We start from the raw sequence: 115343 nt of genomic DNA, 5'->3' as shown, positions 1-115343 counted from the left end.
TTGGTCTAAAGTTAAGAATTTCCATTTATATATAATTAAAGGACTCTAAACAAAAGTTACGGGGTGATATATTTGTCCCTAAAAAGACGTTGGTATACCTTGTTAAATAAACAAGAATACAAATCCCTGGTCTGGGTAGGGCTGGCTGTATGCTTTGTGTTGGGAATGATTATCCAACCAAAAATCGTCTATGAGGGTTCAGTGAATGGTCTAAAAGCATGGTGGAATATAGTTTTCCCCTCCCTACTTCCTTTTTTTATTGCTTCTGAGATACTAATGAAGCTAGGTCTTGTTCGTTTCATGGGGGTACTCCTGGAACCCATTATGCGACCTCTTTTCAACGTGCCAGGTACTGGTGCCTTTGTCATGGTTATTGGTTTTACTAGCGGTTATCCTATAGGTAGTATGGTCACTGCCAAATTACGTCAGCAGGGACTCTGCACTAGAATAGAAGCAGAACGATTAATGAGCTTTACAAACAACTCCAGTCCTCTTTTTATGCTTACTGCCGTGTCAGTTGGTATGTTTGGGCGCCCTGAATTAGGTATGGTAATTGCCGGATCACATTATCTAGCAAACTTAATTTTAGGGCTATTTCTTCGCTTTTATGGCCCCAATGAGAGTAGATTGAATCAAAACTATCTTTCACATTGGAACATTAAACATGCCATTAAAGCTTTCCTTCATGAGGCATCTGAAGGGCGTCCACCTCTAGGTCAACTTCTAGGAGAAGCAGTTAGTTCCTCTGTCCATAAATTGTTAAACATTGGCGGGTTTATTATATTATTCGCTGTTATTATTAGGTTATTGGATTATGTGGGAGTTATTAGACTTCTAGCATCTGCTTTGGGGTTAATATTAGTCCCACTGGGCATGTCTCCTGAAATATTACAGTCTCTGGCCAGCGGCCTATTTGAAATGACTATTGGTACAAAACTAGCATCAGAAGCCAATGCCACTGAAATACAAAGGCTTATGGCCGTAGCAATGATTTTGGGCTGGAGCGGACTTTCCATTCACGCCCAAGTGGCATCTATGATTGCCAAGACTGATATTAGAATGGGAATTTTTATACTCACAAGGGTAGCCCATGCTTCTCTGGCAACCTTTTTCACTTGGTTACTTTATCAACCTCCTGGAGTATCTAGTTCCTTTGCTATACCAGTACTGCAGCCAATTTATCAACACCTCTCCTACTCTCCTTTTTTTATTGTGACCAGCTTACTTTTAATCATGCTTTCTTCCATTGTTTTTTTAATCATAGCCGGCATATTCTTGAATATAATGTTAGTCCTATTTAAAAAATTATTCCGTTAGTTACCAAAATAGAGGTTTTATGGACTACTTTGTGGAAAAACTAAAAATAACCTTTAGCTGTTAGCCATTAGCCTTTAGCTTTTTATACCCTAAGAGCTAATGGCTAATAGCTAATAATACTGTCAATTCACATGCAAGGGTGGTGAAGTAAATGGCAGAATTAACCCCATTATTGGCAGTCAATTCTGTGGCCATAATAGGGGCTTCTAAAATGGCCGGCAAAGTCGGCAACGTTTTGGTTAAAAATGTTATTAATAGTGGTTTTACTGGGGAAATATTTCCGATTAACCCTGTTGAACATGAAATTGAAGGTCTGACATGTTATCAAAGGGTTAGTGATGTTCCCAAGCCCATTGACCTAGCCGTTGTTTGTGTTCCGGCATCCAGTTGTCCAGATGTTCTTGAGGAATGTGGAAAAATAGGCATAAAAATTGCTGTAGTAATTTCTTCTTATTTTAGTGAAATAGGACCCGAAGGGCTTAAACTAGAAAAAAGACTTACCTCTATATGTAATAGATACGGTATCCGCATGTTTGGGCCAAACTGCGAAGGGATACTGGACACCCTAATCCCTATCAATGCATCTATTTCACCATCATTTCCTAAACAAGGTGACATTGGTTTCATATCCCAGAGCGGTGCAATCTTACTTTCTATTATGGACTGGTCTAAAACAGTAGGGTTAGGATTTAGTCGTGTTTTTAGTCTCGGTAATAAGGCCGATTTATGTGAAACTGGTTTAATTCATTACTTGGCCGATGATCCGGCAACTAAAGTAATTCTTTGTTATCTTGAAGATGTCCGAAAGGGTGAGGAATTTTTAGAGGCAGCCAGTAAAGCCTCCCAAAAAAAGCCCGTTGTTGTACTAAAGTTTGGAGCCAGCCAGGCAGGATCCCTGGCAGCTTCTTCTCATACAGGAGCTTTGGTGGGTAGTGACTTGGCCTATGAGACAGCCTTTACCCAGGCTGGTATTTTAAGGGCACGTACAATGACAGAATTATTCGATCTTGCAAAGTGTTTTTCCTATCAGCCACTGCCAGGAGGCGATCGGGTAGCCATCATTACTAATGCCGGTGGTCCAGGTATTGTTGCCTCAGATACTGTAGAAAACTCCGGCTTATCTATGGCACGCTTTGAAAAAGAAACCTTAGACGCCCTCAGAGAAAATCTCCCTCTGGAAGCAAATATCTATAACCCCGTTGATATTGTCTTTGATGCTAAGGCAGATCGCTATGGCTTTACCATTGAAACAGTATTAAAGGACCCCAATGTTGACAGTGTATTAATTTTGGTCTGTCCAACTGCGGCAGCAGATCCAGAAAATATAGCCAAAAAAATTATAGACCTACATGATAAATATCCAGATAAACCTATTTTTACTGCCTATATGGGAGGTTTAGCTTTGGCTGAAGGGGTAAAAATGCTATCCCGTGCCAAAATCCCTAATTTTACCTTTCCTGAACCCGCTATTCACAGTATAGCAGGCATGGTTAATTATACATTTCGAGCGGATAAACAAACTGACGGAGAAGAAATAACCTATAGTGATATTGACTCTAACCAAGTAAAGGCTATTTTTTATGATGTAATTAGAGATCGGAGAAGTGTGCTCCTTGGCAGTGAGGCTGCAGCTGTGGCAATGGCCTATGGCATCTCTGCAGTACCTGTTAAATTAGCAACCACACCGGAGGAGGCTGTAGCAGTAGCTGAAGCAATGGGTTATCCGGTGGTACTAAAGGTGGCTTCACCAAAGATTTTACACAAATCCGATGTCGGAGGCGTAAGAGCAAGTTTAAATAATGCCACAGAAGTTCGCAATGCTTATATTGATATTATCGAAAATGTACAGCGTTATTTACCAAGTGTTATTCCCTACGGCATCGAGGTTAGTAAAATGATGCCAAAGGGGACAGAACTTATCGTTGGCATGACACGAGATGTACAGTTTGGTCCATTAATTGCCTTTGGACTTGGAGGAATTTACGTAAATCTCTTAAAGGATGTCTCCTTTAGGTTAGCAAAGGGAATAACCTTTGCTGAAATAACTGCTATGATCGCTGAAACAAAAGCTTCCACCTTATTGAGAGGATTTCGGGGTGACAAACCAGCAGATATGATGAGTCTCATCGATATGGTGGCTAGGGCAGCGAAATTAATTTTAGATTTCGAGGAAATCAGCGAATTGGAAATAAACCCACTTTTTTCTTACACTGACGGATATGCGGCATTAGATATTAAAATCACCATTGAGTTGTAACTTTATTTATTAATCACCAGGAGGTGTTACCTGTGAAAAGCCTCTATATTATGGGTTCTGCAGGCAGTGGTAAGACTGCTTTGGCAGTGGGACTAGCATTAAAATTTAAACAAGAAGGTTTGAATGTAGCCTATTTTAAACCGGTAGGATGTTCTACTTCAACCGCTAAAGTAGATCAAGACGCCGTCTTGATGAAAGAATTATTAAACATGTCTGCACCCCTTGAGGTTATCTCACCAACAATAGCCAGCCCACTTTATCTCTCCCGGGGTAATCGGTCCGCAGAAATGTTACCCCTAATAAAGGAAGCCTTTGTTAAGGTATCTGAGAACGCAGACATGGTTATCATTGATAGTGCTATTTTCCCCTTCGTTCTAGGTAGCATTGGTCTAGACTCACCCTCCTTGGCAGTTGAATTGAATGCATCAGTGTTGTACTTAACCAACGCCAAGAATGATTACAGTCTGGATGAATCTGTATTCTATAATAAATATATTAAAGATAGGGGAGTCAATTTTTTAGGGAATATATTTACCCATGTCCCAAGACCCATATATGCTAAGATTGAAGGTGTTTATAAACCTTTACTAGCTGAATCGGGCCTCCCTACCCTAGGTATTATTCCAAAACAAAGGGAACTATCTTCTCCCTCAGTGGCACAGGTACATGAATTATTAGGTGGGGAGTTGTTAACAGGGGAAGATAATCTTGATCTCTTAACTGAGGATATTATAGTTGGGGCTATGACTATTGAAAGTGCCCTAGGCCACTTGCGTAGAGGAAACAATAAGATCTTCCTTATAGGTGGTGATCGGGCGGATATGGCATTGGCAGCTTTGGAAACAAGTACTTCAGTCATCATTCTAACTGGAGGTCTCTATCCAGACGTGAAGGTGATTAACCGTGCAATGGAAAAAGGTGTGCCTGTATTGTTGGTCCACTACGATACCTATAGTGCCATTGAACGCTTAAGTGAATTGGCTGGCCGAATTACTCCAAATAATCAAAACTGCATTCGTAAGGCCATTGAAAATGTAGAACGATACTGCGATTGGCAAAGAATCTTACAAGAGTGCAAATAAAAAGGATGGCCATTGCCATCCTTTTTTAACCATCAACCATCAGCCTTCAGCTTGGGTAGTGATTTGATTATTTTGCCCCTGGGTCATGGCCTTGGTTTTGAGCCGTGGGACTTTGTTGGGTTGTGCTTTACCAAAAGCAACTAAGTGTAGATCGAGATAGCCCTATAGGGTACAAACCAATTGCTGACTAAGTCAACAGCTAAAGAGCTGACGGCTATAATTACTTCCTCAGCTCTTCTCTCCCCTGCTGAATCTCTTCAATCATCTTACTGAGCTTACTCTCTAAAGATTCAAGAATTTCATCTGCATATCCTCTGGCACCATGACGAATTTGGGCCGCTACTTCTTCAGCTTTTTTGATTGTTTCTTCACCTAATAATTCCGCTTTTTTTACAATTTCATGGTCTTCTGCCTTTTGTTCAATTTCCCTAGAAACATCTTCCAGCATCCGCTGGGCTTCTTTTTTAGACTCAGACAGCACCTTGTCCCTTTCCTTTACAAGCCATTTTGCCTGGCGAACTTCTTCAGGAAGCGAGGTGCGGATTCGATCAAGGTAGTCTAAAACTTTATTTTCATCTACCATGACACGTCTAGTCATCGGCACCTTGGGGCTCTCCTCAATGAGTTCCTCCAGCTCATTCAGGATATTAAAGAGCTCCACAGTTATCCCTCCTCGGTTAATTACCATAGCCATACTTTTCTTTAATTTTTTGAGCAACTAGCTCCGGAACCATACCATCTAAGCAACCTCTAAAAGAAGCAACTTCCTTTACAGTTGTAGAACTAACGAAAGAGTATTCGGCCTTGGTCATAAGATAAATTGTTTCTATATTTGGTTCCAATTTTTTATTGGTTAAAGCAAAAACAAATTCATTCTCAAAATCAGTTATGGCCCTTAGCCCTCGTACAATAGCAACAGCATTTTGATTGAGAGCATATTGTACAGTAAGCCCATCAAAGGTATCGACCGTAACATTAGGACATTTCTCTAATAAAGTTTTCAATATCTCTACCCGCTCTTCTACCGAAAAAAGCGTTCTTGATTTTTGATTGTTTTTGGCCACTGCAACAATAAGGTGATCAAAAAGCCCTCTGGATCGCTCAACAATATCAAGATGACCATTAGTAACAGGATCAAAGCTGCCGGGGTAAATCCCTATACGCATTGATTTTCCTCCTCAAAGCCTATAGAATGACAAGGTTGTGTCTCCATACCTCTCCCGCCTAAATACCTTTAAACCCCCTACCAATTCCGGCGGCAGGTCTGTCCTATTACTCTCCACTATTAATATACCATCATGTGTTAGTAGATTATATTCTAGAACTTTTTGCATAGTAGGTATTTCAAAGCCTTTTTTATAGGGAGGGTCAATAAAAATCAAATTAAAGGTCTCTTTTTTTCTACCAAGCACTTGGATAGCCTGATTTACATCAGTTGCCATTACCTCTGCTTTTTCAAATACATTACACAATCTCAGATTTTCCAGAATAATTTTGGCCGTATTTCGGTCCCTTTCTACCAAAGTAACCTTTTCCGCACCCCGGCTCAATGCTTCAATACCAATTGCCCCTGTACCACTAAACAAATCTAATAAACGACTGCCCGGCACTTGATACGATAGTATATTAAAGAGAGCCTCCCTTACTCTGTCAGATGTAGGCCGTGTAGACATTCCCTTTGGACTTTTAAGATTACGTCCTCTGGCCGTTCCAGCTATAATGCGCAATACTGAGATTTCCTCCTAAGTTGATCTATGCTACATCTTAACTTTCCCTATTATAACACACCATATAAAAAAAATCGATTTTTTTACATTTGAGACAAGTTTTGCATAAATTTGACCTAGGGAGAACAGGATATGATTTAGTCGTTAGCCATTAGCTCTTAGCCTTTAACCCTTAGGAACATTTGGTTTATTACCCTTCGGGGAGATAATTGTTCAAAACCTTCTTCAAAGGCTATCCTAAAAGCTAATGGCTAATAACTATAAAGGAGGTTGTTATGGATACTCATTTTATTAAAAACAACAATATTAGTCTAGACCTGGCGGTGGAAGCTCGGGAAATAGTCCGAGGTCAGACGGGGCAGGAAATTCCTGGTTGTATTATGGAGAAAGAGACTTATAACAATGCTACGGTAACAATTGTTCGTGTGGTAGAAAAATATGCAGAGGAAATTATGGGAAAACCCCAGGGAAACTACATTACCATTGATGCTCCCTCAATTCGTGATAACAGTAAACAAGCCCATCAAGATATTGCAGAAATCTTGGCTAAGCAGTTATCAGCATTGTTTAACTTGCCGGAACATGCCAATGTATTAGTTGTGGGTCTTGGTAATTGGAACGCCACTCCTGATGCCCTTGGCCCAAAGGTAGTGGGTATGACTCTTGTAACCAGACATATGTATAACTATGCTCCGGAAGAAATCCGAGGTGGCATGCGTTCTGTCAGTGCCCTTTCTCCCGGGGTATTAGGACTTACAGGCATAGAAACTGCTGAAATCATCAAGGGTGTTGTGGAACGGGTCAAACCAGAACTGGTTATCGCTGTGGATGCCTTGGCTTCTCGATCCGTGGAGAGGATAGGAACCACCATTCAATTAGCCGATACCGGTATCGCACCGGGTTCCGGTGTAGGGAACAAACGTACCGGTTTAAACAAAGAAACCCTGGGTGTCCCAGTTATTGCCATTGGCGTACCCACAGTGGTTCCAGCTGCCATTATCGCTGGAGAAACACTGGATCGCTTAGTGGAACAAGTCAAAGATAAGCCAGAGTTACAGGGAATTTACCAAAATATGAATTCCGAAACCTTTCAACCAATTGTCAATGCTATTTTACAGCCCTATACATCAGGTCAGTTAATGGTAACTCCCAAAGAAATTGACTCCCTTATAGAAACCACTGCCAGAGTTATTGCCGGTGGTATTTCCCTTGCTCTCCACCCAGCCATCAGTGTGGAAGAGTATAGCCAGTATTTGCATTAAAATGGCTAATAGCTATTCCCCTGGATTAAACTCAGCATAATTACCATGATCGGTTTTAGTTAAATCATCCGCTCCAGTGGTTGGTTGAGTTAAACCAATCTTATTGCTTTCATCAATATGACCAATTTCTTGCCCTACTTCGAATCGGGTTGAATCATTGGCCCTTTGCTTTAGCAGAGAATCCTTGTCATTTTTATTTACTAACATGATCATCACCTCTGCTATTATTATTTGGCCAAGCTCCTGCATCATACTTAGAAAAACCTAATAAAGGCGTGGTAACATTAACCACGCCTAACTTACATCACCGTATTTTACAAAACCAGGAAATCGCCTGGCAAATTGTTTGAAAAGCTGTTTATAAATAGGGGACTTCAAATCTGAATTAATCTTCAATAATGCTTCCGCTTCCTTTTTCGCCTGCTCAATTTCTTGTCCATCCCTAATTAAGTTAGCAATTTTAAATTCGGGCAAACCGGATTGCCGGGTGCCAAAAAATTCACCGGGGCCCCGGAGTTTTAAATCCTCTTCTGCCAAATCAAAACCATCCTGTGTACGACACATAGCAGCTATTCTTTCCCTTGCTTCAGGGGTAGATGGATTTCCCACCAAAAGGCAGTAGGATTGATAACTACCCCGTCCAACCCTGCCCCTCAGTTGATGAAGCTGGGCCAATCCAAAACGTTGGGCATCCCAAATAACCATCACTGTGGCATTTGGTACATCTACCCCTACCTCGATGACAGTGGTGGAAACCAACAGTTCAAGTGTACCCTGACGAAAGTCATTCATAATAGATTCTTTTTCCAGGGCTTTCATTCTACCGTGGAGTAAACCTACAGTAAAGCCTGTAAGGGCTTTCTTTAGCCTTTCATACAGATCAACTGCAGCCTGTGTATCTATTTTTTCCGATTCTTCTACTAAAGGACAAACAACATAGGCCTGCCTACCCTCTAGGATCTGTTGTTTAATAAATCCAACAGCTTTGCCGGCCCGTTCTAAACTAAGGTGGTAGGTTTTTATCCTTTGTCTGCCCGGAGGTAATTCGTCAATAACTGAGACATCAAGATCTCCATATAAGGTTAGGGCCAGTGTACGGGGAATAGGGGTTGCAGTCATAACCAACACGTCAGGTACTACCCCTTTATCCTGTAAGGCAGCACGTTGGCGTACTCCAAATCTATGCTGCTCATCCACTACAATCAGACCTAAATTTTGATAGCTGACACCCTCTGAGATTAGTGCATGGGTACCGATAATCACTTGTATCTTGCCATCAGCCACTGACTGTAAAATTTCTTTTCTACCCCTACGGGTACTTCCAGTAAGTAAGGCTACCTTTAGCCCTAAAGGTTCAAGTAATTTTTGTATGCCTTTAGCATGTTGTTCTGCCAATAGCTCTGTAGGCGCCATTAAGGCACCCTGTAGTCCAGCACCAGCAGCCTTACATAAGGCTAAGGCTGCTATTATTGTTTTTCCTGATCCAACATCCCCTTGCAACAAACGGTTCATGGGGAAAGGACTTGTTAAATCCTCTTGTATCTCCTGCCATACTCGTTTTTGTGCCTCAGTTAATTCAAAGGGTAAACTTTGGGTAAGACGATCAGTTAGTATTTCTTTAGTATACTGGTGATCTTTGGTTTTTTTATGAATACGACCTTTTTGAAGAGACAGTCCTAACTGGAACAGAAAAAGTTCTTCTAAGACAAAGCGACGTCGAGCCCTCTGGCAAGACTCCTGACGTTCTGGAAAATGTATTTCTCTTAGGGCCTCTGGTAGGCAGGGTAAATTATACTTGTCCAGTATAGCATCAGGTAAAAATTCCTCTGCTAATGACCCTACCTGTTCTAGGGTTGTTTTTAGTAGTGAGCGCATAAAGCGCTGATTAAGTTTTTCTGTTAATGGATAAATAGGCACAATCCTACCGCTGTGTAAACCCTCATCTTCACCTACAACTTCATGATCAGTAACCTGAATTTGAGGAATGCTGTATCTTCGTTCAACCTTACCGGTTATGAGAAGCTTCTTACCAGGCGGATATTGTTTTTTGATGTAGGGCTGATTAAACCATACAGCATAAAAGGTTCCAGCCCCCTCCTGTAAAGCTAATTTTGTTATTGTCAGACCCCTTCTAGGCTTGCTTTCTTGGGCCGATATGACCGTACCCCTTACAGTGGCAATATCTCCCTGGGCAAAGGAATGGGCTGGCCTTATAATGCTCCTGTCCTGATATTCCCTGGGAAAATGGTATAGTAAATCCCATATTGTATAAATACCCAACCGTTCCAATTGTATGGCTCTTTGGGGACCGACTCCTTTGGCATACTGTATTGATTGGTATAGATCCAACATAATATCACCATTCCAAAACATATGTTCCATTATAGCATGGGAGCAAATTCCATGGTAGTAAGATTTATTAATTTTCATTTGATTTTAGCTTTATTTATGGTATACTATTTTAGTGAACTATGGCAAGTTATTTTATGTCCTATGGTTATTGTGTCATTAAAGGAGGTGTAACAATGGCCAAGTGCGCAATTTGTGACAAAGGTGTTACCGTTGGCATTAAAGTAAGTCACTCTCATATTCGTACCAAACGGACCTGGAACCCAAACCTGCAACGGGTTAAAGCTATCGTTGATGGTTCCCCTAAGCGTATCATGGTATGCACCCGTTGTCTACGGAGTGGAAAAGTGCAGCGCGCTATCTAGTTGCACCTAATCATACAGATAATTCGAAACGGCCCACACGGCCGTTTTTTATTTTCTAAAAAATTGCGACATAGGGGACGGTTCTCGCTGTCGCATTTTTTGCTGTCGCGCTTGGTATAATTTTAAAAGTTAAAAAGTATCTCCTTTCTTTGTGCATAAAAATAATGCGACAGCGAGAACCGTCCCCGCTGTCGCATTTTGTGTTAGATGGTTTTTAATAAATTTGCCATTTCAATGGCTGTGTTGGCAGCTTCCCAACCTTTGTTGCCAGCCTTGCTGCCAGCTCGTTCAATGGCTTGTTCGATAGTATCTACGGTCAGCACACCAAAGATTATAGGTAAGTTGCTATCGAGGCTAACCTTGGCTATTCCTTTGGACACTTCGGCAGATACATAGTCAAAGTGAGGGGTTGCTCCCCTAATAACAGCACCTAGACAAATAACGCCGTCGTAACGTTTGGCATCAGCCATTTTCTTAGCCACCAAAGGAATTTCGAAGGCACCGGGAACATAGGCAATTTCAACATTTTCATCTTCTACGCCATGACGTTTTAAAGCATCCAGTGCTCCTGTTAGCAACTTATTGGTGATAAAGTCATTGAAACGTCCTACTACTATGCCAAATTTTAAACCTTGTCCTAGCAAATGTCCTTCAAATATTTTCTGCATTGTTTCTCCTCCTGTTACTTTGATTAAATATTTATTATTCATTCACCGTTTTCTTATTATTATCTAGATTTAAAAGATGTCCCAATTTGCACTTCTTAGTACTGAGGTATTTTTCATTGGCTTTTCCTGCAGTAACTTCAATTGGTACACGGTCAACAACCTCTAAACCATAACCTTCTAAGCCTGCAATTTTACGCGGGTTATTGGTTAGGAGTCTTATTTTAGTCAGTCCTAGATCAGCTAATATTTGTGCCCCAATACCATAGTCCCGCAGGTCAGCCGGGAAGCCTAAAGCCAAATTGGCCTCAACTGTATCTGCCCCCATATCCTGTAGCTTGTATGCTCTAATTTTATTCATTAGGCCGATACCCCGACCTTCTTGTCGCATATAAAGGAGCACGCCTACCCCTTCTTGCGCAATGGTCTGCATAGCTTTAGCCAGTTGATCCCCGCAGTCACAACGCACGGAGCCAAAAACATCCCCTGTTAAACACTCCGAGTGAACCCGTACCAGGGGTGCTTCAACGCTGGATAAATCTCCTTTGACCAGAGCAATATGACCCTTACCATCAATCAAACTCTCATAGCCAACTGCCACAAAATCACCATATTTGGTAGGCATTTTAGCAGAATCAACTTTCTGAACAAACTTTTCGTGATGTCTGCGGTATTTGATTAAGTCCGCAATTGTTATTAGTTTTAGGTTATGAGTTTTACAAAACTCGATTAATTCCGGAACCCTGGCCATGGTCCCATCATCTTTCATAATTTCACAAATAACACCTGCTGATTTTAAGCCTGCCAATCTGGCCATATCTACTGCGGCTTCAGTGTGACCAGTCCTTACTAAAACGCCACCTTCCTGAGCCCGCAGTGGAAATATATGCCCTGGCCGACGTAAATCTTCTGGTTTTGTAGTAGGATCTAATACCTTTTTAATGGTTAAGGCACGCTCAACAGCGGAAATACCTGTTGTACATTCCTTTGCATCAACTGATACGGTAAAAGCAGTACCATTAGGATCAGTGTTATTGGATACCATTGCTGGCAGATCCAGTTCATCAAGACGCTGACCATATATGGGCATGCAGATCAAACCACGTCCGTAGGTGGCCATAAAGTTCACGGCCTCTGTTGTGGCTAATTCAGCAGCCATAACCAGGTCACCTTCATTTTCACGATCTTCATCATCAACAACTACAATTATTTTTCCTGCACGAATATCTTCAATAGCCTCTTCAATTGTATTAAATTTGTGTGTCATGACTTCTCCCCCTTATAAAAATCCGTTAGCTGTTAAAAACTCCAAACTGATTTTACTATTTTCAGTTTTATCTTCCTGTGGTCCCTGTAACAAACGTTCAATATATTTACCAATTATATCTGATTCTAAATTTACAGAATTACCGACCTTCTTGCTTCCTAGAACAGTGGCCTGGGCTGTATGGGGTATTAATGATACCTGAAATTTATCCCCCTCAAAATCAACCACTGTAAGACTTGTTCCATCAATGGCCACAGAACCTTTTTTGATGATATACTTCATCACTTGAGGTGGGGCCTGAATGGTAACAATGGTGGCAATGTCGAATTTTTCCTTGCCAACGATGATTCCTACTCCATCCACGTGTCCTGAGACCATATGTCCCCCCAGTCGATCACCAAGCCTTAAAGCCCTTTCCAGATTAACCGGGCTACCAGACCTAAGATCTCTTAGGTTTGTTTTAGACAGTGTCTCCGCCATTACATCAGCGGTAAAGGTACCTTCGCCCATAGTTGTAACGGTCAAACAAACACCATTAACAGCAATGCTGTCCCCAATTCTTGTGTTCTCCAGGACTTTGGAGCCTAAAATATGCAGTCCCGCTGAATTAGGCCCCTTGGAAATGCCTCTAATAGTGCCGATCTCTTCTACAATTCCGGTAAAGATATTTTGTCCCCCCCTTTCGAGGTATAACCCATAATGCAAAAGTCTGTTCCCAATTGTTGAATTGATATATCATGAATTTGAGTGGCATCCTTAAGATTTTTTATTCCCTCGCCCCGCACAGGACCTGGTGCAAGATCACCACCGATAATTTTGGGTGCTATAAACCAAGCAACTTTATCAACAATACCAGCCGCAAAGGCAGAACCACATATTTTTCCTCCACCCTCAATTAACACACTGGATATTTGTTTTTCCCCAAGTATTTCCATTAGTTTGGTCAAATTTACCCCAGGTCCTTCGCCAGGAACCACAATGACCTCAGCTCCAGCAGCCATTAGGCTTGCTCTACGCTCCACCGGGGCCCTCTCACTGGTGGCAATAATGGTGTGGGCCGCAGAATCCTGAGTAAGTACTTGGCTCCCTGTGGGGGTTCGAGCCATGCTATCCACTATAATGCGTATGGGATCTTTACCTCTGCCCTCCGGTAATCTTGCTGTAAGTGATGGGTTATCGGTCAAAACTGTATTAACTCCCACCAGTATGGCATCGTACTGATCCCTTAACCTGTGGCCATATTCTCTGGCTTCATTACTGGTAATCCACTTTGATTCACCATTGGCAGTTGCTATTTTACCATCTAGACTGGTGGCAGCCTTTAACACCACAAAGGGTTTTTTGGTGGTAATATATTTTATAAAAACCTCATTTAATTCCCTTGCTTCTTTTTCCAACACGCCGGCTTTCACTTCTATACCAGCATCTTTCAGTATATTTAGCCCTTGACCTGCTACCAAAGGATTAGGATCCATCATGGCGGCCACTACTCTTTTAACACCTGCTTTTTTTAATGCCTCTGTACAGGGTCCGGTTCTGCCATAATGACAACAAGGTTCCAGAGTAACATATACAGTGGCATCCTTGGCTCTATCCCCGGCATCAACCAACGCAACCACTTCTGCATGAGCCCCACCTGCCTTGGCATGAAAGCCCTTGCCGACCACTTCTCCATCCTTTACCAAAACAGCTCCCACCATAGGGTTAGGACTAGTGCGACCCCTAGCTTTGGCTGCCAGTTCAAGAGCCATCTGCATGTAGAACCTGTCCTGATCCATTTTTTCATCTCCTTAGAAAATCCATTGCATAATGAACATAAATAAAACCCTAGCATTAGCAGGGTTTTTATGGCAAAGGCAAGTAGACCTTACAAAGGTTTTTCTTTGCAGGTTCTAACTATAACCTTCTTCCATCCAGACTATAACTGTCGGCTCTGGCATCTCACCAGATCTGCCCCTGGGGGCTCGCGGGCTTGGCCTTGGCCATACCGCCGGTAAGGAATTACACCTAACCCTGAAGGTTTAGTTTATTAAGTTAACTCCATTATATTCCTGTGTTTGTTCGTGTGTCAATCTTTAATTATTTCACTTTCTATTTTGCAATATTTTGACCATTATTGCAGGATATCATGTTAAGAAAACAAAAAAAGCAGGGACCCAAGAGGGACCCTGCAAAGTTATATATTTTTAAAATTTTTTATTGAACCAATTCTTTTGTTTCCCGGGCAATCATTAACTCTTCATTGGTGGGAACAACCATAGCTACAAAGGGTGCACCAGGTTTACTGATAATAACTTCCTTACCTCGAGAGTTGTTTTTCTCTTCATCAATTTGCAAACCAGTGTAGGCCAATCCCTTTAATATTTTAGCCCTCATAGTCATGGAGTTTTCACCAATACCGCCAGTAAATACAACTGCATCCAGACCACCTAAAGCAGCAGTATAGGCTCCAATGTATTTAATAATGCCATAGGCAAACATATCCAAAGCTAGTTCAGCTCTTTCATTGCCTTTGTTGGCAGCATCTTCCAGGTCACGGAAATCACTGCTGATACCAGAAACACCAAGTACGCCGCTCTTCTTATTCATGACATTACCAATTTCTTCTATACTAAGTTTTTCCTTTTCCATTAGGAAAGGAACGATAGCGGGATCCATATCGCCAGTTCTAGTACCCATAGGCAGACCTGGCAGTGGGGTAAAGCCCATGGAGGTATCCTGTGATACTCCATTGCCTACTGCAGATATACTAGATCCATTTCCTAAATGGCAAACTACGATCTTTAATTCTTTGACGGGTTTACCTAAAATTTCGGCTGCCCGATGAGAAACAAATTTGTGAGAAGTGCCGTGGAAACCATAACGACGGATTTTATACTTCTCATAATATTCGTAAGGAATAGCATAGGTGTACGCTTGTTTACTCATGGCTGAATGGAAGGCTGTATCAAACACTGCCACATGTGCTACATTAGGCATAAGCTCTTGACAGGTTTTGATACCAACAATATTAGGCGGATTGTGCAGAGGTGCCAATTCAGACATTTCTTCCAACACTTTCATAAGTTCAGCATCAATTACCACAGACTTATTAAATTTTTCACCACCGTGAACTACACGGTGACCTACGGCTTTAATTTCTGCTGTGTCCTTAATTGCACCATATTTTGGATCAGTAATGCAGTTTAGTATTGTCTCAAGGGCAACCTTGTGATTGGGCAGGTCTTGCTCCAGTACCAATTCTTCACCTTTGTTATTTTCTTGTTTAATGCGAGAACCAGCGATGCCAATTCTTTCAGACAACCCGGAAAGTAATACAGATTCTTGCACCATATCCATTAATTTATATTTAATCGACGAACTACCACAGTTAACAACTAAGACTAACAAGTGGTTCCCTCCTCTAGCACTAATAATTTTTATTTTACAAGCTCAGAAATATGCCCACGAATCTTATATGCGTATACAACATCACCATTTCTCAGACCCACAGCATTTCCTTCGTCTGTATCTATGTGCATTTCTAATTTGTGCTTCTCACCAGCACGAACCAATACATCACCAAAGATAATACCTCTTGGTCCCTTGGCTCTAACATAAAGTCTGTCGCCATCTTCTAAGCCAAATTTCTCAGCATCGGTACTATGCATATGAATATGCCGGGCAGCAATGATAGCACCCTCATCAATTGTTACTGAACCAGCAGGTCCAACTATGGTTACAGAAGCAGATCCTTTTATATCCCCAGAGTCTCTAAGGGGAGCCTTAATACCAATCTTAAAGCAATCAGAAATAGACAGTTCTACTTGAGTATTTTTACGTTCAGGTCCAAGTACGCGTACTTTTTCAATTACACCCTTTGGACCAACAACAGTCACCATTTCTTCACAGGCAAATTGATCAGGCTGAGACAGATCTCTGAATCTTGTTAATACATGACCAGTTCCAAATAAGATTCCCACATGTTCTGTAGTCAAGTGCACGTGGCGGGCTGAAATCCCCACAGTAATTGGAATTGGGGTGATTTCATCAGGATTTACACGGGTTGGTAATTCATTAGTTGCCATTGTACAACACTTCCTTTTGAATTTTTATTAGTTTTAACCTTGATGATATATAATTATGGCCAAAAATTATTCCACAATAATTAATATAGGTTTTGTAATTTTGGATAAATAAAACATAAGTTGTTTATTAAGACTGATGTAACTTTTACCATTATAACAAGAATGTAATGAAAATGTAATTTTTTCTCCACATCTTCGTAAGGTTTTATAACATTTCGTTTACTAATCTTATTTTTAAGTTTGTGTATATTTTCTCAATTCTGATTGTAACCAGTTTTTTACGCGTTTTCAAGTCTCTTTCTGAAGTTGGTTTTCAGAATTTTTCCAATAACGAATTAAATTACTTTAAAAGATTAAGACTCTCTAATATTTTAGGAATAACTTGTTTCTTTCTAGAAACTAAGCCCGGAACAAACACACCTTGTTCCAAGTTTACCTGAAAAGCAGTTGAAACAAGGGAATTATGCCTCGCTTTATAAAGTAGATAGGAACCCTCGTTGATAATATCTGTGACGACAAGCATGGTAAGAAAATAGCCCTTATACTCATGAGTTTGCTCTACAAACTCGATAAACTGCTGTTTCCGATTAAATACATCTTCAATGTCCAGTGTAAAAACTTGACCCACTCCGACGGTACTACCCTCTAATTCGAATTCCTTAAAGTCTCTATAAAAGATCTCTTCAATGCTATGCCCTTCTAGAGAACTTCCCATCTTAAACATATCCATGGCAAAGTTTTCAATATCCAGTTTGACTATGCTATTTAGCTGTATAGCTGAGTCTTTATCCATATTCGTCGTAGTGGGTGATTTGAAGAGTAAGGTATCAGATAAAATACCAGCTAATAAAACACCTGCAATTTGTGGAGTTATTTGAATATTAAATTCCATAAACATTGTATGTACAATGGTACAAGTACTTCCTACGGGCATATTCCGAAAGGCAATGGGCTTTGTGGTGCAGATATCACCTATTTTATGATGGTCTACAATCTCAAGAATATCAGCTTCGTTTAACCCCTCGGCACTCTGAGAATATTCATTATGATCAACCAAAAACACTTTTTTCTTACCTGGGCTGATAATATGCTTTTTATTGATGAAACCTAGAAAAATATTATCATTGTTTACCACTGGATAATTTCTATAATTGTTATGCAAAACTTCTTCTTTTACTTCATCAAGGTAATCATTTTCTTTAAACTTTACAATCCCACTACTTTTCATAATAGAGGATACATAATTACATTGGTTGATCAATTTTGACGTGGTATAGGTATCTAATGGAACAGAAATTATGGCCACATTATTCAATTGAGCCATTTCTAAATAGACATCAGGTATTACTCCAGAACCAGTAATAATAATCAGCTTTACTTTAGACCGAATGACACACTCAAGAATATCATATCTATCTCCAACAATGATAATATCATCTGGCCCCAAAGTGCCTTGAATATTCTTGTAGTAATAAGCAATAACTGATATTTTGCCCTTTACGTTAAAATCTTTACCTGTCAGGATCTGGCCCTTAAAACCTTTGACAATATTACTCAAAGAAGTATCCAGTTTATAAAAATCTCCTTTTATTAACTCCATAGCAATATCTTTAATGGTCAGGATACCCTGTAATTGTTTTTTATCATTGACAACAGGCAAGGTTCTAATATTATTTTGTTCCATTAATTTATAGGCAGACAGAATTGAAGTATTTAAAGTTATACCGTCTACCTTATCATACTCCATATCTTTAACCTGTGTTTTAACATTTTCCAAGACAGCGGGAGCAGTAAGACCAAAGTAATCTAAAACAAACTCAGTTTCCTTGTTAATTTTTCCTAAGGAACAGGGTACTGTGTTTAAGCCTAAACGATTCTTTAGGTAAGAAAATCCAATGGCTGAGGCCACAGAATCAGTATCAGGATTCTTGTGTCCAAAAACAAACGATGTCATTATTCCCCCCCTAATATAGTTAAATAGCATGTCCATATCAAGCCTATTCTAGTTGATAAAAGACAAAAGCCCGTAAATCCAATAAACTGGATTTACGGACAGATTAGTGGTCGGGATGACAGGACTTGAACCTGCGGCCTCACGGTCCCGAACCGTGCGCTCTACCAAACTGAGCTACATCCCGATAGCCTTTGATATAACAGAAATTATTATGACCTATAGTTTTCTATTTGTCAAGGTAATCTTGCCTGAGAAACCTTTCTTCGTATAAGTAACTATTTTCTGTAAATAATAAGCTAAGTCTTTACTCTTAATAATACATTATTATCTCTGACTAATAAGGACCTAAGGAGGTATACTAATGTCCAATTGCTGTGTATGTGGTAAGGAAATGCATGAATCAAAAATGGTTTATGACGAAGAAATGGATAATATTTATTGTGAGAACTGTTACCTGGCGCAAAGGGCAGAGGACTACTAACAAATTAGGTGGGTTTCTTTTTATAGGCGGTCAACCATCAACTGCGGTGTACTAGCACCAAAGGTCCATAAATGTACAAAAAGTCCATAGCTATCTTAGGGCTGACAGCTATTATACTATTATTATAAAAACAACAGACCTCGGGCCTGTTGTTTTTAATATGCTTGTATTTGATTTTCTTCAAGATCACTTGGTGATTGTTCTGGTATCTGAATGCTATCATCGGGTACTGTTACATTTTCTTCAGTAGGATACCCAGTCCCTTCACTATTTCCATTACGAAACCAAAAATCACCAAAACACGGAATTTTAGGTTCAGTTCCTTCAATAAACCAGGCCGATATTTTACTACTGGTTAACGCTGATGCCTTTAACCCATCGTAGGTACAAACATAGGATTCAACTACTCCTGCAGGTTTATTAAAATCCCTTACTTCATGACCCTGTAATGCTTTTTCTATAAAATTACCCCAAATTGGAGCAGCAATGGCACTACCTGTTAAACCAACCTTTCTAGACTTATCATCATATCCCACATATACCGATGCCACAAGCTCCGGAGAATAGCCCACAAACCAGGCATTTGTGGTATCATCAGTAGTCCCTGTCTTACCTGCAACAGGCCGTGATACTATTCCAGATAATTGGGCTGCTGTTCCGCCAGGTTGAACAGCAGCCTTCAACATATCCGTTACAATGTAAGCTATTTTCTCATCAATCACCTTAGAAAGCTGTGGTTTATATTCTTCAAGAACATTACCTGAATGATCTGTAACCTTTAAAATATACAATGGTTTTGTACGAATGCCAGCATTGGCAAGGGGTCCAAAGGCAACGGCCATTTCCAACGGTGTTACCTCTGAAGCCCCTAGGGCCAAGGATAAGTAAGGATCCAAATTACTTTCAATACCCATCGCCTTGGCATATCGTATTAATGTCTCGGGGCCTAGACTATTTGCCAATTGGACAGATATGGAATTGTCCGAAATTGCCAATGCCTGTTTTAAGACAAAGGGCCGATAATGGAACCCCTGATAATCCTTAGGTGTATACCCTCCAGGATAGGTTATGGGCTTACAAAAAAAAGTTGATGCAGCAGTGTATCCTGAATCAATTGCTGCGGTATATAAAAAAGGTTTAAAGGCTGAACCCGGCTGTGATTTGGCTAAAGCACGGTTATACTGAGATTTTTGCCAATTTGTTCCTCCAACCATTGCTTTTATATAACCATTTTGGGGATCAACTGCAACTAATGCACCCTCAAGGTCAGCATTGATCTGCTCCAAACCTTGAACAACAGCTCCTTCAGCTGCCTTCTGCATATCCAGATCCAGTGAAGTTTGAATTGTTAAACCACTGGAATACAGCATTTCCATACCGTTTGGATATTTATTTTTAAAATGCTTGATAATCTCAGCCACAAAATAGGGTGCCTGCCGAAAATATTCTGTTTTAGCCTCAGGCTCAATTGTCTGTGAAAGTGCTTGCTCCCTTTGAGCTTGGGTAATCATATTCAGTTCCAACATTCTATTTAACACTACCCGTTGTCTTTGCTTTGCTCCCTTTAAATTAGTTGTAGGGGCATAATAACTAGGTGCCTTCGGTAGGCCTGCCAATAATGCACTTTCCCCAAGGGTTAAATCCTTAGCATGTTTATTAAAATATGTTTGAGCTGCAGCTTCAATACCGTAGGCACCTTGACCAAAGTATACATGGTTTAAATATAAGTTTAGTATTTCATCCTTTGTGTATGTCCGCTCTAATTGCACTGTATAATATAACTCTTTAACTTTTCTGCCAATGGTACGTTCGGGACCTAAATATAAATTCTTGGCCAGTTGCTGGGTGATGGTACTACCACCTTCCACAATACTTAAATTGCGCAAATTAATTAAAGCTGCCCTGGCCAGTCCTCTAATATCTATGCCAACATGCTCATAAAAGCGGTAGTCTTCAATGGCAACTATAGCCTGCCTCATTTCTGGCGCAATCTGATCTAACTCTACCGGAATTTGGTTGGTTTGGGAAACTGTGGTAATTAATTTGTTATTTGCATCAACAATTTTGGATGGTGTAGGAACATCCGGGGGTGTTGTTTGTCCAATGGCAGCACACCCTGCAGTGGTACTGAATATAATAACTAAACTAAGCATTAGGAGTAGAAGCCTTTTACTTCGCATTTTTTTCCTCCTAAATTTTACTTTGAATCTTTGTTATTGTTTCCTTTGAACAAAAATGATATGTAATTCTAATCACGCATAAATTAACCCAATTTTTTTCTTTGACCACTTAACTAGTAAGGTTGGTGATAATATGCCTAGGCACGTGGTTCGCTCAGGAGATACCATAAAAAATATTGCTAAAAAATATAATATAAATCCGGTTAACATTGCCATTACTAATGCCCACTTAGAAAATTTGGAGCACTTAAAGATTGGCGATATATTGTATATTCCCGATTGTGTTGATGGTGCTTTTTGTCAATTAGAAGCTCGTTCTCTTAAGCAACAACTATTAAGCATGATGGGTTTTTCACCCAGGCAAATACAGGAACACTATAAACTTTATCAGGGTTACATTAGTAAAACCAACGAAATACGAACAAAACTTCGTTCAGGGGATACTAAGGACGTTAATTCTATTCATAGTAAATACCGTTCTTTAAAAATAGACGAAGTTAACGCAGTGGCTAATAATAAATTACACGAAATGTACTTTGATAACCTAGGAGGACATGGAGGGATAGCAACAGGGGCAGTTTTAGAAACCATAGTAAAAGATTTTGGTTCATATGAATTCTGGGAAAGAGATTTTCGAGCTACTGGTCTAGCCAGCCGGGGTTGGGTCATACTTGGTTATGATTTAGACGATGGCCATCTTCATAATTACATTCAGGAAGATTCATGTTTTATGCCCATTGTTCGTTTTGAGCCTCTATTGGTTTTAGATATGTATGAGCACGCCTATTTTCTTGACTACGGGTCCAATAGCAGGAGTTATATTGATGCTTTTTTTAGAAACATTGATTGGTTCACAGTAAATAGCCGTTTGCAAAATCTAAAGCTAGTTTTTAATATAGTTTAGCCATAGGTTTTGTGAAAATTTAAAGGGCTGTCTGCACTAGAACTACAGGTTCATAGTACACAGCCCTTTATGTGTTTATACTTTGGTAGCTTTTGTGGCAAATACGTGATTACCAATTTGGGTAATTACAGGTAGTGTTTTTATCCATTTATCTTTGGCAACAACTGGATTATAAAAGAATAGAGCACCACCAGTAGGATCCCGTCCCATTAATGCCTCAATTGCTGCTTTCACGGATTCCTCATCAGGCTCAAGATTAATTGATCCATCCTGAACCGGTGAAAACTGGTATACATAGTTGTTTTTCTCTAAGATAATTTCCCGAATACTTTTAGGAAAACCAGGACTTGCCATACGATTCAATATAACTGCCCCAACAGCTACTTTTCCCTCAAAGGATTCTCCCCTGGCTTCTGCATAAATAAGCTTAGCCAATAGTTTAATATCTTCTCTGGATACATCTCCCCGGGATAGAACCATTCCATATGGAGAAATACTAACTGCCGGAATAATTAGACTTTGATCGGGAAAAATTGTATTATCCTTTAAGTTATTTGCACGCATGATTTGACCGAGTGATACTTGATAATCTTTACATATCTGATATAGAGTATCTCCCGATTTTACTGTATAACGAATTTCGGAACGAGATCGATCAGGCTCGGAGCCCTCACTTTCTAAACCGCCTGCACCGTCGCCAGTCCCCCCCGCAGCTACTGTAGCCCCCATAAGCCCCGAAGTGACTGCTACCAAAACCGCCAATATTGTGGCGATCCTACGGTACTTCTTGTTCATAATTCCTCCTTTCTTACCCATCAGATAGTTTGTACAATTATGTCAAGAATATACATTGAGGGGGAGAGAATCGCTAGAATGATTGGAAAATAAAAAAACGCCCTATAGGCGTTTTTTAACTATACATCGATCTCATTAAAGCTTTTTTCTTTGCGTCTGCTCTACTGTTGACCTCCGAACCTACCCCTGTTTTCCTGGGTAGTTGCTGTTTTTGTCTATTTTGTTCAAACTGACGTTGAGAGTTTTCAACTTCATTAATTGTCCTAATATTATTTTTATGCCACTCTCTTAGTATACTACCAATGTATTTAAAATTATGTTTTCCTCTTATAACTGCTTGCCTCAATGCTTCTAATATTAACTCCACTTCGTGATCTTCCAACCAAGAGATAATTTGCTCAATCTCCATTGGCGAAAGAAGTCTGCCAAATTCATTTTCAAAGGCATGACATAGGTCTTGCTCCCGAGAAGATAATACAAAACCCGGATCCTGATTACTTTGGTCCTTAATGACTGGGCTATGTATCTTTTCGCTGATCTTATCCAACTCTTTCTTTTGATTAAGGGCCCATACTTCGGATAGTTCAAATACAAGGGGTTCAAAATCATACCCTTGTTTAACTACTCCTTCTTCCCCAATATAGTAGTTTGTTATACCGATTACCCGTTTTTCTAGCAGATCCTTGATTTGTTTTTCAACCTGTACTGGTTCAGCCGAAAGACAACTGGCCAATTTCTCTAGGCTAGGCATTAAAAGGTTTTCTTCATTACGAAGCCTTAACAATTGAACTACTAACATCATTTCTGAATCTGTAATGCCAACATCTCGATAATACTTAAGGAACAAATTTGGTATTCCCGTTATTCCTCCTGAAAAAATAGCTGAACCAAAATAAACGGTCATGTTGGTAGCATCAAATTCTTTTTTCAGAGCTCGTCTATTATTTTGTGACATGCCCCCAACCCCCTCATACTCCCTTACAATATTTTATGGTAAGATTGATAATCTTGTCCACATTTGTTTCTCGACAAAGTCAATTAAAAACTTAGCTTATCCGTTTGGATTAGCGTTAAGCTTCCATACTAAGCTAATAGGCAAGATTTTCTTCAAACTGCAGATTCCCCCCCAAAATAAAAAGCCTAACAAAAGGATATTATATACTAAAAACAGGGGTGCAGACTATGTCCACGGATTATTTATTTGAGCATTTTCGATCATTGCCTCAGGATGAACAAAGGCAATTAATCAACCACCTCCTAGATCATTTGTATCAAGAAAATGAAGATCACGATATTGGCCTTTATATAGATATTTTTTAATAAAAACTTGGCTTACGCCATACCCCAAAGGGTAGAAGAGTCTCCAGTGCCCTTTAGGTATGGCGTAAGCCTTTGCTTTTTTATGGTTCCATTAGCAGAATTTATTAACCTTCTCCACTGGAAGTATTAAGCTAAATTTGTGAATAATCGGCAGGATAATCAGTTTTATTCCACGAATATTTTATTATTTTAACTCACAAAAGAAAGTGCAGGACTCATTATGGTTGCTGACATTAAGGCATTAGATAAAATCATAAAAGAAACTATTTCAACTATACAACATAGCAAAGAACAGATCTACTGCATTGCAGAAACTGCTCGTATGGAATGTCAAAGGGTAGAAGAAGAAATAAAAGAAGTAAAAGGTCAATTAATCAAAATAATTAACGAAGTTAATAAGCTTGAACTAGATGAACGAACAGCAAGGATCCGACTTATGGATGTCAGTAAAGATTTTCGCAGTTACAATGAAGAAGATATAAAAAATGCTTATGAAAGGGCTCAATTAACCCAGTTGAAGTTAGTTATGCTTCGCGAAGAAGAAAAAACTCTGCGTTTTAAACGAGATCATCTTGAAATATCTCTAAAACGCATGAAAGATACTGCAAAACGTGCAGAAACATTAGTATCTCAGGTGGGTGTGGCACTGCAATTTTTGAGCAATGATTTATCTGGAGTAAGCGAAAAATTGACGGATATATACGATATACAACAGTTAGGTATTTCCATTATCCGAGCCCAGGAAGAAGAGAGAAAAAGAGTAGCCCGGGAAATCCATGACGGGCCAGCACAATCCATGGCAAATATTGTTATGAGGGCTGAATATTGTTCAAAGTTATTGGAGGTAAACCCCAGCATGGTTGGCAATGAGTTGGGTTCATTGCAACAACTTGTTCGCCAAAGTCTCCAAGAAACTCGTAAAATTATTTTTGATCTCCGCCCAATGGTACTAGATGATCTCGGCCTGATTCCCGCTTTGAAAAGATATCTAGAGGACTATAAAATTCAAAACAAATTGATTGTAGACTTTACCTTAATAGGTAGTGAAAAACGTTTTGATTCTTCTTTGGAAGTGGCTGTCTTTAGAATTATTCAAGAAGCCTTAACAAACATTAAGAAACATGCAAAGGCTAAACATGTTTTTATAAAAATGGAGCTTATTTCCAATAGAATAAACGTATCTATTAAAGACGATGGTTACGGTTTTAATACGGCCAATACAAAACCTCAGGAAAATGGAAGTGGCTATGGACTACTGGGAATGAAGGAACGGATACAATTATTGAAAGGTGGACTATTTCTAAACTCGACTCCTGGTAAAGGAACAGAGATTAGTTTCTATCTACCTTTTGAAAACTAAAAAACTTGGCCTATTAGAAGTATATTAAGCCCATGGCCCATTGTATTTTCATTGCTGGTTTGTGACTTAGGGTAATGGGCGGTTGATACGACAGGGATTGCCTAGGGAGGGAAATTTTACCATGAATTCACCTATTCAAATACTTATTGCAGATGACCATGTCTTAATCAGAGAGGGTTTAAGGAAAATTTTATCCATTGAACCTAGTATAATAGTTGTCGGTGAAGTAGCTAACGGTCAACAAGCTGTGGAATTCTGTGCTAAAAATCCAGTTGATATCGTTTTAATGGATATAAATATGCCTATTATGAATGGTATAGAAGCATGTCGTCTGATAAAGGAAAATAAATCCCATATAAATATCATTGCTCTAACCATCCACGATCAAGATGATTATTTCTTTGAACTTATCAAATTCGGCATTTCAGGTTTTCTTTTAAAGGACGTGAACCCAGACCAACTAATTAAAACGATTTTAGGAGTTGCCCGAGGTGAATCCTTTATCCCTCCATCCCTTACAGCCCGTGTATTGGCTGAGTTAACTAGACTTACCTCGGTGGGTAACCTTGAAAAAAAACACCAAAGCCTAACAGAAAGGGAAATTGAGGTTCTTAAGCAAGTTGCCAAAGGCCAAAGCAATAAAGCCATTGCTAATACTCTATATATTAGTGAAAAAACTGTCAAAAACCACCTTACCAATATCTTTCAAAAAATTGGTGTAGTTGATCGGACCCAGGCTGCCCTTTATGCCATTAAGGAAAAACTAGTTAACTTATAAATGTAAAAGATACCTAATTACCTAAATACAAAAATTGGTTAAAAATAGCCCGGAATTTTCCGGGCCTTTTAGTATTAAAACATCAAAAACCTTTTTTTTAGGAATTTATACAACACTAAATAGCCTACTCCAACCACTCCTATAATGACCAGTGATATGATGTGGTATAGGTTGATCCGATTTTTAAGAGATTCTATCTTCTGATCTCTTTCGTCAATCTGCCTTTGAATATCTTCCTTTTCCTTAGCAATGATCTCCTGCTCAGATTTTACAAGGAGTTTTTCCTCCTGTAGTCGAATCATTTCTTCCTGCAAATGGGTATTGGCAGAACTGAGATCCTTAATTCTTTCGTTTTGTAAGTATTCACTGGACTGTCCCACATCTTTATTAAAGGCATTCCACAACACTAGCCCATCATTTTTTTCTAATTTTACTCCGTTTAAATAACCGATGGTGGGAGTAATATCACAGATACTTACCGGTGGTATCGTTTCTCCACTTTTAAAGGGTAAACCTTTCATAATAAGGGGTGGCGCACCCAGGGTCCCTGTTAGAACAATCATGGAACTGTCGTAAAGTTCTTCATCATGCAGTTTCTTTAAGAGTCGTCCAACCTGGGCATCGGTCTTGGTAACTGCCATTCTATATTCATTACTGTTAACCCCGAATTTGTCGAAGGCAGCTCGAAGCTCCGGCAATAAAATTATATTCATATAGGATTGTTCCTCGGTCCACTCACTTAATAAATTGTTGATTACCAGCTCATCCTTGTTATTAAAGGGACCTTTACAATTATGCCCTCCATCTGCTAACAAATGTTTTAACTCTCCCTCAGCACCATAAAAACAGGTATTAATTTTCTTTTGTTCCATAAAGCTTTGAATGGACTTGCCATCCAATACGTCTCCTACCTGCATAAACTTGTGATTATCTGGCAGCATACCAGTTAATATAGAAGCCACTGTAGCTTGCCTTGATTCAGGAAATACGGATATTACCTTAGAAGCTCTAACCCCAGTTGTTGCTAAACCGTTAATATTTGGGGCAGATGTCTTTTGCAATGTTTCATCTTGTAGACCATCTACAATAACCATAAATATTTTACTGGTTACCTTAGGTTCATTTTCAGCCTTTTGTTCAGTTGCTTTTTCCTCAGCCATAGTGTTGGTTGAAAAAATAAAACAAGCCAGCATAGCCATAGCTATTATACAGATTTTTTTTATATACACCGGCCAAACCCCCTCTGGGCGACATTTTATATAAAATATATAGAGGCTTTGTCCAAGTTATGACCATTATTTTCCTAAGTTTATTGACAAGTTTATCTGTTTTTCCATATTTTAGTGTATAATTTATTTTAAATTGTTTATACTACTAATACTCTGCTTTGGTGAGTTCTATCTCTCCCCGTCCAGCAATAGCTGGACTTTTTCTTTATTAGCATTAATAACATAATTTTATTAAAAAACTCTTGCCAGGGATGATTTTTTTTGCTAAAATAGCTTTTGTCAGTCGGAACTTATCGGGATGTAGCGCAGCTTGGTAGCGCACCTGCCTTGGGAGCAGGGGGTCGCACGTTCGAATCGTGTCATCCCGACCATTAAGAAACTCTGAAGTCTTTAGTTAGAGACTTCAGAGTTTTTTCTATATTCCTAGAGTCTGTATCACCTTAGTAATTCTACTAGCCCTATTATTTGCTGAAATAAATCATTGCAATAAGTTGTCATCTGTTCTCCAAGGCAATTTTTTAAAAGAATTATGTGTAAACCATATATAAGTAAATTTAAGCTGACGTCAGGTTTGACGTCAGCTTAGCTTCACTATATTTAACCTACTACGTCGTATCCAGCCTCCTCAATGGCTTTAGACAGTTCTTCCTTTGGTGCAGACCCAGTTACTGTAACCTCTTTTTGTTCTAAATCCACCTTTACATCTTCCACTCCCGAAAGGGCCCTAAGAGCCTTTTCCACAGCAGCCTTACAATGACCACAACTCATTCCTTCCACCTTAAGCAAAACCTGACTCATTTGTTCACCCCCCTTCAAACTGATGGATTATATCTCTTTAATAACAAAGAATTTGTTACAACAGATACAGAACTAAATGCCATCGCCGCCCCAGCCATTACTGGAGTAAACAAACCTAATATAGCGAGAGGTATGCCAATGAGATTATAGAAGAAAGCCCAGAAAAGATTTTGCCTAATTTTTCGTAAGGTCTGCCTCGATAATCTTATAGCGGATGAAATTGTGCGTAAATCACCACGCATGAGAGTAATGGCTGCACTCTCAATGGCCACATCAGTGCCAGTACCGATGGCCATACCCACATCTGCAGTGGCCAGTGCCGGTGCATCATTAATTCCATCTCCCACCATAGCTACAACCTTCCCCTTATCCTTTAGGTTTTCAACCTCCTTGGCTTTATGCTCGGGTAATACCTCTGCAATTACATGTTCAATGCCAACTTGTCTAGCAATAGCCTCGGCTGTACGTCTTTGGTCTCCTGTAAGCATATAAACTTCCAGCCCCATTTCTTTTAATTCAACAATGGCCTCTTTGGCATTGTCCTTAATAGTATCCGCTACAGCTATTAATCCTGCTAGGGTATCACCCACCATAGCAAGCATGACGGTCTTCCCCTCTTCTTCCCATCGGCTTTTTTCTGTTTTAATAGGCAATAAATCTATGTTTAATGACTTGGCCAAATTTTCGTTTCCGATATACCAGCTCTCTTGTCCCAACTTAAAACGGATTCCCTTACCCGGAATAGCTGCAAATTCACTTGTTTCTATTAACAAAAGTTCTCGTTCTACCGCTTCCTTAATAATGGCTTGTCCCAAGGGGTGCTCAGATTTTTTCTCTCCCGAGGCAATTGCCTGTAAAACCTTATTCTCTGAAAAGGATGGTAACACAAACAAATTTGTTACAGAGGGCTCACCTTTGGTAATGGTACCGGTTTTATCCAGTACAATAGTATCCAATCGACCAGCCCTTTCTAGGTGCTCCCCACCCTTAATTAATATTCCTTTTTCCGCACCAACCCCAGTACCCACCATGATGGCGGTAGGAGTCGCCAGACCCAAGGCACAAGGACAGGCTATTACTAACACCGTAGTCATGTGGATAAGTGCCTCAGTAACACTGGCCCCGGTAAAATACCAACCCAAAAAAGTTAATACTGCAATGATAACCACCACTGGTACAAATATACCAGAAACCCTATCAGCCAATCTTTGAATGGGTGCCTTTGAGCCCTGGGCTGCTTCTACCATACGAATAATCTGTGCTAGGGTAGTATCTTTACCAACCTTAGTGGCACGGAAGGTAAAACTACCTTGTTTATTTACCGATGCACCCACAACATCGTCGTTAGGTCCCTTTTCCACAGGTATACTTTCACCGGTTAACATGGATTCATCAACACTGGATAACCCCTGGATCACCACACCATCCACTGGAATTCTTTCACCGGGTCGAACTAAGATTATATCCCCTACCTCGACTTCATCAATGGGTGTATCTATTTCCACCCCTTCCCGTACTACCCGGGCAGTCTTAGGTTGCAAACCCATTAATTTTTTAATAGCTTCTGAAGTTTTTCCTTTGGCCACAGCCTCTAGTAACTTTCCTAATAATATAAGAGTAATGACAATGGCAGCAGATTCAAAATACAGGGGATACCAGTCCATCAATATAGCGACTAGGCTATAAATATAGGCTACCGATGTACCCAATGCAACCAATACATCCATATTGGCACCACCAGTTTTCAAAGCGTGATAAGCACCTCGATAAAATTGCCAACCGGCATAAAACTGTACAGGTGTTGCTAAAGCCAGTTGAATCCAAGGATTAATCATATACTGATGCCAGCCTAGCACCTCGGCTACCATCATCCAAGCCAATGGCAGGGATAAAATCGTAGCCAAAGCAAATTTAAAGATTTGTTTACGAATTTCCCTTTGGCGTTCTGTTCCCTCCATATCTTGAGAAGCCTCACTGATCTTTTGTGCTCCATAACCAAGATTTTCTATTGTTTTGCGTATATCATTTACCTGAGTTAAACCTAAAATATATTTGACTCTTGCCTTACCAGTGGCAAGATTGACTGTTGCCTCTTGGACACCTGGTAAAGAATTTAGTTTTTTCTCTACTCTGGCAGAACAAGCAGCACAGGTCATGCCAGATATAGCCAAATCAACTGTCTCAACCGGCACATCGTAACCAAGATCCCGTACCTTTTGGATAATATCTGCAACTTTGGAATTGTTAGCATCGTAGGAAACTGTAGCCTTCTCTAAGGCCAGATTAACATTGGCGTCTAAGATACCGGGTACTTTTTTCAACCCTCGCTCTACCCGGGCAGAACAAGCGGCACAAGTCATACCGGACACTGGAAAATTACAATTACTTAATTTGGGTTCCATTTCTATCTCACCACCTAACTATCTCATCATCTTAAAGATTGTTTTTAGTACTTCATCGACTACTTTTTCATCACCCGCCTGAAGCTGCTCCTTGATGCAGGATTTCATATGCTTCTCCAATAACAATTTTGCTACTCCGTGCAAAGCTGAGTTGGCCGAAGATATCTGATTTAATATTTCATCACAATAAGCATGTCTTTCTATCATCCCTTTAATACCGCGTAATTGGCCCTCTATACGATTAATTCTATTTACAAGTTCTTTGATTGTTTTTTCATCATGATGACTAAGCTTACTATTATTTAGTTTTTCCTGACAATTTGAACATTTTACTTGTTCCTCGGTATCCATTTGTATCACCACCCTTTCTATTATAGTATACCCCCCTACCCTATTCGTCAATGTATGATAATAAAAAAAATAACACCGGATTATCCGGTGCAGTGCTTACTTAATATATTGTAATTCTTTAAGGCTTTTATATTTTCTTTTGTCCGTTTTAACTTCTTTCTTTTGTTCCTCATAGAGGAATAGGAAGGCATTTACTTCATCTTCAGACATTTTTTTATTTAATTGAAGATAATTCAAAAAACACATGAGCATGTCCTCGTTTTCACATAGTAATTCATGCAGTTTGTGCATACAAATGACCTCCATTTCTGTCAAAAAATTATCAACGTCATTTTATTACACAAATTCTACATTTCACAAGCATAATCCTTTTTTATTGATTAAATTTATATAATTCTTTAAAAATTTTTTGTTATATAAAAAAGAAGGCCGAAGCCTTCTTTTTTAAGTATTTTTAATTTATACTTTTTAGCTTGTATTTTAATATCTGCCAATTTCCCTAACCCAACCAAAGGGATCTTTCTCTCTACCATATTGAATATTCACCAGTTTATCATAAAGCCTTTGAGTGACAGGCCCAACTTGCTCATTGTTGATGAAATAGTCCTTTTCTTTATAATATAGAGAACCTACTGGAGAAATTACAGCAGCTGTACCAGAACCAAAGGCTTCAGTAATAGTACCTGAGTTAATACCCTCGATCACTTCGTCAATGCTTATTAATCTTTCTTCAGTTTCTAAACCTAAGTATTTAGCAAGCTCTAGTACAGAAGCGCGGGTAATTCCAGGTAAAATAGAACCAGTTAACATAGGGGTTACCAACTTATTGCCATAAACAAAAAACATATTCATGGCCCCGACTTCCTCTACATATTTCCGCTCACGGCCGTCCAACCATAACACCTGAGAGAATCCCTTTTGTTGAGCTTTGTGGCCCGCCATTAAACTGGCAGCATAATTACCACCGGTTTTAACGTCACCAACACCACCAATATTGGATCTTACAAATATGTCTTCAACATAAAGTTTAATTGGTTTAAACCCACCCTTATAATAGGCCCCAACGGGACTTATGATAATATAAAAAATATACTCTGAGGATGGATGAACTCCTAGAAATGCTTCCGTTGCAATCATAGTGGGTCGGATATACAGAGACGTCCCCGGTTGCTTGGGAAGCCACCTTTTTTCTGCCAATACCAGTTCAGTAATAGCCTGAATGATATCCTCTTCTGGTATGGTGGGCATAACTAAACGCTCCGCAGAACGATTCATCCTTTTAGCGTTTTGATCGGGCCTAAATAGAAGGATTCTACCATCCTCGGCAGCATATGCTTTCAAACCCTCAAAAATTTCTTGGGAATAGTGGAAAACGCAAGAAGATGGGTCAAGATTAAATGACCTATATCTTTCAATACGGGATTCATTCCATTCCTTATTTGCATAATGCATGGTAAACATACGATCAGTAAATATGCTACCAAATACCAGTTTAGATTCGTCTTCATAAAGAGGTTTTAATTCCTTTTCCCCTAGTTCCTCTAAGGCAATTTTCATCTTGTTCACTCTCCCGTTTTAACCAACCAATATATTAATTATATTAAACCATTCTTCCTGTGGGGGCAACTATCCTTTAAACATGGACTAATTAAATTTTTCACAAAGCAAGAAAGTGTCGCAAAACTACTTTTTTAAGTAGCTAGCGACACTTCTTCATTATATACATTTTCAGATATAACGCAAGTATACCCAAGATTGCCTTATAGCTCCTCTTCCAGTATCCTTTTATAAACTTCTCGCAGTTGATCAACCAGTTCTTTTAACAAAACCCCATCTTCATTTATGGCAGCCTTCTCAATAGCTGCCCCACTGATTGAGAATTCTGGAAAACCATAGGCCCCCCCTGAGCCCTTTAGGCCGTGCCCTATATAGCGAAGGGTAGGAAAATCATTGATCTCAGTAGCATTCCTTAGTTTCTCCATTTCCTCTCCCAGGTCTTGTAAATACCAAGGAATTAGAGATTCGATTCCTTTATCACATATTCTAGCCTTTTTTCCTGCATCTTCAGGTAAAAAAAGATGTTGTTTTATCGTATTAATAAGTTCATCTCGTTTTACTGGTTTTGCCAAATAACCGTTACACCCCGCAGAAATGCATTTTTCATAATCTCCTTTCATCGCATGGGCGGTAAGGGCAATAATTGGTAAATCTTTATATTTATCCTGTTTTCGAATAAGACAGGTCGCTTCATAGCCATCCATAATCGGCATTTGCATATCCATCAATATCAAATCAAACTCTTGCTGTTCTAACATTTTTAGGGCCAAAAGCCCATTCTCAACCACCGTTAACTTATAGTTATCTGCCAATATATGACCCACTAAATATTGATTAAAGGGATTGTCTTCCACTAATAATATGCTAATGTTTTCTACAATATGAATATCCTCATTTCTCTGTCTCGAGATAACCTTTTCTAAACGGGAGATTAAATTTTTATCTGAGATAGGTTTTTCGATAAATTCATCAGCCCCTAAGGAAAATGCTCTTTCCTTTTCTGGCATGACAGAACATATAACTATGGGAATTTGTCTCGTATCTTCAAAGGTTTGAATTCTTTGCAAAACTTCCCATCCTGTTAGATCTGGTAACAGGATATCAAGAATAATAACACAAGGCCGATATATTTTGGCCAATGTTATTGCCTCTTTACCTTGTTCTGTGCCAATAACAACATAACCCGCCTTTTCTAAATAATCATTGATCAATTGCCTGGTGTTACTATCATCTTCAACTACTAGCACCGTTCCCTTTTTCTTTTGAGTTCTTTTTTGTTTCAGCGGACTCTCCTTTTCTGTTATTTCAATCCTTTGCACCGGAATATAGAAGGAAAAAACTGATCCAGTATTTACTTCACTTTTCACACTAAGTTCTCCGCCCATTAGTTTGGTCAGACTCTTACAAATTGTTAATCCAAGACCAGTCCCACCATATTTTCGAGTAGTGGACCCATCTGCCTGGGTGAATGCCTCGAATATTAAGTCCAGCTTTTCCTGTGGTACTCCAATACCAGTATCCTCAACACTAAAATTTAATTTAATTCGGTTTTCAAAACCCATTAGCATTTCTGCGTCTACGGAAATCTTCACATAACCCTGGTGAGTAAATTTTGCAGCGTTGGATATAAGGTTATATAAAACTTGCCTTATTCTGGTGGCATCCCCCTTATAATGATCATGGAGATTTGGTGCAATATTTATTTTTATTTCTATATCTCTAGCCTGTAATCTAGATTCAATCACATTAACAGCCTCGTAAATTAGTTTACGCAAACTAAAATTTGTTTCTTCAATAACTAACTTACCTGATTCAATTTTTGAAAGATCTAAAATGTCATTAATAAGCTCCATTAACTGCTCCCCACACTGCTGAATAATCTTAATACTTTCATGTTGCTGAGGACTAAGGTTATGCTGAAGTAATACCTCTGCAAAACCAAGGATGCCATTCATAGGAGTTCTGATCTCATGACTCATATTTGCTAAAAATTGAGATTTCGCTTCGTTAGCCTTTTCCGCCTCCCGTAAGGCCAGTTCAGCTTGTCTCTTGGCTTTGACCACTTCGGTTACATCCACCACCATCAATAACACACCGTCGTAATTTTTATCACGATATACAGGCTGAATATTCATAATAACATCCTTTTCACCTAACCTTCTGGTTATGGAAATGGGAGTGTGGTATTGGTAGCGACTATACTGTGCTATAATATGCTGAACCTTTTCTTGTATTTCTCCATTATGCAGTTCTTCTAATTTCCTGCCAATAATATCTTCCCGGGTCAGCCCAGACATTAATAGGCATTGTTCATTTACCTCTGTAATGACCCCTTTAGCATCAGCCAAGACAATAGAAGCATTCATTATAGAAATAATTGCCCTCAGTTTGGCAGCTTCTCTTTCAGTTTCTTCCTTAGCTTGCTGAAGTTTTAATTGAGTAGCTTTATCAAAAGTAATATCATTAGCAGCCACATAAAAACCTATTATATTTCCTTTGGGTAACCGAATCGGATTGGCATGAACACTTAGGATCTTACCCCCTTGATATATTTCTCCTTTCCAGGAATCACCCCGGACTAAAGATAATAGTACTTTTTCACCACCGTTGTAAACTTCCTCAATGCCCAATCCTAATAATTGATCATGTTTATTAGTTAACAAGTTTACAGCGGCAGGGTTGGCATATATTAAATTCCCGGCCACATCAAAAATACTTACCGATTCTATGGAACTATTATTAGCATGCATGTGAAGTCTTAGATTCTGTTCCATTAAACTACGTTCTGTAATATCTACAAAAACCTGCACTCCACCTGCATATTTACCACTGATATCATGCAGAAAAGAACCACTGGTAAGAATTCGTCTGAGTCCATTGTTTGTCCTAATCTCCATTTTGACATCTTTATATGAAGCGCCACTTTTCATGGCTTGATATAAATGACACTTTTTAAAATCACAGTTGCAGCCCATTATTTGAGAACACATCTTACCCATGATATCCTCGGGATGCACATCAAAATACTTTGCAGCAGCTGTATTTATTTCGATAATTTTCATATCATAATCTACTACGAAAACACACTCTGTCATGCTTTCGAAAATAGTTCTTAATTTATTTTTCTCATTGGTTAACTTTCGATTAATTGTCTGTAACTCTATTAATCGAGACTCTGGTCCTTCACCAACCCACTCACTGCAAAAACCAATTTCAAAACGGTCGAAGAAGGTATTCAACATCTCTGAGGCTTTAAACTTTTCCGCTGTTGTCAGTTTACTTTCCCAAATCACATCCATGTAGGCCCGACGATAATATTTAAATAGCCCTAAAAACATTTTTAGTGTAATACCCCTGGCTCGGTGCAGTTTAGCACTTTCTATGCCAAAACTAGTCACTGGGTCCTCAGCAAATAGTTCTTCTGCATGGATCTGTTTAACATCGTAATTCTTCAAGTAATAAGACAATGCATCAATTATTTCATGTACCGAAAGCCGCCAGTCTCCTAGGCGTGTTGAACTATATCTGGTAAACCCGCTTAATTTTGCGTAATTTATTAAGTGTTGAATAATTTGGTCTTCTTTGTGGGCGAGTAATTCAACCAGTTTTTCTCTCACGCCACTACCTCCTACCGACTTTTAGATCAATGGTTTCATCAAGGATCATATCAAATTTATCTTGTTTTTACTTAACTTAAATCTTACAAAATCATTAAATTTTCGTATTACTTTTTGTTATATATCTAGGAAAGTGAAGAATGGTTTCCTTTGGTTCCTTTTTGCAAAAATTGTTACAAAAACTGCTTGCCTGCTTCATTATGTTTTGTTATAATAGGTTTCGTTGCTACACAATATTGTATGGCCCCTTGGTCAAGTGGTCTAAGACACCGCCCTTTCACGGCGGTAACACGGGTTCGAATCCCGTAGGGGTCACCATATTATGGAGGGGTTCCCGAGTGGCCAAAGGGAGCAGACTGTAAATCTGCCGGCGATCGCCTTCGAAGGTTCGAATCCTTCTCCCTCCACCATTATTGGGGCGTCGCCAAGCGGTAAGGCACCGGACTTTGACTCCGGCATTCGTTGGTTCGAATCCAGCCGCCCCAGCCATGAAATTAATGAAGATTTGCCGACGTCATAAGCGTCGGCTATTATTATGTCCTTTTATATGGACAATTTTTACTTCACATATAATAAAAAGGTGAGATTAACAACTCACCTTTTTAAAGTGGACCCTATGTCAAGGACAGTTTAAAAAAGAGAATTAGGCTGCTAAAAGCTGGTTCCTGTATTGTACAGGGGCCAGCTTTTTTAATCCCCATTGATATCTATGGTTGTTATAGTAATTGATATAGTGGTCAATTAGTTTTTCTACTTCTTGAAACGTATTACAGGTTCGATAATCAATTTCATCCTTCATGTGACCAAAGAAGGATTCTTGTGGAGCGTTGTCCCAACAGTTGCCACGCCTAGACATAGATTGGCCTAAACCATATTTCTTGAGAAGCCTCTGGAACGTTGGACTGGTATAATGGCATCCTTGATCGGAATGAACAAATGCTTCAGAATGCAGTAGTTCACTGTTATGATTTATCAAGTTTTCAATGGTTTTTGTGGCAATATCTAAGGTGATGCGCTCAGATACATGATAAGAAAGAATTTCATTTGTAGAAGCATCTTTAATTGTTGATAAATAGGCCATTTTAGATACACCAAATGGAAGATATGTAATATCAGTTAGAAGTACCTTTCCAGGAATACGCTGTTTGAATTGTCTATTTAAAAGATTGGGAACTACCCTATGTTCTTTTGTGGCTTTTGCCATCCGTCGGTAAGGATTAGCCTTCCTGATTGGACATTTAATATCATATTTACGCATGATTCTTTGTATCCGTTTTCTATTAAACACCAATTCGAATTCCTGTTCTAATACCATTTTTATTGAACGTGAGCCTTTCTTGTATCCATGCTTGTAATAGGCGTTAAGAATCATATCCCTTGCATGGAGGTCTTTTTCTTCCTGTAACTGTCGAGTTTCTTCAGACGACAAGTAATTGTAATACCCAGACCGTGAAACCCCCAACATATCACAGAAATACGATACCATACCCTTCATTTTATATTTTGAAATGGTGTCGTTAATTAACTGAAATATATCACTTGTTGCGAGACTTTTTCCTGTGTTTACCATCCTCCTTTCGATTTTGTCTAACTTTTTTAGCAGTTCTATTTGCTCCTCGAGTAACTTTATCTTTGCCTCCTGGCGGGTAATAATTTCTTCTTGTGAAAGTTCATTAATCCGTGGACGACCGGAATTTTCTGTACGAGTATCTCTTAGTCCTAAGATTCCATCTTCATTATAGGACCTAATCCATCTGTAAGCAGCCTGCTCATATCGTTTTACTCCAATAATATCAATATCGAATCCAGCATCCGTAAATATAGCTCGAGGCAACTTACCCTTCAAGTATTGGTCAATGAACAAACGCTTAAAATCATTGGTGTATGTGATGGAACGTTCAGAAACCTTAGCAACATAGGGGTTTGTCTCCAGTTTTTTGATGTCATCGGATGAAAATATAATTTTGCTCACTTTATCCTTCCTCCTGTTGCTATGATTGTACAAAAAAAGAACCCTATGGGTAAAACACTTTTTTTCAAGTGTTCATTCCATAGGGTCCATTTTATTTCAGCAAGACCCAGCTTTTATGCTTTTATTTTTACGTAGACGGCCTGTTTATCCCTCTAAGTCTTTGACTCTTTTTTATAGAGTTTACCCCGGTGTCCCAGGTATCATGGTAACCACCAGTTTTACTAACTAATGCTGATTCTCCAGTGGTTCCAGGATTTTTTCGAAAACCTTTTATCCTTTTAGACAATATAAACCCCTCCTCTTTGTGTTTTTTTATTTTCTCCTAAAGCACAGTTCTTTACTAATAGAATTAGTTTTATAAGAAAAATAGCAAGGTTTCGAAATTTTTATGCATATATCTAAAATGTCAGCCATATTTCTTTTATTTTCACCAAAATGTGTCATAATATTAATACACTTGAAGTTACTTTCTTATCCCGGTAAAACCGGGTATCTTTTTGTGGAAAAACAATAATTATACTTGAACTAACAACAATTCTCTGTTATAATCACAATTGCGCTGGTGCTACAGTGTTAATTATATGCGGTCGTGGCGGAATTGGCAGACGCGTAAGATTCAGGTTCTTATGCCCGTCAGGGTGTGGAGGTTCAAGTCCTCTCGACCGCACCATTTAAACCAGATAAATTTATCTGGTTTTTTTATTTTGGCTTTAGCTGTTTGTTATGCATGTTCAGCTAGCTGCTAATAGACTCCCCTGCCGTTGACGGCACCATCAAAGAATGAAAATTAAAGAGTTATTTTCAGGTAGTTAAACAACCTAGGTGCCTAGCACCGTCGAATGACTGAGCCATTTTCAGGATAGCTAAATGTAATTATAACAGGTGAATTGAAAATGTTATATATGTCTGTTTTTACTCTTGCATGTCCAATTGAAGTGATGTATAATAATTTTTGTCGATAGGACAATGCCTCAAAAAAATAATATGCGGTCGTGGCGGAATTGGCAGACGCGTAAGATTCAGGTTCTTATGCCCGTCAGGGTGTGGAGGTTCAAGTCCTCTCGACCGCACCATTTAAACCAGATAAATATATCTGGTTTTTTTATTTAAGTATAAGAAAAGCAAGCTATATTTCAGCTTGCTTTTCTCCAGAACGAATTTTAGAGTTTATAGTTTCTATCAAAAACATTGTAGAAAACAAATGATACAGTTCTCCAACAACTCCCTCAAGGGAGCCTTCCCTATTATCCAGTTTCCCCTGCACTACTATCTCAAAACCAAATTGTTGTTCCAGGAGACGAATAAATTCACGAATAATTCTTTCCCTTACTTCACCATTAGCTATATCACCCCAGGAATCATAGGGGTTAGGTTTTATTCCTGACACTTGATGAACCACCTGCAGGAAGTTTACTCGGAATTTTTCAAAGGTCGGTTTTTCATTTTTGCCAATCTTCATCTGTAGCACTCCCTAAAGTTTTTGCTTTTATTATAAGTTTTTACATTACCTTAGATCAATTCTGATATGATAAAAAACCCGGCTTAGCCGGGTGATACTTACCATTTATTAATTTCAGGGCATTTCATTTTTAATAAATTAAATGAAAAGGGACTAAAATATTTTTCTTGATTATTACATTCTGGGTTCTCACATACTAATACAGGAATGCTTTCAGCATAGCATACCTTAACATCTTGTTTTACGTCGACATTTTGTAACTTTTCCACTAGTTTCATACCACAAATCGGACATGTTTTAATAAATTGTGTCATACGGTATCCCTCCTAATTAAATATGTAGGTAACCGATCTTAACTAATTAATTGTCTAATTAGTCCAAGAAGTTTTCTGCTTATTTAATTATACTCCTAGTAAGTTTATTTATCAATAAATATGATAACACATTTGGGTAATGTGATGAACTCTAGTACAAAAATACCATAAGCTATAACTCATAATAACCCCCCTGCCAAAGGGCAGGGGATAAGATGAAAAGGCAACCCCATACCTTTTCTCGGGTGTCGGTTTTTCCAGTGGTTTTGTTGACACCTTTACCCGTTAACCTTTTCGCGCGTCCCACAAGCGACGGGTGGGAATTTTCTTTAGGATTCCCTTTTTACAATATCCCCATGCATGATTACAAAGTCTGAGTAAAGGCAGCAATATCAGGGTAAAAATCAACATCTTGCACTCTAAATATACTTTTATGTTTATTTAACAGAGTTTTTAATTGATACCCTTCAGCCTTGTCCACTATTGTTACCTTTTTTAGTTCTTTGTTATCAACCATGGCCTTACGAAACATCCAATTAGATCGAAAGTCCGTCGTGGGAAAAGAGTAACCGATGACAATTATTTCTGCTGCAAGCTCTAAAGCTTTTCTTGCTTGATGCCATAACTTGGGAATAAAAGGAATTGATTGGTAGTTTTTCATCAAAGTGGGTGGAATAATTACTCTACTCAGTTTGTTGCAGCAGTGTTGTGTGGTGCACTGAATCATATTCGCAATCCCATTAATAATAACACTGTGCCCTCCTCCATCACTATGTTCATAGGCGTAGAGTTGACCACACTGTGGACAATACAACCAATTTAAGGAACCATGCAATTTAAAAAATTTTACCTTGGCATAATCTTCTTTTTCAAAGAGCTTGCTTTGTTGTTTTAAATGAACTGCATCTATTGAACCCCTTAAATAATGACAAGGAATACCATAGCCATCTTGTATGCACCATAGATTCTTCTCTAAGTTTGTCCTTTGTAATGCATAATCCATCAATAACTCATAGTTGAAGGATATTATTGAATCTCCAGGGTTTAAGGATTCCGCTATTTTTCTGTGATAAGGACAGAGATCACCATATAAAATTTTATCGAAGGTCAGTGCCATTAGCAGTAGGTACTCTTCATAAGCAAGCAAAAGTCTTTCCCGCCCTGCTTGATCCTCTTCCATTTCGATATTCAGTAGAGTTAATACTTCTTCCATATCCAAGCTGGAATTACAAACTTCACTTCTAGGAACACCCCATAATCTTTCAATAAACTGAAATATTTGATTAAAACTTAAATTTTCATCTTCATAATACCTATCTCTTATTTGGTGAATATTAATAACCCGCATGGCCTTTTGAAAAAAATTATTGGCCACCGGGCTTGTTTCGCCGAGATATGAACCTTTATAAGCTGCTGCAGCACCGGCCCCCAACACATATACTCTGGTCACCGGATTCCTCCTATCTACTTTACGATAACGTTAGTATGGCGCAATGGTTAAAAAAAATAACCCTGTACAGGGTCTTTAATTAAACAAAAATCTTAATACTTGTCCAGTTAAATATAAGATAGAGATACAAATTAACGTCATGGCAAATTTTCTTGCAACAACAGAATCATCTCGCTCTAACCAGTGACGGGTACCCTCATATAAGTCCATTTCGGTTGTTTCCGATACTAGTTGATGAGTCATCGTATACTCCATTACTATTTCTGCACTTTTAATTTTGGCCACCCCCGAACGTTTGTTTTGGTAGTTTTATTTTATAACCAAACACATGTTCTTGTCAAGTGCAAAAAAACACCTGCCATTGACATGACAGGTTTGAAGCTTAGTGTTTACCTGTTACATTATAGGGAATAACCCTTTTTTCCCAAGTTCTTAGGATTACCTGTTCATCCTTATTTTCAATAATGTATTGGGGTAATATAGGTGTTTTCCCATAACCGTTCGGTGCATTAATAATGTAGGTGGGTACAGCAAGTCCAGACGTATATCCTCTCAGTTGCTCCATAATATTAATTCCATCATTAACACCTGTAATAAAATGTCTCGTTCCCTTTACTGCCTTTGCATGAAAAATATAGTAGGGACGAACTCGAATAGTTAATAGACTCTGGTTTAACCTTTTCATAATATCAGGTTGATTATTAATATTTTTAAGTAGAACAGCTTGGTTGCCTAGGACGACACCAGCTTTTACAAGCATATCACAGGCTTTTTTGGCCTCAGGTGTAATTTCCAACGGATGATTAAACTGTGTGTTAATATAAATAGGTGGATGATTTTCTAATATTGTACATAGTTCTGGGGTAATTCTTTGTGGCATTGTGACAGGGGTTCTCGTTCCGATTCGTTTTATCTCTACATGGGGAATATTATCCAATTCTGTTAGCAGCCAATCTATTTGCTTGTTTGATAATAATAAAGCATCTCCGCCTGTTATTAATACATCCCTTATTTCAGGATTTTCTCTGATGTACTGTAGTGCCCCTTCTAACACTCTGCGTGATTTATGAACATCGATTTCCCCGATATTTCTGCGTCTTTGACAGTGTCTACAGTACATAGCACATTGATTAGTTACATTAATAATCAGGCGATCCGGGTACCGCCTAGTTACCCCTTGGACAGGTGAAGTAAATTCTTCTCCCATAGGGTCTTCAACACCATAGCGATCCTTTATTTCTTCTATACTTGGTATAGCTTGCAACCATACAGGGCCACCGGACCCACTCACCATTGCCAAAGCCATATAATAGGGAGAAACAGCCCAACGGTACTGATGCCCAACTTTTTCAATGGCGTTTTTTTCTTCGGCAGATAGATCAACTAACTGACCTAGCACTTCAACATCTTTAATGCGGTTGGCCATTTGCCAACGCCAGTCCATCCATTGCTGCTCATCTGCTTGAAAAAACCTTAGGAGAACCTCTTTTGCTTGGTTGTACTGATCTTGAATTTCTAAGCCATTAGGGATTTGAGCCATTTTCTTTAGATAACTTGAAATGCTGGATCTTAGCTCCTTTGCTCTTTTAAGTGAAATTTTTCTTTTTTCTTGGTCTGCCTTAAATTCTTTTGCCTTCAAATTAACAGACATGAAAAACCCCCTTTCTTTAGAGCTTACGAAGTTAGCTGAAGGGTTCGGGTCGAAAGGTTAAAACCCTACTGATAGATATCAGATTCACCCCTAAAATCGGTTCCTCCGCTCCTAAATAATATAGGATTAAGCTTGTTTGCAACCTAAATTTTGTAAGTTGTCACAACTTATTTTACCATATAAGTTGCCTCTAAGGCAATAAAAATAAAGGTGCTCCTACTGGATCACCTTTTTAAGAACTGATTATAATCTAATTAAACCTTCACTGGGGGAAGGATCTAAGTGCCCATATACAGTAATAATATCCCCTGCTAAAATCTGACTATCCGAGGCTGGATTAAATATATCCTCCTGTCCCTTCCTTACAATTGCCAATACCTTACTTTCTTTAAGGCTACTTTCAGCCAGTGTTTTACCAACCAAAATAGAATCTGTTGAAACCTTCCAATCTTCTATTTTATTTAACCTACTTTCCAAATGGTAGGTGTGCTGTAACAAATCCTCTAATAGTTTAGAAATCTCATTATTAATTCGATCTCTTTCTTTTATTAACTCATGTAGTTTCTCGTGGATACTATTCAAAACCATGCGCTGATCAAAATTATCTAGGTATTTTTGAGCCTCTGTAGCAGACCTTACCACCACTCCAATACCTGGTGCAACATCAACTATTCCCACTTCTTGCAATAGAGATAGGGCACGTCGAATGGTTTCTGGTGATACACTATATTTTCCTGCTAAGGTAGATCGACCAAATATCTTTTGCCCTTCATGATATTCTCCCCGGACAATTCTTTGGGCTATATCTACAGCAATGGTAAGATACCTTGCTAGGTGTAAGTCCTGATTTGTCACTATCAGTTCCCCCAAATATATATATTATTAGGTACATATTATAACCCCATAGAGAAAAAAGCAAAAGTCTTTTAGGCCTAACTAAATAATAATTCCACAAAAACTGCAAGAATACTGCAATCCTTGTGGAACTAAAATTTACTGTTAACAAGTCTTAAATTTATCCTTCGGGCTATCGCCCCGCCCTGTACTAACACTTCTTCCTACTTCTTTTATTAAAGAAGTAATCTTTGCATGGGACTCAGTGGGTTTTTCTCTACTGCCGGCTTTATCCGGATATATTTGATATTTCTCCCGGTAACTTACCGGGGATAAGTTCGGCATAATAACATTTGCTCCACTGGCAAGGGCCAGTTTGCGTCCCTCAGGGTGTAAGGTTCCCACTGCAGTAGTGGCAGGCAAATGGGTTTGGGGAAGTACCAGTCGAGTCACCGCAAGGGTTTTTAAGGTTAAGCTAAGATCCCCAGGACTGTTGTTCCCAAGGGGTGTTTGATGATGCGGTATGAAGGGTCCAATACCTGCCATTTCTACATCTAAATCCCTTAATAAAAGAATATCCTCTACCAGTGTTTCTATTGTTTGGCCAGGCAATCCCACAATATTACCAGAACCTACTTGATAACCTAATTCCTTTAGCCACTGAATCCCTTTAATTCTTTCCTTTAGGGTAGTTTCAGGACGAAGCTGGGAAAACAAAATTGGATCGGCGGTTTCATGTTTTAGTAAGTAGCGATCCGCACCCGCTTCTTTCATAAGGGTATAATCTTCCCAGGTACGTTCTCCCACACAGGCTGTAATGGCAAAACCACCTACCTTCTTAACCTGTCTGATAATCTCTGCCAGTTCTTGACCACTATAATGAAGATCTTCGCCGGATTGCAAAACAATGGTACCATAGCCCAGTTCCGCAGCATATTTGGCTGTTTCAATAATTTCTTCTATGGGTATGCGATATCTTTGAATTTGCTTATTACTTCTCCTTAGACCACAATAGAAACAATCATTACGACAAAAATTAGAAAATTCTATAATTCCTCTAAGATGCACCTCATTACCTAAATATTTCTGTCTTACTTGATCAGCCAGTTGAAACAGCTTATTTTCCTCTTCTCCTGGCAGTGCACTTAATAGATCAATAATTTGCTGCTTCGTTATTTCATTTCCTGTGGCCGCTCTGGCCAAGGCCGCGGCAAATTTTTCCCCCAAGGCAGGTCCCCCTTCGGTTATGAATTTTGGTTAACTAACATTTCTTGAATACTTGGAAAGGGTGATAAAGTCCGGTTTAAAATTCCCGTTACAAAGGCAATACAAACTCCATAATTGACAATGGGAACACCTGCCTGCTGTACCTGCATTATCCGCGATAACATCTCCCTGCGATTGATCATACAGGCCCCACAGTGAACCACTAATTTATACTCAGTTAAATTCTCTGGAAATCTGTGTCCACTACTCCAGTTAAACTCCAGATCTCCTCCGACGATTTGAGATAGCCAACGAGGTATTTTTACTGTGCCGATATCATCCCCCATACGATGGTGAGTGCACGCTTCGGAAATTAGCACCTTATCACCAGGCTTTAATTTACTGATCGCTTTGGCCCCTGCTACCAGTGTCTCTAAGTCACCTTTGTACCTTGCGAAGAGTATAGAAAAAGACGTTAATAAAATATCCTCCGGGGTATCTTTAGCGACTTCCCTAAAGGCTTGAGAATCAGTAATTACCATTTTGGGTCTTTTGTTTAATGTGGCAATACAGTCCTTTAATTCACTTTCTTTTACTACATAGGCCATTGCATTATGATCTAAAATATCTCTAATGGTTTGCACTTGCGGCAAAATCAATCGGCCTTTTGGTGCTGCAGAATCAATGGGAACCACCAGTACAGCTATGTCGCCGGGGTTTAATAAATCACCCACTATAGCTTGATCATCCCAAGTGGCTGGTGCTGCTTTAACAATAGCCATTTTTAAATCATCAATACCTTGGCCGGTCAGTGCACTAACCACTACCAAGGAGCCTCCCAGTTGTACCTTGGCCTCCTCCACTTCTAGTTCAGTCACTGGGTGGGCATCGATTTTATTTAATACGATAACCACTGGCAACTTTTTTTCCTGACAGCGTTGGGCAATTTTAACTTCATACTGGCTGACACCGCTCATTGCATCAATCACTAACAACACTAAATCTGCTTTGTTAAGCACATCCAGGGACCGTTTTACCCTTAGTTCTCCCAGATCACCACTGTCATCAATACCAGCTGTGTCTATAATCACCACCGGACCCACTGGTAATATCTCCATTGCCTTATAAACAGGGTCTGTCGTGGTCCCTGGGATATTGGAAACAACAGCTATGTCCTGATTGGTTAAGGCATTGATTAGACTGGATTTTCCAGCATTACGCCTACCAAAAATGGCTATATGAAGCCTATTACCCCGAGGTGTATTCTCCATTATTTTTATGCCTCCTTGCAGTTGCCATATAGATTTTTATTAGTATTTAGTGCTGAGGGCTGATTTTACCTGTACTCCTTTAATGTTTCCAAGCTTACCAGTCATGGCACCAATTTCATCATTGGTCCCTTGAACAATAAGGGAAATAACTGAGAGACAAGTCTCCCTATGGGGAATACCCATACGACCAATGATGATCTCAGCATATTGACTCAAAATGTTATTAATCTCCGGAGACTTGGCCCTATCTTCTATAACAATTCCCACAACACCTATACGACGTAACATTTAGATCACTCCTCATGAGAAAATCTTTTCTTACTAGATACAAATAAAAAACCCGTCTAACCAGAGAAAGGCAGACGGGTAGTGTACTCTTAAAATGGCACACCCCTTGGTCCAAGAAACAAAAGTCTCTCTCCTTAGGGAAACTGCGTACGTTTTCGCACCCTCCAAGATAGGTAAGCCCCAACTTGATAGGTTCTATCCTTATTATACCTGTTCTGGTATACCAGTCAATTATTTTGATTTTCCTTTCTAAAAATTTCTATAACAAAGTCAAATTATTAATAACTTCCAGTTATTGCTTTATATATAAAGGAAAATATTTTAACTATGTCGAATACATTCTGACAAATTCTTTTCCTAGTTAGTATTAAGACGAGGGGTGATATTTTATGGCAGTGGGTCAGGAAGATCAATTGGTAGTTTTTCAGTTAAATGACCAACAGTATGCACTACCCATCAATGAAACTCAGGAAATTATCCGCATGGCTGAAGTAACTAGGTTACCAAATACTAGTTATCATGTAGAGGGAATTATTAATTTGCGTGGAACCATTCTCCCTGTTATCAGTCTTAACCGTAGACTGGGACTACCTGAAACGGAACTAAATGAGGATACACGCATTATTGTAGTAGAAAATAAAGGAAACAAGGTGGGTATGATTGTAGACAGTGTTCTGGAAGTAGGACGTTATACAGAGGATGAAGTGGAACCTCCTAATATGATTGGAGAAAATGTAGAGTACTTAAAGGGTGTTGTTAAAAAGGGTGATCAGCTCTGGTTGTTGGTTAATTTGGATACAGTGTTATAAAGATAGCACGGGCTTTGGCCCGTGCTTTAGTATCTGACATAACCGCCCATGACCTCCGGGCCACACTATATCATTACAGCAGTACCACTGGCCGATACCATAAGCATACCTTCTCTGATTACTTCGTAATCCAGATCCACACCTATAACGGCATTGGCACCCAGACGTCGGGCATGTTCTTTCATTTCTTCCATGGCAATTTCACGGGCTTGGGCTAGTTTACTCTCATATGCCCCACTGCGTCCGCCAACAATATCTGTAATGCTGGCGAAAATGTCTCGCACCACGTTGGCACCCATAATAGCCTCTCCATTGACTATACCAAAATATTGACGGATAGTCTTTCCTTCAATGTTTCCCGTCGTTGTAAGAATCATAACAAGCCTCCTGACACAAGGATTTTGGTTATTAGACTAGCCGTGGGCTTTGTATCAGTAAAACCTACAAAGTCCCATGGCTAAATACAAACCAATAATTTGAGCACTGATGGCTAATCAATATGAACTGCAGCCTTAAATGCTTTAAAAGCTGCTTCTACTGTTCTCTCAATATCTCTCTCAGTATGGGCCAAAGAAACAAAGGTAGCTTCAAATTGGGAAGGAGCCAGGTAAATACCCTGTTCCAGCATACTTTTAAAGAAGGCCGCATACCTCTGGGTATCAGAGGAAGATGCAGTGGCAAAATCCTTTACTGGTTCCTTGGTAAAAAAGCAAGTTTGCAAGGACTGTGTCCGGTTAAAGGATACATTTATATCGGCAGCTTGGGCCGCCTGGGCTAAGCCTTGGGCCAGTAGTTTAGCTTTACGATCTAATTCTACATAAACTGTTGGTTGCTGAAGCTGCTCCAGTGTAGCGATACCCGCGGCCATAGCTAGAGGATTACCAGAAAGTGTTCCTGCTTGATAAACTGGCCCGGCCGGAGAAACCATTTGCATTATCTCCTTACGGCCACCATAGGCACCTACAGGTAACCCGCCACCAATAATTTTGCCAAGGCAGGTTAAGTCAGGCATCACATTATAATAAGCTTGGGCACCGCCATAGCTCAAACGGAATCCTGTTATAACTTCATCAAAGATTAACAGCGCACCATATTTATTGCATAGGCTCCTTAATCCTTGCAGGAAGCCCTCTGCCGGGGCCACAACACCCATATTGCCAGCAAGAGGTTCCACAATAATTGCTGCTATATCAGAACCAACTTCCTCGAAGATTTTCTCCAGCAACGCAAGGTCATTGTAACGAGCATTGATGGTATTGCCAGCAATGTCTTCTGGTACCCCTGGGCTAGTAGGAACCCCATGGGTCAAAGCCCCTGAGCCAGCCTTGATTAACAGGGAATCATGATGACCATGATAACAACCCTCGAATTTAACAATCTTATTGCGTTTGGTATAGGCCCGTGCTAAACGCAAGGCACTCATGGTGGCTTCGGTACCAGAGTTCACCATGCGAACCATTTCCACCCCAGGTAATGCTTCTATCACCATCTCGGCTAAGGTTACTTCTAAATCTGTAGGGGCCCCATAGGTGGTACCTCTCTCTAAGCACTGTTGAATAGCTTCAAGCACCGCTGGATGGCGGTGTCCTAAAATCAAGGGTCCCCAGGAACATACATAGTCTATGTATTCGTTGCCATCCATATCCCACATACGGGAACCATTGGCCCGTGCAATAAAGGGTGGATTCATCCCCACAGACTTAAAGGCCCGAACAGGGCTGTTAACACCTCCAGGGATAACCCTTTGGGCCTGTTCAAACATCTCCTGTGATTTCTGGTAACTGGGCATAGGATACCTCCTAATCCATGAAATATTTCATGCTGCTTTTCTTTAGCTCTGCTACACTATAGAGTAGCCGATAGTCTTTAACACCAGCAATTGCAGATAGTTTTTCCGCAATATGCTGGCACTCTTCTTGGCTGTGACCATGTACCATGGTGTAAAAATTGTAGGGCCATTGAGGTAAGGAAACCCTTTGGTAGCAATGGGTAACTTCCGCCAATTTTGCCATTTGCTCTCCCACCTCTATGATCATATCTTCAGGAATTTGCCAAACAATCATGGCATTGGCACTAAAACCAACCCGGTGGTGCCGCAGAGCTGCCCCTATTCTTCTCATGATACCAGCCTGCTGAATAGCATGGACCCTAGTAATAAACTCTTCTTCACTGATACCCAATCTATGAGCCAAAACTTCAAAGGGTCTACTCTCTAAGGGTAACCCAGATTGTAATTCCATAACGATCTTTTTATCTAGATCAGTTAAAGTCATATTCTCCCTCACTAACAATTTATTCCTACCTTTTGCTTACCTTAAAATTCACCAACACTTTAAAAAACCTTTGAGAAGGCAGATTAATAACATCATTAATCCCAGTCTTCTGTTTTATTTCACTGAGAATATGTTCTACCTTTTCCGGTGATTGGGCCAAAATGGTAAACCACATGTTGTATTCATAATCCCGTAAGTAGTTGTGAGTAATACCAATATAACTGTTCACCACTTCAGCAACTTCATCAATACGGTGGGATGGAACTTTGATAGCACAAAGTGTACCTTTATAACCTAGCTTTCTGGAGTCAAAAACACCGCCTAAACGGCGTATGACATCCTGTTGCATAAGTCGTTCTAAACGACTTAATACCTCCTGCTCGGAGATACCAATTCTTTCACCGATCACTTTGTAAGGTTCCGTGCAAATAGGGAAATCTGTTTGTACTACATCAAGCAGATGCCTATCAACATGATCCAGTTGCATCTAATACCCCTTTCGCCCGTGGTATAAACACCAGGGTTCTTCAGCCATGTAGTCTCCGTGATAAAAATATGCCCTAGCTCGACAGCCCCCACATAGCTTCTTAAAGCCACAGGTACCACAACCACCCTTATAGTCCATAGTCCGTAATTCTTTTAATACGGGGTTATCTTTCCAAATGTCCACAAAGGACATTTCCTTTACATTTCCCAGGGGAATGTTTAAGTAAGCACAGGGTTGTACATCACCTTTGGGTCCGATAATACAATAGGCAGTACCGGCAAGGCATCCCCTTTGAAACCGTGTATCAACACCCATCTGCTTGGCAATGCGCATAAATTGAGGCGCACAGGTGGGCTTCAACTCAATGTTCACCTGTTTCTGCTTCTCCATAATACGCCTTAGTAAATCTTCATATTGTTCTGCCCGCAATGATTCCTGTTCAATATTGACAGCTCGGCCAGTGGGTACTAAAAAGAAAACATGGTGAGCCACTGCACCTTCCTTTACGGCAAAATCTGTTAGCTCCTCTACTTCATGATAGTTCCAATCCATGACAGTGGTATGAACTTGAAAAGGCAGCCCAACCTTGCGACAGTTTCTCATGCCTTCTACCGCAGCCTGCCAACAGCCCTGTTGAGCCCTAAATTTATCGTGCTTAGCAGAATCAACACTATCTAGGCTAATACCTATGCCAGCGGCTCCCGAATCCTTTAGACGTTGGGCTACTTCCTGGGTAATCAAGGTACCATTGGTGCCAAAAACCGGCCTTAATCCCTTTGACTTGGCATGGGCCACCAGTTCATAAATATCTGGTCTCATTAAGGGTTCTCCACCACTAAAAATCATTATTTTAAAGCCAGCTTCGGCAATTTGATCCAGTAGTCTTTTGCCTTCTTCGGTATTTAATTCTTCCTCGGCTTTGACGCCGGCATCCCGGTAACAATGTTCACAATACAGGTTGCAAGCGTTTGTTGTATTCCAGGAAATAATCAATAGTTAGTCCTCCTTCAGCCAGTTGGCAACCTCCGGAGCATGGTAGGTAATAATTATATCTGCCCCAGCACGTTTTAAGCCGGTAAGTGTTTCTAGTACGATTTTCTTTTCATCGACCCAACCCAACTGGGCTGCCGCTTTCACCATAGAAAATTCTCCGCTAACATTGTAAGCAGCCACCGGATAGTTAAATTCATCTCGAATCCGGCGAATAATATCCATGTAGGCTAGGGCAGGTTTGACCATCACAATGTCTGCCCCTTCTTCTATATCCTGTAGGGTTTCGCGAATGGCTTCGTCTGCGTTGGCATAATCCATTTGATAAGTTTTACGGTCACCAAATTGGGGAGTAGAGCCAGCTGCCTCCCGGAAGGGCCCATAATAAGCTGAAGCATATTTAGCGGAATAAGCCATAATAGGCACATCGGCATAACCTTCAGCATCCAGTTTGGCCCGGATTGCTGCTACCCTGCCGTCCATCATATCCGAGGGTGCTACCATATCTGCACCGGCCTGAACATGAGATAAGGCCGTTTTAGCCAACAGTTCCAGGGTGGTATCGTTGTCCACAGTATGACCTTTAATTAAACCACAATGTCCGTGATCAGTATATTCGCACAGGCAAACATCTGTAATTACTAACATTTCAGGGTAGGCTTTCTTAATGGCCCGGACGGCCTGCTGGACAATTCCTTCGGGATCGTAGGCACCGGAACCAACTTCATCCTTTTCCTCTGGTACTCCAAAGACAATTACTCCTGGAATACCCAACTCTTCTACTCTCTTGAGGTCCTCTATTAATAGATCAATGGAAAGATTGTAAACCCCCGGCATACTGGTAACTTCCCGGCGTACACCTTGACCATAGGTGGCAAAAACGGGATAAATTAAATCATCCACTGATAGATGATTCTCCCTGACTAAACGCCTTACACGTTCATTAAGTCTTAAGCGACGGTGACGAATCTTCGGAAATTGGGGCATATCTAAAACCTCCACAAAGTAGCATCTTGATACCTAAAATATAGTATAAGCCAACAACCACTGGACAAAGAGCAAGTAGTTGATGGCTAGATATTTAAGCTAAACCTATTTCCTCATCGGTTAAATAGCAGGCGGGATCTTCCATCCAGAAATCACCATGAACAGCTTCCGCCCGGGCTCGGAAGTTACCGTTACAGAGATTTAGCCATTTACATTTGGCACAGCGGCCCTTTAATAGTGCTTTCCGATCCTTTAGGCCGGCTAGGATAGGATGGCTCAGGTCTGTCCAAATATCGCCAAATTTACGTTCCCTTACATTACCGAAACGGTGGTTACGGGTAAACTGATCGGCATGGACATTTCCTTCCCAGTCTACTTCCCCTATGGCAATACCCGTACGGTTACCACCATTGAGAGAAAGTAGTTCCAAAACCTGCTTGGCCCGTTCGGGATTATCCTGCTGGAGCTTTAGATAAAGATATATGGCATCAGCATGGTTATCAACTGTTAATATTTCTTTATCTAGTCCCCGCCGGTGGAAATCCTGAGTACGTTCAATAATTAAATCCAAAGCAGCCCGGCTTTCTTCGGGCGAAATGTCTTCTTTAATCATTTCACTGCCCCGACCGGAGTAAACTAAATGATAAAAACAAACTCGAGGGATATTTTCCCTTTCAATGAGATCAAAGATCTGATTTAATTCTTTATGATTATGACGATTTATGGTAAACCGCAGACCAACTCTCTGACCAACCTCGAGACAGTTCCGAATACCTGACAAAGCTGCGTCATAAGCTCCCTTACGTCCCCTGAAGGTATCATTGACTTCACCAATACCATCTAAACTAATGCCAACGTAACCCACACCTATTTTTTTAAGTCGTGCGGCCACTTCCGGTGTAATAAGAGTTCCATTGGTGGAAATTGTGGTACGTATACCCTTCTTGCTGGCATGCTCAGCCAATTCAAAAAAATCCGGTCGTATCAGCGGCTCACCACCGGAAAATAAAATTACTGGCACCTTGAATTCTGCCAAGTCGTCGATAAACTGTTTGGCTTCCTGGGTGTTCATTTCATTATATTTTTTATTATCGGACTCAGAATAACAGTGTCGGCATTTTAGATTGCAAGTCCTGGTAGTGTTCCAAACCACCACTGGCCCATGACCAGCCACTGCACCATTTACCTGCCCCTTTGAACCATGGGCATAGCGCAAGGAATCACCAAAATTTTCTGTTCCACAGAGTAGCTTGCTAATACCAATCATAGAGCTCCCACTTTTCTATAAATTTTGTCCAGTTCTAGATGCCTTAAGCATCTGCCTGGCCTATATAATAATCGGTAATGGCTTGTACAAGTCCGTCAATTGTATATTCCTTTGCTTCCACATCCACCCGTAGACCTAATTTTCTGGCGGTATTGGATGTAATAGGTCCTATACTGGCCACAACCACTTTATCCATTAACTGTGGCAATCCTTCTTCTCCTATTAGTTTAACAAAATTTTGCACCGTGGATGAACTAGTAAATGTAACCACATTGATATCACCATTAGCCAAACTCTCCCGAATAGCTGCAGCATTACCGTCGCCTAAAACCGTACGGTAGGCAACTACTTCATGCACCTGAGCACCCATTTCTTCCAATGCCTGAGGCAGAAGTTTACGGGCAATATCTGCCCTGGGTAACAAAATCCGATCACCTGGCAGCACTTTCCCCTTAAGACCTTCCACAATTTCCTCGGCACGGTACTCACCAGGTACATAATCCACTGCTAAACCTCGATTTTCCAACTCTTCACGGGTTTTGGGTCCAATGGCACAGAGACGTACATCGCTAAGATCCCTAATGTCCTTTTTGTTTTCACTCATACGCTGGAAGAAATTTTTTACACCATTGACACTGGTAAAGATTACCCAGCGGTAGGACCTTACATCGGCAATGGCATTATCTAGAGGAGTATAGTCCTCGGGATCCGCAATACGAATGGTAGGAAATTCCCAGGGTTCACCACCTAAAGCCTCAATGGCCTCAGCAAGTACACTGGCCTGTTCCCGAGAACGTGTTACGATAACCCTTTTGCCAAACATAGGCCTATTTTCAAACCAGGCTAATTTTTCCCTAAGTTTAACAACCTCACCCACCACAATAACAGCTGGGTTTTTAAAGTTGGCTTCCTTTGCTCTTTGATGGATATTATCTAAGGTACCAACGAGAGTTCTTTGTTCTGGTCTGGTACCCCAACGGATTAGGGCAACAGGGGTTTCTGGGGAGCGCCCATATTCAATTAACCTAGCACAGATTCCAGCTAAATTACCCATTCCCATTAGAAATATTAGGGTACCAGCTCCGGTGGCAATTTTATCCCAGGCAATGCTGGAATCGTCCTTGCCGGGATCTTCGTTCCCTGTGACTATGGCCAAGGTAGAGGTATAACCCCGGTGTGTCACGGGAATACCCGCATAGGCTGGTACGGAGATGGCCGAGGTAATTCCCGGCACCACCTCAAAGGGGAGATTATTTTCCACTAGTAATTCTGCTTCTTCGCCGCCACGGCCAAAAACAAAGGGATCTCCACCCTTCAAACGGGTTACAACCTTCCCTTCCCTGGCCTTATCCACCAACAATTGATTTATATCTTCTTGTACCATAGCATGACGGTCTGGTGATTTTCCCACATAGATCATTTCAGTATCCTGGCGGGCATGCATCAACAGCCTAGGACTGGCCAAACGGTCATAGACTAGGACATCTGCTTTACGAATACATTCTAATCCTTTAACAGTAATTAATCCTGGGTCCCCAGGACCTGCTCCTACTAAATAAACAATACCCTTTGTCATTGTCATCATTCCCCTGCTCTAACTTGTTCCAGTATTTTTTTGCCGCCCATGGCCAAAAGTTTTTCTGCAACTTCTATTCCTAGTTCCTTTGCTCTGCTAACGTCAGCCTCTCCCTGGGCCCGAATAACCTGGGTACCATCCAGGTTGGCCACAACTGCGGTAAGGAAAAGCTTATTATTATTCACTTCACCGTGGGCTCCTATGGGAACTTGGCAACCACCTTCCAAGTAGCGGAGCAGTGACCTCTCTGCATCAGTAGCTACTCGGGTATGATGATGTTCAATACCCTTCAATAATTCTACAATGTCCTGGTCATCTTCCCGGCATTCAACGGTAATGGCACCCTGCCCCACTGCCGGTAAACAAACCTGAAAGGGGATAATCTCAGCAATCATATCTTCCCAGCCCATGCGAGTAATACCGGCTGCTGCCAAGACGACGGCATCTAACCGCTCAGACACCAGCTTTTTCATACGGGTATTTAAATTACCTCTCAGTGCTTCCAGTTTAAAATCTGGGCGGTAGTTTAATAATTGAGCACAACGGCGTAGGGAAGATGTACCAATTCTAGCCCCTTTGGGAAGCTGATCCAACTTCCTCCCGTCTTTAGAAATCAGTGCATCACCTGGATTATCTCTTTTACAAACTGCTCCCAGGGCTAAGCCTTTGGGCAATGCTGTGGGCATATCCTTTAAACTATGTACTGCAAAATCAATTTCCTTTTGCTGCATAGCTACTTCTAATTCCTTGGTAAAAAGACCTTTGTCACCTATTTTAGCCAGGGCCACATCCAACATCTTGTCACCCTTTGTCTTCATGGTGACAATTTCAAAATCAATTTCGGGGTTGAGCCTTTCTAACTGTTCAACCACCCACCGGGTTTGCCACATGGCCAAGGCACTATCTCTGCTGCCTACGGTTATTTTATGTTTCATGGAAGCCTCCCTATTATTCCCTGCATCGACTGTCTGCCACCATGGCAGCTATTCCCTTATCCCAACTACTGTTAAGGTCCAGACCTCCTGCAGCTTTTTTCTTTTCGGGTAAGGATTTAGCCTGAGGCTTTTGACCTTCCACTTCTAGGTTAAAAATGTTCTGAGTTATTTCTGTATATAAATGCCCTTCCGGTGTGAGGGCATACTGTTTAAGTTTTATTACGGGGTTATGCAAAAGTTGATTAACAATGGAGTTAGCCAATGAACCAATAATTTTTTTCTCCCTGTCAGTTAATTCACCCAAACGGTTATAAGCCCGTACCAATTCTCTATTTTTTATCTCTTCACCCATCTTTTTTAGAGCAGTGATGGTTGGAACCACAAACCTTGTGGAAAGCCAGCGCATAAATTCATCTAGTTCCTCTTCGATAATTCCTTCGGCCAATACCGCTGCTTTTCTTCGTACTTCTAGGTTGGCATCTACAACATTTTGTAGATTATCTACATCATAGAGGGTAACATTAGCAATCTTGCGAACCTCTGGATCAATATCCCGTGGCACAGCAATGTCAATCATCATGATTGGTTTGCCCTCTCGTTGCTCCATTACCTTCAGCATGTCCGTGGTTTTAATTACGTAATGCTGGGCAGCTGTACTGGATATAACGATGTCCGCTCGATTCATATATTGAAACAGCTGGTCGAATTTTACAGCTGTACCATTAAATTTTTCCGCCAATTGTACTGCTCTGTCAAAGGAACGATTGGAAACAATAACACTGGATACTCCGTTGGCCACCAGATTTACAGCCGTTAATTCACTCATTTCCCCGGCACCCACCACTAATACTGAGCGGCCATCTAAAGCACCCAAGCCCTGCTTTGCCAGTTCTACAGCAGCGTAAGGAATGGATACTGGGTTTTGGTCAATTCCTGTCTCTGTTCTTACTCTTTTACCAGTGGTGATTGCCTGCTGAAATAGAGTATTCAGTACCACATTGGTTGTTTTAGCTTCCAAAGCCAGTTCGTAAGCTTTTTTTACCTGCCCCAGGATTTGAGTTTCACCTAAAATCATAGAGTCCAGTCCGGACACTACCCGGAACAAGTGTCGTATAGAATCATACAAGGTATGACAAAAGGTAAAGTTTTTTATCTCAGAAATATCCAGGCCAGATTTCTCAGATAAAAAAGACCACACCGAACTCATCCCTGTATCCAATACCATCGGGGCTATATAGATTTCTGTTCTGTTGCAAGTAGAAACAATGGCACAACCATCAATACCTGGAAAAGACATCAGTTTTTTTAATGAGTCTTTCATTCCCCACTCTGTAAAAGCAAGTTTTTCTCTTACCTCAAGGGGGGCGGTGCGGTGGTTAACTCCGATAACCGCAATAAGCATCTTTAATGCGCTCCTTTACCTGGTCGTACTTTTTTTCTCTGAGCAGTTCCAGTATGTCTGATTCAACAACTTCCTTAAATATGTTCTTCCGCAAATCAATATCTTCTATATCATTTAGTACTTGATCACGAAGGTCTAACAGAATATCAACATATTCTTCGTACTCTGGCCCAAAGTTTTGTTCTAATTGCCGTCTGACCTTAGCAGCCAACATAGGACTGGCTCCACTGGTTGAAATAGCTATGGCTAATTTACCCCTTCTAACTACAGAAGGTACAAAAAAATTGCTATTCAGGGGGTTGTCCGCCACATTTACAGCCAGTTGTCGTTTTAGACAATCATTAATCACATTGCAATTTACCACAGAAGAATTGGTGGCAGCAAAGACTAGAAAAACCCCTTCTAAGTCAATGGCTTGATAAACCCTTTCTCTTAGTTCCAATCTGCCTGCAAGATACCATCCCTTTATACTAGATGTTACCTCCGGGCTGACTACTCTGATCCTAGCCCCACAAGCCAATAATGAGGTGACCTTTCGTTCTGCCACTCGTCCGCCCCCCACAACTAAGCAAAGACGGTCTTGTAAATTTAAAAAAACCGGATATAAATCTGTCATTGTTAGCTTTATTTAAAACCTCCGTATACCGATAAAATCAGCAATTTGATAAAAGGTTTGTTTAACAGGTTTATTTGGAAGATGGGTTAAGCTTTTCTTAGCCTTTTGAATATATAGTTTTGTGGCATTAAATGCATAGTCAATACCACCAGCTGCCTTAATAATAGCTATGGCTTCATGAACCTGTTCATTTGTTTTATCTTTTATCTCTATGAGCTGGCGTAGGCGGTCTCGTTGGGGGCTTTTTTCAAGGGAATATATTACTGGCATAGTCAAAATACCTTGTCGTAAGTCACCACCAATAGGTTTCCCAAGAACACTCTGATCTGCCATCATATCTAAAATATCGTCTGTAATTTGAAAAGCCATACCTAGGTGATGTCCATACCTTCGAAGGTTTCTGTGATCTACCTCTGGAGCCCCGGCTGCTACTGCTCCCAGTTGACAGCTGGCTGCAATCAATAGAGCTGTCTTACGTTTTATTCGATAAAAATAATCTCGCCAACTTTGATACACACTATAGGTTGTTGAAATTTGGTGTATCTCACCCTCACACATCATTACACTGGTATCAGCAAGCACCCTTGCAATTAAAGGGTTCTCATACTGAGAAATCAGTACCAAAGACTTAGCAAACAGGTAATCTCCTGTATGCATAGATATACGGTTACCCCAATTGGCCTTTACAGTTGGGTTACCTCGTCTAGTTAGAGAGTCATCTACTACATCGTCGTGAACTAAAGTAGCCATATGAATAAGTTCCAATGCCACTGCCAGTGGAAAAAGATCCTTTAAATTATCACTGTAAAATTTTCCAGCCAAAAGTGCAAAAGCCGGACGTAAGCGTTTTCCTCCGGCATTTAATAAGTGCATGGATGTTTCAGTTAATAGCGGATCATGGGACTTAACGATGGCTTTTATTTCATGCTCAACAATCTGTAGATCTTCCCTAACTTGGCTAAAGAAATCGAGCATATATTATCTGTCACCTACTTGCAAATCTTATCTTACCACCATAACTGGTACTTATTCGCCAATAGTTAAAAAATTCCTCCCTTACAAACAAACCAGTAATGTTTATAAAAAAGGGTTAAGATCATTTTACCATATGTGGTAAGCTATTATCAAAAAACATCCCATTTTTCACTCATAAATAGTCAATATAGTCGCAAATGTTAAATAATTTTTACATTTTATTTCCAATAGTACTTTTTGGTTCTATATACAGAAGTTCAACTAAATATATTTCGCTAAGATGTCCACAATAAGAGTAATGTAAGCCTAATTTAAGCATAATAAATATTTTGCAAAATTGGGTTTATAAATTCTGAAAGGTGGGATTATGTGAGAAAATTACAAGGTATCCAAGGTTTACTTGGTACAATTATCATTGGTGGAACGATTCTATCCTTTGGCACAAGTGCTTTTGCAAATACGGATACCATGGTTATAAATCAACCAAACCAGATCTATTCCCAGGTATGCCATGGCAAACATCATTTCAATGAAATGATGACGGAACTTGTCAATAAAAAAATCATTACCCAAGAGCAAGCAGATAAATGGGCTGAGTTCCGTCAATCCAAAATGGCTGAAAGTAAAGCAGAGAGAGAAAAGATAAAAGATTTACCAAAGGAAGAACGTCGTAACTATTGGCAAAATGCAAATAACAAAAGATTAGAAGAAGTAGTTAAGGCAGGAATTATCACCCAGGAACAAGCAGCCCAAATTAAAGAGTTATGGCAAAATAAACGCAATAATAAACAATAATCTTGGCAAGGTATAAGGAGCTGGAACTGCAGCTCCTTTCTTTATGTTACAATTTACACATGAGAGAGTACCCTAAATGGGCTCTCTCATGCTTTATCAAAAATATATACTTGCTAACTTTCCTGCTGTTCGAGTAGCTAACGCTTCAGTAGTCAGCGTAGGATTGGGTCCTCCAATACCATTAAAGTGCACACTATTATCAGCGATAAAAAGTCGTTTTACTTGGTAGGACTCACAATTATGATCCACTACAAGCTCATCAACTTTCCCATTCCTTTTGCCTTTCAAGATTAAAGAACCAAAGATAAAATCGGCGTGATAAATAGAATGTAATGAAAAGACTAATCCAAGTAGTGTACCAAGCCCAATTTATATATTCAATTAGGTTGGTATATTTTTCGAGAGTTATCTCTATTGCCGTTATACCTGAGCAGAAATAGACATAATGCATGAGCTGTGCTGAGAAATTTTTATTCACTGGGTAATGTAGATTAAATAAGACACAAAGTGCAGGGTATACAAAATATTCAAAATCAAAGCTTGACCGAGTAGCCCGTGGAAATGAACGCACAGGATATTCAATTAAAATGAATTCGGCTACTATTAGGCCTAGTATCCAAGTAATAAATTGTTTAAATAAAAAAATCAAAATTCCGTGGCGAATTTTATTACGTGGTACAAATACCACTAACAAAATTATTGTAATAAGCCATGCAGAAGCAAGTAGTAAAATATCTATGCTCAAATCTATAGCTCCTTACTAACTATTGTTATACTGTAGTATTATTAATCAAACTTGTCGTAACTATCAAATTATGTATATCATTCCCGTTTTTATTTATTGGCATAAAAAATAGTTCATAACCAGTTAAGTTTTTTAAAATGAGCAAAGTTTTTCAATTTACTTATCCCAAAGAAAAACATTTGAACAATTATAAATTTTCCTTATATACTTGAGTTATAGGAGAATCTTTGTTAAAATACGTATGCAACTGGTCTCAGATTCATGGGGCCTGTGATATAGGAAGAAAGTCAATAATTATGGGGGTAGATGGTGCCTGGTGGTGCTCCTGGTCTTCAAAACCAGTCGTTGGGCAGTGTTCCTGTCCATGGTGAGTTCGATTCTCACATACTCCCGCCAGTAAAGGATTAAAGGACTTATCCAATAGGTTAATGGATAAGTCCTTTTTATCTGTAGAATATAAAACCAGTCGCGACAAAACTAATTTACTTTGCAGGGTGCCCCACTCCGCGGGATAAGTGGTAAATGATAAGTTGATTTATGCTAACATTTTCCTCCCTAGCTCTCTCAGATAAGGTTCTATGGAGTGATTTCGGCATGCGAACCCTAATTTGTCCGCAATAATCATCAGAGGCTGGTTCTGGGACTTCCCTGCCAAGTTCTAACACTGTTTCAAGCCAAGCTCTTTTAGCATCATTTAAGTTAGTTATAGCTTCCTCAGGTGTTTCACCATCGGACATACACCCGGGAAGAGAAGGAATTTCTGCAAACCACCCTCCCCCTTCATCATCTGTCAGTCTAATGCCCGCCATTCCCTGACCTAGAACGTTCTCAATTCTACATTTAGAAATTCTAAGGATCTAATGCTTAAACCTGCCATTTGCTCATTATTTTGAAGTAATAAGTTTTATCTAACTGTATAATAGTATAAAACTGTAGCAAATTCGGCTATTTGTCGTTTATTAAAAAGAAAAGTGCTGCTCCTATCTTAGGAGGCAGCACAATCAATTATTATTCTATTGTTTTGAGGTGCAATAAGTATGCAGGCTGTCAGCTTTGCCTTGGCAATGGGAGTTTTAGAGAGGTTGTGCAAATATGAAAAAATTAAGTACTAAATTCAAAAAAGGATTCAAAGATTTTGCTATAACAACAATTGCTTTTTTAATAACATACTTTGTCGTAAATTATGCTATAGATGGCCCTGCCTTTGATATTGATTGGGATATTATAGGTGTTTATGTTTTAGCTACCTTAGTAACGATTGTAATAATAAACGGTTTTAAAGATTGATTATTGGTATGAAATTATTCAAAAACTACTTTTTCTGATACCTTGGATTTATATGTGCTTTTACATTAATGCTTATCCAAAGGTGGTGGATGGTAATCTTGGGCGAAGAACCAGTAATATCAAAATTTCAAAAGACCGGATAGCTTTGGGGAACGTTACAGGTGCTATCTTTTTATGTATAAATCTACTCCTTCATATTATTGCCAGGTCTGCATCGAAAATGCCGCAAGGCATGATTATTAAAACCGTCTTATATTGCGACAATTCTTTCGTTGTTCAGAGAATAATTATATTTCTTGAATACTTATATTTTGACATATTAAAAACCATATTATACCAACAGCAAATGGTTCCCTAACCATTACCATTTGTACTTCCTTGAATAACCCCTAGTGCCACTGACTAGGGGTTATTCCTTCAGTAACTATAAAACTTATTCACTTTGCAGGATGCCCAAGCCCATGTGATAGGTGGTGGCAGCAATTTTTTCTTCACATACATGGCCTTATTTGATCTTGCTTTAGGTATTGAAAGAACCTCAACCAATTTGGGATGGTGGTAATATCCATATTCACCCATTTTACTGTTTTTGCATAATGTGTAGGGACTGGAGGGTTGAATATGGAAAAAAACAGATTGCAAATAGAAAAATTAATAACAGCAGAAACCATGAATAGAGTTAATGAAGTATATGATGCTATTACCAAAAAAGGTGGTTCCCAAGGTGAAGTATCATCGGCCTTCCAGGTACTGATATTAGATCGGATTAATCTGTTAGACAGTAAAATAGATAAGATAAATAACAAACTTAATGATAACTATTTTAAATTAAATAATGAAGTTCATAAAAATGTTTTAGAAATTCATAAGTTAATTGTCCAGGAAGATTTTATGAAACAACGCTTGGACAGTGTGAATAGCGAGCTAGGTAAAAAAATTGACAATATTAGCACTGATATTAAAAACTTAAATTCAGAAATTAGAAATCTAAATTCGGATGTTTATACCATCTCGACAAACTTTTACAAATTAATAGTTAGAATATTATTGGCTTCTGGGTCGTTAGGTGGAATCTACGCTCTATATAAAATTTTTATGGAGCTCTTTTCTTAAATCAGCGTTTAGTCCCAGAGCAAGGTAATATATTTCTATTTCTTTAGAATCAATTTGGCAGGACTTCCAGCCGCTGAATATTCTGGGTCGAAATTAGCCACTTCCAGTAGCATAGAACCACCGTTCCGTTTTGAGAGCCAAGTAGTTAAACGGAACAGTGGCTCTTTTTTTACCGTTTCAAAAGTGAAATGTTCACTTTCTTTAGGAGGAAATATCCAAAACTTGCAGAATATATCTTCAAAATAGTTTATATAAGTTTGGTGATGTATTATGAAATTACCAAAAATAATTATTATGGTAGTTTTATTACTTTTTATAATAGGATGTTCTAACCAGAAGCAATGTGATCTCTCTGTAACCCAACCCCAGCAATTTAAAGATACTACCCAAGAAGTTTCTACAAACCTAATCGACCCTGAAACACTTAACTATCCGTCATATTATCCTAAGCTTATTATTAGTTGTGCATCAATGAATGTACCCTGGATTCGTGGAGATGCAAATTTCACCGGAAAAGTAAATGGCGTTATTGGAAATACAGCATTTGGCTTAGAAGAAAGAAAAACCAAATTAATGGAAACAACAGATTTAAAACCTAATTCGTTAATAGAGTTTAATGCTGAGGAAGTTAAGAACTTAGAAAAGCCAAAATACAAGGCGTTTCTACTAAATAGTGATTACGAGTTAAATGAATTACCCATTAATAAAAATAGTATAGCCATACCTTCTGAAGAAGGTGTATATGTATATAATCTATTAGTTGACTGGGGAAAAGGTGATAACACTATCTCCTACTGGTTTAAAGTAAAGGTAGTCAACATTATTTAGCTACTATATACCATACACTGAACCACTTAAAGCCTTGCAAAAAAGATGTTATAGCTGCCGTAGAAATTAGGGAGATAGTAGATACCGATTAGCGGGTGATTTGATTATGAATTCGTTAGAATTAAAAAAACGAGCTAGAAAGATACTTGGTGTTTCGGAAGAAGCAGATATAGAAGATATACGGTCTGCATATAGACAGTTAGCTAAAAAATACCACCCTGACCTAAACGACAATGATCCAAGCATGTGCGAAAACTTTAAATTTATTTCTGAAGCCTATGAAATACTGACCAAATATAGAAATAGAGACAGGTACACTATAGATAAAAACGGTGCTAGGCCTACAGGCGAGCCACCACTAGATGATAAAGCTTATTTTGAGTGGTGGAAAGAAAGGTTTGGTGACCTTCTTTGATCAAAAAAAGATTCCGGGCCAAGGACCAAATACTCCGTCCAGTTACTTTTGACAATATTGCCGAACATTATGATAGCTGGGAAAGAACGTCATTGGGTAACCTTAGCAGTCGTATAGAACGGGAGATACTTTTATCAACGTTTTACGAAGCCAATTGTATTGAACCAGTTCTTGATGTGGGCTGTGGAACCGGGAACAATTCTCTCCTATTAGCTCGTAAAGGCTTTTCCACTACTGGAGTTGACATGTCAGAAAAAATGCTCCACATTGCACGGTATAAGGCAGCCAAGGAGTCTATTAACGTAAAATTCATGCAAGCAAATGCAAGCCAACTGCCTTTTTCCGATCAAAGCTTTGCCACAGTAATTTGTTTTCTAATGCTTGAATTTAGCGAAGATCCTGAGCTTGTAATAAAAGAAATTTATCGTGTATTACGTCCGCAAGGATATTTAATCTTAGCCTTTCTTAATCGCTACAGTCCCTGGACGATGTTAAGAAAACTAAGGGCTAAGAGAAAGCCATCCGTGTACAGCCAGGCTCGATTCCTCGGTTCAAATGAAGTAGCTTTGCTACTTCGTAATGCCGGGTTTACCGACGAGACCTGGCAGAGGGCCATCTACTTTCCTCCTATTAATTACCCTGTGCTTTTAAAGTTCTATCGGGTCTTTGAATCTCTAGGAAAAGTTGTTATGCCGGAAGCAGCAGCTTTTATAGCAGTAAGAGTTATTAAAAATTAGAAATCCTTATCTGATTATATTTAATTCAATTAATATTTAGCAAACATCTTTTTAAAACCTAAAGCAATAAGAAGAATAGTAGGTATCCCAAACTGAATAGGGAGAGAATAATATTTCCAGTCAAATTCCCTTAAGTTTAAGAAGAAGACCCTATCATAGGCCATATAGTAGGTAAGTACAACGAGAATAATAGCTAAGAAAATAAACAAACTTGGTTTTTTTTCCTTAATGCCTACTGTTTGCATAAAGGCTGCTAAAGCACAGTAGGTTAGAGTACCTGCTTGTACCAATATACTCCAATACCATAGAGCCACCATAAAAGACTCAAACCTGTGCAAGTACTGTGTTATCTGAATGGATCTAACGAAATCCATACTGGCAATACGCATTAAGGCAACCACCTGGGGGCCCATAATCATTATTTCGACAATAAAATAAAAAACAAAGAAAAATCCGCCAATAGCTAAACCAATTACTATTGAACGAAAGGATTTCTCTTGATCACTTATCGATGGAAGAAGCATAGGTATGAACAGCCAAATCATCCCTATAAAGGTATGGACTGTCAAGCTAGCCTTGCTTACCTCAACAAGACCAGAGTCAAAAAAAGGCCTGATTTCACTGTAATCTATCTCTGGTAATGAGGCCAAAAATACTAAAAAATGAAATAATATAGCCATGGTAAAGGCAACAATACCCATTTTGGCAATAACCCCAGGACCGTGCCAAACAAAATATGTTATCACCAATACATGCAATATCGTTACCACTAGAAAGGGTGTTTCTGGTAATAAAAAGTCAGTAAGATGATGAATATACATAGATATGGCACTTACAGCATAAAGCAAAAAATATATCGTAAGTATTAACCCCATAAGCTTGCCTAGTAAAATCCCTAATAAGTCATGGCTGTATTCAACGATAGTTCTTCCCGGGAAGTTACGGCTAATATATAGACTAATATAGATTAAAGGTATAGCAGTTATTACACCGATAGCCCCGCTTAGCCACATGTCTATACCAACCTCTCTAGCTAAAAAACCACTGCCGTAGTTGATTACCGTAGGCCAGGTAGCACAAACCACAATGGCTTTAAGTTGATTAGAGTTAATAATTATCCTATCATCCATCTTATTACTCCCCCATTTCTGGGTTTTTTTCATTAGGAGCTGTTATTGGAGACAATGGCTTACCTAATAGTCCAAGCTGTGGAATATCAGCTTTAACAAATACTACAACTTCTGCATCAGGAAATATTTGAGTCCAATTCTTTTCTAGTTTATGCCATACTTCTTTATGCTGGCGATGCAGTGCAAGCCCCAAACCAGTGTAGTCCACTCCTAGACTCTGTGCATTTTTAATTGTGTTCACTATATCATCATGAATTGCTGTCGCTAAGGCTTCCTCGAGACCTTCTAAGGCCTGGGGATCGGTAAAATCTGTCATGCAAGCTTTTTCGGTGAGATTGCCCCTAGCATCAACTTGGATGACGTAATATGGTTTTCCATTTTTAAAATTACTTTTAATTGATGTAGTGCCTTTTTTAATCTCCAATGTAACAGGCAAGTCATCGTAAGGGCATTGTACAACCATCACTGAATTGTTTATTTCATTGTTAAGCCATAATAGCCCTCGGGTCTCCCTTTCACCCAACCAGCCGGCCAATTTGTTTGGGCCAAAAACAGCTGCCCCACTCAGTCTTAAAGTGCTCCTGTCTTCATTATTTGCCAGAACAATTCTTGAAGCTACCGGAAATATGCCAGGTTCAAGGTAATCTTGCAAAAAATCCTTAAGCATTATGCCATAACCCTTACCAGTCAACCCCCTCCTTTCAACTAATTTCTCCATAAAGGAGGCAGGTTCTCTTTCCATCATCGGGGCAACTTCTAATAACTTTCCAGCTTCACCAGGGGAAACCGCAACCCATGTACGCAAGCGAAGTTCAGGATTGCGGCTAAAAAAATCAAAAATTTCGTATATATTATCCCTTGCCAGATCTTCACCAATAATAATTAGCTTAATATGGGACCAAAAGATACGCCTGGAAGAGATGGAGCTCATGTTGCGGATGGCTTCAAAGATTGTTGAACCGGTACTGGAAACCACCCAAAAGGGTCTTTCCTTTTCAACACCACCTCCACCACCACTTGGCGTCTTACTATGGGTATCTGGTTTGGCCATTTGGGCTGTTATCGTGAATCCACCATTGTCAGCCTTATCCAAAGCCAAGCTGAGGACAAAAGCCAGTTCATTAATTTCCCTGGCATTCCAACAACCAGTTTGGAAAAAAAGTAGGAATAGTACCAATAGCGTCAAGATAATACGCCTCACCAAATCCCCCCTAAGTGCTTCTAAGTATTATTTTCTGCATGATCAGAGCTGCTAGAATCACGACCAGCTGAAGCTGTACCTAAGTTCTGTGTCATCTGAGAATTTCTCCGCGTCTTATTCTTCCCAGCAATATTTGCGGGACGATGCCCCATACCCCACCAAGGTTTTCTATAGATGATATCCTTATACTTATCTTTCTTGCCCGATGTAACTGGGCTCAAGTAGTTAACCCCAAAAGAACTAAGTCCATTTAAATGAATAAGGACTATACTAAGACCAGCTAGAATTCCCGGTAAGCCTAGAATAGAAGCAAGAAACATCAGCGGAAAACGGAGCAAACGTCCGGCAGCAGCTGCATTAAAAGCCGGGATGGCAAAGGAACTAATCCCTGTTAAGGCTACTACTATAACCATAGCCTGGGAAACTATACCAGCCTGAACTGCTGCTTGACCGATAACCAAACCTCCCACAATACTGACTGCTTGGCCAGTCTGCTTTGGCAGGCGGATTCCTGCTTCTCTGAGAATTTCAAAAGTGGCCTCCATTATCACTGCCTCACCAATGCTAGGAAAGGGAACTCCCTCACGGGAGGCAGCAATGGAGAGGGCTAAAGGAGTAGGAATCATTTCTTGGTGGAAGCTGGTCAGAGCAATATAAAGAGCAGGTAGGATAACTGAAATAAAATAAGCACCAACCCTAACAGCCCTCGTTAGAGACCCAATGGGAAAACGTTCATAATAGTCCTCGGCAGACTGAATAAACTGTAAAAATACTGTCGGAACGATCAAAACAAAAGGAGTAGTGTCAACCAGAATGGCGATTCGACCTTCAAGTATGGCTGCAGCTACCTTGTCCGGTCTTTCACTGTGCTCGATTTGAGGAAAGGGGGACATAGGAGTATCCTCAATAAATTCTTCTATATAACCACTTTCCAAGATTCCATCAATTTCAATTTTATTAATCCTGTTTCTCACTTCGTTTATTACTTCTTTCCGAGCTATTCCATCTATATAAACAATACACAATTCAGTCTTTGTTTGTTGGCCAACTGTTAATTTTTCTACCCGTAAATTGGGACTCTTGATACGACGCCTAATCAGTGCAGTATTGTTAGAGATAGTTTCATTGAAACCATCTCTAGGGCCTCTAACCACATTTTCTGTAATGGGCTCAGATATTGACCGATCCTTCCAACCCTAGCTTCCTACTATCAGCGCCTTGTAGATCCCATCGAGAAAAAGGACTGTATTACCTGAAATCAATTCATGGGCAATATTTTTAACGCTAACTTCTTCATGAACCTGAACATTTGATATACCATATTGTTTAATTTTTTCAAAAAAAACCTGACTGCTACTAATATCATTAAACCTAATGTCATGCATCAACGTAGCCAGCAGATGGTCGTTAATTAAATTTCTTGCAGACAACCCACTAATGGTCATAACTGCAGCTTTAATCTCTATTACAGAATCGATTGTAAACTCTCTCACCATCAGGTCACTTGCGTAACCCATCATTTGCTTTAACATTTCAATGTTAGAACTAATGTCCTTGGATAGATCTTCAGATTTATTACCATTGTCGCTGTCAGTGCTATCTTTGGGCTTATTATTCCTACTACTTCTTCTTTTATGAGAATGTCTAACAAATACCACCATTTTTACCTCATTTGGTTAAATATTTATATTAATATAATTCATAGCATTAATTCTTATACAGCCATTTTTACTACAGACCTTGCTTACGTCAATATAGTAGTATCCGAATAAAGAAACTTCTTGAGGACGACAAAAGGCAAGTGCTCACCTGATGTACGAGCTAGACGCCGAGATTATGGCTACGGCTACGCAGCTTGGGTTTGTCCCATGCGGAAAAGGTTATTTGAATAAAAGTTTCTCAAGTAAAAGTTTTGCCCCTTCTGAAACGTTCAGAAGGGGCAGAATTATCTTGGAAGCAAAGCCATGTTTTTAAAAATTATCCTATTAAGACCTTTTCTTCTGCATATCGAATATTAGGTTTAAGGCTTCTTTGAGCCAGTGCATAGGCCATTGTCAGTGGGCCTAAGCGACCAATAAACATAGTCACTATTATTATTAGTTTACCAAGGGGAGAAAGGTCTCCCGTTAATCCCATAGATAATCCAACTGTCCCAAAGGCAGATGTTGCCTCAAATAGTACCTCAAGAAAATCTCTTTGAAGACTATGCTCTGTAATAGTTAATAGCAGAGTTGAGGTCATTACAACTCCCAAAGATATAATGATAACCGCTAGGGCTCTAAGAATCATATCAGTTCCTACGGTTCTCTTTAAAATCGAAACCTCACTTCGGCCTCTAATAATACTGGACAAAGATAAGATTAAGATAGCAAAGGTTGTAGTTTTAATACCGCCTCCAGTTGAGCCAGAGGAAGCTCCAACAAACATAAGGAAGATAATAAATAACTGAGAGGCTGCCATCATCTGGCTAATATCAATGGTATTAAAACCAGCTGTTCTTGGGACTACCCCTTGAAAATAGGCAGCCCATAGTCTTTCACCAAGGCTTAGTTCTCCAAAGGTTTTGGGGTTTATAGATTCCATCATCAGAATAAATATGAACCCAGCCACACAAAGAATAGCTGTAGTAATTAGCGCTACTTTAGAATTTAAGGACAGTCTGTTCCAATTCTTTTTTTGGTATAGATCCATGATGACAATGAAACCTATGCCACCGATTATAAATAGGCTGCTGATAACCAAATTGATAATAGGATCACCAACATATCTAGATAAACTATCAGGCCATAATGCAAAACCAGCGTTGTTAAAGGAAGATACCGAATGGAACAGACCGTAATAAAGTGCCTTTAGTAAACCCATTTCACCATACCAGCGGAATGTGAGTACTAACGTTGCAATTAATTCAAATAGTAGAGTAATTAATAATATATTAAGAGTAAGACGGACAAGACCTGAGCTTGTCATAGAATGAATAGATTCCTGTATTAATAATCGCTCTTTTAAACCAATTTTTTTCCCTAATAATACTGCTGTAGTAACACCAAAGGTCATAAAACCTAGTCCGCCCAGTTGAATAAGAATCATTATAACAACTTGTCCGAATAAGGAGTATACAGTGCCTGTATCAAAGACAACCAGACCTGTTACGCATAAAGCGGAGGTTGCAGTAAATAATGAATTCAGCAGACCTAAGCTTTCTCCAGAGGATGAAGCAATAGGAAGGGCTAATAGTAAGCCGCCAATCAATATAATAATTACAAAACCTAAAATGATGAAAAGAGGCGGGTTAATTTTTTTGGTTAATGCCATAAGTCATGCCTCCAAGTGCTAAAAGTCAAAGGTTTCAAACTTTTGAAGGTTTTTATTCTTGCCTATTACTACCAGAATATCTTTTTCCAGCATAACTTGACCTGGTTCAGGTGAAATAATAATATCTGAACCTCTACGAATAGCTAAAATACTTACTCCAAATTTTTGCCTGGCCTTTGATTTCTCAAGTGACTTATTTATGAAATCAGGAGGTACTGCCATCTCCACCAAACTATGTTCAGGAGAGAGTTTGATCAGATCCATAATGTTATTAGAAACAAGGGCTTGGGCCACCTTAATACCCATATCCCTTTCAGGGTATACCACTTTATCCGCACCAACCCGCTCTAAAACTTTTCCATGTAAATCAGTCTGAGCCTTTGCCACTACTTTTTTAACACCAAACTCCTTTAACATAAGTGTAATAAGAATACTGGATTGAATATCTTTTCCTATAGCAACAACCACTACATCAAAATTTCTAATCCCAAGAGATTTTAAAACATTTTCGTCTATAGAGTCTACCTTCACCGCTTGGGTTAAGACGTCCCCTAAGTCATTAACTCTATCTTCACTTATATCTATACCCAAAACATCATAGCCCATTTTCGTTAAAGTAACAGCAACACTTGTACCAAACCTACCAAGTCCAAAGATTGCAAACTGTTTCATTTGAAACTCCTCCTTATGTAACCCATGAGCTAGTATTAACTACAAAGCTTCCTCTAATAAGTACCTTAACTGGATATTAACTAAGAATAACTAATGCAATTAAACTAAAAAACTAACGACTAAGTGCCGTTAGTTTTTTGCATAACAAATAGCCCCGTAAGTACAATGGGAACAGCACTTCGACGCTTACGAGGTTAGCTGACGGATTCGGGTCGAAGAGTAACCCCTACCACAAAAAGTGGATTAACCCCAGTAAGATTGGTTCCCCCGCTTACAAAGAATTCAGCGTTCTGATATTAGATTTGAATCGATATTACACTCAAAAATTTAAAATGTACAACGCCATTTTGAGCTATGTATAACCATTTCATTAATATTTCCATCTAAAGCTTATTCAATGTATGAGAACTGTATAATTTCTAATTATATTTATAAAACATACCGGTAAAAAAATTAGCCACCCGTTGGTGGCTTAAGTATTTAACCGATATCCGCATTATACCTACTATCCGATGGTCTTGGTGCCATATTAACGTAGAGGGTAAGGTTCTCACTACCAGTATTTTTAACACTTAAAGTTTCATTACCTTTAACAGTCACTATATCCCCGGTAGTAACCGTAACAGTGTTTTCATCAGCTGTTATTTCGCCCTGACCAGCGAATACATGTATAACTACCGTGGACTGGTAATGTGTATGAGGTGGTAACGCCTGCCCTGGTCTAAAGTTGAGCACAAACGTAACAACATTGTCATCCTGATAAATAATCCGTTTGGCAAAAGGTTTGTCCACAGATATAATTTTATCTGTAATTTTCTCTTTATACATCATGTTACCTCCCTTGTAATTTTAAGAAGCTTTATGGTAGCTACAGTACTGAAACCCTCGCTTATGACCTTTTCTTTAATTTCTTCAATTTCCGTAAAGATATTCTTAGGCTTATTTATTTCTTTTTAAAGTAAAAACATGGATAACAATAATGTCCAAATCACCTTGTTTATTAGCTAATTAAATTAAATAGGCGACTACACATTTTGTATTTTGATCCATCTACTGTTATTGGTCATACTTTAATTACAAAAAAACCTGAGTATTTCACTCAGGCATATCTCGCTTTATAAATTTTCCTTCATACTGGTAGAATCTTCTTTTATCTTGATACATTTTTTGATCGGCATAAGTGAAAATTTCTTTTACTTCGTTTACCTCCGATGAAGAACAGAAACCGATGCTTAGATTTACACCTATAGGACTGTTCGGCTTAGGTAGAATATTCTTTTCCTTTATTCTTGAGCAAATGGCTGTAATAGCGTCAGGATTATCTTCACATATCAGCACTACAAATTCATCTCCGCCAAATCTAAAAACATAATCTGCCTTCCTAACACTTTGGGTAAGGTTTTCCGCAGCCTGAATTATTAGTTTATCTCCGGCTTCATGTCCGTAATTGTCATTTGTATATTTAAGACCGTTAATATCGGCCATAATTATTCCAAAGGGTTTCTGATTAGCAATTAGCTCATTGAAGACAGTATCAAAAAACCTTCTATTGTAGAGACCTGTAAGGTTATCAGTAACGGAGGCCTTCTTTATCACTTCGACCATTTTCTCTCTCTCGGTTACATCTTTAGTGATTATCATAACACCTGTAAAACGATCTTTGACCTGAATTGGTGTATATACGTTTTCAATGAATCTTCCATTAAGCTTAATAACGCTATGCCATTCTCTGGTATTTACATGGTTTATTTTATCTATAACCTTGTTATTAAGCTCTTGAGAATGACATTTGAGCACAGTATTTAACGATTCTTCTTCATTACTCCAACCTAGTAAAAGACAAGCCTGATTGTTAAACCATGTTACGTTTCCTTTTTCGTCCACTAGTGTTATACCAACTGAGGCCTCTTCTAAAATAATATCTATTATCTCAGTAGGAAATTGTTTTATCATTTATATTCCTGCCTTTACACATAGCTATGGGCACCAAGTAGTAACAATGAAATGCCAATAGAGTAACCAGGACGGCTACAAAACCTATAACCGCCATAATAGCCCGTTTTTTAAATTAATACAAGGTCATAAAGGGAAAACTAAGGGCTACTGACCGATTTTTTTCTTCATTACCCCGCCTACCTCATCTCCCCTAGAACTTAATATATATTAAGTTAAATGACAATTCTAGATAATTTTTACCAAGTGTTAAATTTGCGTAATATTGTAATGCGTGCCCTACAGCAATTTATTGTGCAAATAAGAGACTAGGCGTAAATGATTAGGAACCCTCTAAGCATCTCTACTTTAGTCTCACCCTTTGTTAACTTCAATAGACAGCAGGCAAACGTTGTTAAGTGTTTTTGAAATTAGGCAATATAATAAGTCATATTATGAAAAAATTTGATCGAATTCCTTACTAGTGACTTGTATCACACTACTTTTGAACTCATTATGTTATGGTTAGTTTATACTCCTAAAGAAAGGTGTGGCTTTTGGATGGGTTATAAGTTGTCTAGTGAACCCTTGAACAAACTTCTCTCACAACTAAGGCAGCATTACAAAATATATGCTCCAGTGCTATTAAAAAACAAAGGTAGGTTCTCTGACACTGATCTAGTAGGTTATGGAGAAATTACCTGCATTGAAGAGGTTGTCTTTAATCAAAAATCCTACTTTTCTCCTAAGGAAATTTATTATCCCATTACTCAAACACTTTTTTATTTCACAGAAGATGAATACCGTGAACCAAAGGAACCTGAAAAAGATACGATCATTTTTCTACGCTCCTGTGATATTCATGCCATTTCCCGCTTAGATCAAATTTTGTTAGATAACGGTCCCTATTCAGACTATTACTACGAACAACGAAGAAAAAAATTAAAATTCGTCTTGATGGATTGCATCCAAAGCTTTGCCAACTGTTTCTGTGCTTCGATGGGTACAAACTCTACCGAAAACTACATTTTTTCTATACGTCCGGAACAAGAACATTTCCTCTGTCATGTCAAGGAAGATTTAGAGGGCTTATTCGCCACCTGGGGCATCCCCAGTGAAGTAACCCCTCAGTTTGTAACTGAAAATGCAATTACAGTCAGCATACCAGAGAACCTGGACCCTTTAGTGTCGGGTTCTAGTATCTGGCAAGAATATAATAATCGTTGTATTGCCTGCGGTCGCTGCAATACTTCCTGTCCCACCTGCAGTTGCTTTACAATGCAGGATATATTTTACAAAGATAATCCAAAGTGTGGCGAACGCCGCAGGGTTTGGGCCAGCTGCCAAATTGACGGGTTCACAGATATGGCCGGTGGCCACAGTTTTCGCCCGGAAAAAGGTCAACGTATGCGCTTTAAGGTTTTGCACAAAGTTTATGATTTTAAGAAGAGATTTGGCAAGCACATGTGTGTTGGTTGTGGACGCTGTGATGATGTCTGTCCGGAATACATCTCTTTCTCAATCTGTTTAAATAAACTAACCAACGCTATGCAGGAGGTGAAGCCTCATGTCTAACAACCCTTATCTTCCTTTCAAGTCACAAATTATTAACATTACCAAACAAACCGAGGTGGATTGGACTTACCAATTGGCCTGCGACATCAAGCCCCAGTGGGGTCAATTTGTCGAGGTTTCCATACCCGGTGTCGGTGAATGTCCCATATCCATTAGTGATTTTGGCGAGGGCTATATAGAAATGACCATTCGCCGGGTGGGTAAGGTAACAAATATTATTCACCAGTTAGATAAAGTGGATCATCTCTTTATCCGTGGCCCTTACGGCAATGGCTTTCCGGTTCCTGAATTTTCAGGCAAACAACTGATCATTGCTGCAGGAGGTACAGGTCTAGCTCCAGTAAAGAGTATCATCAACCACTTTTACAGGAATCCGTCAAATTTATCTCAACTAGATCTCTTAGCCGGTTTTAAAAGCCCTTCCGATATTCTTTTTCAAGAAGATTTAGCCCTCTGGGCCAACCAGTTTAATGTACTGGTCACAGTTGACAAAATGTTGGGTGATACACCCTGGAATTGTAAAGAAGGTTTAATTACCAAATGGGTGCCGGAAATCAAAATACCCAATCTTGAAGAAGCACGAATTATCGTTGTAGGACCTCCGGTGATGATGAAATATACTGTCCAGGAGTTTTTAAAACTTGGCATCACCGAAGAAAATATTTGGGTTTCCTTCGAAAGAAAAATGTGCTGTGGCATAGGGAAATGTGGCCACTGTAAAATCGACGACACCTATGTATGCTTAGAAGGGCCAGTCTTTAACTTTACTAAAGCCAAGAACCTAATGGATTAGGGAGGTGAAAAAGTGGACATCAACACCAAGAAAGTCATGAAGAACGCCTGGCGTATTACCAAAAACAGAGATTTTACCTGCTTGCGCATCCGTGTACCGGGTGGGCACTTGCCAGTAAAATTTCTACCACTTATCCAGAACATTGCCGAAGAATTTGGTAATGGTACTGTTCATATTACCACCCGTCAGGGCTTTGAAGTGCCTGGAATTCTCTTTGAAAAGATGGAAGAAGTGAATACCCTTTTAGCCCCTTTCCTTCAGGAGTTGGAGATTGACCGTGGAGTAGCTATTCCAGACACCAGCAAGGGCTACCCGGCTGCTGGTACACGTAATGTTTCTTCCTGCATTGGTAACCGGGTTTGTCCTAATGCCGTCTTTGACACCACCAGTCTGGCCTGGGACGTAGAAAAAGTCATCTACCCTAACGACCCCCATGTAAAGGTCGCTATTACTGGTTGCCCTAATGATTGCATTAAAGCTCACATGCAGGATATAGGTATCATTGGCCAAGTGGAGCCAGTATATGAAGCCGATCGCTGTATTGGTTGTCAGGCCTGTGTTAAGAACTGCAAAAAAGTCTCGACCGGTGCCCTTACCTTTGAGAACTACAAGGTTAAAAGGGACCTCCTGCGCTGCATTGGTTGTGGGGAATGTGTTCTCAAATGTCCCACAGCTGCTTGGACCCGAGGTGGCCAGTATTTTAGAATGGTCATTATGGGTCGTACCGGTAAGAAAAACCCCAGAATTGCCCGAAGCTTTCTAGAGTGGGTAGATCGAGATACCATCTTAAAGGTATGTGCCAATCTATATACCTACATAGAAAAGTACATCGATCGCACCTTACCCAAAGAACACGTTGGTTATATAGTAGACCGCACGGGCTTTAATGTCTTTAAAGAACATGTTTTAGATGGGGTGATACTGCCACAGAAAGCTAGGGTGGCCAGTTTCATTGACTTCGGTGGCTATATGTACGAACGAAATACTCATTTGGAATAAGACATTGAATGCGGTACATGTGTGATAACTGTTCTAAGTTAAATATATTAGTTGATTAAGGAGGATGTAGAATGTTTTGTAACCAATGTGAGCAAACAGCAAAAGGTGTGGGTTGTACTGTTGTTGGAGTATGCGGTAAAAAGCCAGAAGTCTCTGATCTACAGGATTTATTACTGCATGCAGTAAAGGGCCTGTCACTTTATGCAAATGAAGGAAGGAAGGTTGGAGTAGTCGATTCTGAAGTAAACCGCTTTACTGCTGAAGCTATTTTTTCAACCCTTACAAACGTTAACTTTGATGCCAACCGTTTTCAAATTTTAATTAATCGTTGTGTTGAACTCGCAGAAAGCTTAAAGTTAAAGGTAGCTGCAGCAGGAGGAAATATAACCTTTGCAGATCCCTCCGCCAGCCTTAAACCTGCACAAGATTTAGAAGGTTTAATTAAACAGGCCGAGGAACTAGGGCATGTAGTGAGCAAAGATATAGATACAGATATTCAATCTCTACAGCAAATCTTGGTTTATGGCTTAAAAGGTATTTCAGCCTATGTAGACCATGCTAAGATTTTAGGTCAAGAAGACGATAAGGTATATGCCTTTATACACGAGGCAATGGCATCTTTAGCAAATAAAGAGCTTAGCTTAAATGATTGGGTTGGAATAGTTCTAAGGTGTGGTGAAGCTAATCTTTGGGCTATGGAGTTACTGGATGCAGGCAACACAGGTAAATACGGCCATCCTGTACCTACTGAAGTTCCTCTAGGACATAAAAAGGGTAAGTGCATACTGGTATCTGGCCATGATTTGCTAGACCTTGCTAACCTTTTAGAACAAACTGAGGGCAAAGGTATCTACATTTATACCCACGGTGAAATGCTCCCGACACACGGTTACCCTGAGTTAAAGAAATACAAGCATTTTTATGGTCATTTCGGTACAGCTTGGCAAAACCAAAGGAAGGAGTTCCCCAATTTCCCTGGAGCAATTTTAATGACCACCAACTGCATTCAAGATCCTCAAGCTTATATGGAAAATATTTTTACTAGCGGCCTAGTTGGTTGGCCCGGAGTAAAACATGTAAATAACGGAGATTTTTCTGCAGTAATAGAGAGGGCTCTAGCTATGCCTGGCTTTGCGGAAGATGAAGATAAAGGTACCGTTATGGTAGGCTTCGCCCGTAATACCGTAATGAGTGTAGCCGACAAAGTTATCGCTGGTGTTAAGGAGGGGGCTATCAAGCACTTCTTCTTAGTAGGTGGTTGTGATGGAGCAAAAGCTGGTAGAAACTACTATACCGAGTTCGTGGAGAAAGCACCCAAGGACACCATCATCTTAACCCTTGCTTGCGGCAAGTTCCGCTTCTTTGACAAAAAACTAGGTGATATTGGTGGTATTCCCCGTCTGCTGGACATCGGGCAGTGCAATGATGCTTACTCCGCTATTCAGATTGCTGTCGCCCTAGCCAATGCCTTTGAATGTGGCGTAAACGATTTACCGCTGTCTCTGGTGCTTTCTTGGTATGAACAAAAAGCGGTAGCTATTTTACTAACATTACTACATCTAGGAATAAAAGATATTCGTCTAGGGCCCAGCCTCCCTGCCTTTGTTTCACCTAACGTACTTGACGTGCTGGTCAAAACCTTTGACATTAAGCCTATTACCACTCCAGATGAGGACCTCGCTGCAATTTTAGGTTAATAAAGGATGTTTGGTATTTCCAGAGACTTGGGGCTTTTAGCCCCAAGCTTTTGGTACCTTTAAGAAGAATATGAAAGCTGCCTTCTGTGTTGTAGCAAATTTCCCCCATCCTTATGTTAAGATTGTAAAAACTTTACCCCTTGAACGAATTATAAAATTCTTTTAACTCTGCTTTTGTCTCTGCTAGAAGCTGGCTTTTCTTGATACCCTGAATAGCTCCCTCTAATGCATACAGGCGATGTATACAAGCGGAAGGATCAATAGCTTTTATTTTGAGCCAAGCCTGTTTACTGCCTGCTTCCTTTAGTTGCTCATAGGTTGTGATTCCCACTTCATTAAGTTGCTGTTCGACAACCTCGCCTATATTTGGTAGCTTCGCTAATTTCCCCATATATCCTTCCCTCTTCATAAATTCCTGTTTTACGGGTAAATAAAAAACTCCACAATTTGTGGAGTTGAGTCACACTATTTTACTCTATACCCCTAAAAGTACTCATTGCTTCATCAGCCTGTTTCTTAAGAATTTTATTTGCAAATTCAAGCATCTCAATGACTTCAGGGTTTTTGATGCTATAGATTACCCTCAACCCCTCTTTTCTGCTCTGCAGGATACCTTGTTTTTTCATCACGGACAGGTGCTGAGATGTATTAGCTTGCTCCACATTAAGTTGTTCAAAAATATCGCATACACAATGCTCTCCATCACTGAGTAAATCTAGAATTCGGATGCGAGTAGGATGGGAAATAGCCTTAAATAAATCTGCTTTTAGCTGAGCTATTTTTTCTTGCATCACTTCACCGCCTAAATTATTCTAATATTATTATATAACATCTTCCGTAATAATACTAGTTGGGTGGTTTCCCTAAGGTTATTTATAAGGATATTCATTACGCTGGACCGTTCCAGTCTTTTTATTGAATTATGCTCCATTAGGCCCAAAGTATAAACAGGGGATACCTGGTTTAGGTGTCCCCTGTTCTATTACTAACCGCCCAATAGTTTATTTAATAGTTCTGTCACAGGCCGAAATACAAAATCCACCGCATGGGTTGGATTAGGCAGTTCAATATCTAAAACATAACCATAGGTATAAATGATACCTATCAGCATTAGGCTAGAATAAGCCCCAATTTCCCTAATGTTGTTTCTTTTAATAATGGATGGTAATTGGAGATATAAAATCAGAGCAAAAATAATAGTTAAAGCAATGACTTCTAGCATTTCTTACTCACCACCACTTCTCTGAGCAGGCTTCGTTACTAAACCTATCCTTTTTATCTTAGACTCTACGGCGATTTTAACATCAATATTAGGATAATAATCATACCAACCCTTTCTAATTTGCTTCCATTGGTCTGGGTATTTTGCATGTAGGGCTCTACCAAAACCAAATATATCGGTGTTTAGTTCCCTTGATTTATTTAAGGCTAAGTTTATTTCTTTTTTTACTGCCTCTGCCTGTAGTGCTTCTACCTTTTTGATGGTCTGGGTTTTACTGAAGTCCAGATTAGCCTCACTATCACCAATGTTTGACTCTACTTTGACCTTGATCCTAATCTGTATTTGACCATCTTTGATTTCAGGCTCCACTTTAGATTGACCATTAATAACTTCCAAGGCTATTCTCTGCCCATCCAGGTAGGTAGTAATTATACCCCCAATACCCTCACCCTTAACCCAGATTAACCCCCTACTTTCCCAGTCATTTAACCATCCCACCATTTTATCCTGCTTAAATACTGCTGTATCTAATACAACCATATCTGAAGTACGTGGTTTTTGGGGGTCACCAAAGGAAGCAGGGCTACCCGAGAGAGGTACTCCATGAATCGCAACACCAGCTGTATAGGGCTCATTACCTTCCTCTGAAAATATTTCTATAAAATCACCCAGTCGATTTGGTGCAAAAAAGGCATTTCTCTCCCTGTGTTCAATAATGCCCGCCAAAAACTGCCCCTTACTTGTTTTGATGGGCATATCAGCAGTAATAATTTTATCAAGCTGACCCTCTTTAGCTATCAGAAACCAGGTACTACGGCGAATCTCTTCATTTCTTTCAAAAAAATCAATGATAGGTTTAATCCCTCGGGATCGCGCCATTTCCTCAGAAAGAATAATTACCTGGGTATGGGCAAAAAACAACCGATAGGCAGCTTCCATAGAAAGTCTTCTAATGGCATCAAATACTGTTTTCCCGGTACCTGAATGTACATGAAAGGGTGGGCCATTCCCACTACCCCCACCTCCCCCTGCACTTCCACCGCCAACAGATTGTACATTTACCTCGGCACAGGTTATACGAATATCATTATTTTCATCCTGATCTATTCCCACCGCCATTACTAAGCCCAGTCTCTCTGGCTCAGTTAAATCCCAGCAACCAGTAATGGTAATACAGATGCAAGAAACAAGTAGTGTTATCATAGCCTTTCTCATGGGCCATCACCATGCTTTCCTGGATCGGGTTTTTGTTGAGGCTCCATTCTTTGCGAAGCAGATGTTGTTTGAGTTGGACGATTAACCATAGCCCACATTGGTGCCCTAACTAAAGTATCCTTTAGATCTCCTGGTTTAAAAGGAGAAATGGGTGACATGTAAGGGACTCCAAAACTCCTGAGGGAGAACAAATGAAGTAAAATGACAATAATGCCAGTCATCAGTCCAAATAGCCCTAAAAAGGCAGCTAAAAACATCAGAGGAAATCTCAGGGTGCGAACAGCTAAGGAGATATTAATTTGGGGGATAGTAAAATTGGCTATACCCGTAACTGCTACTACAATAACCATCAGAGGAGAAACTATGCCTGCCTGAACCGCTGCTTGACCGATAACTAACGCCCCCACAATACTGACCGCCTGACCCAGTGGCCTGGGTAAGCGGACACCAGCCTCCCGTAGCAGCTCAAAGGCAAATTCCATTAGTAATGCTTCTAGAAAAGCCGGTACCGGAACACCTGATCGGGCAGCCATAATACTAACTAAAAGTTGGGTAGGGATCATTTCCTGGTGATAGGTACTGATGGCAATATAAGACGCTGGCAGCAACAATGCCATGGTAAAGCCAATATATCTTAACAATCTGATTAAGGTGGAAAAAACGAACTTGTTATAGTAATCTTCCGCTGCCTGCATAAGAGAAAAAAACTCTCCTGGGGCAATAAGAGCCATGGGAGTGTTATCCGTAAAGATAACTACCCTGCCTTCCAGCATGGCAGCAGTAGCCCTATCTGGCCTCTCGGTCACTCCAATTAGCGGAAAGGGGGAATAGGGGTTATCTTTAATGAAATCCTCTAAGTACCCACTTTCTAAAATACTGTCAATATTAATCCTACTTAGTCTACTCTGCACTTCTTTAACAAGTTCAGGGTGGCAAATACCCTTTATGTAGGCTAAACAAACCTTGGTTCTGGTAACCTTACCTATTTGTAACGATTCTATGACTAGGTTAGGACTAAGTATTCTTCTACGAATTAATGATATATTGATACTAATTGTTTCCACAAAGGCATCTCTGGGTCCCCTGACCACTGGTTCTGCATCAGGTTCACTAATAGACCTACTTTTATAACCCTTTGAGTTGATTAATAACCCATTTTCCATTCCTTCTATCAGTAGCAACACTTCACCAATGAGTAGTCCTTCAATTATATCCCTGAAATTTTTTATCGCCTTTATTTCTGCCCTAGTTATCAAGTTACCCGAGCGAACCTGCTCAATTATTTCTGGTCCGTTATGTAACCCAGATGAATATGCCTCAAGCACAAGTGGTCGTACTATATGCTGATCCAATATATCAGGGTCTATAAGGTTGTCAAAAAAAAGCATAGCTGCTGGTCTTATCTCACTTCGCCCAATATTAATCCTGCGTGTCACAAAATCTACATTTGCGCCCACCATCTCTTTCAGTAGGGAGAGGTTTTCTTCTAAGCAAGATGTTAAACAGATATCCTCCAGTTCCTGTTCTGTGTAAGCCTTTCCATCGACCTCTGTAACTGTTTTAGGCTGATTGATATCTCCAAGTTTGTTTTTTTTCGTGTTTGATCTGAGTCTATTTAAATATTTAATCATGGCTTACCTCCGGACAAACCACCAGAAAGGTAGGAGAGCATTAATAATAAACTTGTTAAAAGCAAATTGACAAAGGTAATAGAGGTAGGAAAAACCAGGTTTGAAAACTCTATTAGTTCAGCAATGTTATTCCAAGAATTAAGAGATAAAATAACCAGTAAAATTCCTCCTGGTACAACTAAAATTCTGTAGTCAGGCAGCTTAAAAAGCTGGGCAAAGGCTAAAGTGCCTGCATAAAAAAAGGTAATAAGTTTAAAAGCCATTCCTGCAACCCAGATGGCCATAAACAATACATCCACACGTTCTATCGCTACCGCTTGAACAAATATAATATTACGGGCTAAGGAAAATGATGGGAAAATCATTCTAGCCGCTACATCTGCTCCGAATAACCCAATATTAGCTACATTAATTAACATCATACTAAAAAAAGCAATCATTACAGCAAAAATGGTTACTGTATATATTTTGTTCTTACCCTTGGTTGATAAAAAGGGGGCAAGCATGAGGATAACAGCACATTCACCAAGCCAACTCCCCGGGAACCATCCCCCTAACAAAAGACAGCTAAGGGGTGTGGCTAAAACAGGAGTAAAATTATTCTTATCTATGTTTGGAAGGGCTAACACAAAAATCAAAAGAATACTTGCCAGAAGAAAAATCGTGATAACCGAATTGGTTCTTACCAGCGCTTCAATTCCTAGGTAAAGTGCATAACAAGCAATAGCAGTAAGCACTATTACGTGTATCCAGACTGGTGTGGTCACTAGATAGGCTGTGGCCATTAGCTCAATAAACTGACGTAAAACATAATACGAAACATAATAATAGTAGCTAGCATAAATAAATCCTATTACCTTTCCAGGCCACAGGCCAATTAATTTAGGTACATATTCGATAACTGTTTCATCAGGAAATCTAGCTGCTAGGGATGACGATATTACTGCAATCAAAAGTCCCATCAACAGTGCCATCAGCAATGCAGCCCAGGCATCCTGCTTGGCATGCTGAGCGGTAATAGTTGGCACAAAAAGAATAGCGGTAGGCAATATCAATATCACAATATATAGAGTGGCCTGCCAGGGGGAAATTTTAGTTTCTGCCTTCATTATAGGTTTCTCCCCTAATATTTTTGTTTATAAAAGTTAGCAGCAAGAGAACTGTAGGGATAATTAATTCATAAGTAAGTGCAAAACCTGGCCAAGTACTTTCCAGAAATTCTATGGTATTGCTCATTTCCGCAAATAAACTTACAGGTAATACTGTAAAAATTAGTACTAAAGGAATAACATAAGTGTTCTTATTCTTCTGCTTAGTAAAATTTTGTAGGGTAATAACAATGATGTATAGTAAAACCACAACCTTAAAAAGTGTGGCAGAATACCAAAAGGTCATAATAACGGCATCTAGTCCTTGTATGCCACCTAATTCTACTATGCGAACCATTTCAAACAGTGGGAAGGTTATGTATGCAGCCAGATAGGGGCCAAAGTTTCCAATGGTTAAGGAACCTAATAATGCAAGAAAGGCTATAAACCAAATAGCCATGACCATTTGCCCAGCTATCTTTCCTATTTCTTTAACGTGGTGAGAAAGAAACAGTACAATGATTCCTTCCCCAAACCAACCTATAATACGGAAAGTACCTTGTAGCACAGGGGCTATGCCCTGTTCTAAAATAGGCAAGAAGCGTTGTACTTCCAGATCACTAAAAACTAGAAAAATTATACCTAGCCTTATCAAGATACCGGGGATGAAAGCAAACTCAACTACCCGGGCAATTACTTCTATTCCAAGATAGACTGCATAACCTGCTGACATAGCTATAAAAAGTGTGAAGATAATCTCTGGTGTCTCTCTTAGAAAAACTGTACTAGTAATATGCATTAATTCACTAATGATACCAAGGATAATAATCACTAAAAATAATAAATAAAGTATGACTAATAGAGTCCCCAAATAGGGACCCAGTAAAGTGTTAGCATACTCAGGAAGAAACCTACCGGGGAAGTTTACTGCTAATTTTGCCTGAATGTAGATAATGATACTTCCAATAATTGCAGCACCAATTATCGAAAGCCAGGCATCCCTGCCTGAAACTCCCACGGTTATAGATGGCAACAAAATATCTGCGGTTGAGGTGACAAAAATTATTAATATAAAGATAAACTGCCGGTTGGATATGGTTTTCATTGCTTTCCCCCAATTGAACTTATTGTTTACAGGGAAAAAGGCAACTATACCATATTTTAGCTTAAATGGGGAAAACAGTTACAAGAGGTACTTGGAAAGAAAAAGCCTGATGAGGATAACTCATCAAGCTTTTTCCTATAATTTGTTTATTGTTTGAAATATTATTTTTCAATAGCCTGTATAATCTCCTCGGGCAACCTTTTGAGTTTCATTTCCGGTCCCACACATGCCAATTTCACTTTACCGTCCACGAGCAATTTTCCGTCAATAACCCGTATTACCTTTTGTTCAAGTGTAAAAGATGATTTTCCAATATGTAGTACGGATGTTTCCACTCTAAGCAAATCATCGTGCAAAGCAGGAGAACGGTAATTGATCTCTAGGTGCACAACCGGAAAGACGAAACCTCGACGGGCCAATTCTGCGACCGAAAATCCCCTCTCACGAAGGTATTCAGTTCTTCCTCTTTCAAAATATTTAAGATAATTTGAGTAGTATACTATGCCGCCTGCATCAGTATCTTCGTAATAAACCCGAATTTCCATATAATTAACCTCCAGCAATATTAGAAAATGCCAAATGAACTACTTAATAACTAAGTAGTTCATGTTACACGTTACTATTCACTTAACAATATAATAATAAATAGAATATTTTATGTCTATAGTAGCATGCCAATGATACCAAAAACGTCAATGGTACGTATAATCCCAACTAGTTTCCCCTTCTCTAATACGGGCAAGGAATTTACCTTTTTGGTTAAAAACATGTCTACAGCTTTAAATAGGTCATCATCAATATCAACAAAGGCAATTTTAGTTGCTCTCATAACACTTTTAACTGGCATGTTAGGTCCAGAGTTATTGACTGAATATATCCAAAGGTAGCTATCTGGTAAATCGTATTTAGTCAATACCGCTTTTAATATATTACGAAGGGTAACAATACCCACCAATTCTCCCTTTTTATTAGAAACCAGTAGTGACCGATGACCTACAATCCCTCCTTTTCCATCTCTAAAGAAGGATTTCTTTAAAATATTTATGGCTTCCCTCACCTGTGCATGCTCTGACACCACTGAATATTCTGAAATTGGCACCATGATATCTCTTATTGAGGTCATAGGATTAATCACCCTTACCATCTACACTGTGTACAAAGGTTGAATGAACCCTGGGTTGTTTATAGTTCTTCCCACTGCATTTTCTTTTGGAACAAAATAACTACAACTGGTTGGAATTAGCGTTACATCTGTGACTATAATAAAATCAACGTCCAAACTAGTTTCCTTTCTAATTGACTCTTCAGTACGTCTAATAACCTTTTGTACTACCTCGTTGAGGGAGTTTTTAACACGACATTTCCCGTTTAGATTACAATCCCTACATTTAGTTGTAAGGTCCATACTAAATCCTCCCTATAAAGCTATTTAGATCCGGTATAAGGAATAATCCTTATACCGGAATTAGTTTATTAATGTCCGGAACTCTGTGCATAATTCGTATCCACCTTGCTGTTACGCTTAAATTTAACTACATAACCAATAATCATAATAACACCAACAATTGATCCACCGTATAAAGATATTGCCGCAGCCATATCAAGCACATTGGTAAAAGCTGTGGAGAAGTTAGCCATTTCTAGATCTACCATATATTTAGGAATAGCAAAGGCTCGACTAACTGCAGACATAAATATGACCACTGCCATGACTAGTTTAATTTTATGTTCTGCTACCATCTTTGTAGCATTGGCCCCTATATTTAGACCAAGTAATGAACCTAGATAGAGTAGGAGGACAATTCTGATATCCACAAAGCCGTGCAAAGCATATTGGAAAGCACCTGAGGCGCCGGAAAAAATAGCCAGGAATAACTCTGTACCAGCAGCAACTGTTGTCGGAATACCCAGTAGGTAAATCATAGCTGGAACACCCACAAAACCACCTACCCCAACCGTACCTGCTAACCAACCAGTAGCCAATGCAATGAGGGCAACAAACCATAAAGAAACCCTAACATTAGCTACTTTAAAGTGAATCATCGGTGGAATATTTATTTTAGAAATTTTATCAGCAAGGGTATTGCGAGATTTACAGCTAGGATTCTTACCACTTTCAACAATATCTTTTATGATAAATATTGATAGACCTGAAAGCAACACAACAAATACTATACTGATATAAAGGTTTGAGCCTGCTTTTCCTAAGGTAGAATAAATAGTTTCTTGCAACTTTACTGCTAAATTAACACCTAATAAAAGGAATATAATCATGCAGATACCTAATCGGGCATCTACGTTACCCATCTTTGCGTGTTTTTTTGAACCAACTATTGCTTTACCAAATTTATGAGCTAAGTTAGAACTAACAGCCGCAATTCCTGGAATCCCCAACGCCATCATGGCGGGGGTCATTACGAAGGCACCACCACTACCCAAGAAACCACTCAACACACCACCTAAAAATCCAATACCCGCTACCGAAAGAGCAGTTTCGGGCGAGAGGTCAATAAACTTCATAACTTCTCCTGCTAAATTTACAGCTTCACCTGCCATAATCTCCCCTCCTTAATGGTCACTCTCTAAGCCCAATAGACTTAGAATATTTGACATCGCTGTTCCGTAAATAAATGAAACAAAAACTATGGTACCCAGAAGACAAAGGGCAGGTACAACTGACTTACTTAGATAGAATTCATTAAGCTGTTCAATATTAGTAAAAATTACAAGGTACGTACAAAAGGCTACCGCCAGGTAAAATACTGTTTTTAAAAAACTAGGTTTGGTCTTTCCACTCATACCAATCTCTCCTTTGTAAGTTTTTGAACAAGGTACTTTCTGAATTCATCCCTCCTCGCCTTTTGTGATTTAAAGCTCTATATAGCAAATTACATGCCAACAAATCAAAGCCTTGATATTCAAGGTTTTCTTCGTAAAAACAAAACCAAGTGTAGCTTTTGCGACACCTGGTTTATAGTATTTATATATACCATTTACATAATTTATTACGGTATTGCTCTAGTTTTTGTAGTTTTTTGCCACTATTATCAATTGCATCTTTTCCTACAGACCTATGTAGTATATAATTCATTTAAAACATATTTGCTATAAAGGGGCTGATTTTAACTGAATAATAAAAATATTTTTTCGTTTTTTAGGAGAAAGAGTCTGACTAATCAAATAGTTATAATCATAGCAGTCATTATGCTTGTGCCGTTGGTAGCATTAATGTATGATATTTTCTTTGCTTCCCGCACTGATAATGTAATCTTCCTGGATAAAGAACAGCGCCTAGAAGCACTTGTTAAAAGCACCAATGTGGAATTCACCAAAAGCCTATCAACTCTGGAGCTCCACCCTGAAGATGTCTCATCTGACACCCTACATAATGAATTTACTCGGGTTGTAGAACCCCACGTACCAGCCAACTCAGGTATACGCTTTGGTCTTTATGTACCTCTGACAGAAAAGATATCTGTTCTAGGTTTTCTTCACAACTATCGTAACCTTTCTCCTGAGGAAGAAAAACAAAGAGAAAAAGAGATCTTTGCTAATACCAAACCGGGTCTACTGGCGGCAGAAATGAGTAAAGAACCACTATTTCGTATTTCTGGTTCCTGGGATGACCAGGTGGTAGAATATATTGCACCAGTTGTTCTGCAGGGTAGAGTGGTGGCAGTAATGTGGGCTGGTGAGCGGCTAAATCCCGTCTTTTATCAAAGTAGTTTTGTCAGAAAAGCACTTCGCTACTTTGTCCTGGTTGTCCTAGCACTAGTCATGCTGGGTACTCTTATTTTGATTCGTAATATTACTACGGGCGTTGAACGCTTGAAACAAGGACTACAGCAGATGGAAGGTGATATTCATCATCTGTTACCGGAAATGTCAGGTGAACTGGGGCAGGTAGCACAAGCTGTTAACCGGATGGCTGTAGGTCTAGTGGAAAAGGAAAGGTTAGAAGATCAACTAAGGCAATCAGAGCATCTTATTGCCTTAGGTCGACTGGCTACCGGTGTTGCTCATGAACTACGCAACCCCATAGGTATTATTAAAACTTTGGCAGAATTAATGAAACACGAATACTCACAAGTTAGCGGCATAGAAGAGTTTACCAGAGCCATAGATGAACAGGTTGACCGTCAAAATATAGTAATTCAGGAGCTACTCGATTTTGGACGTCCCACTAAAGTATCTATTAAAGATTGTTTAGTCAATGATCTATTAAAAGGTGTTCTTTCTTTTTCAGAGGCTATGTTAAGAAAACAAAAAATAAAGGTTAACTTAGATCTCGATAACCAACTACCTAAGATAATGGCGGATACCGAGAAGCTTAAGCAGGTTTTTGTTAACCTAATCGTTAATGCAGCAGAGGCAATGCCCTCTGGAGGCAGAGTTGATATAACAACTAGATTAAAAGATGATATGGTTACTATTACCTTCACCGATACTGGTGATGGGATTTCACTGGAAGAGAAATCCAGAATCTTTGACCCCTTTTATACCACTAAAGAGTCAGGTACAGGTCTTGGACTCTCCATTTCCTTTCAAAGCATTAAACTTCATGGAGGTAACATTGAAGTAGACAGTAACCCAGGTATGGGAACCACTTTCATTATACAACTACCTGTTGAGGAACATATCTCCGAAGGAAGTGATAAATTTGATACCAAGAATATTAGTTATTGATGACGAGGAAAGAATGTGTTGGGCACTGGAAAGGGCATTAAGTTATGAGGGCTATCAAGTTATTACAGCCACCCGTGGTCTGCAAGGCATTAAGTTGGCCAACGAAACTGAACCTGCAATGGTTATATTAGATTTGAAAATGCCTGATATAGACGGCATTGAGGTCTTAAAGAAAATAAAAAACAATAATAAAAATATTCCTGTCATTATGATTACAGCCCACGGCACCATTGAAACTGCTATTGAAGCAATGAAAATCGGTGCCACCGATTACATAACAAAACCTTTCAAATTAGAAGAGCTTAAAGTACAGGTTAAGCAAGCCCTTCATTTATCAAATTTGGAGAACCAGGTTGATTTTTTTCGCCAGGAATTAAGTAAAAAATATGGCAAAATGGTTGGTCAAAGTGATGCTATGAAAGAAGTTGCCTTATTAATTCGACAGGTAGCCAAGACTAATGCAACCGTTTTAATTACTGGGGAAAGCGGTACCGGTAAGGAAGTTGCTGCAGTGGAAATACACAAGGCCAGCGACCGTGCCGACAAACCCTTTGTAGCAGTAAACTGTGCTGCATTACCTGAACAGCTTTTGGAAAGTGAACTTTTCGGACATGAAAAAGGAGCCTTTACTGGTGCAACAAGTAAGAAGAAAGGGCGTTTTGAAATTGCTGATAAAGGAACTATTTTTCTTGATGAAATTGGGGAAATTCCTATCAGTATGCAAGTTAAACTCTTGAGGGTATTACAGGAAAGATCCTTTGAAAGGTTGGGAGGTACCGAGACTATTCAGGTGGATGTTCGTATTATTGCAGCAACAAACTCAGCATTGTCCACAGCTATTGCAAATGGAACCTTCCGCGAAGATCTATATTATCGTCTAAATGTAATGCGCATAAGCCTGCCTCCACTAAGATCAAGAAAAGAAGATATTCCTTTATTAGTGAATCATTTTCTAGGAAAATTAGACCCTTCACACAATAAAAAAATATCACCTGAGGCTATGAAAATTTTAACCCATTATAATTGGCCGGGCAATATCCGAGAACTACAAAATGCCCTTGAAAGAGCACTGATTGTTTGCCAGGGTGCAGAGATACAGCCAGTACATCTGCCAAGAGAATTGCTGGATCGTTTAGAAGAGAATAGTTCACCTATTCTAAATTTACCTGAAAGCGGTTTATCCTTAGAGGAGTTGGAAAAACATCTTATCATTAAGGCCCTGGAAAAGCATAACAATAATCAAACAAAAGCTGCTAAATATTTAGGAATATCCCGTCCTACCCTACTTTACCGGATGCAAAAGCATGGTCTTAAGGTATAGAAAAATACAAAGGGGTGGTGTTAATGCCAAAAAACTTAACTGCCCGGGATATAATGATTTCCCTAAGCGACTATTCCACGGTATCTGAGGATGATTCAATCCGCCACGCTATATATACTTTGAGAACATCAATCTATCGTGATAAGAAAGGAGCTTTTTATGGTCATCGAGCATTGGTAGTATTAAATCAAAAGGGTGATGTATGTGGTATATTAACCCTGTTGGATTTATTAAAAGCAGTTGGACTAAAAGATCATTACAATGACCCATGGATTAAAACCACCTCCTGGAGTTGGTATTATATAAACCGTATTCATGAAGCTGAAGAAGTAAAGGTCAAGGATATTATGCGTCCCATTTACCTGGTAACAGTAAACACAAACCATTCCTTACAAGATGTAGCACGAAAAATGTTTCTTCAAGAGGAGAATCTGGTTCCCGTTCTCGAAAATAACCTACCTATAGGATTAATTAGAACTATTGATTTGTTTTGGTCAATAAGTAAAATGTCTTGATTTAATGCTAGTTTTTTTGCCATGCAAGCTACACGCGAGGATGTCTCTAGTTTTGTGTAATTGGATATTACTACCAATAAGGAGTTGATTCAATTATGCAAGACACAAAGAATCGGTTAGTAGCGGAAATGTAAGAGCATGGACGATATTCATAACATGCTGAGGGACCTCTTTGAGGATACAATTCAAAAGGTTATTGAGGCTGAAATGGATACTCACCTAGGCTACGATAAACATGATCCAACAGGTGACCATTCTGGCAATAGCAGAAACGGGTATAGTAAAAAGACTGTTCAAACTCAAATGGGTAAAGCAGAAAACAAGATACCCCGTGATCGTAACGGTGAATTTGAGCCACAAATCATCAAGAAATATGAAACAACTGCTAATGAACTTGAAGATCAGATCATTGCCATGTTTGCATTTCTCAACTTGCTATTTACTTTGGAGATCGGCTCCAATCAGAAATTGCTTAAATGCAAGGGGCTAGGCGATAGGTTTATCGCTTTTATTCTCCCGGAGATAGCCATAAAAAAAGAGATAGCTGGGAATAATATCCTTAGCTATCTCCGGCAGAACCCTGTAGGGCGCTCGGGTTGCTCCTCAGCATTGCCCTATCCTCCCTGCAGGCAAGAGCCATTATAAGCCTTTCCAAATTTACAAGGAAACAATCCAATTCCACAAAAATCTGTACACTCCCCTACACGCCTTTATTTATTAGTTACTACTACCCACCAACTTGTCATGATCTATTATCTTGATGGAGAATCACTGGAGGAAAATGAACAAAAAACTTTGTACCCTCACTACATGATGTAATTTCTATAGTGGCATTATGTTGGTTAGCAATACTGTAACAGGTGGCTAACCCTAAGCCTGTCCCCTCAGCTTTTGTTGTAAAAAATGGTGCCCCTAACATATGAACAAGTTCTTTATCTATTCCTCTCCCTTGATCCTCTACCATCAGGACGACCTGAGTGTTTTTCATTAAAGTCCTAATTTTCACCTGACCTGGGGGAGTCATTGCTTCTAATCCATTTCTAACTAGGTTTAAAATTAATTGACGTATCTCAGCCTCATTAATCCATATTTCACAAACATCTCCTAAGTCTAAGCAAATATCCATATGACTGTTTAAAGCGTCTGCCCGTATCAAAGGGTATATATCATTAATTACTTTATTCAAACTCTTAAGCTGCTTAGGCTCTTTGCTGCTTTTACTTAAGGCTAAAAAATCTGTTATTATCTTATTAGCACGGTCCAACTCGGAAATCATTAACTTATTTATTTCTTTGTCTCTTTCTAAAGTATTCCTGTTCATATTTAATTGCAAAAATCCTCTTACAGTTGTCATGGGGTTCCGAATTTCATGGGCTATTCCAGCTGCCATGCTTCCTATTAACCCAAGACGCTCCAGTCGTCTCATTTCTGATTCTAATTGTTTTCTTTCGGTTATATCTGTAACCGTGAATAATACACATATCTCTTCGCTAATGGTAATTAGCTCTGCAGAAAATAAAATTGTTATTACTTCCCCAACCTTATTACGAAACAAAATCTCTTCATTCTCTATTCTTTTCTTTTCCTTTATAGTTTTCATAAATCTTGCACGATCCTCTGAACTAGCCCAAATATTCATCTCTAAAGTAGTCTTATTTATCAGTTCCTTTCTTTTATATCCAGTAAGCTTTAAGTAAGACTTATTGACATCCAATATTAAACCATCGCCTAGTTTGCTGATACCCATTGGATTTGGGTTAGCATGAAAGCACTTGGCGAATTTTTCCTCCATGTAACGCAATCTGGTTTCTGCTTTTTTCCTCTGAGAAATATCAAGAATAACACCTACAATACCTTTCCAGCCAGTCGACTCATCTTGGTAGATTGCTTTGTGTGTTATAAAGTGCCGCAAGGAGCCGTCATGGTGAGGAAAAGTGGCTTCAAAAACTTGAATACCTTGTTTATAGTACAGTGACTTATCCATTTTATAATAACTGTCCGCCACTTGTCTTTCGAATACATCGTACACTGTCTTCCCTATGATCTGGTCTCTTGTTTTACCAGTCCACTCCTCATAGGCCTTATTACAACCCTCATATAACCCATTTTGGTCTATATAGAATATAGGGCTAGGAATGGTATCTATTAAGAGTTGTAAAAATTGTAGTTGTCGTTCTAGAGCTTCCTTTGCCTTTTTTCGTTCGTAAATTTCTTGATCTAACCTTATGGTCCTCTCCCGTACCATTTCTTCTAAGTGTTCCTGGTATTGCCTTAATTTTTCTTCAGCCTCTTTACGGTCTGTTATGTCCCGCCCAACCCCAATGATGGACTTAACATTATTATTCTGATCTAGCACTGACTTGTCAGACCAGCCAAACCATCGCCAACCATCTTTTGTTAATGCTCTCTGTTCAACATAACAGGCATAAGGTGGTTGGTATAATGATTCCATAGCTTTTGCAGTTTTTTCCCTGTCCTCTGGATGAACCAAAGGCATAAAAGTATTACCTAGCAGTTCCTCTTCGGTTCTACCAAAGGTTTCACAGTATGTTTTACTCACAAATAAAAGTCTGCCATCTATGTCTACTTTTACAATAAGTTCATTTTGATTTTCTATAAGCAATTGGTAGTTCTCTTTATATTTATGTTGTTTAGAAATCCTTTTAATGCGAGATTCTATTCTAAATTTGCCTGGTTTTGCTGACATTCGCATTACCTCCAACCAAACTACTTGTTGGAATTTTCAACACAACTAGCAAAAATCCTTGTTTAAATTGATTACACTTGCCCCATGTCACACCCCCTGGGATAAATGGTAAAAATACTTAATTAATATTGTGTTGAAAATAAAAAAATCCACCCTTCCTTTTTACATCATTGACAGGATTATGTGGTTTTTGTAAAATAATGAAGCACAAACAATAGTCCGAAATCGTACTGTACCAAATCGTTATATTTGTATGGATAGGAAATTTGCATATCCAGACAGGAGTGTTATCTGCATGACAAGGACATTTAACATTAGATTACCTATCTTCTGCCAATTTAGAAACAGCCACGGAATAATAGACGATGGTACGGTCCATACATTTATGCAACCGGAGGAACTTATTAATGACTGATGCAAGTAAAGGCGGCATATGGACTGTCCTCGGAGTCATAATTATCGGTACCTTCATAACCATTCTAAATGCCAGCCTCATCAACATTGCCCTCCCTAAGATGATGGCAGTCTTCGGTGTATCTTTGGACTCAATCCAATGGGTCGTCACGGCATACACCATCGCTCTGGGAGCAGTCATCCCGCTTTCCGGCTACCTATCTGACTTGTTGGGGGCCAAAAAGCTGTATATTGGGGCACTGATCCTCTTCACTCTCGGTTCCCTGCTCTGTGGCATGGCTTGGAGTAACTCCTCTATGATTGCCTTTAGGGTTATTCAGGGCATCGGTGGCGGCATTATCGGTCCGGTTGGAAACGCCATTATCTTCCGTACAGTCCCTCCGGAAAAGCGGGGCGTGGCCATGGGTTTATATGGCGTCGCAGCCATGGCAGCACCAGCCATTGGTCCCACCTTGGGGGGCTACATCATCGCCAATCTCAGTTGGCGCATGTTATTTTATATCAACGTGCCTTTTGGCATCCTTGGCATCATAGCGGGTATCATCCTGCTCCAGGAATTCCCTAAGAGGTCACCAGAAAGCTTTGACATGATTGGCTTCATCACCTCCACCGTCGGGTTAGTTTGCATCTTTTACGTATTGGGAAAATGGACTAGCATTGACTGGGGTGAGATGGAATACCCGCTTCTTCTGATTCTAGGGATCTTTAGCCTAATCCTTTTTGTCATAAACGAGCTAATGCATCCCCACCCCCTGTTGGACCTGCGACTTTTTAAGTTGTACGATTTCACTGCATGGAGTGTGGTAATGAGCGTTCTGAGCATGGCAATGATTGCAGTCCCGTATCTAGTGCCAATTTTTCTCCAGAACATTATGGGCTATTCCGCTATGCAAACAGGGATTTTACTTTTCCCTTCCGCCATAGCCACCGCTATCATGATGCCACTCAGCGGAAAGTTATTCGATAAATGGGGGTATAAGGCCGTCATGATTCCCGGCCTCTTACTGTTTGTTGCCGTCTCTTATCCGCTTAGCTTCCTTAACACCAACACCAGTGCCAGTACCATCAACATACTCCTGGTCATCCGAGGGTTCGCTCTGGGTCTGGTGGCTTCGCCACCCATTACACTGGCTATGAATAGTGTTTCTAAGGTAATGATCAATCAGGCATCGGCCCTAATGAATATCACCAGACAGATTGCCTCAACCGTCAGCATAGCCTTGATTACCACAACCCTACAGCATCGCATCGTCCTCAACAGCGCCACAATCTCAGACCAGTTGACCATGACAAATCCGGTCACAAGTGATGCTGTCAGAACCCTCCAAGGGGTTTATTCTAAGGGTGGTCTCTCGGCCAGCGATACCAATGGCGCAGCAATCAGTACCCTGATGGGACTTGTTCAAAAACAGGCTTATGTGGACGCCATCGACTACATCTTTCTCATGATGCTGCTTGTGATGGTTATCGTACTTGTTTTCGTAGTATTTATTGATCTGCCTAAGTATTTAAGGACACAGGTACAGGACTCGCCCAATAAAAAGGAGGCAGCATACTGATATGAATAATAATCAAAAAGAACGGATATGGACTCTAATGAGGGACATTCAAACAAAAAAGCGGCGTTATTTCTCCCTTTTCAGCAAAAGGTTCGGGCTTACCGTCCAGGATGGATATCTGCTCAGGGAGATTTCCTCTCAACCAGGGATAACCCTAAGCGAATTAAGTGATCTTCTGGGCCTCTCTAAAAGCACTGTCTCCTCTATGGTATTCCGCTTGGAAGAAAAAGGACTCCTTATTAGGACGATTCCCCATAACAACCGGCGAATCGTCCAGTTAATGATATCTCCCGAAATCAGACAAAATCCCGAAATTGTACTATTGAAAAGTCGGATGATGAATGGATTTTTAAAAGAACTGAGCCAAGCGGATGCCCATATCATTATAAAAGGACTGGAAAAACTGAATGAACTAATAAATGTTTTTCCAGATATTGAGGATACGGGCAAACCTCAGCCCTCTCCTCTAAACGAACCAGGACATTTGAAATAAACCCAGGGAGGTGGAAAAAATGAAAAGAATAATTTGCACAGCACTAATATGTATCCTGGTGCTAACTGGCTGTTCAGCAACACCAGTTGCCAAGGAGCAGCAACCTGAGACCACTATCCCTGTCTATTATCTAGCCGGTAGGGTCCAGGCTTCTGAAGCGGCGGATCTTTCGGTACCATTTACAGGACGCGTGGAAGCAGTCTTGACGTCTGTTGGCCAAGCCGTCAAGGCAGGAGATCCTCTAGTGCAGTTTGATATCTCAGAAGCATCGGCCCAAGTCAAAGTAACCCGCCAGACTCTGGCAATAGCCCAGGCCACTTTGGAGAAAGCGCGAACCGGGGCACGCCCTGAGCAACTACGTCAGGCGGAGGCCACCGCTAAAGCTGCTAAGACCGCTCTGGACAACGCCCGAAAAAATCTTAAGCGGTATCAGGACCTCTATAATTCAGACGCAATTCCCCTTTCCCAGCTGGAAACAGCCCAGGGACAGGCCGCAAGCGCAGAAGCAGCATTTAAGAACGCAGATGAGGCCCTGGCCATTCTGAAGAACGGGGAAACTCAGGCTTACATGGTAGTATTGGAAAAGCAAGTGGATCAGGCAGAGGCTTCTGTGGCAGCCACAGAGGCGGTACTGGCTAACCGCACTGTGAAGGCCCCCTTTGACGGCATCGTAGTGGCCTGTCCCGCTAAGGCTGGGGAAACTTACAGCTATCAGACAACCTTAGTATCCCTAGAAAACCGGGATCGACTTACTGTGGATGCCTACGGTCCGACCAGCGCTGTGAACCACTTCAAGGTAGGTCAAAAGGTCAAAGCACGAGTAGCAGAACAGTTGGACAAAGAAATCTCTGGAACGGTGACCTGGGTGGGGAATACTGTGGACCCTAAGCGCCAGGATGTACTTGTAAAGATATCCCTAGCCCCTGAAACGTCCCTAATGGCAGGCATGTTCGCCGAAATTGCGCCGGTACAATAGGAGGGTGGACACCATGGATAAACGGAAAAAGACACTGTTGATGGTTAGTGGAATCATGATTGCAACTCTGGTGACCATCGCACTTTACTATGGAATCAATAATTATCTATATATTTCCACGGAAGATGCCCGGGTAACCGGAGATATCGCCCGAATCAATGCCCAGATTACAGGAAAACTGGTTTCTTGTGATCTAGAAGAGGGTATGACGGTACACAAGGACCAGATCGTAGCCCGCCAAGAGGTTCCAAATCAAACAGATACGGCCCTTGAACAGAGCCTGCTCCGCTCCCCCATTGATGGTGTCGTCATCAAGAAACAAGGGATTATAGGAGAGGTAATCTCCACAGGGCAGACAGTAGGTATGGTGGTGGATCCTGCCAAGCTCTATATTATAGCAAACATTGAAGAAACCAAGCTAAGTAACATTCAGGTGGGAAATAAAGTAGACGTCTCCATCGACCAGTATGGAGGGAAAAAGTGGATCGGTAAGGTAAGCCTGATCGGAGAAGCCGCCAATTCCACCTTCTCCCTAATACCCTCCTCAGGCAGCGGTACATTCACCAAGGTAGTCCAGAAGGTACCTGTTCACATCGCTGTGGATACTAAGTATAGCCAGATCCGGCCCGGCACCAATGCTGTGGTAAGAATTCACATCCGGTAGATAGTTGATTAGTTAACCCTTCATTAAGAAGATAATGGATACTTGTTTAACGGTATACATATAATAATATTCATTGTAATGGAATTTTTTTTAATTTCTTTATATAATCGAAACAAGGAGGTATGTAAATGAAGGTATTATTGGTTAATGGTAGCCCACATGCCAATGGCTGCACGTTTACTGCTTTAACTGAAGTTGCTGATACTTTAAAAACTCATGGCATTGAAACAGAAATTGTGCAACTTGGAAACAAACCTATTTCCGGCTGCCTAGGCTGTGGGGTATGTATGAAAAAGGGTAATTGTTTTATGGATGACCCGGTAAATCTATTTTTGAGTAAAGTCAAAGATGCTGATGGCTTTATTTTTGGTTCACCGGTTCACTATGCGGCGGCCTCGGGTCACCTCACCTCATTTTTAGATCGGGTTTTCTACGGCAAGAGTGATCTGTTTGCCAATAAGTTAGGTGCTGCGGTTGTTAGCTGCCGGCGGGGCGGTGCCTCTTCAGCATTTGATCAGATTAATAAGTATTTTACGATCAGTAATATGCCTATTGTCTCATCACAGTATTGGAATCAGGTACACGGAAATACACCTGAAGAAGTAAAACAGGACCTGGAAGGTATGCAGACAATGCGTACATTAGGCCATAATATGGCTTGGTTGTTAAAGTGTATCGAAGCTGGCAAAAATGCAGGCATTCCTTTACCTAAGCGTGAGCCAAAAACAGCTACTAATTTTATTAGATAAGAGGTAAACATCTTTATAGTTTCGTATTAACTGCTCATGAGCTACAGTAATAACCACTGATGAAATATAAAAAAATCTCATAATGCAGATTAATTAACCAAAGGCGCTGTTGCACAATACTGTTCTTGTGTGATAGGAATGTAAAAAGAAGTGTCACTAGCTACTAAAAAGTAGTTTTGCGACACTTCCTTTATTTGTAGAAGCTTTTCCAAAACCCTAGGCAGGATTATGGTAAATAACTTTTTGTTATTGAGTTCGTTCTTGGGAGACTGGCTTTCCTGCTTCGACCAATACTTTACTACCCAGCAAGGAAAATCCTTGTATAAACAACAATAATCCTGTTCCCATCAAGAGCCATTCTATTTTAATGATGTCTGATATGGGTCCGAATATGAGCATTCCTAGCGGCATCATGGAAGTTGCGATCATTCCCAGTACACCAAATACCCTGCCTAGAAAATCCCCTTCAACTTTCTCCTGTAATAAGACCGTAGAAGGTGTATTGAAGAAAGGCATTGCTATGCCCACCAGACCCATGAAAACTAAATAAATCCAAAACACTGGAATCAATCCCATGGCCAATGTACAGACACCTATCACCAGACTAGCCAATGTCATGGTATGAATCCTATTTTTGAAACCACCCCAAGATGCTATGATAGCACCACCAATCATCATTCCTATGAAGAAGACAATTTCGTTGGCCGTTAAACGCCAAACCTCTTCCCCGAAACTGCGTGTAACAAGCAGGGGGGTTAAAAAGGCAGCAGGTGCAATTAAAATAAAGAATAAGGTGTAAAAGGCAAAAATCTTCTTAACAAATTGATGGTTTTTGATATAGTCAAAACCTTCTCGTAAGTCGCTGAAATAGCTAGTTGCTTGCTTTTCTAAGGCTTTGGCATGTACCGGAATATTTAAAAATACAATTAATATAGTGATTGCTATAGCTGCAGTAATGACATCGATAAAGAAGATAGTTTCGATGGAAGCCATGGTCAGCATTGCACCACTGACCATGGGAGTTACGAGATTTACCACCGCCTGAATGCTTCCGTTGGTTCCATTTACCGAGGTCAACTTATCCTCTGGCACCAGCTGGGGTAAAATAGCCCCCACCGCCGGCAGTTGAATCCCTGCCCCGATGGAACGGACAGCTGACATAACAAATAGCAACCAGAGGGCATCGTGTCCCAGATAAAATATAATGGCTAAGATTAATGTTGCAATTGCCGTCAATGCATCAGACAGAATGATTAGCAGTTTCCGATTGTAGCGATCGGCCCAAACACCCGCTATGGGAGATAGAATAAAGGTAGGCAGAAAACTACAAATAATGGATATGGTCATCATAACTCCTGACTGTGTTGTTAATGTGATATACCACGTTATAGCATAGGAAACCAGGGATGAGCCAAAAAGCGAGATGGCCTGAGTGGCCAAAAAGAGAATAGTATTCTTTTTCCAATTCTCCAGCATTGGTTCCTTTGTTGCTACCATATTAGCACCATCCTTTTCACTTTCTCAGTTTGCTTAAAAAACAAAAAACACAGGCTATTTGCCTGTGTGAAGAGTATAGGGATAAGTTCATCTAAAGAAAACCTGATCGACTCATAATTTCCCCATGGAAAATAATCATCTCTCAGCGTCCGTACATTGCTTTTCAAAGGAAGAATTACATACATGTTATACTTACCCCATCTCTGCCCTATCAGCACCTAGATAACACAGATAGTGATACAAACCTTCATGGATAAGTAGACAGTATTTCTTCACCAACCTAATTTCATGTAATTAAAGACAAAAATTGGGGTAGAAGTACCCCTCTTTTTACCTAACGTAAAATAAAGGTTTTCCTAAAAATAGACAGACCAGTCCCGTATACTCTGCAGTCAAGCAGAGCCCTTGAACCTATTTAATTAACAGTCCAAAGTTTAGAATCTAAGTCTGATAGAATGCACAAGGAAAACCTCCACTTCTTTAAAGTTAAAATAATATTAACATAGTACATTCTTTAGATCAACCAACTATTATCACCTACCAATTTTTTACCCCTCGTATAATGTCAAATACCATTATCAGGACCAACGGCTATGACATCATTTATAAAAGCAGGATTGGTTTATACTAAAATACTTAACTAATAATAAGATTTCTTTGATACAATTTAGTGAAATAATAAATGTTTGAGGTGTTACTATGAAGCTTTATCATTTTACAAATTTGCCTGTCAATAAACTAATTCCAAAGATAGAAGATGTCAGCTATCTTCCAAAGGATCTGAGGGTGTTAAACAAACCTGTTATTTGGTTAAGTGACTTACCAAAAATCCAAAACGAACAAATCAAGTATCGTTATACAGTTGAGGTACCTGATAACGATCCTAATCTTAGTTTTGATAAAGGGCAACAGATTGCAGCCCAAATTTTTCAAATGATCTCAGCTAATGAAATTCCTGTATGGTATTATTTAACCCGTGAAATTAGTGTATTAGAGACTTGGGAGTGGAATGGTACTGAATATGTTAAAGTGACAAACTTTGAAGATTAGATACAAATAACTGTAAAAGGTAATTTACTTTTTAAGGTGGGCTGATTTTTGAAAGAAACTTTCAAATTAAATAAAGAAACTAGACAGTATATGATATCAGAAATCAAATCTTATTTTCTTAATGAACGAGATGAAGATCTGGGAGATTTAGCCTCAAATTTAATTTTAGATTTTTTTATTGAAAAGTTAGCATCAGAATTTTATAATCAAGGGGTTTATGACTCTTATATTTATTTAAACGAGAAAATAGAGGATTTATTGGGGATTCAAAAATCTAGCTTCATGACTTCTATACGTTAAAGTGTTACAATAGTCACTCTGACAAAGGATTTACATCTTTACAACACCAAAACAATCTCTGCAAAAAGGTGCAAAGATTGTTTTGGGAAAGTTAATCATGTAGACTACGTCTGTTATTATTATACCGATTGAAATATTTTGTATTCCCAGGGTTTTTAAAGGATTTTTTTTAGATTTGTTAAAATTGATATTTTATATGTTAACTCATTTGCATATAAAAGCAGGTGTCATTTTTAGGCTGCCTTTTGTGTATAGAACAATAAAAATCCCCACCTTTTTAGCAGGAGGGGTACTTACAATACATTAACTCTCTTCTGAGTAATCAATTCTTTCTAACCCAACTTCACTAAGGATCTTGTCAATAAGCTCTTCAGACATTGCAACTCCTCCTTATTGATTGAACAGTTTGATAATTTAGAATTTTATAAATCATAACAGAAGATAACTGATTTTGCAATACTGGACAAATCCTTTTTTTAGGTTTAGAAAAGTGAATTTTTGCACTTTTCCAACATAAATAAGACAACAGGTTATCATACCTGTTGTCTTATTTATGTTGTTTTCAATTAGTTAAACATAAACTGTAAGCCCTTTTTTAATTCTTCTGTCAGTGTTAATACAACTTTTGATTGTTCATCCAATTGCGCCATAGATGCACTGATTTCTTCAGTGGAAGCGGCCTGTTGTTGGGCATAGGAATTAAGCTCCTGTGCTTGAACTCCAATATTCTCAATCATCTTTGAGATAACCATTAATTTATCGGCCATATCCTTGGCATTGTTAGCAGAGTTTTGTGCTAACTTTCTTACCTCGTCGGCTACTACTGCAAAGCCCCGTCCTTGATCCCCAGCCCTAGCTGCTTCGATAGCTGCATTTAAGGCCAGTAGGTTGGTCTGGTCAGCTATTCCCTTAATTAATTCAATTACTTGATTAATGGTTTTAAGGGAGTTTTGTGCCTCATTGGTATTTTTGGTTAATACATCAACGGATATAGAGAGCTCAGTAGCACCCTTAGCAATTTCTTCAACAGCAATTGAGTTTTGATCTGAAGCATTATGCAGCTCCGTGGCAACATTCTCAAGATCGTCGGGGTTAACAAACACAAAGGTGGTGGCAAGGCTGCCAATAATTTCTCCTTCTTTATCTCTAATCGGGAGACCAATACCCGCATAACCGAAACCATAGCTGGAATTTTCTTTTGTTACTTGGGTAGCTATACGCTTACCAGCAGCTAAAGCCTTTGCACAAATCGAACCCTTAGGCATTATTTCTCCAGGTTTATTGCTAAAATTGAAAGCTTGAACATCCCAAGTCTTTAAGATTTTGTAGTCTTTATCGATTATAATAACGTAGTTTTTTCCGTCAAATAGTTGAAATACTAATTCTCCTAATGCCTCAACTAGCTCGGTAGAGCTGTATAAACTGTCCACTTCCAACGCATCAAGTTGAGGCGGGATCTCAGGCAAATTTGATGTGGTTGATTCAACTGGCAATGATTCTTGTTGATAGACAAGATTATTGGTAGGCTTATTTTTTTTGAATAGGCTAAGCATGCAAATTTCCCCCCACGAATTTTTTAACCTAATCTTACCATTAAATATTAGCTTAAGTAAATTGAATATTTGCAAAAGTATAATTTTTCGGTTAAACCATAGAAATCAGTCTAATTCTCCATTATTGCAATGTTTTCAATGTACACATCATTTATGGGTTTACTTAACTCACCGGTCTCACTTTCTATTACAGGTGTTTCCGAAATTTTTAAAACTACCTCCATCCCCTCAATGACCTGGCCAAAAACAGTATAGTTGGGGTGTTTATTAAGCCCCTTTGACAGCTCACCGTTACAAATAAAGAACTGACTACCATTTGTGTTAGGTCCACTATTGGCCATAGCCACAATACCCGGGCCATATGGTAAATCCGGAGGTAATTCATCCTTAAAGGTATATCCTGGTCCACCAGTTCCATTTCCTACTGGGTCTCCGGTTTGAATCATAAAATCCTTAATAATACGATGGAATTTAATATTGTTATAATAATTTTCCCTACTTAGAAAGACAAAATTGTTAACGGTTATGGGTGTTTTGTCTGCCAGTAGCTTAATTGTAAAGGTACCCTGATTTGTTTTAACCTCAGCTAGATACTGTTTCTTGGGGTCAATTGACAGATCTGGTGCAGCTTCATACTTGTTGTTTCTCTCTGCAGTGGCTACAGAGCTATTTCCCTGGACATTGGTTTTGTTCTGTGAATGGTTATTGGTGCAGCCAGCTGTTATTAATAAACATATTGCTAGAATAATTAGTAGTATCCTTTTCATTGGATGCAACCCCCATAATTATATTTAATAGTACAAATTTGACAGGCTTATCCAATATCCTCTACTTAATCCTACAAAAACTTTTAACAGAGCGAACAAATTCTTTTATATCTATATAAAATTAAAAATCGAAGGCGATTGGGTTAATTCCGCCTTCGATTCTTTATTCTTTCTCTTCTGTTTTGGGTATGAGTTCCAAACCAATATCTTCTAATATCTTATTAATGAGATCTTTAGTCATGATACTGCCCCCTTTCTTATATATTCAATTAATTATATCACACTAACCTTAACTCAACAATTGGTAATATTATGGTGCTTTTTTTGAAGCAAAATAAGTAGAATTGAGTAATGTTTTGTTAATGTTTTCCAACTTATCCACATTATTAACAGATTTATCCCCAGTTTTTACCACCATATTTTCAAAAACTGTTCCTTTTTACATTTATTTCCATTTTGTCTAGCCGTTTTTAGTCAGTTCAATGAAGGTTGTTTTGGTTAACGATTATTAAACCACTTGTCCCTATTGGTCCAGTTCCCTTGCAAGTTCCTTGATAGTACTCCTTAACTGGCACTCCTCAAGTCGCAATTCGCTTATTTCTGCACGGATAGCCATTAATTCTTTGACCAGCTCATTAATTCGGGTTAATTTTTGTTTGTGACGGTAGGAATTAATATCAGTAATCATGTGGTTAGTATTTCCTTGCGATTACATATTTATCCATTACGAGGCGGGTATAATTTTTGCCATAATTCAGGTGTGCAAACCTCTTTAAGCAAAACCTCACTGTATTTTGTTTTACCGGTAAACCCACTTTCAAGGTAATCTGCTAATTCTGGGTTTGCCTTATATTCTTCGTGATAAAACAATTTTATATCGGCATCTTTACATTGATTCATCCATATGCGAACTAATTCATCCATCCCTGTATTTACCAGTTGTGATCTTAGTTCTTGAGCAGTAGGGGTACTCTCCATGCAGATAAAACTTTGACAAACTAATGACCTAGCAGCATAACTACCACAAATACGTTCCCCTTGATTTAGGAAAAAACAGGCTCCCTCCGGTGTAAAGCCTAAGCTTATATCCACAGCACCACCTTCGGCATAAATGTAGGTATACTGTTTCAAAAAGTCTAATAGGGGCCATTCTTTGTCTAAATGTAGTTCCTCCCCTAATTGGTTAATGTAGTTTAGTACATCAATATGTGTTAGGGGAATTCTTTCCCAGCAACACTCGTCACAACCTTTGCAAGGTGGTTCAGTAATTTCTTCAATAAATTTATTAATAGCATCTAAATAATCCTGAATGGTCGCAGTTTCATGCAGGATCTGCAAATCATAAGTACGCTTAGTTTTTTTAAAAAACTTTACCCTCATATTGGTCTCTCCTATAAGTTAAAATGATAATTCACCTTAATAGTATACTTTTTAAAAAGTATTAAAACATTTTACTTTATTAAATAAAAAAAGCAGAGAACTAGTCTCTGCTTTACTGGAGCGGAAGACGGGATTCGAACCCGCGACCCTCGCCTTGGCAAGGCGATGCTCTACCACTGAGCCACTTCCGCATCGAACGTAATTATTTTAACATGTCATAACAATCTTGTCAAATATATTACTGAAATTTTACTTCCTTCGCAGATATTCCCTCCCATAATACACTTCTATTTCCTCTTATTCGACATATTTATTTTATAAAAGGTAGGGGGGTGATATATGGGATAACTTTTCAACTTTTTTACATCATCTAGGGGACTTGTTAGAAAATTATTCTGGAATTAATAGAAATTAAGGGCTAAAATAGAATAAATTCTAACAAGGAGGGCTATTATGTATAAAAAAATATTGGTGCCCCTAGATGGTTCGGAGCGGTCTACCAAGGCCCTGTTTCACTCAGTTTCACTAGCGCAAAAATATACAGCCAAAATCACCTTAATGCATGTAGTACCCAATTTACCACCCTATGTAAACACAGCAGTAGATCGTTTAGGTCATATACCCCAATCTATTTTTGATGAATTAATGAGAAATGGCAAGGATATGCTGGATCAATATGTTTCTTCCATTTCAGATAAAAATATAGACACAGATAAATTCATCGTTATGGGCCAACCAGCGGATGAGATTTTGGAAAAAGCAAACCAAGAAAATTATGATTTAATTGTAATAGGAAGCCGTGGTTTGGGAGAGATAAAAGGTTACATTATGGGAAGTGTTAGTAACCGGGTCTCACGCCATGCTCCCTGCCCGGTTTTAATTGTTCGATGAATAATTTAATATGTTAAAAAATTAACACCGACCTTAGTCGGTGTTAATTTTTTATGACTCTAACTAATTCAATATTATTTATAGTAGGATAATTATTCGGTATTGGTTTACGATCTTTAGGTTCAGTAATAACAGTTGAGTTGTATGAACTAGGTGTTGGTTCTTTAGTTTGATAATGTATCATTAATGTATTACCTTCTAAATTCATTTCCACGATATTAATCTCATAGCCACTTGAAGGTTTTTCACCCCAAGAGATTTCAACTTCCCTTCCACCCTCTTTTCCTGATACTACCTCTGCAGATATTTCATCTCTTTCAACCTTTAGCAGAACATCTAATCGCTTTATGATATTCTGTAGTTCTTCTGGCTTTACCCCTAGGTTGGGTTGAAAATATCCATCTTTAGTAAGAGACATCACCTTTAAACCTACTAGCAATTTGACATCATCCACAGTATCCTTACTAACAGTATTTAAGTCTTTTATTAGAGGGTGTTTAGTGGACTGAGGCTGTTCTGGACCCATATGTTGTAACAGACTGCCACATATTTCTGCCAGCTCTTGCCGGGTGATCATAACAGAGGGTCGGAAGTTACGATCATTGGTATGAAGAGCACCATTATACCCTAGTATCATTATAGCATTTGCGGAAGCCGCATCCTTTGAAACATCATCGAAAAAATCACTAACCTCAGGCGCCTTAAAAAATCGCAATCCATCCAAATCTAAATCCAAAGAATTTACAAGTACCTCTGCAGCCTCTTCCCTGGAAACATAGGTTACTTCTTTCTTAACAGTTATTTCTCTATCATTAACAAGTTGTTCTTGATTTATTAACTTATTATTGGTATTCTCGTCAGCTAAACCTGTTGTTATGGGTCCAAGCGAAACGGCTCCAATCAGGATTGCACCAACCATTAAGCAACTAATTGATTTTCGCATAAACTTCCCTCCCATTACTTTATGGACGCTGTCAAGGACCAATAAGTTCCACCATTTTAAGATTGGAAAAACTTGGCTATCTCCATATTAAACAAAAAGGACCGATTTAAACCGGTCCCATTTGCAAAATCCTTTATTCCTCTAAATTAATTTTTCCATCTGCAAGGCTACTAACTTTAATCAGAGACTCAATTCTTACACCAGCACCACGCAGGGCTTTGCCACCACCCTGAAACATCTTTTCAATGACTATACCAACACCAATCAGTTGTGCATCAGCTTGCTTTACTAAATCAGTTAACCCCTTTAACGCTTCCCCTCTGGCTAGAAAATCATCAACGATTAATACTCGATCATCGGAGGTTAAATATTCCTTTGCAACGCAGATACCAACAGTTTCGTTTTTGGTAAAGGAATAAATATTGGACATGTAAAATTGACCCAGTGTAGAAGGGATTTTCTTCTTGGCAAAAAGCAACGGCGTTTTTAAAGCTAAGGCAGTCGTTAAAGCTATGGCAATACCTGAGGCTTCTATGGTTAAAACTTTGGTTATTTTTTCATCTCGAAATCTACTTGCGAATTCCTGGCCAATTTCTACCATAATATTAGGATCAATCATATGGTTAATAAAGGAATCCACCTTTAATATTTGATCGGATACTACTTTAGCTTGGTTTAGGATCTTTTCTTTCAGTAATTCCATGCTAATACCCCCATATATTTTCAACGTTCCTCACGGTCATAGGGTAAACTCAAGGCCTTTGGCGGACCGATACGATTAGCCATAGCCTTACGTGCTACCAGAACTAATACGAGAATGGTGAAAAGATATGGCAGCATTTTTAAAAAGAAGGAGGGAATCATAACTCCTAGGGTCTGGGCACGAAAGCCCAGGGCATCAATACCGCCAAAAATATAACTTCCTAACATTGCCCTTAGGGGATTCCAGGTGGCAAATATCACCAAGGCCACTGCAATCCACCCTCGACCAGCGGTCATGTTTTCTAACCAAGTGGGAGCGTAGGCTAAGGAAAGATATGCTCCCCCAATCCCAGCTAACATTCCCCCGATAATAATATAGATGTATCTAATTTTATAAACACTAACTCCTAGAGAATCTGCTGAGGCAGGGTTTTCTCCCACGGCTCTCAGATTCAAACCAGGCTTTGTTCGATAGATAAGGAACCATAGGAATGGTACCAAAAGGTAAGTAATATAAACTAAATAGTCATGTTGAAAAAATATGGGTCCAATAAAGGGAATATCACTTAAAAATCCAAGGCTTACCGGTTTAAAGGGGTTTTCCACCGGAATACCAATATAGGCTTTACCTATAAACCCAGATAGACCTGTGCCAAATATAGTCAGAGCAAGACCGCTTACAACCTGATTGGCCTGTAATGTCACCGTTAAGAAAGCATGAATAAAGGCCATTGCTCCGCCACCCAGCATGGCGGCCAGAATTCCAACCCAAGGATCATTGGCTTTGATAGCAAAGACAAAACCACAGACAGCCCCTACCAACATCATGCCCTCAACCCCTAGGTTGAGATTGCCACATCTTTCAGTTAATAATTCGCCCAATGCTGCATATAGGATGGGAGTACCAGCAGTAATGGCAGTGGCCAAAATCGTTATGAAAAATTCCTGTGACATTGGCTACACCCCCACCTTAATTTTGTTTTTTATTACGATCTTGTACCTATTAAATATTTCTCCCCCGAGGATAAAAAACAGCAAAGCCCCTTGAATCATAGATACAATGGCTGCAGGAACCCCACTGGATTGCACACTATAGCCGCCCACCTGTAAAGCACCCATTAGGAAAGAAACTAAGATGATGGCAAAGGGATTTAATTTCCCCAGCCATGCCACGATAATAGCCGTATAACCATAGCCAGGGCTGAGTCCTTGTTGCATTCTTTGGGCAATTGCTGAAACCTCTGCCATCCCAGCGAGACCACAAATTGCACCACTAAGGAACATAACGATTAATATATTTTTTGTGATATTCATTCCTGCATAACTTGCTGCCTGGGGACTTTCTCCAATAACTGTTACTTCATAGCCCCATCTTGATTGCCGCAGGGCAAACCAAAGAATAGCAGCAATGATCAAACCAAAAACTAGCCCCAAGTGAACCCTGCTATTCCCAATAGTCGGTAATATCGCCGCTGGTTCAAAGGTTTTGCTTAATGGGAAGTTCATACCCTGGGGATCCTTCCAGGGCCCAAAAACTAAATAATTGACCCAAAGCATGGCCACATAGTTCAACATTAAGGTGGTAATGGTTTCGTTTACACCTAGATAGGCTCTGGGGATACCAGGTATTAACCCCCAAATACCACCACAAAGCATACCAGCAAAAACCATCGCCGGTATCATTATATAGAAAGGTAAATCTGGAAAGCTCAAGGCAACCCAGGCTGCTCCAAAGGCCCCCATATGAAACTGACCCTCAGCACCGATATTCCATAGCAGCATACGAAAGGCTATAGAAACCCCTAAACCACAAAGCATGAGGGGTATAGCCTTGACAACGGTTTCAGAAATTCCATAGGAAGATCCAAGGGCACCATCCAACATTACTGTATAAACCTCAAATACCTGACCCCAGGTAATGCCCTTGGGAGAACTTAGACCGTTAAGATAGAGAAATATTGCTCCAGTGATTAGTGCCAGTATAACGGCTATGAAGGGTATTAAGAATGTACCCATAAGAGAAGGCGCTGCACGTCTTTCTAATCTTATCATGATGCCAAATCCTCCCCTGGTTTTGCTCCTAACATCATCAGACCAATCATTTCTGGCTCGGCATTTTCAACCGGAAGGATACCCATTAAAGATCCTTTATAAAGTACACCGATGTTATCGGAAAGCTTAAGTAATTCTTCCAAATCCTCTGAAATTAATACTATGGCTGCTCCCTTGCTTCTTTCTTCCAACAGCATTTTGTGAATGGCTTCAGCAGCAGCAATATCCAGTCCCCGTACCGGGTAAACCGCAACAATAACTTTAGGAGAACAGGCCAACTCCCTTGAGAGCAGAAGTCTTTGTAAATTACCACCGGAAAGCATCTTAACAGGTGCCTCCAAAGCAGTTAGTTTTACGCCAAATTCGTTAACCAGTTCCTTGGCATAATCGTTGGCCTTGCGGCGGTTAATGAACGGACCACTGCCCAGCCCAGGCCGACGATATTCTTTTAAGATAAGATTATCAACCGCTCCCAGGTTGGGCACCAGCCCGGTACCCAAACGATCTTCGGGAACATAACTGACACCTTCATCAATAATCTCTAAGGTTGAAAAATTTGTGACATTTTTTTCACCAATAAAAATTTTCCCTTCAAAAATTTGCCGCAACCCAGCTATGGTTTCTGCCAATTCCCTGCGTCCATTACCTGCGATACCGGCAATACCCATGATTTCCCCAGCCCTTACTTTTAAAGAGATATCTTTGATGCCTACTCGCCTGCTATCACTACCAGCACTTACATTTTCCAGTCTCAGAACTGTAGGGCCAAAAACAGCAGTGCTCTTTTTACCAGGTGTGATGATATCTTGCCCCATCATTAATCTAGCCAACTCCCGCTCGTTGACCTCATGTTTTGTGCGGGTTGCAACTGTTTTACCGCCTCGCAAAATGGTAACTCGATCTGCAACCTCCATAACCTCATTTAATTTATGGGTAATCAAAATGATAGATTGTCCCTTGGCAGTCATTTGCCTGAGGGTCTGAAATAATTCCCTAGCTTCCTGGGGAGTTAATACTGCAGTGGGTTCGTCAAGAACTAATAGTTTAGAACCTCTATACAGCATTTTAACAATTTCAACCCTTTGCTTTTCTGCAACAGATAACTGCCATATCTTAGCAGTGGGGTCAACATGCAGCCCATAGCCGCTAGAAAGTTCTTCGATTTGTTTTTCTACCTTTTTTGCATTGAGAAAGAACTTAGTATCCTTGCTACCAAGAATAACATTCTCCGCCACCGAAAAGGTTTCCACTTGTTTAAAATGTTGATGCACCATGCCGATTCCGGCATGAATGGCTTCCCTAGGGGATTTGAAACTAAATTTATGTCCCTCTATATAAATTTCTCCCTCATCAGGACGATACAGCCCGGAAAGAATGGACATCAGTGTACTTTTACCTGACCCGTTTTCACCTAGCAATGCTAAAACTTCACCTTTTTTTACCTGAAGATTAACACCATCATTCGCCACAACACCAGGAAATCTTTTTGTAATTTGTTTCATTTCAACTAGATAATTGGCCGCTGTCAAGTCCCCTCGCCCCTTAAATTATGCTGCTGGCGAAGATATTCCGCCAGCAGCAATTATTTCTTTATGGTATCACTTATTTAGGAATAGTACCATCCACACCCTGTACAAACCAGTCCATGGATAGCATATCTGCATCGGACATTTTTTGGCCAGTAGCAATTCTTTCCTTACCAGTTTGATCTTTTACCGGTCCATCAAACACATCAAATTTGCCTTCCAGCAATTCTTGTTTTTTGGCTTCGACTGCTTTCTTTATATCTTCACTAACCATAGGACCATAGGGAGCAAGTCCAACAACGTTATCAGACATTGGTCCCCAATACTGTTCACTCTTCCAGGTTCCAGCTTGAATGGCTTTAATGGTATTTACATAGTAGGGGCCCCAATTCCAAACTGCAGAGGTCAATACGGCTTTGGGTGCCATTTTGCTCATGTCACTGTTATATCCAATACCAAACTTACCCTTTTCTTCAGCAGCCTGTTGAGGACCAGGGGTATCTTGGTGCTGGGTTACCACATCGGCTCCTGCTTCTAATAAACTCTTACCTGCTTCCTTCTCAGCAGCAGGATCATACCAGGTGTTTGTCCAAACCACTTTTACCTTAGCGTCAGGATTTACTGACTGAACACCCAAAGTAAAGGCATTGATACCACGGATTACTTCGGGAATGGGGAATGCTGCAACATAACCAATTATGTTACTTTGGGTAGTTTTCCCTGCCACAATACCAGTTAGGTAACGGGCTTGATACATGCGGCCAAAATAAGTTCCTGCGTTTTCAGCAGTTTTGTAGCCAGAGCAATGGAGAAACTTAACATCGGGGTATTTTTGTGCCACTTTAATAACACTATCCATATAACCAAAGCTGGTAGCAAAAATAACTTTGTTTCCCTTTTCAGCCAGTTCGGTTAATACCCTCTCGGAGTCTGCACCCTCGGGGACAGATTCAATATAGGTGGTTTCAAGATTGGGAATTTCTTTTTCTAAATATTGGCGTCCTAAATCATGGGCGTAACTATACCCTCCATCACCTACGGGTCCTACATAAATAAAAGCAACTTTTAATTTTTCATCTTGGGCAGCGTCTTTTTGCTCGTCTTGAGCCTGGGGTTTATCACTACCGCCACAACCTACTAAAGATAATGTAAACATCAGAGTTAATACTAGTGCGAACAACTTTTTGTAGTTCAATTTCATTCTCCAATACCTCCCATATTTTAATCACTAACTGATTTTAGACCTTCTCTCCATCCCCCACCCCCTGAAAAGAACTACCTAGATGTTAAAATACGTAGCCAAGAAAATTTAGCATGAACTTATTAAAAACGAATAAATAAGATACATAAAATACCACTCTAAAGGAATAGATTGTTTTTCTTTTGCCAATACTTGGTATATAAGTAATTGTTTAATAAAATTGAGGAGGAAATACATTGCAAGGTAAGGTTAAATGGTTTAATGCCAACAAAGGTTACGGTTTTATTGAGTCTGAAAGTGGTACAGATGTTTTTGTACACTATTCTGCTATTCAATCTGATGGTTATCGTACTTTGGAGGAGGGTGAACCAGTAGAGTTTGACGTTGTTGAAGGTACTCGTGGCCCACAAGCTGCTAAAGTGATAAAACTGTAAACAAAGTTTAAAGAATAAAAAATTCTGAGTACAAAAAAGCCCAGCACGATAGGTTTCCTCTTATCAGAGTGAAACCTACCGCCTGGGCTTTTATCCCTCTAGGTGTTGCGTAAAGGTATACGCCTGTACCGCTTGGACCAAACCAACCTATTATGGCTGTGGAACCCTAGGTACACTTTCCCTCCGTAGTCAGGCAATTACGGTTGCCCGGTAGAAACACTTAGGCCAATTCCTAAGTATATACGGATAATATTCACTTTTATTTTATGTCTCAATCCTACCAATATTTTATACACTTGTCAATTAGAAAAACTGTGCTAAAACCAAGTATTTGTCGATATATCAGTTTTCCTATAGCTTCTAAAGAATTCTGGAAAAACTTTCTGAAGCCATAACCTAGGGCACAAGATTATCTAATTTCCCTTTAGGGTATGGCGTCAGTCATAGCTTACTTACTCATCTTTGATGTTTTATCTCTCCGGTATACTTAGAAAGTCAAGGTTATCCCGGACTTTTTTAGTTTCTCTGCATAACATATAGGGTAGTCATCTTTTATTGGGTCCCTTCACAAGGAGGTTTTATTTATGGTTATTTGCCCTTATTGTCAAAAAGAAATAACAGTTAATCAGGATACCTGCCCTCACTGTGGAGTGACGCTAATTTATTTTTATTGCTGCAAAAGGTGTAACCAGGAGTTTGCTGCTACTGGTACTCTAAAATTTTGTCCACTCTGCGATGCTGATCTGTCTGATCAAATGAACTAAATTTTCGCCACCAACTCTGCTTCCTTACTACCAGATCTTATATAATAAACGTCCCTAGCTGCTACTTGAACAAGTTCCTTCTCTGGATAGCGCAGGGCAGTTAATTTTCCCCCCATGGCACAACCAGTATCAATATCAATGGTATTATTTTTAAATATAGGTTGTTCTACAGGTGTGTGTCCATAAACAATTAAAGCATGACCACGATAATGCTTGGCCCAGTCTCTTCTAACTGGTAGACCCTCAGGTGTAACTTCTCCTGTGGTATCCCCATAAAGGCAAAAGCTTGTAATTCTTTTGTTGACCTGACCAATCATATTTTCTTTAATACCTGCATGAACTGTTACTAGATTTCCATTATCAAGGATTAAGTATAATGGCGCATGCTCATAAAAAGATATGAATTCCCTTGAGAAAATCTCCCTTTCTATATTATTAAGGGCTGTCAATTCCTCTACAGTTTTTTCCATACCATACTTTACCTGTACATTTCTCCCTAATAGATATCTGTATAATTTATTACAATGGTTACCAGGTACATACAAAGCATAGTTCCGATGAACCATTTCCATGACCAAACGAATACTAGCCAAACAATGGGGTCCTCGATCACCTAAATCTCCCAAAAAAATTAGTTTTCTCCCTCTGGGATTAATAAAACTTTGTCCTTGCACCATGTAACCCAGTCGATGTAAAAGTTCCTTTAACTCATCCAAACACCCATGTACATCACCTACAATATCAAAGGGACCTTTTTCATGTCTTTGATCAATGTGCAAGGTATCCCCTCCTTTAAATATTGACTAGAATCTCCAGACTAAAAAAACGTCCGGCTAACCGGACTTTTTATTAAAAGAAATCGTCATCATCATCTTCCTGTCCTAACCAATCTATAAGTGGGTTGTATCCTAACACACCTACTGCAACATTTTTGATACCCATTACAGACATAGTTTTACCCAGAAAAGAATTTCGATAATTTTCTGATCGACCAAGTCCTGTGAAGGCAATACCTCCTACAATACTTAACAATCTTTCATTGGCATTCATATTGCGACGCATATTGTTCACCTCCATATTTTATTATGGTCGGTGTACTATCATGTCTATCGTCGTAAATTATGTAAAGATAGGAATATAATTGGTGATATCTTCTTCAGCAAAACGTTTCATGGGCCTGTACTCTTTAAAGCCGCAGTTTTTACACACTAGTAAGTGAACACAACACTCTTCGGTATAACCTTTATAACCATCTTCATATATCTCTTGATCCAAATAAGCACTGTAAGGATCGTAAAAATCCTGTACCAGCCCTGAATCTGCAAGGTATTCACCACATTTTGGACAGCTGACAGTCAAAGTAAAAAGACCGTTGCATAAAGCACATAATTTATCCACAAATATCACCCCACCTTTATACTTAGAATTATCTTTCCCATGAAAGATTTTTTCATAAAGAAGGGGGAATACAAAATTCAAGATTTAATCTTTTCACAATGTGAACAATTGGGCACCACCAATTTTCCTGCTAGCAAAGGTTCAAGTTTTCCTAAACCACTCCAGCGGGAGAGTATAAATGTCACAACTAATGCTAATAAAATCCGTCCCCCAAGTATGATGGAACCATCCGCACCTATGGCAATAAAAAGTGCAGTATCTTCCACAACTGAGTGGCAAAGAATTAGAAAAATATTAATTAAAAACAAATCTCTCCAGGACAAGTGTCCTTCCTTTACACTATCAATAATAACACCTGCCCCATAGGCTAATCCAAAGGTCAAGCCAATCAGAATGGGAAAAGCTCCTTCCTTGGGTAGCCGAAAAAACCTCATCGCAGGTGCCATCGATTTTGCTATTTTAT

115 protein-coding genes, 9 tRNA genes, 2 pseudogenes and 4 riboswitches (1 of these 130 only partly in view) are annotated in these 115343 nt (G+C 39.5%); of the genes and pseudogenes, 41 read left to right on the top strand and 85 right to left on the bottom strand.

Features of this window, described 5'->3' with window-relative positions; translation table 11 throughout:
• The first annotated feature begins 72 nt into the window (after nt 1-72).
• The 3 genes from ylbJ (at nt 73) to ACYQ03_RS09895 (ending at nt 4656) form a co-directional block, all read left to right on the top strand.
• The gene (gene ylbJ / locus ACYQ03_RS09905; RefSeq protein WP_459909617.1) at nt 73-1317 is read left to right on the top strand and encodes a sporulation integral membrane protein YlbJ; all 1245 of its coding nucleotides are present in this window, start codon (nt 73-75) and stop codon (nt 1315-1317) included.
• Nucleotides 1318-1468: 151 nt separating this feature from the next.
• On the top strand, nt 1469-3574 hold the full coding sequence (locus ACYQ03_RS09900; protein ID WP_459909615.1) for an acetate--CoA ligase family protein: 2106 nt from the start codon (nt 1469-1471) through the stop codon (nt 3572-3574).
• Between the two features lie 32 nt (nt 3575-3606).
• Nucleotides 3607-4656, top strand: coding sequence for a phosphotransacetylase family protein (locus ACYQ03_RS09895; RefSeq protein ID WP_459909613.1), 1050 nt, complete (start codon nt 3607-3609; stop codon nt 4654-4656).
• A gap of 220 nt (nt 4657-4876) precedes the next feature.
• Here ACYQ03_RS09895 and ACYQ03_RS09890 read toward each other — a convergent pair whose 3' ends face one another.
• From ACYQ03_RS09890 to rsmD, 3 genes are read right to left on the bottom strand one after another with little or no spacing between them, the layout of a single operon-like run.
• Nucleotides 4877-5317 carry an ATPase gene (locus ACYQ03_RS09890; RefSeq protein WP_459909611.1) on the bottom strand — a complete coding sequence of 147 codons (441 nt, stop codon included), beginning with the start codon at nt 5315-5317 and terminating at the stop codon, nt 4877-4879.
• 16 nt (nt 5318-5333) lie between these two features.
• The gene (gene coaD / locus ACYQ03_RS09885) at nt 5334-5822 is read right to left on the bottom strand and encodes a pantetheine-phosphate adenylyltransferase (RefSeq protein WP_459909609.1); all 489 of its coding nucleotides are present in this window, start codon (nt 5820-5822) and stop codon (nt 5334-5336) included.
• Between the two features lie 12 nt (nt 5823-5834).
• Nucleotides 5835-6383: a 16S rRNA (guanine(966)-N(2))-methyltransferase RsmD gene (rsmD, locus tag ACYQ03_RS09880; protein WP_459909607.1), complete on the bottom strand. Its 549-nt coding sequence runs from the start codon at nt 6381-6383 to the stop codon at nt 5835-5837.
• A 275-nt stretch (nt 6384-6658) separates the two neighbouring features.
• Between rsmD and gpr the strand changes: the two genes are divergently transcribed.
• Nucleotides 6659-7645, top strand: coding sequence for a GPR endopeptidase (gpr, locus tag ACYQ03_RS09875; protein ID WP_459909606.1), 987 nt, complete (start codon nt 6659-6661; stop codon nt 7643-7645).
• 12 nt (nt 7646-7657) lie between these two features.
• Here gpr and ACYQ03_RS09870 read toward each other — a convergent pair whose 3' ends face one another.
• On the bottom strand, nt 7658-7897 hold the full coding sequence (locus ACYQ03_RS09870; protein ID WP_459909604.1) for a hypothetical protein: 240 nt from the start codon (nt 7895-7897) through the stop codon (nt 7658-7660).
• A 42-nt stretch (nt 7898-7939) separates the two neighbouring features.
• Entirely contained in the window at nt 7940-9997 is a 2058-nt protein-coding gene (recG, locus tag ACYQ03_RS09865; protein WP_459910791.1) for an ATP-dependent DNA helicase RecG, read from the bottom strand.
• A gap of 173 nt (nt 9998-10170) precedes the next feature.
• Between recG and rpmB the strand changes: the two genes are divergently transcribed.
• A complete protein-coding gene (gene rpmB, locus ACYQ03_RS09860) occupies nt 10171-10359 on the top strand; it encodes a 50S ribosomal protein L28 (protein ID WP_459909603.1) in 189 nt (62 codons plus the stop codon).
• A 203-nt stretch (nt 10360-10562) separates the two neighbouring features.
• Here rpmB and ribH read toward each other — a convergent pair whose 3' ends face one another.
• From ribH to ACYQ03_RS09815, 9 genes are all read right to left on the bottom strand, one after another.
• Entirely contained in the window at nt 10563-11027 is a 465-nt protein-coding gene (gene ribH, locus ACYQ03_RS09855; protein ID WP_459909601.1) for a 6,7-dimethyl-8-ribityllumazine synthase, read from the bottom strand.
• A 34-nt stretch (nt 11028-11061) separates the two neighbouring features.
• A complete protein-coding gene (locus ACYQ03_RS09850) occupies nt 11062-12291 on the bottom strand; it encodes a bifunctional 3,4-dihydroxy-2-butanone-4-phosphate synthase/GTP cyclohydrolase II (RefSeq protein WP_459909599.1) in 1230 nt (409 codons plus the stop codon).
• A gap of 12 nt (nt 12292-12303) precedes the next feature.
• On the bottom strand, nt 12304-12957 hold the full coding sequence (locus ACYQ03_RS09845; protein WP_459910790.1) for a riboflavin synthase: 654 nt from the start codon (nt 12955-12957) through the stop codon (nt 12304-12306).
• A complete protein-coding gene (gene ribD, locus ACYQ03_RS09840; protein WP_459909597.1) occupies nt 12939-14069 on the bottom strand; it encodes a bifunctional diaminohydroxyphosphoribosylaminopyrimidine deaminase/5-amino-6-(5-phosphoribosylamino)uracil reductase RibD in 1131 nt (376 codons plus the stop codon). The genes ACYQ03_RS09845 and ribD overlap by 19 nt, the downstream gene beginning before the upstream one ends.
• Before the next feature lie 119 nt (nt 14070-14188).
• Nucleotides 14189-14316, bottom strand: a riboswitch (FMN riboswitch).
• Between the two features lie 171 nt (nt 14317-14487).
• Complete coding sequence (locus tag ACYQ03_RS09835) at nt 14488-15681, bottom strand: acetate/propionate family kinase (RefSeq protein ID WP_459909595.1); 1194 nt, start codon at nt 15679-15681, stop codon at nt 14488-14490.
• Nucleotides 15682-15710: 29 nt separating this feature from the next.
• Nucleotides 15711-16358 carry a phosphate propanoyltransferase gene (gene pduL, locus ACYQ03_RS09830; protein ID WP_459909593.1) on the bottom strand — a complete coding sequence of 216 codons (648 nt, stop codon included), beginning with the start codon at nt 16356-16358 and terminating at the stop codon, nt 15711-15713.
• Nucleotides 16359-16698: 340 nt separating this feature from the next.
• On the bottom strand, nt 16699-18312 hold the full coding sequence (locus tag ACYQ03_RS09825; RefSeq protein ID WP_459909591.1) for a putative manganese-dependent inorganic diphosphatase: 1614 nt from the start codon (nt 18310-18312) through the stop codon (nt 16699-16701).
• Nucleotides 18313-18419: 107 nt separating this feature from the next.
• Nucleotides 18420-18496: transfer RNA gene (locus tag ACYQ03_RS09820), tRNA-Pro, on the bottom strand.
• A gap of 452 nt (nt 18497-18948) precedes the next feature.
• The gene (locus ACYQ03_RS09815) at nt 18949-20973 is read right to left on the bottom strand and encodes a transglycosylase domain-containing protein (protein WP_459909589.1); all 2025 of its coding nucleotides are present in this window, start codon (nt 20971-20973) and stop codon (nt 18949-18951) included.
• 133 nt (nt 20974-21106) lie between these two features.
• Between ACYQ03_RS09815 and ACYQ03_RS09810 the strand changes: the two genes are divergently transcribed.
• Nucleotides 21107-21877 (top strand): Fe-Mn family superoxide dismutase, encoded by a 771-nt coding sequence (locus ACYQ03_RS09810; RefSeq protein WP_459909587.1) that lies wholly within the window; start codon nt 21107-21109, stop codon nt 21875-21877.
• Nucleotides 21878-21952: 75 nt separating this feature from the next.
• On the opposite strand, the gene ACYQ03_RS09805 is transcribed toward ACYQ03_RS09810, so the two are convergent.
• Together ACYQ03_RS09805 and ACYQ03_RS09800 are read right to left on the bottom strand one after the other, a co-directional pair.
• A complete protein-coding gene (locus tag ACYQ03_RS09805; RefSeq protein WP_459909585.1) occupies nt 21953-22672 on the bottom strand; it encodes a cell wall hydrolase in 720 nt (239 codons plus the stop codon).
• 115 nt (nt 22673-22787) lie between these two features.
• Nucleotides 22788-23627, bottom strand: coding sequence for a DnaD domain-containing protein (locus tag ACYQ03_RS09800; protein WP_459909583.1), 840 nt, complete (start codon nt 23625-23627; stop codon nt 22788-22790).
• A 227-nt stretch (nt 23628-23854) separates the two neighbouring features.
• Here ACYQ03_RS09800 and ACYQ03_RS09795 point away from each other — a divergent pair, with 227 nt between their 5' ends.
• From ACYQ03_RS09795 to ACYQ03_RS09785, 3 genes are all read left to right on the top strand, one after another.
• A complete protein-coding gene (locus tag ACYQ03_RS09795; protein ID WP_459909581.1) occupies nt 23855-23992 on the top strand; it encodes a hypothetical protein in 138 nt (45 codons plus the stop codon).
• Between the two features lie 220 nt (nt 23993-24212).
• Nucleotides 24213-25352: a sensor histidine kinase gene (locus tag ACYQ03_RS09790; RefSeq protein ID WP_459909579.1), complete on the top strand. Its 1140-nt coding sequence runs from the start codon at nt 24213-24215 to the stop codon at nt 25350-25352.
• Nucleotides 25353-25473: 121 nt separating this feature from the next.
• A complete protein-coding gene (locus ACYQ03_RS09785) occupies nt 25474-26130 on the top strand; it encodes a response regulator (RefSeq protein WP_459909577.1) in 657 nt (218 codons plus the stop codon).
• Between the two features lie 74 nt (nt 26131-26204).
• Here the strand turns inward: ACYQ03_RS09785 and ACYQ03_RS09780 are convergent, their stop codons facing one another.
• Complete coding sequence (locus tag ACYQ03_RS09780; RefSeq protein ID WP_459909575.1) at nt 26205-27359, bottom strand: alkaline phosphatase family protein; 1155 nt, start codon at nt 27357-27359, stop codon at nt 26205-26207.
• A gap of 294 nt (nt 27360-27653) precedes the next feature.
• On the opposite strand from ACYQ03_RS09780, the gene ACYQ03_RS09775 reads away from it, so the two are divergent.
• Nucleotides 27654-27730, top strand: a tRNA-Pro gene (locus ACYQ03_RS09775).
• Between the two features lie 226 nt (nt 27731-27956).
• Here ACYQ03_RS09775 and ACYQ03_RS09770 read toward each other — a convergent pair.
• From ACYQ03_RS09770 to ACYQ03_RS09745, 6 genes are all read right to left on the bottom strand, one after another.
• Nucleotides 27957-28157 (bottom strand): CopZ family metallochaperone, encoded by a 201-nt coding sequence (locus tag ACYQ03_RS09770; protein WP_459909573.1) that lies wholly within the window; start codon nt 28155-28157, stop codon nt 27957-27959.
• Between the two features lie 14 nt (nt 28158-28171).
• Entirely contained in the window at nt 28172-30559 is a 2388-nt protein-coding gene (locus tag ACYQ03_RS09765) for a heavy metal translocating P-type ATPase (protein ID WP_459909571.1), read from the bottom strand.
• An 18-nt stretch (nt 30560-30577) separates the two neighbouring features.
• Nucleotides 30578-30910, bottom strand: coding sequence for a metal-sensitive transcriptional regulator (locus ACYQ03_RS09760; protein ID WP_459909569.1), 333 nt, complete (start codon nt 30908-30910; stop codon nt 30578-30580).
• A gap of 96 nt (nt 30911-31006) precedes the next feature.
• Nucleotides 31007-31201, bottom strand: coding sequence for a hypothetical protein (locus ACYQ03_RS09755; protein ID WP_459909567.1), 195 nt, complete (start codon nt 31199-31201; stop codon nt 31007-31009).
• A gap of 189 nt (nt 31202-31390) precedes the next feature.
• Nucleotides 31391-32467: a branched-chain amino acid aminotransferase gene (locus tag ACYQ03_RS09750; RefSeq protein WP_459909565.1), complete on the bottom strand. Its 1077-nt coding sequence runs from the start codon at nt 32465-32467 to the stop codon at nt 31391-31393.
• Nucleotides 32468-32670: 203 nt separating this feature from the next.
• Nucleotides 32671-36084, bottom strand: a complete 3414-nt coding sequence (locus ACYQ03_RS09745) for a PAS domain-containing hybrid sensor histidine kinase/response regulator (protein WP_459909563.1) — start codon at nt 36082-36084, stop codon at nt 32671-32673.
• Nucleotides 36085-36326: 242 nt separating this feature from the next.
• On the opposite strand from ACYQ03_RS09745, the gene ACYQ03_RS09740 reads away from it, so the two are divergent.
• The 3 genes from ACYQ03_RS09740 to ACYQ03_RS09730 all read left to right on the top strand — a co-directional run bounded on the left by ACYQ03_RS09740 (nt 36327) and on the right by ACYQ03_RS09730 (nt 36573).
• Nucleotides 36327-36402: transfer RNA gene (locus ACYQ03_RS09740), tRNA-Glu, on the top strand.
• A gap of 6 nt (nt 36403-36408) precedes the next feature.
• Nucleotides 36409-36494: transfer RNA gene (locus tag ACYQ03_RS09735), tRNA-Tyr, on the top strand.
• Between the two features lie 4 nt (nt 36495-36498).
• Nucleotides 36499-36573: transfer RNA gene (locus ACYQ03_RS09730), tRNA-Gln, on the top strand.
• 154 nt (nt 36574-36727) lie between these two features.
• Here the strand turns inward: ACYQ03_RS09730 and ACYQ03_RS09725 are convergent.
• Both ACYQ03_RS09725 and ACYQ03_RS09720 read right to left on the bottom strand, forming a co-directional pair.
• The gene (locus ACYQ03_RS09725) at nt 36728-38056 is read right to left on the bottom strand and encodes an IS3 family transposase (RefSeq protein WP_459907373.1); all 1329 of its coding nucleotides are present in this window, start codon (nt 38054-38056) and stop codon (nt 36728-36730) included.
• Between the two features lie 127 nt (nt 38057-38183).
• The gene (locus ACYQ03_RS09720) at nt 38184-38342 is read right to left on the bottom strand and encodes a hypothetical protein (RefSeq protein WP_459909561.1); all 159 of its coding nucleotides are present in this window, start codon (nt 38340-38342) and stop codon (nt 38184-38186) included.
• A 297-nt stretch (nt 38343-38639) separates the two neighbouring features.
• Between ACYQ03_RS09720 and ACYQ03_RS09715 the strand changes: the two genes are divergently transcribed.
• Both ACYQ03_RS09715 and ACYQ03_RS09710 read left to right on the top strand, forming a co-directional pair.
• Nucleotides 38640-38726: transfer RNA gene (locus ACYQ03_RS09715), tRNA-Leu, on the top strand.
• 316 nt (nt 38727-39042) lie between these two features.
• Nucleotides 39043-39129: transfer RNA gene (locus tag ACYQ03_RS09710), tRNA-Leu, on the top strand.
• Between the two features lie 53 nt (nt 39130-39182).
• On the opposite strand, the gene ACYQ03_RS09705 is transcribed toward ACYQ03_RS09710, so the two are convergent.
• The 9 genes from ACYQ03_RS09705 to ACYQ03_RS09665 form a co-directional block, all read right to left on the bottom strand.
• Nucleotides 39183-39515, bottom strand: a complete 333-nt coding sequence (locus ACYQ03_RS09705) for a hypothetical protein (protein ID WP_459909559.1) — start codon at nt 39513-39515, stop codon at nt 39183-39185.
• A gap of 98 nt (nt 39516-39613) precedes the next feature.
• Nucleotides 39614-39829, bottom strand: coding sequence for a hypothetical protein (locus ACYQ03_RS09700; RefSeq protein WP_459909557.1), 216 nt, complete (start codon nt 39827-39829; stop codon nt 39614-39616).
• A 364-nt stretch (nt 39830-40193) separates the two neighbouring features.
• The gene (locus ACYQ03_RS09695; protein WP_459909555.1) at nt 40194-41279 is read right to left on the bottom strand and encodes a hypothetical protein; all 1086 of its coding nucleotides are present in this window, start codon (nt 41277-41279) and stop codon (nt 40194-40196) included.
• Nucleotides 41280-41354: 75 nt separating this feature from the next.
• Nucleotides 41355-41522, bottom strand: a complete 168-nt coding sequence (locus ACYQ03_RS09690; protein WP_459909553.1) for a hypothetical protein — start codon at nt 41520-41522, stop codon at nt 41355-41357.
• A gap of 139 nt (nt 41523-41661) precedes the next feature.
• Nucleotides 41662-42930 (bottom strand): glutamate 2,3-aminomutase, encoded by a 1269-nt coding sequence (gene eam / locus ACYQ03_RS09685; RefSeq protein ID WP_459909551.1) that lies wholly within the window; start codon nt 42928-42930, stop codon nt 41662-41664.
• A gap of 5 nt (nt 42931-42935) precedes the next feature.
• A riboswitch (cyclic di-AMP (ydaO/yuaA leader) is annotated at nt 42936-43073 on the bottom strand.
• A gap of 100 nt (nt 43074-43173) precedes the next feature.
• Nucleotides 43174-43785, bottom strand: a complete 612-nt coding sequence (locus tag ACYQ03_RS09680) for a GntR family transcriptional regulator (protein ID WP_459909549.1) — start codon at nt 43783-43785, stop codon at nt 43174-43176.
• Nucleotides 43786-43929: 144 nt separating this feature from the next.
• The gene (gene hydE / locus ACYQ03_RS09675) at nt 43930-44991 is read right to left on the bottom strand and encodes a [FeFe] hydrogenase H-cluster radical SAM maturase HydE (RefSeq protein ID WP_459909547.1); all 1062 of its coding nucleotides are present in this window, start codon (nt 44989-44991) and stop codon (nt 43930-43932) included.
• Between the two features lie 17 nt (nt 44992-45008).
• Nucleotides 45009-46241 (bottom strand): [FeFe] hydrogenase H-cluster maturation GTPase HydF, encoded by a 1233-nt coding sequence (gene hydF, locus ACYQ03_RS09670; protein WP_459909545.1) that lies wholly within the window; start codon nt 46239-46241, stop codon nt 45009-45011.
• 39 nt (nt 46242-46280) lie between these two features.
• The gene (locus tag ACYQ03_RS09665) at nt 46281-46529 is read right to left on the bottom strand and encodes a TM1266 family iron-only hydrogenase system putative regulator (RefSeq protein ID WP_459909543.1); all 249 of its coding nucleotides are present in this window, start codon (nt 46527-46529) and stop codon (nt 46281-46283) included.
• Nucleotides 46530-46918: 389 nt separating this feature from the next.
• Between ACYQ03_RS09665 and ACYQ03_RS09660 the strand changes: the two genes are divergently transcribed.
• Nucleotides 46919-47338: a chemotaxis protein CheW gene (locus ACYQ03_RS09660; protein WP_459909541.1), complete on the top strand. Its 420-nt coding sequence runs from the start codon at nt 46919-46921 to the stop codon at nt 47336-47338.
• Nucleotides 47339-47403: 65 nt separating this feature from the next.
• Here the strand turns inward: ACYQ03_RS09660 and ACYQ03_RS09655 are convergent, their stop codons facing one another.
• The 12 genes from ACYQ03_RS09655 to ACYQ03_RS09600 form a co-directional block, all read right to left on the bottom strand.
• Nucleotides 47404-47715, bottom strand: coding sequence for a YbjQ family protein (locus tag ACYQ03_RS09655; protein WP_459909539.1), 312 nt, complete (start codon nt 47713-47715; stop codon nt 47404-47406).
• Between the two features lie 113 nt (nt 47716-47828).
• Complete coding sequence (hemL, locus tag ACYQ03_RS09650; protein WP_459909537.1) at nt 47829-49127, bottom strand: glutamate-1-semialdehyde 2,1-aminomutase; 1299 nt, start codon at nt 49125-49127, stop codon at nt 47829-47831.
• Nucleotides 49128-49137: 10 nt separating this feature from the next.
• Nucleotides 49138-49611, bottom strand: a complete 474-nt coding sequence (gene ahbB, locus ACYQ03_RS09645; RefSeq protein WP_459909535.1) for a siroheme decarboxylase subunit beta — start codon at nt 49609-49611, stop codon at nt 49138-49140.
• A gap of 25 nt (nt 49612-49636) precedes the next feature.
• Complete coding sequence (ahbA, locus tag ACYQ03_RS09640) at nt 49637-50098, bottom strand: siroheme decarboxylase subunit alpha (protein WP_459909533.1); 462 nt, start codon at nt 50096-50098, stop codon at nt 49637-49639.
• Nucleotides 50099-51091 (bottom strand): putative heme d1 biosynthesis radical SAM protein NirJ2, encoded by a 993-nt coding sequence (gene nirJ2, locus ACYQ03_RS09635; protein ID WP_459909531.1) that lies wholly within the window; start codon nt 51089-51091, stop codon nt 50099-50101.
• A gap of 3 nt (nt 51092-51094) precedes the next feature.
• Complete coding sequence (gene hemB / locus ACYQ03_RS09630) at nt 51095-52075, bottom strand: porphobilinogen synthase (protein ID WP_459909529.1); 981 nt, start codon at nt 52073-52075, stop codon at nt 51095-51097.
• 94 nt (nt 52076-52169) lie between these two features.
• A complete protein-coding gene (gene nirJ1, locus ACYQ03_RS09625) occupies nt 52170-53342 on the bottom strand; it encodes a putative heme d1 biosynthesis radical SAM protein NirJ1 (protein WP_459909527.1) in 1173 nt (390 codons plus the stop codon).
• 43 nt (nt 53343-53385) lie between these two features.
• Nucleotides 53386-54918, bottom strand: coding sequence for a uroporphyrinogen-III C-methyltransferase (gene cobA, locus ACYQ03_RS09620; RefSeq protein WP_459909525.1), 1533 nt, complete (start codon nt 54916-54918; stop codon nt 53386-53388).
• Between the two features lie 5 nt (nt 54919-54923).
• Nucleotides 54924-55853, bottom strand: coding sequence for a hydroxymethylbilane synthase (hemC, locus tag ACYQ03_RS09615; protein WP_459909523.1), 930 nt, complete (start codon nt 55851-55853; stop codon nt 54924-54926).
• A 13-nt stretch (nt 55854-55866) separates the two neighbouring features.
• Entirely contained in the window at nt 55867-57255 is a 1389-nt protein-coding gene (gene hemA, locus ACYQ03_RS09610) for a glutamyl-tRNA reductase (RefSeq protein ID WP_459909521.1), read from the bottom strand.
• Entirely contained in the window at nt 57230-57871 is a 642-nt protein-coding gene (locus ACYQ03_RS09605; RefSeq protein WP_459909519.1) for a precorrin-2 dehydrogenase/sirohydrochlorin ferrochelatase family protein, read from the bottom strand. The genes hemA and ACYQ03_RS09605 overlap by 26 nt, the downstream gene beginning before the upstream one ends.
• 12 nt (nt 57872-57883) lie before the next feature.
• Nucleotides 57884-58846, bottom strand: a complete 963-nt coding sequence (locus tag ACYQ03_RS09600) for a polyprenyl synthetase family protein (protein WP_459909517.1) — start codon at nt 58844-58846, stop codon at nt 57884-57886.
• A 369-nt stretch (nt 58847-59215) separates the two neighbouring features.
• Between ACYQ03_RS09600 and ACYQ03_RS09595 the strand changes: the two genes are divergently transcribed.
• Nucleotides 59216-59641 carry a hypothetical protein gene (locus ACYQ03_RS09595; protein WP_459909515.1) on the top strand — a complete coding sequence of 142 codons (426 nt, stop codon included), beginning with the start codon at nt 59216-59218 and terminating at the stop codon, nt 59639-59641.
• A gap of 96 nt (nt 59642-59737) precedes the next feature.
• On the opposite strand, the gene ACYQ03_RS09590 is transcribed toward ACYQ03_RS09595, so the two are convergent.
• Together ACYQ03_RS09590 and ACYQ03_RS09585 are read right to left on the bottom strand one after the other, a co-directional pair.
• Nucleotides 59738-59890, bottom strand: a complete 153-nt coding sequence (locus ACYQ03_RS09590; RefSeq protein ID WP_459909514.1) for a hypothetical protein — start codon at nt 59888-59890, stop codon at nt 59738-59740.
• A gap of 10 nt (nt 59891-59900) precedes the next feature.
• A complete protein-coding gene (locus ACYQ03_RS09585; RefSeq protein ID WP_459909512.1) occupies nt 59901-60386 on the bottom strand; it encodes a CBO0543 family protein in 486 nt (161 codons plus the stop codon).
• A 298-nt stretch (nt 60387-60684) separates the two neighbouring features.
• Here ACYQ03_RS09585 and ACYQ03_RS09580 point away from each other — a divergent pair.
• A tRNA-Sec gene (locus ACYQ03_RS09580) sits at nt 60685-60782 on the top strand.
• 86 nt (nt 60783-60868) lie between these two features.
• On the opposite strand, the gene ACYQ03_RS09575 is transcribed toward ACYQ03_RS09580, so the two are convergent.
• Entirely contained in the window at nt 60869-61195 is a 327-nt protein-coding gene (locus tag ACYQ03_RS09575; RefSeq protein WP_459909510.1) for a type II toxin-antitoxin system HicB family antitoxin, read from the bottom strand.
• Between the two features lie 283 nt (nt 61196-61478).
• Between ACYQ03_RS09575 and ACYQ03_RS09570 the strand changes: the two genes are divergently transcribed.
• The 5 genes from ACYQ03_RS09570 (at nt 61479) to ACYQ03_RS09550 (ending at nt 64766) form a co-directional block, all read left to right on the top strand.
• Nucleotides 61479-61673 carry a hypothetical protein gene (locus tag ACYQ03_RS09570; RefSeq protein WP_459909508.1) on the top strand — a complete coding sequence of 65 codons (195 nt, stop codon included), beginning with the start codon at nt 61479-61481 and terminating at the stop codon, nt 61671-61673.
• 621 nt (nt 61674-62294) lie between these two features.
• A complete protein-coding gene (locus tag ACYQ03_RS09565; protein WP_459909506.1) occupies nt 62295-62786 on the top strand; it encodes a hypothetical protein in 492 nt (163 codons plus the stop codon).
• Between the two features lie 270 nt (nt 62787-63056).
• Nucleotides 63057-63614 (top strand): hypothetical protein, encoded by a 558-nt coding sequence (locus ACYQ03_RS09560; protein WP_459909504.1) that lies wholly within the window; start codon nt 63057-63059, stop codon nt 63612-63614.
• A 106-nt stretch (nt 63615-63720) separates the two neighbouring features.
• The gene (locus ACYQ03_RS09555) at nt 63721-64029 is read left to right on the top strand and encodes a J domain-containing protein (RefSeq protein ID WP_459909502.1); all 309 of its coding nucleotides are present in this window, start codon (nt 63721-63723) and stop codon (nt 64027-64029) included.
• On the top strand, nt 64026-64766 hold the full coding sequence (locus ACYQ03_RS09550) for a class I SAM-dependent methyltransferase (RefSeq protein ID WP_459909500.1): 741 nt from the start codon (nt 64026-64028) through the stop codon (nt 64764-64766). The genes ACYQ03_RS09555 and ACYQ03_RS09550 overlap by 4 nt, the downstream gene beginning before the upstream one ends.
• A gap of 29 nt (nt 64767-64795) precedes the next feature.
• Here ACYQ03_RS09550 and ACYQ03_RS09545 read toward each other — a convergent pair whose 3' ends face one another.
• From ACYQ03_RS09545 to ACYQ03_RS09515, 7 genes and pseudogenes are all read right to left on the bottom strand, one after another.
• Nucleotides 64796-65896: a GerAB/ArcD/ProY family transporter gene (locus ACYQ03_RS09545; RefSeq protein WP_459909498.1), complete on the bottom strand. Its 1101-nt coding sequence runs from the start codon at nt 65894-65896 to the stop codon at nt 64796-64798.
• A gap of 4 nt (nt 65897-65900) precedes the next feature.
• Complete coding sequence (locus ACYQ03_RS09540) at nt 65901-67097, bottom strand: Ger(x)C family spore germination protein (protein ID WP_459909496.1); 1197 nt, start codon at nt 67095-67097, stop codon at nt 65901-65903.
• A 20-nt stretch (nt 67098-67117) separates the two neighbouring features.
• Nucleotides 67118-68617: pseudogene (locus ACYQ03_RS09535) on the bottom strand (spore germination protein).
• Between the two features lie 457 nt (nt 68618-69074).
• Nucleotides 69075-70409, bottom strand: a complete 1335-nt coding sequence (locus tag ACYQ03_RS09530) for a TrkH family potassium uptake protein (RefSeq protein WP_459909494.1) — start codon at nt 70407-70409, stop codon at nt 69075-69077.
• 18 nt (nt 70410-70427) lie between these two features.
• Nucleotides 70428-71081, bottom strand: a complete 654-nt coding sequence (locus tag ACYQ03_RS09525; protein ID WP_459909492.1) for a potassium channel family protein — start codon at nt 71079-71081, stop codon at nt 70428-70430.
• 168 nt (nt 71082-71249) lie between these two features.
• Nucleotides 71250-71379, bottom strand: a riboswitch (cyclic di-AMP (ydaO/yuaA leader).
• A 182-nt stretch (nt 71380-71561) separates the two neighbouring features.
• A complete protein-coding gene (locus tag ACYQ03_RS09520) occupies nt 71562-71912 on the bottom strand; it encodes a cupin domain-containing protein (protein WP_459909490.1) in 351 nt (116 codons plus the stop codon).
• A 264-nt stretch (nt 71913-72176) separates the two neighbouring features.
• On the bottom strand, nt 72177-73034 hold the full coding sequence (locus ACYQ03_RS09515) for a GGDEF domain-containing protein (protein ID WP_459909488.1): 858 nt from the start codon (nt 73032-73034) through the stop codon (nt 72177-72179).
• 540 nt (nt 73035-73574) lie between these two features.
• Here ACYQ03_RS09515 and asrA point away from each other — a divergent pair.
• The 4 genes from asrA (at nt 73575) to hcp (ending at nt 78077) form a co-directional block, all read left to right on the top strand.
• Complete coding sequence (asrA, locus tag ACYQ03_RS09510; protein WP_459909486.1) at nt 73575-74588, top strand: anaerobic sulfite reductase subunit AsrA; 1014 nt, start codon at nt 73575-73577, stop codon at nt 74586-74588.
• Nucleotides 74581-75381 (top strand): anaerobic sulfite reductase subunit AsrB, encoded by an 801-nt coding sequence (gene asrB / locus ACYQ03_RS09505; RefSeq protein ID WP_459909484.1) that lies wholly within the window; start codon nt 74581-74583, stop codon nt 75379-75381. Before asrA ends, asrB begins: the two co-directional genes overlap by 8 nt.
• Before the next feature lie 12 nt (nt 75382-75393).
• The gene (asrC, locus tag ACYQ03_RS09500) at nt 75394-76380 is read left to right on the top strand and encodes a sulfite reductase subunit C (protein ID WP_459909482.1); all 987 of its coding nucleotides are present in this window, start codon (nt 75394-75396) and stop codon (nt 76378-76380) included.
• A 71-nt stretch (nt 76381-76451) separates the two neighbouring features.
• Nucleotides 76452-78077, top strand: coding sequence for a hydroxylamine reductase (hcp, locus tag ACYQ03_RS09495; RefSeq protein WP_459909480.1), 1626 nt, complete (start codon nt 76452-76454; stop codon nt 78075-78077).
• A gap of 133 nt (nt 78078-78210) precedes the next feature.
• Here hcp and ACYQ03_RS09490 read toward each other — a convergent pair whose 3' ends face one another.
• The 12 genes from ACYQ03_RS09490 to ACYQ03_RS09435 form a co-directional block, all read right to left on the bottom strand.
• Nucleotides 78211-78468: a TfoX/Sxy family protein gene (locus ACYQ03_RS09490; RefSeq protein ID WP_459909478.1), complete on the bottom strand. Its 258-nt coding sequence runs from the start codon at nt 78466-78468 to the stop codon at nt 78211-78213.
• 79 nt (nt 78469-78547) lie between these two features.
• Entirely contained in the window at nt 78548-78868 is a 321-nt protein-coding gene (locus tag ACYQ03_RS09485; RefSeq protein WP_459909476.1) for an ArsR/SmtB family transcription factor, read from the bottom strand.
• A gap of 194 nt (nt 78869-79062) precedes the next feature.
• Complete coding sequence (locus tag ACYQ03_RS09480) at nt 79063-79299, bottom strand: hypothetical protein (protein ID WP_459909474.1); 237 nt, start codon at nt 79297-79299, stop codon at nt 79063-79065.
• Nucleotides 79300-79302: 3 nt separating this feature from the next.
• On the bottom strand, nt 79303-80514 hold the full coding sequence (locus tag ACYQ03_RS09475; protein ID WP_459909472.1) for a Ger(x)C family spore germination protein: 1212 nt from the start codon (nt 80512-80514) through the stop codon (nt 79303-79305).
• Nucleotides 80511-82145 carry a spore germination protein gene (locus ACYQ03_RS09470; RefSeq protein ID WP_459909470.1) on the bottom strand — a complete coding sequence of 545 codons (1635 nt, stop codon included), beginning with the start codon at nt 82143-82145 and terminating at the stop codon, nt 80511-80513. Before ACYQ03_RS09470 ends, ACYQ03_RS09475 begins: the two co-directional genes overlap by 4 nt.
• The gene (locus ACYQ03_RS09465; protein WP_459909468.1) at nt 82142-83254 is read right to left on the bottom strand and encodes a GerAB/ArcD/ProY family transporter; all 1113 of its coding nucleotides are present in this window, start codon (nt 83252-83254) and stop codon (nt 82142-82144) included. Before ACYQ03_RS09465 ends, ACYQ03_RS09470 begins: the two co-directional genes overlap by 4 nt.
• Nucleotides 83238-84338: a GerAB/ArcD/ProY family transporter gene (locus ACYQ03_RS09460; RefSeq protein ID WP_459909466.1), complete on the bottom strand. Its 1101-nt coding sequence runs from the start codon at nt 84336-84338 to the stop codon at nt 83238-83240. Before ACYQ03_RS09460 ends, ACYQ03_RS09465 begins: the two co-directional genes overlap by 17 nt.
• 161 nt (nt 84339-84499) lie before the next feature.
• Nucleotides 84500-84883, bottom strand: coding sequence for a YbgC/FadM family acyl-CoA thioesterase (locus ACYQ03_RS09455; RefSeq protein ID WP_459909464.1), 384 nt, complete (start codon nt 84881-84883; stop codon nt 84500-84502).
• Between the two features lie 116 nt (nt 84884-84999).
• Nucleotides 85000-85461 (bottom strand): CBS domain-containing protein, encoded by a 462-nt coding sequence (locus tag ACYQ03_RS09450; RefSeq protein WP_459909463.1) that lies wholly within the window; start codon nt 85459-85461, stop codon nt 85000-85002.
• Between the two features lie 21 nt (nt 85462-85482).
• Nucleotides 85483-85743 carry a hypothetical protein gene (locus ACYQ03_RS09445; protein WP_459909462.1) on the bottom strand — a complete coding sequence of 87 codons (261 nt, stop codon included), beginning with the start codon at nt 85741-85743 and terminating at the stop codon, nt 85483-85485.
• Nucleotides 85744-85811: 68 nt separating this feature from the next.
• Nucleotides 85812-86894: a sulfite exporter TauE/SafE family protein gene (locus tag ACYQ03_RS09440; RefSeq protein WP_459909461.1), complete on the bottom strand. Its 1083-nt coding sequence runs from the start codon at nt 86892-86894 to the stop codon at nt 85812-85814.
• Between the two features lie 12 nt (nt 86895-86906).
• Nucleotides 86907-87137, bottom strand: coding sequence for a hypothetical protein (locus ACYQ03_RS09435; RefSeq protein ID WP_459909460.1), 231 nt, complete (start codon nt 87135-87137; stop codon nt 86907-86909).
• A 405-nt stretch (nt 87138-87542) separates the two neighbouring features.
• On the opposite strand from ACYQ03_RS09435, the gene ACYQ03_RS09430 reads away from it, so the two are divergent.
• From ACYQ03_RS09430 to ACYQ03_RS09415, 4 genes and pseudogenes are all read left to right on the top strand, one after another.
• On the top strand, nt 87543-89024 hold the full coding sequence (locus tag ACYQ03_RS09430) for a sensor histidine kinase (RefSeq protein WP_459909459.1): 1482 nt from the start codon (nt 87543-87545) through the stop codon (nt 89022-89024).
• Nucleotides 88999-90345: a sigma-54-dependent transcriptional regulator gene (locus tag ACYQ03_RS09425; RefSeq protein WP_459909458.1), complete on the top strand. Its 1347-nt coding sequence runs from the start codon at nt 88999-89001 to the stop codon at nt 90343-90345. The genes ACYQ03_RS09430 and ACYQ03_RS09425 overlap by 26 nt, the downstream gene beginning before the upstream one ends.
• A 23-nt stretch (nt 90346-90368) precedes the next feature.
• Nucleotides 90369-90860 (top strand): CBS domain-containing protein, encoded by a 492-nt coding sequence (locus tag ACYQ03_RS09420; protein WP_459909457.1) that lies wholly within the window; start codon nt 90369-90371, stop codon nt 90858-90860.
• 95 nt (nt 90861-90955) lie between these two features.
• Nucleotides 90956-91283, top strand: a pseudogene (locus ACYQ03_RS09415) (transposase); the annotation flags it as partial.
• A gap of 319 nt (nt 91284-91602) precedes the next feature.
• On the opposite strand, the gene ACYQ03_RS09410 reads toward ACYQ03_RS09415, so the two are convergent.
• Nucleotides 91603-93567, bottom strand: a complete 1965-nt coding sequence (locus ACYQ03_RS09410; protein ID WP_459909456.1) for a PAS domain-containing protein — start codon at nt 93565-93567, stop codon at nt 91603-91605.
• 407 nt (nt 93568-93974) lie between these two features.
• Between ACYQ03_RS09410 and ACYQ03_RS09405 the strand changes: the two genes are divergently transcribed.
• The 5 genes from ACYQ03_RS09405 (at nt 93975) to ACYQ03_RS09385 (ending at nt 98422) form a co-directional block, all read left to right on the top strand.
• Nucleotides 93975-95540, top strand: a complete 1566-nt coding sequence (locus ACYQ03_RS09405) for a DHA2 family efflux MFS transporter permease subunit (RefSeq protein ID WP_459909455.1) — start codon at nt 93975-93977, stop codon at nt 95538-95540.
• 1 nt (nt 95541) lies between these two features.
• Nucleotides 95542-96033 carry a MarR family winged helix-turn-helix transcriptional regulator gene (locus tag ACYQ03_RS09400; protein WP_459909454.1) on the top strand — a complete coding sequence of 164 codons (492 nt, stop codon included), beginning with the start codon at nt 95542-95544 and terminating at the stop codon, nt 96031-96033.
• A 19-nt stretch (nt 96034-96052) separates the two neighbouring features.
• Nucleotides 96053-97009 (top strand): HlyD family secretion protein, encoded by a 957-nt coding sequence (locus ACYQ03_RS09395; RefSeq protein ID WP_459909453.1) that lies wholly within the window; start codon nt 96053-96055, stop codon nt 97007-97009.
• A 13-nt stretch (nt 97010-97022) separates the two neighbouring features.
• Nucleotides 97023-97673 (top strand): HlyD family secretion protein, encoded by a 651-nt coding sequence (locus ACYQ03_RS09390; protein WP_459909452.1) that lies wholly within the window; start codon nt 97023-97025, stop codon nt 97671-97673.
• 128 nt (nt 97674-97801) lie between these two features.
• Nucleotides 97802-98422: a flavodoxin family protein gene (locus ACYQ03_RS09385; protein WP_459909451.1), complete on the top strand. Its 621-nt coding sequence runs from the start codon at nt 97802-97804 to the stop codon at nt 98420-98422.
• Between the two features lie 246 nt (nt 98423-98668).
• On the opposite strand, the gene ACYQ03_RS09380 is transcribed toward ACYQ03_RS09385, so the two are convergent.
• Nucleotides 98669-99919 (bottom strand): MFS transporter, encoded by a 1251-nt coding sequence (locus tag ACYQ03_RS09380; protein WP_459909450.1) that lies wholly within the window; start codon nt 99917-99919, stop codon nt 98669-98671.
• A 699-nt stretch (nt 99920-100618) separates the two neighbouring features.
• Between ACYQ03_RS09380 and ACYQ03_RS09375 the strand changes: the two genes are divergently transcribed.
• On the top strand, nt 100619-100969 hold the full coding sequence (locus tag ACYQ03_RS09375; protein ID WP_459909449.1) for a hypothetical protein: 351 nt from the start codon (nt 100619-100621) through the stop codon (nt 100967-100969).
• Nucleotides 100970-101017: 48 nt separating this feature from the next.
• Complete coding sequence (locus ACYQ03_RS09370) at nt 101018-101269, top strand: DUF2164 domain-containing protein (RefSeq protein WP_459909448.1); 252 nt, start codon at nt 101018-101020, stop codon at nt 101267-101269.
• A 566-nt stretch (nt 101270-101835) separates the two neighbouring features.
• On the opposite strand, the gene ACYQ03_RS09365 is transcribed toward ACYQ03_RS09370, so the two are convergent.
• From ACYQ03_RS09365 to ACYQ03_RS09345, 5 genes are all read right to left on the bottom strand, one after another.
• Nucleotides 101836-102534 carry a methyl-accepting chemotaxis protein gene (locus tag ACYQ03_RS09365; protein WP_459910789.1) on the bottom strand — a complete coding sequence of 233 codons (699 nt, stop codon included), beginning with the start codon at nt 102532-102534 and terminating at the stop codon, nt 101836-101838.
• 398 nt (nt 102535-102932) lie between these two features.
• Complete coding sequence (locus tag ACYQ03_RS09360) at nt 102933-103589, bottom strand: peptidylprolyl isomerase (RefSeq protein ID WP_459909447.1); 657 nt, start codon at nt 103587-103589, stop codon at nt 102933-102935.
• Nucleotides 103590-104112: 523 nt separating this feature from the next.
• Nucleotides 104113-104277 carry a hypothetical protein gene (locus tag ACYQ03_RS09355; RefSeq protein WP_459909446.1) on the bottom strand — a complete coding sequence of 55 codons (165 nt, stop codon included), beginning with the start codon at nt 104275-104277 and terminating at the stop codon, nt 104113-104115.
• Between the two features lie 29 nt (nt 104278-104306).
• On the bottom strand, nt 104307-104969 hold the full coding sequence (locus ACYQ03_RS09350) for a YkgJ family cysteine cluster protein (protein ID WP_459909445.1): 663 nt from the start codon (nt 104967-104969) through the stop codon (nt 104307-104309).
• Between the two features lie 116 nt (nt 104970-105085).
• Nucleotides 105086-105160: transfer RNA gene (locus ACYQ03_RS09345), tRNA-Gly, on the bottom strand.
• A gap of 262 nt (nt 105161-105422) precedes the next feature.
• Here ACYQ03_RS09345 and ACYQ03_RS09340 point away from each other — a divergent pair.
• Nucleotides 105423-105860 (top strand): universal stress protein, encoded by a 438-nt coding sequence (locus ACYQ03_RS09340; RefSeq protein ID WP_459909443.1) that lies wholly within the window; start codon nt 105423-105425, stop codon nt 105858-105860.
• 43 nt (nt 105861-105903) lie between these two features.
• Here the strand turns inward: ACYQ03_RS09340 and ACYQ03_RS09335 are convergent, their stop codons facing one another.
• The 6 genes from ACYQ03_RS09335 to ACYQ03_RS09310 all read right to left on the bottom strand — a co-directional run bounded on the left by ACYQ03_RS09335 (nt 105904) and on the right by ACYQ03_RS09310 (nt 112284).
• Nucleotides 105904-106803 carry an S-layer homology domain-containing protein gene (locus ACYQ03_RS09335; RefSeq protein ID WP_459909441.1) on the bottom strand — a complete coding sequence of 300 codons (900 nt, stop codon included), beginning with the start codon at nt 106801-106803 and terminating at the stop codon, nt 105904-105906.
• Nucleotides 106804-106936: 133 nt separating this feature from the next.
• Complete coding sequence (locus ACYQ03_RS09330; protein WP_459909439.1) at nt 106937-107506, bottom strand: xanthine phosphoribosyltransferase; 570 nt, start codon at nt 107504-107506, stop codon at nt 106937-106939.
• 20 nt (nt 107507-107526) lie between these two features.
• Nucleotides 107527-108459: an ABC transporter permease gene (locus ACYQ03_RS09325; protein ID WP_459909437.1), complete on the bottom strand. Its 933-nt coding sequence runs from the start codon at nt 108457-108459 to the stop codon at nt 107527-107529.
• Between the two features lie 3 nt (nt 108460-108462).
• Entirely contained in the window at nt 108463-109557 is a 1095-nt protein-coding gene (locus tag ACYQ03_RS09320) for an ABC transporter permease (protein WP_459909436.1), read from the bottom strand.
• Nucleotides 109554-111059 carry an ABC transporter ATP-binding protein gene (locus tag ACYQ03_RS09315; protein ID WP_459910788.1) on the bottom strand — a complete coding sequence of 502 codons (1506 nt, stop codon included), beginning with the start codon at nt 111057-111059 and terminating at the stop codon, nt 109554-109556. Before ACYQ03_RS09315 ends, ACYQ03_RS09320 begins: the two co-directional genes overlap by 4 nt.
• Nucleotides 111060-111159: 100 nt before the next feature.
• Nucleotides 111160-112284, bottom strand: coding sequence for a BMP family ABC transporter substrate-binding protein (locus ACYQ03_RS09310; RefSeq protein ID WP_459909434.1), 1125 nt, complete (start codon nt 112282-112284; stop codon nt 111160-111162).
• A 236-nt stretch (nt 112285-112520) separates the two neighbouring features.
• Here ACYQ03_RS09310 and ACYQ03_RS09305 point away from each other — a divergent pair, with 236 nt between their 5' ends.
• Nucleotides 112521-112718 (top strand): cold shock domain-containing protein, encoded by a 198-nt coding sequence (locus ACYQ03_RS09305; protein WP_459909433.1) that lies wholly within the window; start codon nt 112521-112523, stop codon nt 112716-112718.
• Between the two features lie 166 nt (nt 112719-112884).
• A riboswitch (purine riboswitch) is annotated at nt 112885-112984 on the bottom strand.
• 318 nt (nt 112985-113302) lie between these two features.
• Nucleotides 113303-113482 carry a hypothetical protein gene (locus ACYQ03_RS09300; protein ID WP_459909431.1) on the top strand — a complete coding sequence of 60 codons (180 nt, stop codon included), beginning with the start codon at nt 113303-113305 and terminating at the stop codon, nt 113480-113482.
• Here the strand turns inward: ACYQ03_RS09300 and prpE are convergent.
• The 4 genes from prpE to ACYQ03_RS09280 form a co-directional block, all read right to left on the bottom strand.
• Nucleotides 113479-114261 carry a bis(5'-nucleosyl)-tetraphosphatase PrpE gene (gene prpE / locus ACYQ03_RS09295; RefSeq protein ID WP_459909429.1) on the bottom strand — a complete coding sequence of 261 codons (783 nt, stop codon included), beginning with the start codon at nt 114259-114261 and terminating at the stop codon, nt 113479-113481. The two genes, ACYQ03_RS09300 and prpE, sit on opposite strands and share 4 nt — an antisense overlap.
• Before the next feature lie 70 nt (nt 114262-114331).
• Nucleotides 114332-114544 carry a hypothetical protein gene (locus ACYQ03_RS09290; protein ID WP_459909428.1) on the bottom strand — a complete coding sequence of 71 codons (213 nt, stop codon included), beginning with the start codon at nt 114542-114544 and terminating at the stop codon, nt 114332-114334.
• 57 nt (nt 114545-114601) lie between these two features.
• Nucleotides 114602-114880 (bottom strand): hypothetical protein, encoded by a 279-nt coding sequence (locus ACYQ03_RS09285; RefSeq protein WP_459909427.1) that lies wholly within the window; start codon nt 114878-114880, stop codon nt 114602-114604.
• Nucleotides 114881-114957: 77 nt separating this feature from the next.
• Nucleotides 114958-115343 carry the 3' portion of a nucleoside recognition domain-containing protein gene (locus ACYQ03_RS09280; protein ID WP_459909425.1) on the bottom strand. It continues 124 nt past the right edge of the window, so 386 of the gene's 510 nt are visible here — the last part of the coding sequence; the start codon falls outside the window, past its right edge; the stop codon is at nt 114958-114960.

Source organism: Desulfotomaculum defluvii (assembly GCF_054657375.1).
Note: the sequence above shows the minus strand (reverse complement) of the source record. Positions and strands in the feature narration are given on the sequence as shown.

Excerpts from the sequence above, each read along its gene's own strand:
- ACYQ03_RS09900 (WP_459909615.1), top strand. The coding sequence starts at position 1,469 with ATGGCAGAATTAACCCCATTATTGGCAGTCAATTCTGTGGCCATAATA.
- coaD (WP_459909609.1), bottom strand. The coding sequence starts at position 5,822 with ATGCGTATAGGGATTTACCCCGGCAGCTTTGATCCTGTTACTAATGGT.
- gpr (WP_459909606.1), top strand. The coding sequence starts at position 6,659 with ATGGATACTCATTTTATTAAAAACAACAATATTAGTCTAGACCTGGCG.
- ACYQ03_RS09870 (WP_459909604.1), bottom strand. The coding sequence starts at position 7,897 with ATGATGCAGGAGCTTGGCCAAATAATAATAGCAGAGGTGATGATCATG.
- recG (WP_459910791.1), bottom strand. The coding sequence starts at position 9,997 with ATGTTGGATCTATACCAATCAATACAGTATGCCAAAGGAGTCGGTCCC.
- rpmB (WP_459909603.1), top strand. The coding sequence starts at position 10,171 with ATGGCCAAGTGCGCAATTTGTGACAAAGGTGTTACCGTTGGCATTAAA.
- ribH (WP_459909601.1), bottom strand. The coding sequence starts at position 11,027 with ATGCAGAAAATATTTGAAGGACATTTGCTAGGACAAGGTTTAAAATTT.
- ACYQ03_RS09850 (WP_459909599.1), bottom strand. The coding sequence starts at position 12,291 with ATGACACACAAATTTAATACAATTGAAGAGGCTATTGAAGATATTCGT.
- ribD (WP_459909597.1), bottom strand. The coding sequence starts at position 14,069 with ATGGATCAGGACAGGTTCTACATGCAGATGGCTCTTGAACTGGCAGCC.
- pduL (WP_459909593.1), bottom strand. The coding sequence starts at position 16,358 with ATGGCAACTAATGAATTACCAACCCGTGTAAATCCTGATGAAATCACC.
- ACYQ03_RS09825 (WP_459909591.1), bottom strand. The coding sequence starts at position 18,312 with ATGACATCGTTTGTTTTTGGACACAAGAATCCTGATACTGATTCTGTG.
- ACYQ03_RS09815 (WP_459909589.1), bottom strand. The coding sequence starts at position 20,973 with ATGCGAAGTAAAAGGCTTCTACTCCTAATGCTTAGTTTAGTTATTATA.
- ACYQ03_RS09810 (WP_459909587.1), top strand. The coding sequence starts at position 21,107 with ATGCCTAGGCACGTGGTTCGCTCAGGAGATACCATAAAAAATATTGCT.
- ACYQ03_RS09805 (WP_459909585.1), bottom strand. The coding sequence starts at position 22,672 with ATGAACAAGAAGTACCGTAGGATCGCCACAATATTGGCGGTTTTGGTA.
- ACYQ03_RS09800 (WP_459909583.1), bottom strand. The coding sequence starts at position 23,627 with ATGTCACAAAATAATAGACGAGCTCTGAAAAAAGAATTTGATGCTACC.
- ACYQ03_RS09795 (WP_459909581.1), top strand. The coding sequence starts at position 23,855 with ATGTCCACGGATTATTTATTTGAGCATTTTCGATCATTGCCTCAGGAT.
- ACYQ03_RS09790 (WP_459909579.1), top strand. The coding sequence starts at position 24,213 with ATGGTTGCTGACATTAAGGCATTAGATAAAATCATAAAAGAAACTATT.
- ACYQ03_RS09785 (WP_459909577.1), top strand. The coding sequence starts at position 25,474 with ATGAATTCACCTATTCAAATACTTATTGCAGATGACCATGTCTTAATC.
- ACYQ03_RS09770 (WP_459909573.1), bottom strand. The coding sequence starts at position 28,157 with ATGAGTCAGGTTTTGCTTAAGGTGGAAGGAATGAGTTGTGGTCATTGT.
- ACYQ03_RS09765 (WP_459909571.1), bottom strand. The coding sequence starts at position 30,559 with ATGGAACCCAAATTAAGTAATTGTAATTTTCCAGTGTCCGGTATGACT.
- ACYQ03_RS09760 (WP_459909569.1), bottom strand. The coding sequence starts at position 30,910 with ATGGATACCGAGGAACAAGTAAAATGTTCAAATTGTCAGGAAAAACTA.
- ACYQ03_RS09755 (WP_459909567.1), bottom strand. The coding sequence starts at position 31,201 with ATGCACAAACTGCATGAATTACTATGTGAAAACGAGGACATGCTCATG.
- ACYQ03_RS09750 (WP_459909565.1), bottom strand. The coding sequence starts at position 32,467 with ATGAAAATTGCCTTAGAGGAACTAGGGGAAAAGGAATTAAAACCTCTT.
- ACYQ03_RS09705 (WP_459909559.1), bottom strand. The coding sequence starts at position 39,515 with ATGAAGATTGGCAAAAATGAAAAACCGACCTTTGAAAAATTCCGAGTA.
- ACYQ03_RS09700 (WP_459909557.1), bottom strand. The coding sequence starts at position 39,829 with ATGACACAATTTATTAAAACATGTCCGATTTGTGGTATGAAACTAGTG.
- ACYQ03_RS09690 (WP_459909553.1), bottom strand. The coding sequence starts at position 41,522 with ATGACTCATCAACTAGTATCGGAAACAACCGAAATGGACTTATATGAG.
- eam (WP_459909551.1), bottom strand. The coding sequence starts at position 42,930 with ATGTCTGTTAATTTGAAGGCAAAAGAATTTAAGGCAGACCAAGAAAAA.
- hydF (WP_459909545.1), bottom strand. The coding sequence starts at position 46,241 with ATGGAGAATACACCTCGGGGTAATAGGCTTCATATAGCCATTTTTGGT.
- ACYQ03_RS09665 (WP_459909543.1), bottom strand. The coding sequence starts at position 46,529 with ATGTTACGTCGTATAGGTGTTGTGGGAATTGTTATAGAAGATAGGGCC.
- ACYQ03_RS09660 (WP_459909541.1), top strand. The coding sequence starts at position 46,919 with ATGGCAGTGGGTCAGGAAGATCAATTGGTAGTTTTTCAGTTAAATGAC.
- ACYQ03_RS09655 (WP_459909539.1), bottom strand. The coding sequence starts at position 47,715 with ATGATTCTTACAACGACGGGAAACATTGAAGGAAAGACTATCCGTCAA.
- hemL (WP_459909537.1), bottom strand. The coding sequence starts at position 49,127 with ATGCCCAGTTACCAGAAATCACAGGAGATGTTTGAACAGGCCCAAAGG.
- ahbB (WP_459909535.1), bottom strand. The coding sequence starts at position 49,611 with ATGACTTTAACTGATCTAGATAAAAAGATCGTTATGGAATTACAATCT.
- ahbA (WP_459909533.1), bottom strand. The coding sequence starts at position 50,098 with ATGCAACTGGATCATGTTGATAGGCATCTGCTTGATGTAGTACAAACA.
- hemB (WP_459909529.1), bottom strand. The coding sequence starts at position 52,075 with ATGCCCCAATTTCCGAAGATTCGTCACCGTCGCTTAAGACTTAATGAA.
- nirJ1 (WP_459909527.1), bottom strand. The coding sequence starts at position 53,342 with ATGATTGGTATTAGCAAGCTACTCTGTGGAACAGAAAATTTTGGTGAT.
- cobA (WP_459909525.1), bottom strand. The coding sequence starts at position 54,918 with ATGACAAAGGGTATTGTTTATTTAGTAGGAGCAGGTCCTGGGGACCCA.
- hemC (WP_459909523.1), bottom strand. The coding sequence starts at position 55,853 with ATGAAACATAAAATAACCGTAGGCAGCAGAGATAGTGCCTTGGCCATG.
- hemA (WP_459909521.1), bottom strand. The coding sequence starts at position 57,255 with ATGCTTATTGCGGTTATCGGAGTTAACCACCGCACCGCCCCCCTTGAG.
- ACYQ03_RS09605 (WP_459909519.1), bottom strand. The coding sequence starts at position 57,871 with ATGACAGATTTATATCCGGTTTTTTTAAATTTACAAGACCGTCTTTGC.
- ACYQ03_RS09600 (WP_459909517.1), bottom strand. The coding sequence starts at position 58,846 with ATGCTCGATTTCTTTAGCCAAGTTAGGGAAGATCTACAGATTGTTGAG.
- ACYQ03_RS09575 (WP_459909510.1), bottom strand. The coding sequence starts at position 61,195 with ATGGCGGGCATTAGACTGACAGATGATGAAGGGGGAGGGTGGTTTGCA.
- ACYQ03_RS09570 (WP_459909508.1), top strand. The coding sequence starts at position 61,479 with ATGAAAAAATTAAGTACTAAATTCAAAAAAGGATTCAAAGATTTTGCT.
- ACYQ03_RS09565 (WP_459909506.1), top strand. The coding sequence starts at position 62,295 with ATGGAAAAAAACAGATTGCAAATAGAAAAATTAATAACAGCAGAAACC.
- ACYQ03_RS09560 (WP_459909504.1), top strand. The coding sequence starts at position 63,057 with ATGAAATTACCAAAAATAATTATTATGGTAGTTTTATTACTTTTTATA.
- ACYQ03_RS09555 (WP_459909502.1), top strand. The coding sequence starts at position 63,721 with ATGAATTCGTTAGAATTAAAAAAACGAGCTAGAAAGATACTTGGTGTT.
- ACYQ03_RS09545 (WP_459909498.1), bottom strand. The coding sequence starts at position 65,896 with ATGGATGATAGGATAATTATTAACTCTAATCAACTTAAAGCCATTGTG.
- ACYQ03_RS09530 (WP_459909494.1), bottom strand. The coding sequence starts at position 70,409 with ATGGCATTAACCAAAAAAATTAACCCGCCTCTTTTCATCATTTTAGGT.
- ACYQ03_RS09525 (WP_459909492.1), bottom strand. The coding sequence starts at position 71,081 with ATGAAACAGTTTGCAATCTTTGGACTTGGTAGGTTTGGTACAAGTGTT.
- ACYQ03_RS09520 (WP_459909490.1), bottom strand. The coding sequence starts at position 71,912 with ATGATGTATAAAGAGAAAATTACAGATAAAATTATATCTGTGGACAAA.
- ACYQ03_RS09515 (WP_459909488.1), bottom strand. The coding sequence starts at position 73,034 with ATGATAAAACAATTTCCTACTGAGATAATAGATATTATTTTAGAAGAG.
- asrA (WP_459909486.1), top strand. The coding sequence starts at position 73,575 with ATGGGTTATAAGTTGTCTAGTGAACCCTTGAACAAACTTCTCTCACAA.
- asrB (WP_459909484.1), top strand. The coding sequence starts at position 74,581 with ATGTCTAACAACCCTTATCTTCCTTTCAAGTCACAAATTATTAACATT.
- hcp (WP_459909480.1), top strand. The coding sequence starts at position 76,452 with ATGTTTTGTAACCAATGTGAGCAAACAGCAAAAGGTGTGGGTTGTACT.
- ACYQ03_RS09490 (WP_459909478.1), bottom strand. The coding sequence starts at position 78,468 with ATGGGGAAATTAGCGAAGCTACCAAATATAGGCGAGGTTGTCGAACAG.
- ACYQ03_RS09485 (WP_459909476.1), bottom strand. The coding sequence starts at position 78,868 with ATGCAAGAAAAAATAGCTCAGCTAAAAGCAGATTTATTTAAGGCTATT.
- ACYQ03_RS09480 (WP_459909474.1), bottom strand. The coding sequence starts at position 79,299 with ATGCTAGAAGTCATTGCTTTAACTATTATTTTTGCTCTGATTTTATAT.
- ACYQ03_RS09475 (WP_459909472.1), bottom strand. The coding sequence starts at position 80,514 with ATGAGAAAGGCTATGATAACACTACTTGTTTCTTGCATCTGTATTACC.
- ACYQ03_RS09470 (WP_459909470.1), bottom strand. The coding sequence starts at position 82,145 with ATGATTAAATATTTAAATAGACTCAGATCAAACACGAAAAAAAACAAA.
- ACYQ03_RS09465 (WP_459909468.1), bottom strand. The coding sequence starts at position 83,254 with ATGAAGGCAGAAACTAAAATTTCCCCCTGGCAGGCCACTCTATATATT.
- ACYQ03_RS09460 (WP_459909466.1), bottom strand. The coding sequence starts at position 84,338 with ATGAAAACCATATCCAACCGGCAGTTTATCTTTATATTAATAATTTTT.
- ACYQ03_RS09455 (WP_459909464.1), bottom strand. The coding sequence starts at position 84,883 with ATGGAAATTCGGGTTTATTACGAAGATACTGATGCAGGCGGCATAGTA.
- ACYQ03_RS09450 (WP_459909463.1), bottom strand. The coding sequence starts at position 85,461 with ATGACCTCAATAAGAGATATCATGGTGCCAATTTCAGAATATTCAGTG.
- ACYQ03_RS09445 (WP_459909462.1), bottom strand. The coding sequence starts at position 85,743 with ATGGACCTTACAACTAAATGTAGGGATTGTAATCTAAACGGGAAATGT.
- ACYQ03_RS09440 (WP_459909461.1), bottom strand. The coding sequence starts at position 86,894 with ATGGCAGGTGAAGCTGTAAATTTAGCAGGAGAAGTTATGAAGTTTATT.
- ACYQ03_RS09435 (WP_459909460.1), bottom strand. The coding sequence starts at position 87,137 with ATGAGTGGAAAGACCAAACCTAGTTTTTTAAAAACAGTATTTTACCTG.
- ACYQ03_RS09430 (WP_459909459.1), top strand. The coding sequence starts at position 87,543 with ATGCTTGTGCCGTTGGTAGCATTAATGTATGATATTTTCTTTGCTTCC.
- ACYQ03_RS09420 (WP_459909457.1), top strand. The coding sequence starts at position 90,369 with ATGCCAAAAAACTTAACTGCCCGGGATATAATGATTTCCCTAAGCGAC.
- ACYQ03_RS09410 (WP_459909456.1), bottom strand. The coding sequence starts at position 93,567 with ATGTCAGCAAAACCAGGCAAATTTAGAATAGAATCTCGCATTAAAAGG.
- ACYQ03_RS09405 (WP_459909455.1), top strand. The coding sequence starts at position 93,975 with ATGACTGATGCAAGTAAAGGCGGCATATGGACTGTCCTCGGAGTCATA.
- ACYQ03_RS09400 (WP_459909454.1), top strand. The coding sequence starts at position 95,542 with ATGAATAATAATCAAAAAGAACGGATATGGACTCTAATGAGGGACATT.
- ACYQ03_RS09395 (WP_459909453.1), top strand. The coding sequence starts at position 96,053 with ATGAAAAGAATAATTTGCACAGCACTAATATGTATCCTGGTGCTAACT.
- ACYQ03_RS09390 (WP_459909452.1), top strand. The coding sequence starts at position 97,023 with ATGGATAAACGGAAAAAGACACTGTTGATGGTTAGTGGAATCATGATT.
- ACYQ03_RS09385 (WP_459909451.1), top strand. The coding sequence starts at position 97,802 with ATGAAGGTATTATTGGTTAATGGTAGCCCACATGCCAATGGCTGCACG.
- ACYQ03_RS09380 (WP_459909450.1), bottom strand. The coding sequence starts at position 99,919 with ATGGTAGCAACAAAGGAACCAATGCTGGAGAATTGGAAAAAGAATACT.
- ACYQ03_RS09375 (WP_459909449.1), top strand. The coding sequence starts at position 100,619 with ATGAAGCTTTATCATTTTACAAATTTGCCTGTCAATAAACTAATTCCA.
- ACYQ03_RS09365 (WP_459910789.1), bottom strand. The coding sequence starts at position 102,534 with ATGCCTAAGGGTTCGATTTGTGCAAAGGCTTTAGCTGCTGGTAAGCGT.
- ACYQ03_RS09360 (WP_459909447.1), bottom strand. The coding sequence starts at position 103,589 with ATGAAAAGGATACTACTAATTATTCTAGCAATATGTTTATTAATAACA.
- ACYQ03_RS09355 (WP_459909446.1), bottom strand. The coding sequence starts at position 104,277 with ATGATTACTGATATTAATTCCTACCGTCACAAACAAAAATTAACCCGA.
- ACYQ03_RS09350 (WP_459909445.1), bottom strand. The coding sequence starts at position 104,969 with ATGAGGGTAAAGTTTTTTAAAAAAACTAAGCGTACTTATGATTTGCAG.
- ACYQ03_RS09340 (WP_459909443.1), top strand. The coding sequence starts at position 105,423 with ATGTATAAAAAAATATTGGTGCCCCTAGATGGTTCGGAGCGGTCTACC.
- ACYQ03_RS09335 (WP_459909441.1), bottom strand. The coding sequence starts at position 106,803 with ATGCGAAAATCAATTAGTTGCTTAATGGTTGGTGCAATCCTGATTGGA.
- ACYQ03_RS09330 (WP_459909439.1), bottom strand. The coding sequence starts at position 107,506 with ATGGAATTACTGAAAGAAAAGATCCTAAACCAAGCTAAAGTAGTATCC.
- ACYQ03_RS09325 (WP_459909437.1), bottom strand. The coding sequence starts at position 108,459 with ATGTCACAGGAATTTTTCATAACGATTTTGGCCACTGCCATTACTGCT.
- ACYQ03_RS09320 (WP_459909436.1), bottom strand. The coding sequence starts at position 109,557 with ATGATAAGATTAGAAAGACGTGCAGCGCCTTCTCTTATGGGTACATTC.
- ACYQ03_RS09315 (WP_459910788.1), bottom strand. The coding sequence starts at position 111,059 with ATGAAACAAATTACAAAAAGATTTCCTGGTGTTGTGGCGAATGATGGT.
- ACYQ03_RS09310 (WP_459909434.1), bottom strand. The coding sequence starts at position 112,284 with ATGAAATTGAACTACAAAAAGTTGTTCGCACTAGTATTAACTCTGATG.
- ACYQ03_RS09300 (WP_459909431.1), top strand. The coding sequence starts at position 113,303 with ATGGTTATTTGCCCTTATTGTCAAAAAGAAATAACAGTTAATCAGGAT.
- ACYQ03_RS09290 (WP_459909428.1), bottom strand. The coding sequence starts at position 114,544 with ATGCGTCGCAATATGAATGCCAATGAAAGATTGTTAAGTATTGTAGGA.